Annotated in this window: 104 protein-coding genes, 1 tRNA gene and 1 other RNA gene (2 of these 106 only partly in view); 35 read left to right on the forward strand and 71 right to left on the reverse strand. The window is 48.2% G+C overall.

Annotated elements, in window-relative coordinates:
- On the forward strand, window positions 1-154 hold the 3' end of the coding sequence (locus O9X78_RS04165) for a 3-deoxy-7-phosphoheptulonate synthase (RefSeq protein ID WP_269618353.1). The gene continues 968 nt to the left of window position 1, outside the view; only the last 154 of its 1122 coding nucleotides appear in the window; the start codon falls outside the window, past its left edge; it ends in the stop codon at window positions 152-154.
- Window positions 155-217: 63 nt separating this feature from the next.
- Here the strand turns inward: O9X78_RS04165 and nqrM are convergent, their stop codons facing one another.
- From nqrM to O9X78_RS04210, 9 genes are all read right to left on the reverse strand, one after another.
- Window positions 218-451: a (Na+)-NQR maturation NqrM gene (gene nqrM / locus O9X78_RS04170; RefSeq protein ID WP_269618354.1), complete on the reverse strand. Its 234-nt coding sequence runs from the start codon at window positions 449-451 to the stop codon at window positions 218-220.
- A gap of 1 nt (window position 452) precedes the next feature.
- Window positions 453-1514: an FAD:protein FMN transferase gene (locus O9X78_RS04175; RefSeq protein WP_269618355.1), complete on the reverse strand. Its 1062-nt coding sequence runs from the start codon at window positions 1512-1514 to the stop codon at window positions 453-455.
- Window positions 1474-2697: an NADH:ubiquinone reductase (Na(+)-transporting) subunit F gene (nqrF, locus tag O9X78_RS04180; protein WP_269618356.1), complete on the reverse strand. Its 1224-nt coding sequence runs from the start codon at window positions 2695-2697 to the stop codon at window positions 1474-1476. Before nqrF ends, O9X78_RS04175 begins: the two co-directional genes overlap by 41 nt.
- 24 nt (window positions 2698-2721) lie before the next feature.
- Window positions 2722-3330, reverse strand: a complete 609-nt coding sequence (gene nqrE, locus O9X78_RS04185; protein WP_269618357.1) for an NADH:ubiquinone reductase (Na(+)-transporting) subunit E — start codon at window positions 3328-3330, stop codon at window positions 2722-2724.
- Window positions 3330-3995, reverse strand: coding sequence for an NADH:ubiquinone reductase (Na(+)-transporting) subunit D (locus O9X78_RS04190; protein WP_269618358.1), 666 nt, complete (start codon window positions 3993-3995; stop codon window positions 3330-3332). The genes nqrE and O9X78_RS04190 overlap by 1 nt, the downstream gene beginning before the upstream one ends.
- A 3-nt stretch (window positions 3996-3998) precedes the next feature.
- The gene (locus O9X78_RS04195; protein ID WP_269618359.1) at window positions 3999-4766 is read right to left on the reverse strand and encodes a Na(+)-translocating NADH-quinone reductase subunit C; all 768 of its coding nucleotides are present in this window, start codon (window positions 4764-4766) and stop codon (window positions 3999-4001) included.
- Window positions 4759-5958, reverse strand: coding sequence for an NADH:ubiquinone reductase (Na(+)-transporting) subunit B (locus O9X78_RS04200; protein ID WP_269618360.1), 1200 nt, complete (start codon window positions 5956-5958; stop codon window positions 4759-4761). The genes O9X78_RS04195 and O9X78_RS04200 overlap by 8 nt, the downstream gene beginning before the upstream one ends.
- Before the next feature lie 3 nt (window positions 5959-5961).
- Complete coding sequence (locus tag O9X78_RS04205) at window positions 5962-7302, reverse strand: Na(+)-translocating NADH-quinone reductase subunit A (RefSeq protein ID WP_269618361.1); 1341 nt, start codon at window positions 7300-7302, stop codon at window positions 5962-5964.
- Window positions 7303-7533: 231 nt separating this feature from the next.
- Window positions 7534-8925, reverse strand: a complete 1392-nt coding sequence (locus tag O9X78_RS04210; protein WP_435056044.1) for a glyceraldehyde-3-phosphate dehydrogenase — start codon at window positions 8923-8925, stop codon at window positions 7534-7536.
- Between the two features lie 233 nt (window positions 8926-9158).
- On the opposite strand from O9X78_RS04210, the gene mfd reads away from it, so the two are divergent.
- Complete coding sequence (gene mfd / locus O9X78_RS04215; RefSeq protein WP_269618363.1) at window positions 9159-12605, forward strand: transcription-repair coupling factor; 3447 nt, start codon at window positions 9159-9161, stop codon at window positions 12603-12605.
- A 59-nt stretch (window positions 12606-12664) separates the two neighbouring features.
- A complete protein-coding gene (locus tag O9X78_RS04220; RefSeq protein ID WP_269618364.1) occupies window positions 12665-13489 on the forward strand; it encodes a CsiV family protein in 825 nt (274 codons plus the stop codon).
- Here O9X78_RS04220 and O9X78_RS04225 read toward each other — a convergent pair.
- Both O9X78_RS04225 and O9X78_RS04230 read right to left on the reverse strand, forming a co-directional pair.
- Entirely contained in the window at window positions 13483-14226 is a 744-nt protein-coding gene (locus tag O9X78_RS04225) for an S-methyl-5'-thioinosine phosphorylase (RefSeq protein ID WP_269618365.1), read from the reverse strand. The genes O9X78_RS04220 and O9X78_RS04225 overlap by 7 nt on opposite strands.
- Window positions 14227-14230: 4 nt before the next feature.
- Window positions 14231-15340 carry a mechanosensitive ion channel family protein gene (locus O9X78_RS04230; RefSeq protein ID WP_269618366.1) on the reverse strand — a complete coding sequence of 370 codons (1110 nt, stop codon included), beginning with the start codon at window positions 15338-15340 and terminating at the stop codon, window positions 14231-14233.
- A 256-nt stretch (window positions 15341-15596) separates the two neighbouring features.
- Between O9X78_RS04230 and O9X78_RS04235 the strand changes: the two genes are divergently transcribed.
- From O9X78_RS04235 to O9X78_RS04245, 3 genes are all read left to right on the forward strand, one after another.
- Window positions 15597-15914: a DUF6763 family protein gene (locus O9X78_RS04235; protein ID WP_269618367.1), complete on the forward strand. Its 318-nt coding sequence runs from the start codon at window positions 15597-15599 to the stop codon at window positions 15912-15914.
- A 158-nt stretch (window positions 15915-16072) separates the two neighbouring features.
- The gene (gene lexA / locus O9X78_RS04240; RefSeq protein WP_269618368.1) at window positions 16073-16675 is read left to right on the forward strand and encodes a transcriptional repressor LexA; all 603 of its coding nucleotides are present in this window, start codon (window positions 16073-16075) and stop codon (window positions 16673-16675) included.
- A gap of 5 nt (window positions 16676-16680) precedes the next feature.
- Window positions 16681-17097 carry a SulA-like leucine-rich domain-containing protein gene (locus O9X78_RS04245; protein WP_269618369.1) on the forward strand — a complete coding sequence of 139 codons (417 nt, stop codon included), beginning with the start codon at window positions 16681-16683 and terminating at the stop codon, window positions 17095-17097.
- Window positions 17098-17102: 5 nt separating this feature from the next.
- Here the strand turns inward: O9X78_RS04245 and O9X78_RS04250 are convergent, their stop codons facing one another.
- From O9X78_RS04250 to O9X78_RS04270, 5 genes are all read right to left on the reverse strand, one after another.
- Window positions 17103-17360, reverse strand: a complete 258-nt coding sequence (locus O9X78_RS04250) for a hypothetical protein (RefSeq protein WP_269618370.1) — start codon at window positions 17358-17360, stop codon at window positions 17103-17105.
- A gap of 84 nt (window positions 17361-17444) precedes the next feature.
- Window positions 17445-17915, reverse strand: a complete 471-nt coding sequence (locus O9X78_RS04255) for a hypothetical protein (RefSeq protein ID WP_269618371.1) — start codon at window positions 17913-17915, stop codon at window positions 17445-17447.
- A 35-nt stretch (window positions 17916-17950) separates the two neighbouring features.
- Window positions 17951-20611: a type I DNA topoisomerase gene (gene topA / locus O9X78_RS04260; RefSeq protein WP_269618372.1), complete on the reverse strand. Its 2661-nt coding sequence runs from the start codon at window positions 20609-20611 to the stop codon at window positions 17951-17953.
- Between the two features lie 117 nt (window positions 20612-20728).
- Window positions 20729-20983 carry a DUF1653 domain-containing protein gene (locus O9X78_RS04265; RefSeq protein WP_269618373.1) on the reverse strand — a complete coding sequence of 85 codons (255 nt, stop codon included), beginning with the start codon at window positions 20981-20983 and terminating at the stop codon, window positions 20729-20731.
- Window positions 20970-21467 carry a hypothetical protein gene (locus O9X78_RS04270; RefSeq protein WP_269618374.1) on the reverse strand — a complete coding sequence of 166 codons (498 nt, stop codon included), beginning with the start codon at window positions 21465-21467 and terminating at the stop codon, window positions 20970-20972. The genes O9X78_RS04265 and O9X78_RS04270 overlap by 14 nt, the downstream gene beginning before the upstream one ends.
- Window positions 21468-21553: 86 nt before the next feature.
- Between O9X78_RS04270 and O9X78_RS04275 the strand changes: the two genes are divergently transcribed.
- The gene (locus tag O9X78_RS04275; RefSeq protein ID WP_269618375.1) at window positions 21554-21994 is read left to right on the forward strand and encodes a universal stress protein; all 441 of its coding nucleotides are present in this window, start codon (window positions 21554-21556) and stop codon (window positions 21992-21994) included.
- A 7-nt stretch (window positions 21995-22001) separates the two neighbouring features.
- Here the strand turns inward: O9X78_RS04275 and O9X78_RS04280 are convergent, their stop codons facing one another.
- Entirely contained in the window at window positions 22002-23900 is a 1899-nt protein-coding gene (locus O9X78_RS04280) for an ATP-binding cassette domain-containing protein (RefSeq protein ID WP_269618376.1), read from the reverse strand.
- Between the two features lie 101 nt (window positions 23901-24001).
- On the opposite strand from O9X78_RS04280, the gene O9X78_RS04285 reads away from it, so the two are divergent.
- Window positions 24002-25939: a transglycosylase SLT domain-containing protein gene (locus O9X78_RS04285; RefSeq protein ID WP_269618377.1), complete on the forward strand. Its 1938-nt coding sequence runs from the start codon at window positions 24002-24004 to the stop codon at window positions 25937-25939.
- 46 nt (window positions 25940-25985) lie between these two features.
- On the opposite strand, the gene O9X78_RS04290 is transcribed toward O9X78_RS04285, so the two are convergent.
- The 3 genes from O9X78_RS04290 to O9X78_RS04300 all read right to left on the reverse strand — a co-directional run bounded on the left by O9X78_RS04290 (window position 25986) and on the right by O9X78_RS04300 (window position 28645).
- Complete coding sequence (locus O9X78_RS04290; RefSeq protein ID WP_269618378.1) at window positions 25986-26786, reverse strand: MOSC domain-containing protein; 801 nt, start codon at window positions 26784-26786, stop codon at window positions 25986-25988.
- Window position 26787: 1 nt separating this feature from the next.
- Window positions 26788-27036, reverse strand: coding sequence for a glutaredoxin family protein (locus tag O9X78_RS04295; protein ID WP_269618379.1), 249 nt, complete (start codon window positions 27034-27036; stop codon window positions 26788-26790).
- Window positions 27037-27340: 304 nt separating this feature from the next.
- Window positions 27341-28645, reverse strand: coding sequence for an ammonium transporter (locus tag O9X78_RS04300; protein WP_269618380.1), 1305 nt, complete (start codon window positions 28643-28645; stop codon window positions 27341-27343).
- A gap of 415 nt (window positions 28646-29060) precedes the next feature.
- Here O9X78_RS04300 and O9X78_RS04305 point away from each other — a divergent pair, with 415 nt between their 5' ends.
- Window positions 29061-29990, forward strand: coding sequence for an IclR family transcriptional regulator (locus O9X78_RS04305; protein WP_269618381.1), 930 nt, complete (start codon window positions 29061-29063; stop codon window positions 29988-29990).
- A complete protein-coding gene (locus O9X78_RS04310; protein ID WP_435056043.1) occupies window positions 29990-30757 on the forward strand; it encodes a TrmH family RNA methyltransferase in 768 nt (255 codons plus the stop codon). Before O9X78_RS04305 ends, O9X78_RS04310 begins: the two co-directional genes overlap by 1 nt.
- Window positions 30758-30804: 47 nt before the next feature.
- On the opposite strand, the gene O9X78_RS04315 is transcribed toward O9X78_RS04310, so the two are convergent.
- Both O9X78_RS04315 and O9X78_RS04320 read right to left on the reverse strand, forming a co-directional pair.
- On the reverse strand, window positions 30805-31980 hold the full coding sequence (locus O9X78_RS04315; protein ID WP_269618382.1) for a vWA domain-containing protein: 1176 nt from the start codon (window positions 31978-31980) through the stop codon (window positions 30805-30807).
- Between the two features lies 1 nt (window position 31981).
- Complete coding sequence (locus O9X78_RS04320; RefSeq protein WP_269618383.1) at window positions 31982-32830, reverse strand: AAA family ATPase; 849 nt, start codon at window positions 32828-32830, stop codon at window positions 31982-31984.
- A gap of 220 nt (window positions 32831-33050) precedes the next feature.
- On the opposite strand from O9X78_RS04320, the gene cysK reads away from it, so the two are divergent.
- Window positions 33051-34013 (forward strand): cysteine synthase A, encoded by a 963-nt coding sequence (cysK, locus tag O9X78_RS04325; RefSeq protein WP_269618384.1) that lies wholly within the window; start codon window positions 33051-33053, stop codon window positions 34011-34013.
- A 41-nt stretch (window positions 34014-34054) separates the two neighbouring features.
- Here the strand turns inward: cysK and O9X78_RS04330 are convergent, their stop codons facing one another.
- From O9X78_RS04330 to gltX, 18 genes are all read right to left on the reverse strand, one after another.
- On the reverse strand, window positions 34055-35677 hold the full coding sequence (locus O9X78_RS04330) for a serine/threonine-protein kinase (protein ID WP_269618385.1): 1623 nt from the start codon (window positions 35675-35677) through the stop codon (window positions 34055-34057).
- Window positions 35674-36543 (reverse strand): alpha/beta fold hydrolase, encoded by an 870-nt coding sequence (locus O9X78_RS04335; RefSeq protein WP_269618386.1) that lies wholly within the window; start codon window positions 36541-36543, stop codon window positions 35674-35676. The genes O9X78_RS04330 and O9X78_RS04335 overlap by 4 nt, the downstream gene beginning before the upstream one ends.
- Before the next feature lie 32 nt (window positions 36544-36575).
- On the reverse strand, window positions 36576-37898 hold the full coding sequence (locus tag O9X78_RS04340) for an autotransporter outer membrane beta-barrel domain-containing protein (RefSeq protein ID WP_269618387.1): 1323 nt from the start codon (window positions 37896-37898) through the stop codon (window positions 36576-36578).
- 74 nt (window positions 37899-37972) lie between these two features.
- Window positions 37973-39631, reverse strand: a complete 1659-nt coding sequence (locus O9X78_RS04345) for a caspase family protein (RefSeq protein WP_269618388.1) — start codon at window positions 39629-39631, stop codon at window positions 37973-37975.
- Window positions 39632-39726: 95 nt separating this feature from the next.
- Window positions 39727-40545, reverse strand: coding sequence for an FHA domain-containing protein (locus O9X78_RS04350; protein WP_269618389.1), 819 nt, complete (start codon window positions 40543-40545; stop codon window positions 39727-39729).
- Window positions 40546-40717: 172 nt separating this feature from the next.
- Window positions 40718-41119 (reverse strand): hypothetical protein, encoded by a 402-nt coding sequence (locus tag O9X78_RS04355; RefSeq protein WP_269618390.1) that lies wholly within the window; start codon window positions 41117-41119, stop codon window positions 40718-40720.
- Between the two features lie 8 nt (window positions 41120-41127).
- Window positions 41128-41580, reverse strand: coding sequence for a YcgN family cysteine cluster protein (locus tag O9X78_RS04360; protein ID WP_269618391.1), 453 nt, complete (start codon window positions 41578-41580; stop codon window positions 41128-41130).
- Between the two features lie 8 nt (window positions 41581-41588).
- A complete protein-coding gene (locus tag O9X78_RS04365; RefSeq protein WP_269618392.1) occupies window positions 41589-41867 on the reverse strand; it encodes a YcgL domain-containing protein in 279 nt (92 codons plus the stop codon).
- Window positions 41864-42982 (reverse strand): ribonuclease D, encoded by a 1119-nt coding sequence (rnd, locus tag O9X78_RS04370; RefSeq protein ID WP_269618393.1) that lies wholly within the window; start codon window positions 42980-42982, stop codon window positions 41864-41866. Before rnd ends, O9X78_RS04365 begins: the two co-directional genes overlap by 4 nt.
- Window positions 42975-43574 (reverse strand): recombination mediator RecR, encoded by a 600-nt coding sequence (recR, locus tag O9X78_RS04375; RefSeq protein WP_269618394.1) that lies wholly within the window; start codon window positions 43572-43574, stop codon window positions 42975-42977. The genes rnd and recR overlap by 8 nt, the downstream gene beginning before the upstream one ends.
- 2 nt (window positions 43575-43576) lie before the next feature.
- Window positions 43577-43900: a YbaB/EbfC family nucleoid-associated protein gene (locus O9X78_RS04380; RefSeq protein WP_269618395.1), complete on the reverse strand. Its 324-nt coding sequence runs from the start codon at window positions 43898-43900 to the stop codon at window positions 43577-43579.
- A 12-nt stretch (window positions 43901-43912) separates the two neighbouring features.
- Window positions 43913-45946: a DNA polymerase III subunit gamma/tau gene (gene dnaX, locus O9X78_RS04385; protein WP_269618396.1), complete on the reverse strand. Its 2034-nt coding sequence runs from the start codon at window positions 45944-45946 to the stop codon at window positions 43913-43915.
- A gap of 114 nt (window positions 45947-46060) precedes the next feature.
- Window positions 46061-46157, reverse strand: an RNA gene (ffs, locus tag O9X78_RS04390) — signal recognition particle sRNA small type.
- Window positions 46158-46272: 115 nt separating this feature from the next.
- Entirely contained in the window at window positions 46273-46869 is a 597-nt protein-coding gene (locus tag O9X78_RS04395; protein WP_269618397.1) for a DUF4136 domain-containing protein, read from the reverse strand.
- A 29-nt stretch (window positions 46870-46898) separates the two neighbouring features.
- On the reverse strand, window positions 46899-48305 hold the full coding sequence (locus O9X78_RS04400; RefSeq protein ID WP_269618398.1) for a DegQ family serine endoprotease: 1407 nt from the start codon (window positions 48303-48305) through the stop codon (window positions 46899-46901).
- A 96-nt stretch (window positions 48306-48401) separates the two neighbouring features.
- Window positions 48402-48680 carry a polyhydroxyalkanoic acid system family protein gene (locus tag O9X78_RS04405; protein ID WP_269618399.1) on the reverse strand — a complete coding sequence of 93 codons (279 nt, stop codon included), beginning with the start codon at window positions 48678-48680 and terminating at the stop codon, window positions 48402-48404.
- Between the two features lie 182 nt (window positions 48681-48862).
- A tRNA-Ala gene (locus O9X78_RS04410) sits at window positions 48863-48938 on the reverse strand.
- A 134-nt stretch (window positions 48939-49072) separates the two neighbouring features.
- Complete coding sequence (gltX, locus tag O9X78_RS04415; RefSeq protein WP_269618400.1) at window positions 49073-50557, reverse strand: glutamate--tRNA ligase; 1485 nt, start codon at window positions 50555-50557, stop codon at window positions 49073-49075.
- Window positions 50558-50690: 133 nt separating this feature from the next.
- Between gltX and dusA the strand changes: the two genes are divergently transcribed.
- Genes dusA through O9X78_RS04430 form a run of 3 tightly spaced genes read left to right on the forward strand, consistent with a single transcriptional unit; the run spans window position 50691 to window position 53112 of the window.
- The gene (gene dusA / locus O9X78_RS04420; RefSeq protein WP_269618401.1) at window positions 50691-51713 is read left to right on the forward strand and encodes a tRNA dihydrouridine(20/20a) synthase DusA; all 1023 of its coding nucleotides are present in this window, start codon (window positions 50691-50693) and stop codon (window positions 51711-51713) included.
- Window positions 51703-52653 (forward strand): transaldolase, encoded by a 951-nt coding sequence (tal, locus tag O9X78_RS04425; protein WP_269618402.1) that lies wholly within the window; start codon window positions 51703-51705, stop codon window positions 52651-52653. Before dusA ends, tal begins: the two co-directional genes overlap by 11 nt.
- A gap of 3 nt (window positions 52654-52656) precedes the next feature.
- Window positions 52657-53112 (forward strand): tellurite resistance TerB family protein, encoded by a 456-nt coding sequence (locus O9X78_RS04430; RefSeq protein WP_269618403.1) that lies wholly within the window; start codon window positions 52657-52659, stop codon window positions 53110-53112.
- Between the two features lie 13 nt (window positions 53113-53125).
- Here O9X78_RS04430 and O9X78_RS04435 read toward each other — a convergent pair whose 3' ends face one another.
- The 14 genes from O9X78_RS04435 to O9X78_RS04500 form a co-directional block, all read right to left on the reverse strand.
- Window positions 53126-53614 (reverse strand): STAS domain-containing protein, encoded by a 489-nt coding sequence (locus O9X78_RS04435; protein WP_269618404.1) that lies wholly within the window; start codon window positions 53612-53614, stop codon window positions 53126-53128.
- A 4-nt stretch (window positions 53615-53618) separates the two neighbouring features.
- Window positions 53619-54800, reverse strand: a complete 1182-nt coding sequence (locus tag O9X78_RS04440; RefSeq protein WP_269618405.1) for a PP2C family protein-serine/threonine phosphatase — start codon at window positions 54798-54800, stop codon at window positions 53619-53621.
- Window positions 54801-54881: 81 nt separating this feature from the next.
- Window positions 54882-55607 (reverse strand): MlaA family lipoprotein, encoded by a 726-nt coding sequence (locus O9X78_RS04445; protein ID WP_269618406.1) that lies wholly within the window; start codon window positions 55605-55607, stop codon window positions 54882-54884.
- Between the two features lie 77 nt (window positions 55608-55684).
- A complete protein-coding gene (locus O9X78_RS04450) occupies window positions 55685-56434 on the reverse strand; it encodes an HvfC family RiPP maturation protein (RefSeq protein WP_269618407.1) in 750 nt (249 codons plus the stop codon).
- Window positions 56431-57303, reverse strand: a complete 873-nt coding sequence (locus O9X78_RS04455) for an HvfB family MNIO-type RiPP peptide maturase (protein ID WP_269618408.1) — start codon at window positions 57301-57303, stop codon at window positions 56431-56433. Before O9X78_RS04455 ends, O9X78_RS04450 begins: the two co-directional genes overlap by 4 nt.
- A 50-nt stretch (window positions 57304-57353) precedes the next feature.
- Window positions 57354-57746: an HvfA family oxazolone/thioamide-modified RiPP metallophore gene (locus O9X78_RS04460; protein WP_269618409.1), complete on the reverse strand. Its 393-nt coding sequence runs from the start codon at window positions 57744-57746 to the stop codon at window positions 57354-57356.
- Window positions 57747-57966: 220 nt separating this feature from the next.
- Entirely contained in the window at window positions 57967-61869 is a 3903-nt protein-coding gene (hrpA, locus tag O9X78_RS04465) for an ATP-dependent RNA helicase HrpA (RefSeq protein ID WP_269618410.1), read from the reverse strand.
- A gap of 58 nt (window positions 61870-61927) precedes the next feature.
- Window positions 61928-63634 (reverse strand): AMP-binding protein, encoded by a 1707-nt coding sequence (locus tag O9X78_RS04470; RefSeq protein WP_332108512.1) that lies wholly within the window; start codon window positions 63632-63634, stop codon window positions 61928-61930.
- Window positions 63635-63781: 147 nt separating this feature from the next.
- Complete coding sequence (locus O9X78_RS04475) at window positions 63782-64270, reverse strand: hypothetical protein (protein WP_269618411.1); 489 nt, start codon at window positions 64268-64270, stop codon at window positions 63782-63784.
- A gap of 112 nt (window positions 64271-64382) precedes the next feature.
- On the reverse strand, window positions 64383-65369 hold the full coding sequence (locus O9X78_RS04480; protein ID WP_269618412.1) for an oligopeptide/dipeptide ABC transporter ATP-binding protein: 987 nt from the start codon (window positions 65367-65369) through the stop codon (window positions 64383-64385).
- Window positions 65366-66379 (reverse strand): ABC transporter ATP-binding protein, encoded by a 1014-nt coding sequence (locus O9X78_RS04485; protein WP_269618413.1) that lies wholly within the window; start codon window positions 66377-66379, stop codon window positions 65366-65368. Before O9X78_RS04485 ends, O9X78_RS04480 begins: the two co-directional genes overlap by 4 nt.
- Window positions 66376-67686 carry an ABC transporter permease gene (locus O9X78_RS04490; protein ID WP_269618414.1) on the reverse strand — a complete coding sequence of 437 codons (1311 nt, stop codon included), beginning with the start codon at window positions 67684-67686 and terminating at the stop codon, window positions 66376-66378. Before O9X78_RS04490 ends, O9X78_RS04485 begins: the two co-directional genes overlap by 4 nt.
- A 13-nt stretch (window positions 67687-67699) precedes the next feature.
- Entirely contained in the window at window positions 67700-68644 is a 945-nt protein-coding gene (locus tag O9X78_RS04495) for an ABC transporter permease (RefSeq protein WP_269618415.1), read from the reverse strand.
- Between the two features lie 2 nt (window positions 68645-68646).
- Entirely contained in the window at window positions 68647-70290 is a 1644-nt protein-coding gene (locus O9X78_RS04500) for a peptide ABC transporter substrate-binding protein (protein WP_269618416.1), read from the reverse strand.
- Window positions 70291-70338: 48 nt separating this feature from the next.
- Here O9X78_RS04500 and mnmC point away from each other — a divergent pair, with 48 nt between their 5' ends.
- From mnmC to O9X78_RS04515, 3 genes are all read left to right on the forward strand, one after another.
- Window positions 70339-72411 (forward strand): bifunctional tRNA (5-methylaminomethyl-2-thiouridine)(34)-methyltransferase MnmC2/FAD-dependent 5-carboxymethylaminomethyl-2-thiouridine(34) oxidoreductase MnmC1, encoded by a 2073-nt coding sequence (gene mnmC / locus O9X78_RS04505; RefSeq protein ID WP_269618417.1) that lies wholly within the window; start codon window positions 70339-70341, stop codon window positions 72409-72411.
- Window positions 72412-72508: 97 nt separating this feature from the next.
- Window positions 72509-73360, forward strand: a complete 852-nt coding sequence (locus O9X78_RS04510) for a glutaminyl-peptide cyclotransferase (RefSeq protein ID WP_269618418.1) — start codon at window positions 72509-72511, stop codon at window positions 73358-73360.
- A gap of 107 nt (window positions 73361-73467) precedes the next feature.
- The gene (locus O9X78_RS04515) at window positions 73468-76428 is read left to right on the forward strand and encodes an insulinase family protein (RefSeq protein WP_269618419.1); all 2961 of its coding nucleotides are present in this window, start codon (window positions 73468-73470) and stop codon (window positions 76426-76428) included.
- A gap of 73 nt (window positions 76429-76501) precedes the next feature.
- Here O9X78_RS04515 and O9X78_RS04520 read toward each other — a convergent pair whose 3' ends face one another.
- Together O9X78_RS04520 and O9X78_RS04525 are read right to left on the reverse strand one after the other, a co-directional pair.
- Window positions 76502-76927 (reverse strand): Spy/CpxP family protein refolding chaperone, encoded by a 426-nt coding sequence (locus O9X78_RS04520; protein WP_269618420.1) that lies wholly within the window; start codon window positions 76925-76927, stop codon window positions 76502-76504.
- A gap of 385 nt (window positions 76928-77312) precedes the next feature.
- Window positions 77313-77750, reverse strand: coding sequence for a regulatory protein RecX (locus O9X78_RS04525; RefSeq protein ID WP_269618421.1), 438 nt, complete (start codon window positions 77748-77750; stop codon window positions 77313-77315).
- 178 nt (window positions 77751-77928) lie between these two features.
- On the opposite strand from O9X78_RS04525, the gene O9X78_RS04530 reads away from it, so the two are divergent.
- The 13 genes from O9X78_RS04530 to O9X78_RS04590 all read left to right on the forward strand — a co-directional run bounded on the left by O9X78_RS04530 (window position 77929) and on the right by O9X78_RS04590 (window position 90350).
- Window positions 77929-78123, forward strand: coding sequence for a Flp family type IVb pilin (locus O9X78_RS04530; RefSeq protein WP_269618422.1), 195 nt, complete (start codon window positions 77929-77931; stop codon window positions 78121-78123).
- Window positions 78124-78138: 15 nt separating this feature from the next.
- The gene (locus O9X78_RS04535) at window positions 78139-78609 is read left to right on the forward strand and encodes a prepilin peptidase (RefSeq protein ID WP_269618423.1); all 471 of its coding nucleotides are present in this window, start codon (window positions 78139-78141) and stop codon (window positions 78607-78609) included.
- Window positions 78610-78643: 34 nt separating this feature from the next.
- Entirely contained in the window at window positions 78644-79126 is a 483-nt protein-coding gene (locus O9X78_RS04540) for a TadE/TadG family type IV pilus assembly protein (protein WP_269618424.1), read from the forward strand.
- 207 nt (window positions 79127-79333) lie between these two features.
- The gene (gene cpaB, locus O9X78_RS04545; RefSeq protein ID WP_269618425.1) at window positions 79334-80251 is read left to right on the forward strand and encodes a Flp pilus assembly protein CpaB; all 918 of its coding nucleotides are present in this window, start codon (window positions 79334-79336) and stop codon (window positions 80249-80251) included.
- A gap of 38 nt (window positions 80252-80289) precedes the next feature.
- On the forward strand, window positions 80290-81597 hold the full coding sequence (locus O9X78_RS04550) for a type II and III secretion system protein family protein (RefSeq protein WP_269618426.1): 1308 nt from the start codon (window positions 80290-80292) through the stop codon (window positions 81595-81597).
- Between the two features lie 17 nt (window positions 81598-81614).
- Window positions 81615-82868, forward strand: a complete 1254-nt coding sequence (locus tag O9X78_RS04555) for a TadA family conjugal transfer-associated ATPase (RefSeq protein ID WP_269618427.1) — start codon at window positions 81615-81617, stop codon at window positions 82866-82868.
- Window positions 82869-82885: 17 nt separating this feature from the next.
- Complete coding sequence (locus O9X78_RS04560; protein WP_269618428.1) at window positions 82886-83752, forward strand: type II secretion system F family protein; 867 nt, start codon at window positions 82886-82888, stop codon at window positions 83750-83752.
- A gap of 10 nt (window positions 83753-83762) precedes the next feature.
- Window positions 83763-84632 carry a type II secretion system F family protein gene (locus tag O9X78_RS04565; RefSeq protein ID WP_269618429.1) on the forward strand — a complete coding sequence of 290 codons (870 nt, stop codon included), beginning with the start codon at window positions 83763-83765 and terminating at the stop codon, window positions 84630-84632.
- Window positions 84633-84648: 16 nt separating this feature from the next.
- Window positions 84649-85350: a tetratricopeptide repeat protein gene (locus tag O9X78_RS04570; protein WP_269618430.1), complete on the forward strand. Its 702-nt coding sequence runs from the start codon at window positions 84649-84651 to the stop codon at window positions 85348-85350.
- Window positions 85347-85616, forward strand: a complete 270-nt coding sequence (locus O9X78_RS04575) for a DUF3613 domain-containing protein (protein ID WP_269618431.1) — start codon at window positions 85347-85349, stop codon at window positions 85614-85616. Before O9X78_RS04570 ends, O9X78_RS04575 begins: the two co-directional genes overlap by 4 nt.
- Window positions 85617-85621: 5 nt before the next feature.
- Entirely contained in the window at window positions 85622-87598 is a 1977-nt protein-coding gene (locus tag O9X78_RS04580) for a pilus assembly protein TadG-related protein (RefSeq protein ID WP_269618432.1), read from the forward strand.
- Window positions 87599-88119: 521 nt separating this feature from the next.
- Window positions 88120-88995, forward strand: coding sequence for a phosphatase PAP2 family protein (locus O9X78_RS04585; protein ID WP_269618433.1), 876 nt, complete (start codon window positions 88120-88122; stop codon window positions 88993-88995).
- A gap of 191 nt (window positions 88996-89186) precedes the next feature.
- A complete protein-coding gene (locus O9X78_RS04590; RefSeq protein WP_269618434.1) occupies window positions 89187-90350 on the forward strand; it encodes a PilT/PilU family type 4a pilus ATPase in 1164 nt (387 codons plus the stop codon).
- A 109-nt stretch (window positions 90351-90459) separates the two neighbouring features.
- Here O9X78_RS04590 and recA read toward each other — a convergent pair whose 3' ends face one another.
- A complete protein-coding gene (gene recA, locus O9X78_RS04595) occupies window positions 90460-91488 on the reverse strand; it encodes a recombinase RecA (protein ID WP_269618435.1) in 1029 nt (342 codons plus the stop codon).
- Between the two features lie 270 nt (window positions 91489-91758).
- Between recA and O9X78_RS04600 the strand changes: the two genes are divergently transcribed.
- The 3 genes from O9X78_RS04600 to fdxA all read left to right on the forward strand — a co-directional run bounded on the left by O9X78_RS04600 (window position 91759) and on the right by fdxA (window position 95676).
- Window positions 91759-92457, forward strand: coding sequence for a spermine/spermidine synthase domain-containing protein (locus O9X78_RS04600; RefSeq protein WP_269618436.1), 699 nt, complete (start codon window positions 91759-91761; stop codon window positions 92455-92457).
- A gap of 161 nt (window positions 92458-92618) precedes the next feature.
- Window positions 92619-95201, forward strand: a complete 2583-nt coding sequence (mutS, locus tag O9X78_RS04605; protein ID WP_269618437.1) for a DNA mismatch repair protein MutS — start codon at window positions 92619-92621, stop codon at window positions 95199-95201.
- Between the two features lie 151 nt (window positions 95202-95352).
- Complete coding sequence (fdxA, locus tag O9X78_RS04610; protein ID WP_269618438.1) at window positions 95353-95676, forward strand: ferredoxin FdxA; 324 nt, start codon at window positions 95353-95355, stop codon at window positions 95674-95676.
- Window positions 95677-95766: 90 nt separating this feature from the next.
- Here fdxA and rpoS read toward each other — a convergent pair whose 3' ends face one another.
- The 11 genes from rpoS to pyrG all read right to left on the reverse strand — a co-directional run bounded on the left by rpoS (window position 95767) and on the right by pyrG (window position 105915).
- Window positions 95767-96765: an RNA polymerase sigma factor RpoS gene (gene rpoS / locus O9X78_RS04615; RefSeq protein ID WP_269618439.1), complete on the reverse strand. Its 999-nt coding sequence runs from the start codon at window positions 96763-96765 to the stop codon at window positions 95767-95769.
- A gap of 73 nt (window positions 96766-96838) precedes the next feature.
- The gene (locus O9X78_RS04620; protein WP_269618440.1) at window positions 96839-97642 is read right to left on the reverse strand and encodes a peptidoglycan DD-metalloendopeptidase family protein; all 804 of its coding nucleotides are present in this window, start codon (window positions 97640-97642) and stop codon (window positions 96839-96841) included.
- A gap of 165 nt (window positions 97643-97807) precedes the next feature.
- A complete protein-coding gene (locus O9X78_RS04625) occupies window positions 97808-98713 on the reverse strand; it encodes a DUF368 domain-containing protein (protein WP_269618441.1) in 906 nt (301 codons plus the stop codon).
- Window positions 98714-98750: 37 nt separating this feature from the next.
- Window positions 98751-99392, reverse strand: coding sequence for a protein-L-isoaspartate(D-aspartate) O-methyltransferase (locus O9X78_RS04630; RefSeq protein ID WP_269618442.1), 642 nt, complete (start codon window positions 99390-99392; stop codon window positions 98751-98753).
- 67 nt (window positions 99393-99459) lie between these two features.
- Entirely contained in the window at window positions 99460-100470 is a 1011-nt protein-coding gene (gene truD, locus O9X78_RS04635) for a tRNA pseudouridine(13) synthase TruD (RefSeq protein ID WP_269618443.1), read from the reverse strand.
- On the reverse strand, window positions 100460-100942 hold the full coding sequence (ispF, locus tag O9X78_RS04640; protein ID WP_269618467.1) for a 2-C-methyl-D-erythritol 2,4-cyclodiphosphate synthase: 483 nt from the start codon (window positions 100940-100942) through the stop codon (window positions 100460-100462). The genes truD and ispF overlap by 11 nt, the downstream gene beginning before the upstream one ends.
- 5 nt (window positions 100943-100947) lie before the next feature.
- On the reverse strand, window positions 100948-101649 hold the full coding sequence (ispD, locus tag O9X78_RS04645; protein WP_269618444.1) for a 2-C-methyl-D-erythritol 4-phosphate cytidylyltransferase: 702 nt from the start codon (window positions 101647-101649) through the stop codon (window positions 100948-100950).
- Between the two features lie 50 nt (window positions 101650-101699).
- Window positions 101700-101978: a cell division protein FtsB gene (gene ftsB / locus O9X78_RS04650; RefSeq protein WP_269618445.1), complete on the reverse strand. Its 279-nt coding sequence runs from the start codon at window positions 101976-101978 to the stop codon at window positions 101700-101702.
- Window positions 101979-102088: 110 nt separating this feature from the next.
- Window positions 102089-103372, reverse strand: a complete 1284-nt coding sequence (gene eno / locus O9X78_RS04655; RefSeq protein WP_269618446.1) for a phosphopyruvate hydratase — start codon at window positions 103370-103372, stop codon at window positions 102089-102091.
- A 33-nt stretch (window positions 103373-103405) separates the two neighbouring features.
- A complete protein-coding gene (gene kdsA / locus O9X78_RS04660) occupies window positions 103406-104257 on the reverse strand; it encodes a 3-deoxy-8-phosphooctulonate synthase (protein ID WP_269618447.1) in 852 nt (283 codons plus the stop codon).
- A gap of 35 nt (window positions 104258-104292) precedes the next feature.
- Window positions 104293-105915, reverse strand: coding sequence for a CTP synthase (pyrG, locus tag O9X78_RS04665; protein ID WP_269618448.1), 1623 nt, complete (start codon window positions 105913-105915; stop codon window positions 104293-104295).
- A 187-nt stretch (window positions 105916-106102) separates the two neighbouring features.
- Here pyrG and O9X78_RS04670 point away from each other — a divergent pair, with 187 nt between their 5' ends.
- The gene (locus tag O9X78_RS04670) at window positions 106103-106906 is read left to right on the forward strand and encodes an inositol monophosphatase family protein (protein ID WP_269618449.1); all 804 of its coding nucleotides are present in this window, start codon (window positions 106103-106105) and stop codon (window positions 106904-106906) included.
- A gap of 98 nt (window positions 106907-107004) precedes the next feature.
- Here the strand turns inward: O9X78_RS04670 and secF are convergent, their stop codons facing one another.
- From secF to purL, 3 genes are all read right to left on the reverse strand, one after another.
- Window positions 107005-107928: a protein translocase subunit SecF gene (secF, locus tag O9X78_RS04675; protein ID WP_269618450.1), complete on the reverse strand. Its 924-nt coding sequence runs from the start codon at window positions 107926-107928 to the stop codon at window positions 107005-107007.
- A 9-nt stretch (window positions 107929-107937) separates the two neighbouring features.
- Window positions 107938-109809 (reverse strand): protein translocase subunit SecD, encoded by a 1872-nt coding sequence (gene secD / locus O9X78_RS04680; RefSeq protein ID WP_269618451.1) that lies wholly within the window; start codon window positions 109807-109809, stop codon window positions 107938-107940.
- Window positions 109810-109953: 144 nt separating this feature from the next.
- Complete coding sequence (gene purL, locus O9X78_RS04685) at window positions 109954-113841, reverse strand: phosphoribosylformylglycinamidine synthase (protein ID WP_269618452.1); 3888 nt, start codon at window positions 113839-113841, stop codon at window positions 109954-109956.
- Between the two features lie 141 nt (window positions 113842-113982).
- Here purL and mltF point away from each other — a divergent pair, with 141 nt between their 5' ends.
- On the forward strand, window positions 113983-115343 hold the 5' portion of the coding sequence (mltF, locus tag O9X78_RS04690) for a membrane-bound lytic murein transglycosylase MltF (RefSeq protein ID WP_269618453.1). It continues 100 nt past the right edge of the window; 1361 of the gene's 1461 nt are visible here — the first part of the coding sequence; its start codon is at window positions 113983-113985; its stop codon lies off the right edge, out of view.

Consider the following 115343-nt stretch of genomic DNA (forward strand, 5'->3'; position numbering starts at 1 on the left):
AGACTTCCATCCTGCACCACAAAAAGCACTGGTGGACGGCCCGCAAGCGCTAACCTTAAATGAATTGGATATTTTTCTAAAGGATATGGAGATTGCCAGAACAGCGTATTTGGCGAGGGTAAATGCGTGGAAAAATCACAGCGCTAAGGCGTAGGAGAAAAGACGATAAGAAGTAAAAACAGAAAATCACCGGCGGGCCAAAAGCCCGCCAATTAAATCAACTGGCATCGTAAAACTCAGTTTTTTTGCTCACCTGCCGAGACTTCTCACTTTCTTCGACACACTTGTTGGGGTCATTGCCGCAAAGATCACAAATATAGTCAGGGTCATTCAACGCCGCACCGACACCACCGCATGAACCCGCAATGGGTTTCCGCCCCATCAATACACCGATAGACATCGCGCCAACGATAAGGAGCATGACAATAATTGCTGCAAATATGGTAGCCATACTATTTCTCCGCTTGTTCCAAGTAAGGAGCAAAAGACGAGCTATAGCGACTGCTAAACCCGCTCTCCGTCTTTTCGATTAGGTAAACTGGGATATCTAATTGCTCAGCAAGTTCTATTGTTCTGTCGCCGCCGAGTACTGAAAAGGCCGTTGCCATAGCATCGGCAAATGCGCATGACGGATCAAGTACCGTCACCGACGCAAGATTATGGGTAATCGGTCGACCGGTACGGGGATCAATAGTATGCGAATACCGAACGCCATTTTCCTCAAAGTAATTGCGGTAATCGCCAGAGGTAGCCACACCAATATTGCCGAGTAAAATCGGCGTGGTTTTATCCATTTCTAGATCTGGACTTTCGACACCAATACGCCATTGATCCCCGCGAGGGCTCAGACCGGCAACCCGCATTTCACCGCCGATCTCAACCAAATAATCCGCGCTTCCCAAGGATTCTAACCACAGAGCAACTGCATCAACGCCATACCCTTTTGCCACGGCGGAGAGGTCTATTCGTAATGGCGCGCCCTTTCTCAATCTATGGTCAGTTAAATCAAGCTCGATACGATCAAAACCCACCTCTTCCAAGGCATGTTTAACCGCATTTTCATCGGGTTTACCATCGTGCTTTTCAGGGCCAAAGCCCCATAGATCTACCAGTGGGCCCACGGTGACATCAAAGGCGCCATTACTCAACCAACTCACCTCAACTGACAACACCAATATATCGAATAACATTGGAGTAATCTGACGCCACTCGCCCGCAGGCATCGCATTTAGTCGGCTAAGTTCAGAGTCAGGAATGTAGGTAGACGCAATTTGATTAAACGCCGCAAGACGTTCATCCAAAGCTTCCTTTAAGGCAGGCTCCGTCCAATCACCGGGATTACGCAGGGTGATATGGTAACTGGTACCCATGGTCATGCCACTGATGCGCAGAAACTCCTGCGGCGCAGGAGAACAGGCACTCAAAAGGAACAAAAGCAGCACTAAGGCTGCTTTTATTGGATAGCGAGACAAATTACCCACCGAAATCATCGAGGAGAATATTATCTTGCTCAACACCGAGATCTTCCAGCATTTTGATTACTGCTGAGTTCATCATTGGTGGCCCACACATGTAGAATTCACAGTCCTCAGGCGCATCGTGATCCTTCAGATAGTTTTCATACAAGACCTGATGAATAAAGCCTGTTTTACCTGTCCAATTATCTTCAGGTTGCGGATCTGACAACGCTAAATGCCACTCAAAGTTTTCATTTTCGGCAGCTAGCTTGTCGTACTCTTCAACATAAAAAGCTTCACGCATTGACCGTGCGCCGTACCAAAAGCTAATTTTACGCTTGGAGCTAAGACGCTTAAGCTGATCAAAAATGTGTGAACGCATTGGTGCCATACCGGCGCCACCGCCAACAAACACCATTTCCGCATCGGTTTCTTTGGCAAAAAACTCACCGAAAGGACCATATACTTTAACTTTATCGCCAGGCTTAAGACTGAACACCCAAGATGACATTTGCCCAGCCGGTAGCGACAAATTGTTCGGTGGCGGCGTCGCTGCACGAATATTGAATTTAACAATACCGCGCTCTTCCGGGTAGTTCGCCATAGAATATGCACGAATTACCGTCTCTTCCACTTTTGACTCTACATTCAAGAAGCCGAAACGTTCCCAGTCGCCTTTGTATTCCGCAGGAATATCAAAGTCAGAATATTTTACATGATGTGGCGGGCACTCTAACTGAACATAACCACCAGCGCGGAAATTTACATTTTCGCCTTCGGGTAATTTCAGCGTGAGTTCTTTAATAAATGTCGCAACATTGGGATTAGACTGAACGGTACATTCCCACTGTTTAACGCCGAACACATCTTCTGGCACCTCTATTTTCATGTCCTGCTTAACCGGAGTCTGGCAGGATAAACGCCAACCTTCGCGGGCCTCACGGGGGCTGAAATGCGCCTCCTCTGTGGCCAGCATAGACCCGCCGCCATCGCTAACGATACATTTACACTGTGCGCAGCTACCGCCACCACCACAGGCAGAGGCTAAAAATATGCCCTGCCCTGACAAGGTGCTAAGCAACTTGTCGCCAGCAGCAACGGTAATCGTTTTTTCGCCATTGATCTCAATAGTGACATTGCCGCTGCTTACCAGCCGCGAGCGTGCAAACAAAATTATGCACACCAGCGATAATACAATCGCGGTGAACATCGCCACACCGAGAATAACTACTGTATTCATTACAAGTTCTCCAGTTCGTCTCGGTTATAGATCAATGCCGCCGAAGGACATAAAGCCTAAGGACATTAATCCCACAGTAATAAATGTAATGCCCAAGCCGCGTAAGCCTTCTGGCACATCACTGTACTTCAACTTTTCGCGAATACCTGCCAAAGCAACGATTGCTAACGCCCAGCCAGTACCCGCACCGGCGCCATATACCACCGACTCCGAGAAATTGTAATCGCGCTCAACCATGAACAGCGAGCCACCCATAATTGCGCAGTTAACGGTTATCAGGGGTAGAAAAACGCCAAGCGCGTTATAGAGCGCAGGAACGTACTTATCTAGTACCATTTCCATGATTTGAACAATAGCGGCGATAACACCGATGTAGCTCAGTAAGCCAAGGAAACTTAAATCGACGTCAGGATAACCGGCCCACGCCAATGCGCCTTCGCGCAACAAGTGGTTATAAATAAGACTGTTTACCGGTACGGTCAGCGCCATAACTACAATCACCGCAATACCCAAGCCTATCGCAGCTTGAATCTTTTTAGAGATCGCCATAAAGGTACACATACCGAGGAAAAAGCTCAGCGCCATATTTTCCAGAAATACCGAGCGCACGAACAGGCTAATATAATGTTCCATTAAAAGGCCTCCTTAACACTGCGGCTATTCTTGGTGATCTTAAATTCAGCTTTTTCAACTTGCTCTTTTTTCACTGAGCGTAGTACCCAGATAAAAACACCAATCAAGAAGAAGGCACTTGGCGGTAGTAGCAACAAGCCGTTTGGTACGTACCAACCACCGTCGGTGACGACAGGCAGAATCTCATAGCCGAATAATTTACCTGAGCCAAATAATTCACGAACTACTGCAATACTAAACAGTACAACGCTGTAGCCAAGGCCGTTACCAATACCATCGACAAAACTCGCCACTGGCGGGTTCTTCATGGCAAAGCCTTCAGCTCGCCCCATAACGATACAGTTAGTAATAATCAAACCGACAAACACCGACAACTGCTTGCTGATGGCAAAGGCGTACGCCTTAAGCAACTGGTCAACCACAATAACCAGTGACGCAATAATGACCATCTGCACGATGATACGTATGCTGCCAGGAATCTGATTTCGAATCAGCGATACGCAGAAACTTGAACAGGCGGTAACCAAGGTCACCGAGATACACATTACTAGCGTAACTTTGAGGCTTGATGTGACCGCCAATGCAGAGCAAATACCCAGTATCTGCAGTGCAATGGGGTTATTTTGAAGAATCGGCTTAGTTAAGGCTTCTCTCATCATCGACATGGCTTATGCCTCCCCTGAGCGCAAATTGCTTAAGAATTTTTCGTAACCCAGCTCGCCCATCCAAAACCGCAATAGGTTGCTGACACCACGACTGGTTAAGGTTGCACCGGACAACGCATCTACTTTGTTAACGGCACCAGGCGTAGAGGCATCAACATTGCCTTTAACCAATTGAATAGCAACTTCACCATCGTCGTAAATTTCTTTACCCGGCCACAATGCCTTCCATTTTGGGTTATCGACTTCACCACCCAAACCGGGCGTTTCACCGTGTTCGTAAAACCCTAAACCGGCAACGGTATTAAAGTCGTTTTCCAGCGCTAAGAAACCGTACAAGGTCGACCATAGGCCATAACCGCGAACTGGCAGGATAACTTTATCGAAGTGACCTTCTTTGCCAATAAGATACACCATCGCGTAATCTTCACGACGTTTAATCTTAGCCAAGTCATCATCGCCCAAGGCAATCGACGTATCCGTGTCTTTCGCAACTTTAGATTGCTCGAAACCTTTCACAGGGATGTCATCGGTGAACTTGCCTGTGCGTAAATCAACGATTTTTGTCGTTACCTGTTCAAACTGCGTTTCAATGCTTTCGCCTGGAACCAAAAGGCCTGCTGCAGCCAAAATATTCGCTTTACGATCTAGCGCCTTATTAGCGACCTGCGCTGGTTTAAGCATTACTGCGGCACTGGCGACAACCAGCGCGCACACGATACAGAGTACTACGGCAACCAGCAGCGTTCTCTGTGTACTGTCGTTATTAGCCACGTGCCAACCTCCGCTTAATATTCGCTTGCACTACAAAATGATCTATCAACGGCGCGAACAGATTGGCGAACAGAATTGCCAACATCATGCCTTCTGGGAAAGCTGGATTCACGACACGAATCAACACCACCATGGCACCTATTAGCGCGCCATATACCCATTTGCCGGTATTGGTCATCGAGGCTGAAACAGGATCAGTCGCCATAAACATCATGCCGAAAGCGAAGCCACCCAACACCAAATGCCAATGCCAAGGCATTGCCATCATAAGATTGCTACCGCTAGCCACAGAATTAAACAGTGTAGACAGCGCGAACATACCGATCAGTACACCCGCAACAATGCGCCAAGACGCAATACCCGTCCACAGCAATACCGCGCCGCCGATAAAGATCGCCAATGTGGAAACTTCGCCCATAGAGCCGTGCATATTGCCAACAAAGGCATCCATCCACGTCATTTTCTGTTGCAGTACGGCCATACCGTCGCTCGCCACAACTGATAAAGGCGTTGCACCGGTGTAGCCATCAACCGCAGTCCAAACTGCGTCGCCAGACAATTGCGCCGGGTAGGCAAAGAATAAGAAAGCACGCCCCGCCAAGGCTGGGTTAAGGAAGTTTTTGCCCGTTCCGCCAAATACTTCTTTACCAATAACAACACCGAAACTAATACCAAGCGCAACTTGCCACAAAGGAATACTAGGTGGGCAAATCAGCGCGAATAAAATAGAAGTAACAAAGAAACCTTCGTTAACTTCATGTCCGCGCTTCATCGCGAATAAGACTTCCCAGAAACCGCCGACGACGAACGTCACCGCGTATACCGGAATGAAATACCAGAAACCGTGCCAAAAATTATCCCAAAGGCTGGTCGGATCGTAACCCGCCATCATGGAAATCATCACGTGACGCCAGCCGTCACCCGCTGCCAAACCAGTATCAAGCATGATCTGATTGGCCTGAAAACCAATATTCCACATTCCGTAGAACATTGCCGGGAAAGCACAGAACCAGACGGTGATCATGATTCGTTTAAGGTCAACACCATCACGAACGTGGGCGTTTGCCTTTGTTACCGACGACGGCGAATAAAAAATAGTGTCTGCCGCTTCATAGAGCGCATACCATTTTTCAAAGCGACCACCTTTTTCAAAATTCGGCTCGATATCATCGAGAAATTTTCTCAGGCCCATGATTTAACCCTCTTTCTCTATGCGGCTTAAATTGTCGCGGAGGATCGGCCCGAACTCATATTTGCCGGGGCAAACATAGGTACACAGCGCGAGGTCTTCCTCATCCAACTCTAAACAACCCAGTGTTTGAGCAACTTGGGTATCACCTACAATTAACGAGCGTAGTAATTGCGTTGGTAAAATATCCAACGGCATCACTTTTTCGTAAGCCCCTACCGGCACCATAGCCCGCTCGCTGCCGTTGGTATTGGTGGTATAGGGAATACGTTTCTTAAAAAACTGCGACAAATAAATACGTAGCGAAGAGTGCTTATTCGCGCCGGGCGATAACCAGCCCATAAACTCGCGATGATTACCCTCTTCTAGCACGGTAACCTGATTATGGTAACGGCCTAGAAACGCACCCGCGCCTCTTGCTGTTCTACCACCGAGCACCGAGCCTGAAATAACGCGATTATTTCCCGGTTTAATTTGTCCGGCACAAAGCTCTTCAAGGCTGACGCCAAGACGAGTTTCAATCAAACGTGGCCTCTCAACCTGCGGACCAGCCAGCGCCACAACGCGCTCAGTGCTCAGTTTGCCAGTGGTGAATAATTTACCGAAGGCAATGACGTCTTGATAGCCGATAGACCAAACGATCTTCGTCGCGCTTGCACCTTCCAAGAAATGGATATGCGTGCCAGCCAAACCCGCCGGATGAACTCCGCCAAACTCGGTTACGTGAAGTTGATCGTTATCTAAACTCGGAATATTGCTATTAGCAGCAACACACAGATGGACTTTACCGCTGGTTAAACGACACAGCAGTTCAAGGCCATTGGTAAAGTCAGCTTCTGAACGCGCAATAATAAGCGCAGGGTCAGCCGCCAATGGATGGGTATCAATAGCCGTGACAAAAATTGCAGCGGGGCTAGAACCGATTGTAGGAACTCGGCTAAAGGGGCGAGCACGCAAGGCCGTCCACAAACCAGACGCGACAAGATTTTCAGCAACCTGCTCAGACGTGAGCGTAGAGAGAGCCGACGCATCATACTTTGCAAAGGTTTCGTACTCATCTTCTTCAACATCGATGACCACTGACTGTAAAACGCGCTTCTCACCGCGATTAATCGCAGAAACAAGCCCCGTCGCAGGCGAGGTATACCGCACACCTTCGTTTTTCTTGTCAGTAAACAATACTTGACCGGTTTTAACCCGATCACCTGTTTTGACAGCCATGGTCGGCTTCATACCGTTGTAATCGAAACCAACCACCGCGACCGAACGAACTTTTGAGCCTGACTCGATACGCTGATCGGGTAAACCCGATATGGGCAAATCGAGACCCTTGGTAATTTTGATCATAAGGTTGCCTAACACTCTTATGGTTAAACGCGAAATTGCAAATCTGCGTAAATGGGGCGCGAAAGCACTCCGGAAATTCGTGGCAACTGAAACTGCAGCTGCACACTAAAAAACTGCGGCAAGTATAAAGACTCACCGAACTGCTTGCTACAGCAAGACCTACGATTAAGGCCAACTTAGCAAACAATTACGGTCAGGTCAGCTTGAGCTGCCCCAAACTGACCTAACAACTTACTCCTGAGGGTAAACCGCGTAATCGACGCCGGCCATCTGCTCTAGAATTCGGTGTACCTGACAGCTGTACCCAAACTCATTGTCATACCAGCAGTACAACACCGCACTTTTGCCGTTAACGATAGTCGCTTCGCTGTCGAATACACAGGCGTGACGTGAACCAACAAAATCACTGGACACAACTTCCGGAGAGTTAGAGTAATCGATTTGCTTACGCAGCGGCGAATGCAATGCCACGCGGCGCATAAACTCATTCAACTCTTCTACTGTCGTTTCAGTTTTTAAGTTCAGTTTCAAAATCGCCAATGACACATTCGGTGTAGGCACTCGAATTGCGTTGCCGCTTAACTTGCCCAGCAATTGAGGAAGTACTTTGCCAACCGCCTTCGCCGCACCAGTTTCAGAAATAACCATGTTCAATGGCGCACTGCGGCCGCGACGATCGCCTTTATGGTAATTGTCGATCAAGTTTTGGTCGTTGGTGTAAGAGTGGACGGTTTCTACATGGCCGCCCTCAACACCAAACTTATCGTCCAACACCTTCAGGGGTGGTGCGATTGCGTTGGTTGTGCAACTAGCTGCCGAGATGATTGTATCTGTCGGCAGAATTTCGTGGCTATTTACGCCGTGAACGATATTTTTCATATCGCCCTTGCCCGGTGCAGTCAAAATGACTTTAGAAATGCCGGGGCAGGCCAAATGTACCGACAAACCCTCTGAGTCACGCCACTTGCCCGTGTTATCAACGAGGATAGCATCGTTGATCCCGTACGCAGTGTAATCAACTTCGGATGGCGAATTAGAGTAAATCACCTTAACTTCAACACCGTTGGCCACAAAGGACTGACGATCTTCGTCTACACGGATCGTGCCGTTGAAGGGACCATGTACCGAGTCGCGGCGCAGCAGACTTACCCGTTTCACTAGGTCGTTCTCAGCACCACCGTGACGAACAACAACCGCTTTAAGGCGTAAATTTTCGCCGCCGCCCGCCTTTTCAATCAATAAGCGAGCAACCAAACGACCAATACGACCGAAACCGTACAGTACTACGTCACGCGGTGGACGAACCGGCTCCTTCGAGACGCCAATCAAGCCGCCTACTTGGCTGCGCACAAACTCTTCTACTGACTTGCCTTCCGCCTTGCCGGTTTCTTCATAGGCAACAGCAATACGACCCGCATCAATGTGCGCGGTACCGAGGTCTAACGTAGCTAATGCTTGAATAACGGGGAAGGTTTCGAACTCAGACAGTTCGTTTTGCTCTACCTGACGGACAAAGCGGTGGGCTTGCATAATGTCCAGAACCGAAAGATTTACCAGATTCTTTCCATAGATATAGGTTTTAACGTTGTTGCTGCGGTACAACTTACCAATTAGGGGAATCATCCCCTCTGCTAATGCTTCACGTTCTTTCCAGTCTGCGAAGTAATCATCAGGACGCTCACGTCTTCTTTCAGTCACGGTAGGATACCCTTTGCTTACGGGGAGAAAATTAGAGCGCGTATTATCTTTATTACTGCCTCTGAGTTCAACTGCTCAAGTCATTTCTAGCAATGTAATAACTACCACTTGCAGGTTACAATGCCCCGTTAACCTCTTAAAGAAGCTGAATCTCGACTGTGATTGAATTACCCGTCATCGTAAAACCACCTAAGGGCGGAACCCTTCATTGGGGTAAAGCGCCGGCCGCCAGCCACAGCTTAATTGCCGCAGAGTTAGCCAGAGCGTTAAATACGCCTGTTTTGCTATTGACGGTAGATACTGCCTCCGCCTACCAGCTTGAGCAAAACATACGCTTCTTTGCAGGGGATCTACCGGTAAAGTTATTGCCCGACTGGGAAACACTGCCCTACGATAATTTTTCTCCCCACGAAGACATTGTTTCTGAACGACTGCGCACCTTAAGTGAGCTTACCACTATGCGCAGGGGTATATTGGTCGCGCCGATCAGTACCTTAATGCAACGAATTGCACCGCCGGACTATGTCAGCAAGCACAGTTTACTGCTCGACGTTGGCCAAACCCTCGATATAGATCTATTTCGCCAACAATTGGAAAAAAGCGGTTATCGACACGTCGATACCGTTTATCAGCATGGCGAATACGCCAGCCGCGGCGCCATTATCGACGTGTTCCCCATGGGCAGCGAACTCCCCTACCGCATCGATTTACTCGATGAAGAAATCGACAGTTTGCGAAGTTTTGATCCAGAAACCCAACGCGGGATAGATTCGGTTAAACAAATCCGACTGCTACCAGGCAAAGAATTACCACTTGATGAAGATGGGATCGCCCTTTTCAGGCGTCATTGGCATGAACGTTTCAACGTTGATCATCGCAAATGCCCCATTTATCAAGATGTCAGCGATGGTATTGCACCCGCGGGAATAGAATACTACTTACCGCTATTTTTCGAACAAACCGGCACCCTATTCGACTACCTGCCAAGCAATAGCTGGCTGCTAAGTAATGCGGGCATCGAATCTGCCGCTGAACATTATTGGCAAGACATCCAACAACGTTATGAACAGCGCATTGGCGACATCCGTCGCCCTGTGCTTAGTCCATCTACGGTATTCCAAACCGTACCAGAGATATTTTCGCGCCTTAAGGACTATCCGCGAGTCACCATTAGTGAGGCGTCGCTACCCGAGTCTGCAGGCACGTTTAACTTCGGCGTTGCCACTGGGCCAGCGTTGACGATCGATAGCAAACAATCCGACCCTATTGCAGCACTTCGTGACTACTGCGCCGATCGCCGAGTATTGTTTTGCGCCGAATCTGCTGGCCGCCGCGAAGCACTCATTGAGCTTCTAAACCGCCACAAATTAAAAGCTAAATCCGTGGACGGATGGCGAGAATTTAGCAAAAGCAGAGACAGCATTAACATCACTGTTGCGCCGCTCGATGAAGGGATTTCAGTAACGCTGCCAACACCCTTCGCCCTGATCGCAGAGTCGCAGTTATTCGGGAAACGGGTATCCCAAAGTCGGCGGCGCAAAAAAGCCACCAATACCGCAGAAAATGTGGTTAAAAACCTGGCCGAATTGCGCATTGGCGCGCCCGTAGTACACGCCGACCACGGCGTTGGCCGATATTTGGGATTGCAAACGCTAAATATCGACAATCAGGCCAATGAATTCCTCAGTCTCGAATACGCAGACGGGGCAAAATTATACGTGCCGGTCACGTCCTTGCAGCTCATAAGTCGCTACAGCGGCGCCGATGACGAACTTGCCCCACTTCACCGGCTTGGTACCGAGCAGTGGAGTAAAGCGAAGCGTAAGGCCGCTGAAAAAATCCGCGATGTAGCCGCTGAGTTACTTGATATTTACGCACGCCGCGAAGCACGTCAGGGTCGATCCTTCGAGCTTAGTGATGAAGATTATTATGAGTTCGCCAATGCCTTTCCCTTCGAGGAAACACCGGATCAACAAACCGCGATTGAAGCGGTTATCGCAGATTTAAAGTCCATCAAGCCGATGGACAGACTAGTCTGCGGTGACGTTGGCTTTGGCAAAACAGAAGTCGCTGTGCGCGCGGCATTTGTGGCCGTACAAAATAATACCCAAGTCGCCATTTTGGTACCGACCACTCTACTCGCCCAACAACATTTTGAATCTTTCCGCGATCGCTTTGCTGAGTTACCGGTAAACATAGAGGTGTTATCGCGTTTTCGCGGCGCTGCGGAACAAAAAAGCGTTATCGCAGACCTCGCCGTAGGCAAAGTCGATATCTTAATTGGCACACACAAACTGCTTAGCAACGACATCGTCTATAAGAATCTTGGCTTGGTTATTATTGATGAGGAGCATCGCTTCGGCGTCCGCCAAAAAGAAGCCCTAAAAAACATCCGCGCCGAGGTTGACGTACTAACACTGACTGCGACGCCAATACCGCGAACGTTAAATATGTCGATGGCCGGCATCCGCGATCTTTCCATTATCGCCACACCGCCAGCCCGACGACTTTCTGTTAAAACCTTTGTTCGCGAATCCGACCCGGCCTTAATTAAAGAATCCATACTCAGAGAAATTCTGCGCGGCGGTCAGGTTTACTATCTTCATAACGAAGTAAAAACGATTGAGAAAACCGCACGGGATTTGCAAGACATGATTCCCGAGCTGCGAATTGGCGTCGGCCACGGCCAAATGCGCGAGCGCGAACTCGAACAAGTTATGAGCGATTTTTATCATAAACGTCACAATGTTTTGGTGTGCTCAACCATTATTGAAACAGGTATTGACGTTCCCAACGCGAATACTATTATTATCGACCGCGCTGACAAATTTGGTCTCGCCCAACTACACCAGTTGCGTGGCCGCGTTGGTCGCTCTCACCACCAAGCTTACGCCTATTTATTAACTCCGCCGGCCAAGCAATTAACCGGTGACGCAGAAAAACGCTTAACCGCTATCAGCGAGGCAGATGACCTTGGCGCAGGCTTTACTCTTGCCACCCAAGACATGGAAATTCGTGGCGCTGGTGAACTGCTCGGCGAAGGCCAAAGCGGTCAAATACACACCATCGGCTTCACGCTGTATATGGATATGCTAGACCGCGCCGTGCAGGCGATAAAAGCGGGTAAGAAAATTGATTTAGAACGCAGTGATGCCGACCACATTGAAGTAAACTTACGCTTACCCGCACTCATACCAGACGATTATCTGCCTGACGTGCAAAGCCGTCTCATGCTCTACAAACGTATTGCCGGAGCAAACAGCGAGAATGCGTTGCGTGAGCTACAAGTAGAAATGATTGATAGGTTTGGTTTGCTGCCTAATCAAGTGAAAAACCTGTTTCGCTGCGCCGATCTTCGTTTGCAGGCGGTAGAACTCGGACTAAGTAAAATTGAAGCATCGTCGATATCCGGCCGTATCGAATTCGCCGAAGACACCAAAGTGGAACCCTTAAGCTTGGTCAAGATGGTACAGTCTGCCCCCGCGACCTACCAACTCGACGGCGCAACGGCACTGAAATTTAAACAGCCGATGGAAGACCCGATAGCGAGATTTGAATTTATCGAATCACTGCTAGTGAAACTAGCGCCAACTCGAAAGAATTGAGATAGTCTGCCGTTACAATTACATAGCAACGCAGCGACAAAAAGATTAGAGATATAAATATGAACACACTGCATCGCCGACGCCGTCGTTACCACACAGTTGCCAGCTTGCTAGCAGTATTACTGCTCAGCTTCAGTGGTGTCGCCTTAAGTCAAAACGATAACCGCTTTCATATAGACCTAGTTGTATTTGCAAATAACGATCAAGCCAGTCGCTACGAAGAAGACTGGCCTGACAATCTGCATCTGCGCTACCCCCGCAACTGGGTACGTATCAACAATGGCGGCAGCACTTTACAAAAAGTTGACTACATGGACCCCGAGTTTGAGAAAACACTGAACTCTCTGAAACTGTCTTCACGCTACAAGCCCTTGTTGAAAGCAAGCTGGCAGCAAGATTTAAGTTCACGAAAAAAGGCGCCCGCCATACTCGTACAAGGGGGCAAACAATACGGCAACCACTACGAGCTAGAGGGATATATTCGCGTTGCCGTTGAGCGCTACCTACACGTAGACACCAATTTATGGCTGAGTACTTTTGGTGATCGCGGCGGCAATTTCTATCTTCCGAAGCAGCCATTGAGCTTTAATGAGCCAGAAGAAGAGGAAACTTCTTTTGTCGACGAAGAATTTGAATCCAGCCCAGAATACGCAGAATTCTTAAGGCAAAACCCTGGATACTCGCCACAAACAAACCAAGCTCAAACGCAATCCAACGATTACCCTATTGATCAAATCGTAGTGATGAAACAGCAAAGACGGATGCGCAGCGATGAGCTACATTTTATCGATCACCCGCGTTTTGGCGTCATTATTAAAATCACTAAAATAAAAGAAATACCCGCCAGTTCTATTGAGCCGACAGCAGAAAACGCGGCTCAATAAGCCGCGATGCAATGCGCTAAAATGGACTTCACCTGCAACATGCCGGTATCAATGACGGTCTGAATATCTTCCATTGTAATAATGGTGTCCGTCAGACCAGCACCGGGATTAACTACCAAGGCAATAGACGCGTACTCAATACCAGCTTCGCGAGCCAAACTCGCCTCAGGCATCGCCGTCATACCGACAATATCATTACCATCACGCCCTAAACGGCGAATTTCCGCTGCCGTCTCCAAGCGCGGCCCCTGTGTTACTGCGTATACGCCGTAGTCCTCAAAGGCAATATCGGCATCTACTGCAGCATTAGCAAGTCTAGAACGAAGATCCTGACTATAGGGATAGCTAAAATCCACATGCTCCACCTTGCCATTGCTGCCATCAAAAAACGTGTGTTCTCGGCCCCAAGTGTAATCGTTGATTTGATCAGGTATTGCTATGACACCCGCTACAAACCGCTCACTAATGCCGCCAACCGCGTTAACTGAAACCAAGGCATCTACACCAACCTGCTTTAGCGCGGCAATATTCGCACGATAGTTAATTGAATGGGGTGGAATTTGGTGGCCCTTCCCGTGCCTTGCTAGGAACAAAAACTCCGCGCCCTCATAGCGAATCCGCTGCAACATTGCACTGGGTTCGCCATAAGTTGTTTGCACTGCCTTTTCGTCGAGGACTTCGGCTCCCGGCCAATCGCACAATCCCGTGCCGCCAATGACCGCAATAGTTTTACTCATGTAATTACTGCTCCGTTTCACGCGTTTGCGCATGCTGAATAGAAATAGGATCTAGCTTTACTGTCGTCGTTGGGAAGGCAACATCTGCACCCAAACCATGAATAATATCGAGAATTTTCAGTAGTACATCTTGTTTGATACCGTGGTATTCAACCCAGTTTGTGGTTTTGGTAAAGGTGTATACGAAGAAGTCTAAGGACGAGGCATTATACTGATTAAAATTGACGATCAAGGTCTTACCTAAATCGATATCCGCGTGATCTTCCAGCATTGCCTTAACTTGGATAATGATTTCTGGCACCACCGCAGCGTCTTGGTAGCGCACACCGATAGTTTCGTATATTCGGCGATTTGACATCCGCGATGGGTTTTCTACTGAAATTTGAGAAAACGTAGCGTTCGGTACGTAGAGCGGACGCTGATCAAAGGTGCGAATACGCGTTTGGCGCCAGCCAATATTTTCGACCGTGCCCTCAATATTTTTATCTGGAGAACGAATCCAATCGCCTACGGAAAATGGCCGATCTAGGTATACCATCAAGCCACCGAAAAAGTTCGCCAGCAAATCCTTGGCCGCAAACCCCACCGCAATACCGCCGATACCGCCGAAAGCCAAGACGCCTGAAATACTGTAGCCCAAGTTCTGCAATACCATTAGCGCTGACACAATTATGATCGCCGAGCGTACCAACTTACCCAACGCCATGACCGTCGTTTGATCAATTGGCTCATCTTTAGCGGTGTAGTCGTCAGATAACAAACGCAACTCTATCTGCCGAACCAAACTCACTAAGAACCAAGCAATTATTAATACAACGCCAACTGCTCTGAGTGAATCCAGTGCTGAAAATACTTCAGCATCTGACGACTCACCAATGATCTGTAATATATGACTTCCACCCACAGCCCAAATCATTAAAAGAGCCGGACGCTTTGCTGCCTCCAACAGAGCGTCATCCCAAAGATTACGGGTGCTCGCAAACTTCTTCGTAAGATGTATCGTCAATCTAGTGAGCACTAGGTTTAGTGTTAACAAAACAAGTACGAGTAAAAACACATCACCTAACCAAGGATATTCCTCAGGCTGAAAATTAGCCCACCACTGCGCTAGCATTCCTGCATCCTCAATGTTCCTCTATACAATTTCATTTCTAAACACACCGCTCTTAGATAAATGCACCATAAAAACCCATGTTGTAAATTACAAAATAAGGTCAAAAAAATCGCCTATGCAGCTGAATACACAGCTAATTGTATAAAAGCACTAAGCAAAACCCCAGCACAGTACAGCAGATGTCGTGAAAAATACTTACTGGACAGCAATTTCTTAAGTGTTAGTTTGGGATCGTAGATTAACGGAGGCGAATATCATGGCCGCAATAAGACCACAAATCGGGTATTGGTACAAAGACTTGGAATCTAGTCAATTATTTGAAGTCGTTGCAATAGATTACGACAGCGACTCTATAGAGGCACAGCTGATTGACGGCGAGCTATGCCAATATGATCTAGACAGCTGGCGACTGCTTAACTTAGAAAGCATTGAAGAACCGGAAGATTGGCGAAACGCCTTTGAATTATGCGATGACGACTATCGTTTTTTAGATGACACCATGGTACCAGAAAGCTGGAATCCACTGTCTGAGATTGAATCGGATATCATAAACGGCATTACCGACGAATATTAGTTTTCCGTTTTAACATTCACCATAACGCCTCCCTTAACTCGAACCTGCTCACGCAGGTTTTTTTATTCCCTATTTCTTTAGTTTTAAAATTACTGTTGCCATCCGCAATCTACTGTATATAATAACAGTTACTGTATAAGTAACCAGATGCGCACATTATGGAAAAGCTGACCGCAAGACAAAGTGAAGTTCTACAGCTGATCAAAGATCATATCGGCGAGACCGGCTACCCACCTACTCGGGCAGACATTGCCAGGCAGCTTGGTTTTAAATCCCCTAATGCAGCTGAAGAACACCTCAAGGCCTTAGCACGTAAAGGCGCTATTGAAATTATTGCCGGCGCGTCTCGGGGGATTCGACTTCCTGAATACCTTGGCTTACCCATTATCGGCCGAGTTGCCGCAGGTAATCCGATCCTTGCCGAAGCGAATATAGAAGATTACTGCGACATGCCGGGTTCAATCTTTTCGCCAAGTGCAGATTATTTTCTCCGTGTAAAAGGCGACAGCATGATAAATGCGGGTATTTTCGATGACGACCTCCTCGCAGTCCATCGCACTACAGAGGTTCGCAACGGACAAATCGTGGTTGCACGCATCGATAATGAAGTCACGGTCAAACGTTTCCAGCAACAAAAAAGCAAATTCCATATTTCTCTCATTGCAGAAAATCCAGATTACGCCCCAATTGAGGTGGATTTAAGAGAGCAGGAATTTGCCATCGAAGGTTTAAGTGTTGGTGTTTTAAGGCGCGGGAGTTAAAAATTATGACTTGTCTAGAGCAAATGCCCCTACATTACACCGCGGTCCCAGATACGGGCAACGGCTTAGTAACCGAAATAAGCATGCGTAGTGACGCTCATTTATCGCGACCCATGCTCGCAGCAATGATGGTGGAGCTAAGCGGCAACGATGATCAACGCTGGCTCTGCTGGGTTGCTGATCGGCCTTTAAAGCCCTTGCTAAACTCGGGGACTAGTCAAAATGGCCAAAAGATTTTACAAGTGGTATCTAATAGCACACGTGACCTTAGCGAGATAGCGATAAGAGCATTAGAACGCGGTAAAAGTCATACTGTTGCGATTCTGCTGGAGAGACCACTGAGAGAGGATGAGCGTATCGCGCTAGAGAACGCAGCACTCGCTGGCAACGCTGAGTGCCTTGTCATTTTTATGCAGTCTTAAGCTACTCAATGGACGATTTTTGATTCTAACTCTTGGTCGTCCTCATCATCGTCCTCATCAAATCCTTCACTGCCCGCTGACATAGCAGCCGCTTCAATACCCGCTTGAACCATGGCGCGGGCAACATCTAGCGCAGAGCCAACAATGTGATCGCGGGTTTCCTTTGAGAATTTTATCGTCACCAGAGGGTTCTCATCACCTTCTGAACGCTGTAAAACGATATCACCGTTATCAAGCTCGACGAGTTCTAAATATGACAACACAAAAATTTCCTTGAAGTTACTAACGCCAACACGGCGTGTCGCGACCTTATTGTAGCAAACCCGTCCAGCCCTAGGCCAACTCCATCAATATTCCATTAAGGTCGCACGATGACGAGCAATTAGTGACTTCAGCTCAGCGAGACATTCCTCTAAATCCAAATCAACCCGACCAACACTAGCCGCATCACTAGCAATAAGGCCTGCTGACGAGGCAACTGCGGTCTGTAAAAAGGGATAATTAACCAAAGAATTTAGCCAGCCAGGCTGTGCTTCGCGATCAGCCAACTCATCAATTTCCGGAGGTAACTCTAACGCCGCAAATGATTGGGCGTAAAACACCCCCTGAGGGATAGGCAAGCCAAATTTGGGCTGCTGATCCACTAGGTCTGCCAAATGACTCTGATACGCCAACATAAGCTGCCAAATCATTGATTCGGTAGTAGCTCGTTTGAAGTGCCCGCCCCACTGATCGGCGTCCATATCGTTAATTTGCGCAAAGTACTGTTCAGCAAAATACACGTGCAAATTACATTGCCCACGAAAACTTTCTTTCATACACGCTCCAGCGCTCTTGGGCTAAATAGTTGTAGCTACTTTGCTGCCTTGGCTTTTTTCGCCGCTTTTTCACGAACCAGCCACTTACCATTTTCATAAAATGCAGCCCAGCCCGATGGCTTACCATCAACCTCGGTTTGCACATATTGTTCTTTGGTTTTTCTGCTGTAACGAATAACGGTATCTCGGCCCTCTTTGTCCTTTACTGGCGCATCGAAGAGGAAGGCATATTTATCATCTATCTGACTACGGAATGGCAATATTTCTTTCACCAACGGCGCACGGGTCTCACGATTTCGTGGGAAGCCACTGGCAGCCAGAAACAAACCAGACGCCCCATCACGTAAGATATAGTGGTCGTCCACCTTCTCACATTTCAAATCCGGCATTGGTACCGGATCCATTTTCGGCGGCGCTGCTTCACCACTGCGGAGCAATTTACGGGTGTTTTTACAGTCATCACTGGTGCAGCCGAAGTACTTACCAAAACGGCCTGTTTTTAACTGCATATCAGAGCCACATTTATCGCACTCGATAAGCGGCCCCTCGTAACCTTTGACTTTAAAACTACCCTCTTCTATCTCATACCCTGCGCAGTCGGGGTTATTACCACAAATATGGAGTTTCCGAGACGCATCAATGACATAGCTATCCATCGCGGTATTACATAATTTACAGCGTTTTTTGCTACGTAATAACTTAGATTCGGCTTCGTCATCATCGCTATCGACGCTGACAAAATCATCGCCTGAAACCAAATTAATTGTCTGTTTACAACGCTCTTTTGGCGGCAATGCATAGCCAGAGCAGCCGAGAAAAACGCCAGTGCTCGCCGTTCGAATCTGCATTGGACGACCACAGTTAGGACAGGGAATGTCCGTTCCTGTAGGCGCATTAAGCCGCATACCCGCGTCAACGGCTTCAGCGGCGTCAAGGGTTTTACGGAAATCACCGTAAAACTCATTTAATAGCTGCTTCCAATTTTTATCGCCTGCTGCGACGGCATCTAATAACTCTTCCATCCGCGCGGTAAAACTATAATCAAGCAAATTACTAAAGCTTTCGACTAAACGATCAGTAACAATATCGCCCATTTTTTCTGCGTAAAACCGGCGATTCTCTACCTTAACGTAGCCACGGTCCTGGATCGTTGAGATGATAGACGCATAGGTGGACGGACGACCAATACCGCGCTTTTCTAACTCTTTTACCAACGCCGCTTCTGAATAACGCGGCGACGGTTTAGTGAAATGCTGAGTCGGATCTACTTTTACCAGTTTAAGTGCCTCACCGACTTTTACATCAGGCAACTCTTGATCGTCTTCTTTTTTAGCAACACCCGGCGGCTGAACTTTCATATAGCCGTCAAATCGCACAACCCGACCACGGGTACGAAGCTCGAAATCGCCAGCAGTGACAGTAATAGACGTGCTGGTAAAATCTGCAGAGGCCATTTGACAGGCTACAAACTGACGCCAGATTAAAGTGTACAAACGCTCAGCATCACGCTCCATACCGGCCAATTGCGTCGGTTCAACGGTAACGTCTGAAGGTCTAATCGCCTCATGCGCTTCCTGTGCACCTTCTTTGCTGGAATACGAGCGCGGTGACTCTGGCAGATAGGATTTAGCAAAATTAGACGAAATATAATCTCGACAAGCTGCAACCGCATCCACGCTCAGATTTGTCGAATCAGTACGCATATAGGTGATGTAACCCGCTTCATACAGTCGCTGGGCCATCATCATGGTCTTTTTAACGCCAAAGCCGAGACGTGTGCTCGCCGCTTGCTGAAGCGTAGAGGTTATATACGGCGCGCCAGGGTGACTCTTAGTCGGCTTATCTTCCCTCGCGCTGACCTTGTATGCAGCTTGTTTTAAGGTGGCAGTCGCGGCCATTGCGGCGGCTTCGTTATCTGGGCGGAAATTTTCCCCAGCCTGCTTTTTCACCTCAAGACGTAAGTTGCCCGACGACGCCGAATTATCGGTATGGATCTGCCAGTACTCTTCCGGAATAAAGGCACGTATCTCTTTTTCGCGATCAACAATTAAGCGCACTGCCACTGATTGCACACGCCCAGCCGATAGGCCTCTGGCGATTTTTGCCCACAGCAAAGGCGACACCATATAGCCAACGACACGATCAAGAAAACGTCGCGCCTGCTGAGCATTAACACGGTCGATATCAAGTTCAGTCGGCTTTTCAAACGCCGCTTTAATCGCCTTTTTGGTTATTTCATTGAACACTACTCGCTTATAACGGCTGTCATCACCACCGATGGACTCGCGCAAATGCCATGCAATGGCCTCTCCCTCGCGGTCCAAATCCGTCGCGAGATAGATGGTGTCTGCGTTCTCTGCGAGTTTTTTAAGCTCCGCAACCACCTTTTCCTTGCCCGGCAGTATTTCGTAGCGCGCTTTCCAATCGTTTTCAGGATCAATACCCATACGACCGACCAATTGTTCACGAGCCTTGGTCTTTTTGTGAATTTCCTTTTCATCCGGTGACATCTTACGAGTCAAGGCGGCCGCCTTTGCCCGCTGTTTAGCGTCAACTGGTGTTGATTTGCTACTACCACTTGTCGGTAAATCGCGAATATGGCCAATACTGGACTTAACGATGTAATCGTTTCCCAGATACTTGTTAATGGTCTTCGCCTTTGCCGGCGACTCCACAATAACTAAAGATTTGCCCATATTATCCTTCTAAAAAGTACGTAAACGTGTGACGCCTTAACGGCGAGAGGCGACATATATAAGTGTTCAATTCGCTAGGGTCAAGAGTGGAGTGTCATTACTTCACTTGCCGCACAGCTACAAAGTTGATCCATCAGCGGGACTAATAAACTCAAATCTTGCTTTGGGTTTCCCTTCAAATTCAATTACTTCTGTAAACATATCAAGGGGTCTAACCCAAAGCGCGGCCTCACCATAAAGCGGCCGATAAACAACAACTAATTCTTCAGTCTCGCTGTGGGTTGCCACCTCGTAGACATAATATTCACCGCCCTTGTAATGACGATAACGTCCGGGCAACAACTTTTCGTCGCCAACTCTATTGCTCGACATGTGCCACTCCCGCTTCCAGACCGCCCTCTGCAATAATCCCGTTGAGACATTCCGCAATATTAGTCACAACATCACTATCTGCGTGATTCTCTCGCCAATAGATATTGAGACCCAATGGGGTTAATTCAAGCATGCTAGCGTCTCGCGGCAGTAAATGCCGATGCTTCTCGATGAGTTCAACCGTTGCAGAATCCACCGACGTGGAGTCGTCATCGCCCTCTGGCACGGCGACCAACCAATATTTCCAAGCCGATTGGGCCTTTTTAGTGTGGATCAATCGGGTGTAGCACACGCCGAATAGGTCATCTTCACGACGGACTTTGGCTCGTCGTGTTTTAGGCATGGCAACCACTTTCACCGACAGGCCCAATTTACGAGCAAGCGCCCGTATTTCAGCCTGCTGTGACTGCCGTCGAGAAGGCAATATCCACAAAACCGGTGCCAGCATAAACCCGATAACAACAATGGCAATTAACCAACCCATAAGGGCGCTCCGTTGAGTTCACTGGACAGATGGCAGGCTTTATACCTTAATAGCGAGGTAAATTGCGAACACAAAAGGAGAAAGATATGCCAAATTATCGATGCATCCTCGCTGCATTGGACCTATCAGAAGAAGCCGATGCGGTATTAGAGCGAGCCACGGCAATGGCATCCGCAGAGAACGCCGCGCTGCATCTAGTCCATGTAGTAGAACCATTGAACCTAGCCTATGGCGGCGACATTCCTATGGATTTTTCTAGCGTACAGGAACAATTGCAAACCCAAGCCGAAGAATCGCTACACCAACACGCCAAACGGGCGAATGTCGACTTGGCCAACTGCCACCTACTTAGTGGACGACCCGACGCTCAGGTTCACGAGCTCTGCCAAACTCTTAAGGCGGATCTAATCATTGTTGGTAGCCATGGCCGCAAAGGACTCGCACTACTTCTTGGTTCAACGGCGAATGGTGTCCTACACGGCGCGACATGTGATGTGCTCGCCGTCCGTGTTGGACAAAATAAATAGACCAAACTCAATCGGCGAGCTCAATCCAGCGCTCCATGCATGCGTCTAGCTCGAGCTGGACGCTACTGAGCTGATCGAGGGTTTGACTTACTTTTTCGCCATCCTGCTGATAAAACGCAGGATCACCTGTAGTTTCACCCAATTTAGCTATTTTAGCTTCGAGAGCTTCTATTTTTGCGGGCAAACTATCTAACTCACGCTGATCTTTATAACTTAGCTTGCGAGTCTTTGCGGCAGGTGATGCTGTAACTGCAGGAGCAATCGCCGCAGACGGAGTTTCTTTAGTGTTGACTACAGCTTTTTGCTGCGCAGCTGCACGTGCCTTGTAGTTAGACACCTCCGTATAACCACCAACATGCTCGCTAATCTGGCCATTGCCTTCAAACAATAGGCAGCTGCTCGCGACACTGTCGACAAATGACCGGTCATGACTCACCAATAATACCGTGCCTGAAAAATCGACTAACAAACTCTCTAGTAATTCGAGGGTTTCCATGTCCAAGTCATTCGTTGGCTCATCCATCACTAGAACATTGGCTGGTTGACTGAACAAGCAAGCCAATTGAACACGCGCGCGCTCCCCACCGGATAAAACACCAAAATGACTACGCGCACGCTCCGGGGTAAATAAGAAGTCGCCGAGATAACTCATAATATGGCGGTCTTTACCATTTATAGTGACGGCATCACGACCTTGGCCGACGATATCTACGACGCGTTTATTTTCGTCTAAACGATCGCGTAGCTGATCAAAGTACGCGACTTGAAGTTTCGTTCCCGCCTTCACGGTGCCCGACTGTGGACTTAGCTCGCCAAGAATTAATCGCAACAAGGTTGTTTTGCCAGCGCCATTGGGGCCAATCAACGCCAATTTATCGCCACGACAAACTAACAAAGACAGCTTGTCGACCAGCAATTTACCCGGCACCTCAAAAGTAACATCGGTAAGTTCCGCAACCACTTTGCCGGTTTTGTCGCCCAGATTTACACTCAGACTCGCCGAACCCGTGACGTTGCGCCTTTCGGAACGCTCGTTACGCATTTTTTCTAAGGCGCGAACACGACCTTCGTTACGAGTACGACGCGCCTTAATTCCCTGACGTATCCACACCTCTTCCTGGGCTAGACGCTTATCAAACAACGCATTCTGCTCCGCCTCTACTTCGAGCGCGTGCTCTCGCAATTCAAGATAACGACTGTAATTGGTGTCGTAATTAGTGAGGATACCACGATCCAATTCGACGATACGGGTCGCCAATTTTTCTATGAGGGCCCGGTCATGGGTTACGAACAACACGCAACCCTGAAAGGACATAACACATTGCTCTAACCACAATATACCGTCCAAATCCAAATGGTTGGTGGGTTCGTCCAGCAATAAAATATCCGGTTCGCACACCAAGGCGCGGGCAAGTGCAACGCGGCGACGCCAGCCACCGGACAGGCTGCATACTGTTGCCTCCGCATCCAACTCTAAACGCGACAGAATATTTTCAATTCGTTGCTGGAATAGCCAACCGTCATTAACTTCTATTTCTCTTTGCAGCTTTTCCAGTTCGTTTAGCTCTTTATCCCCCATCTCCCCGTGGATAAGCTCGTGATAGCGACGCAAGATTTTGCCTAAACCGGCCAAACCGTCAGCAACAACGTCGTAAATCGTTTCCTCCGGGGAAGCGAAATCCAACGTCTGCTCCATACGCGCTATTTTCACGCCCGGTTGACGCCAGATATCGCCGGAATCGACAACTGTATTGCCATCTACAATGCGCAGTAATGTAGACTTACCGCAGCCATTGCGACCCAATAAGCAAACACGATCGCCCGCTTCTAATTGTAATTCTGCGTTATCCAACACAATCTGCTGTCCAATACTGTGATGTAATTGTGTGGCACGTAACAAAGGCATATATTTGATCCAATGTGTAAGCAGCGATAAGCTGCTTAATATCAACGGTGATAAGTAGGCTACTTAAGGAAATTCATGATGTTCTATAAGGCTGCAGGGAAATGAAACGCCTCTCTCTACTTTTTTTCATCCTAACAACGCCGATTATTCAGGCGTTTGCCGACCCTAGCCTCGACGAAAGCCGGCGATTATACCGCGAAGCCATCGATGAAATCAGCCGCGGCCGCCTTATCAATGCCGAAAAGCTCGTTCCGAAGCTGAATAACTACGCCCTAATGCCATATTTAGAGCTTGAGTTAGTCAAAGCGCAAATCAATAACATCTCTCCACAGACCATTGATGTCTACCTACAACAATACGGTGACACCATTGTCGGCCAACGTATTCGGATTTCTTGGCTCAACAAGCTTCTGCGCAGCCGAGATTGGCCGCAGTTTGTTCGTTACTACCAAAAGAACTCATCTACGGCGACCAGTTGCTATTACGCCTATGCTCTGCGTCAAATCGGCGACCATAAGAAAGCCGATACCGCCATTGCAGACCTATGGCAAACCCCCTATTCACTCCCCAAAGAATGCGATATTCCTATCAATCAGTGGCTGGCTCGATTAAACACAACTGAGGTAGAGAATCAATACTGGTTACGCGCAGAACTCGCTTTAGATAAGGGCCAGAATGATATGGCTCGCTACTTAATAGGTAAAACAAGCGGTTCAGATAAGTACGTCAGTTTATTACAAAATCCTGACCGACTTGCTTCTGTCGGTATGAACTTGCCCGCCAACGCGCGCAGCCGAGCGGTTGCTGTTCACGCCCTGAAAAGACTAGCCAAGGGAGACTTTGAAAAAACCAATATACTCTGGCACCAGTTAGATCGTCAGCTCAAATTCACGCCGGCGCAAAATTACGCACTGCGAGATAGCTTAGCGAGACAGATTATCGCCAGTGACGCGGATTATACCCGCGACTGGGTTATGGCTAACGATCCAAATTACGAAGACCCTTACCTAACAGAATGGCGAATCCGCCTTGCTTTAAAAGACGGCGATTGGGAAGCCGTACAGCGAACAGTACAGTTCTTGCCCGCTGGCAAACGCGAAAAAGCCGACTGGCGCTACTGGTGGGCGCGAGCAGACATAGAGTTAAAAGGCGAATTGAGCGTTAGCACCCAGCTAATTCTGCAGCAAATAGCCGCAGAACGAGGCTATTACAGCTTTATGGCCGCCGACATCCTTAATGAGGACTATCAACTAGAAGCGGTTCGCACCCTAGACCCAGCGTTGATAAGCGAAATTGAGCAGCACGACGCGATTAACCGCGCCCGCGAACTGTATCTATTGGGTGAAAACTTCACTGCGGCGCTAGAGTGGAATTACGGTATGCGCAGCTTAAACAAAGCTGAGCAAGTTGCCGCCGCGCAACTAGCGCTTAACTGGGGCTGGTCTCACCAGTCAATCATGACCGCCATTCGCGCAGGAGAATGGGATGACCTTATCCTCCGCTTCCCCACACCTTATAAAGACACCTTTAAGAGCATCGCGAAGAAGGAAAACATAGATCTAAAGTGGATTTATGCGATTGCGAGACAAGAAAGCGCCTTCTCGCCGAGCGCAAATTCGCCAGTTGGTGCTCGTGGCATTATGCAACTGATGCCAGGTACTGCGAGAACGGTTGCTCGACAAATGGGTATACCGAAACCACGGACCGAAGATTTAGTAACGCCTGAATCAAATATCGCTATGGGCGGCTTTTATCTGGGCCAACTGTTAGAGCAATTTGGTGGCAATCGTATTTTAGCAACCGCCGCCTATAATGCAGGCCCGTCTCGGGTGGAACGGGTACTTCTTCGCCAAGCAGAAGAACTTCCCGCAGATATTTGGATCGAGAATCTACCCTATGGTGAAACGCGCGAATACATAAAAAATGTACTGGCGTTCAGTGTGATTTATGCCAATAAATTAAAGCTGGATAAACCCATACTCGCAAGCCACGAACGCAATATAGGCCCAGCAAATACGGTAACCGCCCAGAAAAACTGATACTTATCACAGGGGCACGCACGCGCCCCTGTGACTTTTGCTCACCCTAAGCAATGATTTCGACGCGCTGCCCAACAGCGATATCGCCCTCACCGCATTGAATAAGATTCTGCCCAAAAAACACGTCGCCATCGCGTTGCCGCTCAGTGCGCAGAAGTTTAAATACATCTGGCTCACGAATACCGCTATCCAAATTAATCGTTGGAATGGCGCACCGCGCGCAGGGTTTTACTAATTCAAAGTCAACATCAGCAATACGAATTCGCCGCCAAGAGTCCTCTGCAAATGCTTCCGCACCCGACACCACAATATTCGGTCTAAATCGTCGTATATCCAAGTCGCGCCCTAGAGCCTTACTTAATGCGGCCACGGAATCATCGCTGCAGAGTAAAAACGGGAAACCGTCTGCAAAACTCACCCGAACTCCTGCTGCAGCATATTGGGTATCAACTTGACGAAAGGTGTTTTCTTGCATAAAACACAAACGCAAGTCTTTTCCAAGTTGACGCCTCAGCCACTCTGCAACCTCGTCGCCCGCGTCCGAAGCGACGCAATCGTCAGACCAAACGGACACCAGCGAATCTGAATCATCAGATGGTTGGCGGACCTCAATAAATTGTGAGCTATCATCTAAAGATTGAATGCGAACGCCCCTTTCGGTCTGCGAGGCCGCCAACCTACTCATCGCTGGCAATTGGCGCTGAGTAGCAAAACGACCTTGATCATCAACCACCATCCAGCGGCGATCTAAATGTGGGCCCCAGCTAGTTATCTGCATCCGCTTTAAAGGCACACCAGCCAGAGACTTAACAGGGTATTGCCATAGTGAAGAAACCGTTAACGGCATCTTAGCGTCCCTGTACGACAAAATTTTTGACACTGTGCACATCAAATGGCCAAGTCAATTCTCGTCCATCAACTGCGTCTTTTAATATTGGAATTTTCACTGCATAGCGCTCCAGCATGTCGTCGTCATCAGCAATATCAATTAACTCAATTCGCCACGTAAGCTCGGTGACCAACAGTTCCGCCAGCAAGGCCTCTGCCTGTTCGCAAAGATGACAGGCTGACGTCCCATACAATTCCAGCTCCTGCATACTCACTCCTGCATAACGTTACTTAAATCTAAAAATCTCTCGCGCAAACTATTATTGCAATAATAGTTTAAGACGAATACCTGTCCACCAAAGATACCAAAACGGAAGAGCACGACAAAATCCAAAAATTTACAAAATATAGGATCAACAAAGAGGTGGCTGAAAATTTATTGCTAAGAAAATAGCAGATATTAAATAGATGAGGGGCTGCCCTGCTTCGCGAAAACAGGGCCTCTATAGGAACTCGTATCCATGTAGATAAACAAAGGTGCCGCAAAGCAAGTACAGCACCTTTGTTAGCTGATTATAGATCGTAGCCAACTTCGTTATGGCAAGTAATATCCAAACCTTGTGCCTCTTCGTCTGGGCTTACACGCAGACCAATTAGTTTGTCGATCACAAAAAATATAATCAAGCTGACCACCGCGGTATACGCAAAGGTAGCACCAATACCGATGAGCTGTACTTTAAGCTGAGCCAGAATCGTAACGCCCTCAGCCAGACCTTGGCCACTGAACACACCTAGCTCGCTACTCGCGAAAATACCCGCTAAGAAGGTACCTAATATGCCGCCTACTCCGTGAACAGGAAACACATCTAGAGAGTCATCAATTTTAATAACCTGCTTTAGCCACAGCGTGCAATAAAAACACACGATGCCGGCACTCAAACCAATGACCATTGCACCCGCTGGCCCGACATAACCAGAAGCTGGAGTAATGGTACCCAAGCCAGCAACCATGCCGGTTACTGCGCCTAGAGCACTTGGCTTACCGTAACGAATCCACTCTATAAATGACCAAGTGAGACAGCCAGCCGCAGCAGACAAATGGGTCACCAGCATCGCCATGCCCGCATTGCCATCAGCAGCAAGCGCGCTGCCTGCATTGAAACCAAACCATCCGACCCACAACATACCCGCGCCGATAAACGTCATGGTCAAATTGTGTGGTGGCAAGGCCATTTGTCCAAAACCTTGTCTTTTACCCAAGACAATCGCGGCAACCAGTGCGGCTACACCTGCGGTAATATGCACAACAGTACCGCCTGCAAAATCAAGCAATCCCATTTGCGCTAGCCAGCCGCCACCCCAAACCCAATGGGTGACGGGCGCATACACTGCCAACAACCAAAGCGCGGCAAAGGCCATAACGGCAGAGAAACGTATCCGCTCAGCAAAACCGCCCACTACCAGTGCTGGGGTTATAATTGCAAAGGTCATTTGAAACATAATGAATACCGTCTCAGGGATATCACCACTGACGCTGGATTCCTGAACACCGGCTAAAAACGCCTTGCTGAGACCACCAACAAACGCCGACCCCTCAGAGAAGGCCATGGTATAACCAACAGCAACCCACAGCAGTGAGGCAAGGCAGGTTATGCTAAAGCACTGCATCAATACGCTGAGAACATTCTTACTACGAACCAATCCACCATAGAAAAGAGCAAGACCCGGCAAGGTCATGAACAGCACTAGCGCTGTGGAGGTTAATATCCATGCTGTATTGGCACCGTTGATCTCGTCAGAGAATCCCCATTGCGGGGCAACAAGTAGTGCAAACACCCCAGCGCTACGCAGAAGCTGCTTTGTTATCGTGGTATTCATCAAAAACTGTCTCCCAATAAACCTTTATACGCACCATACGCGAGCACAAAACAAAATTTGTGCGCCATATAAATGCAAAAAATGAGCTCGCATTCGAGCACCCAATAGATAAGTTGATCAAAAACTAGGCTTTAACTTACTGTTTTTGATAATTTTAATAAGCTAAAGCCGCAGCCCATAAGCGCAAAAGAAAAACTTAGGATACCAATAGAGGCAACTAGCTCAAAAAATTGCACAACATTAAAGCAATTATCATGCCCAAATACAGTGCCCTCGCACCAAACAATTGCATTCACTATAGATCAATACCTAGAAATGAAATTAAATAGTCAAACAAAAGAATCCAAACGCGTTTTCGATTAATATGCCTTGGGCTTCAGTTTGCCAATTTCCTTATGTTTCGTCGGAGCTGCATTTGTTTTCAAAACCCACCGCAAGGGCACTCTCAATTCTTGACCTATTAATGGCACATCCGCAAAAGTCATTTGGTCTCACTGAATTAACAAGAACCCTGAATCTCAATAAAGCGACCTGCCACGCCATTTTAAGCACCATGATTACCTATGGCTTTTTAGTTCAGGATGAGAAGAACAAACAATATCGGCTTGGCCCCTCCATCGTAGCTGCCGGCAATGCAGCTTTTGCGCAATTTCCAGTACTTGAATACGCAAGACCAGAGCTAGAAAAGCTCACCAAAGAATTAAATATCGGCTGCGGCGTAATTGGGCGCAGTGCAAAGCATCTTGTGTTATTGGCAAATTACGGCATCACGAATCCCCTAGACTTCCCTTTTCAACTAGGCCTTCGTCTGCCAAATGCAGGCCCGCTTGGAGCGGCGTTTATCGCGTGGTCACCAGCCAAAAATCTTGAAGCATGGTTACAAAGCGCGCAATTGACCGACGAGTTTGATGAAAAGCTTGATCAGCGTCTTCGCATTGCCGTCATTGGTATTCGCGCTCGCGGTTTTGAGGTGACATTAAAAACGCGCGCAGAGGAAGCCTTAGAACTCGCCTTAAGCGAGGGCCGCCAGAATTGGAGCTTAGAGCAGCAGGCTCAATCCACAGAACATTATCGTGAAGCTTTATGCCACGAGGATTACCATCTAAATCGAATTGAGCCAGAACATCGTTATGCCGTGTGCAATATTGCTGTACCGGTGTTTGGCAAAGGCAGCGAACCAGAATTAATATTCTCGACCGGCAGTATCAGGGACACCCTGAGCGGTCGACAAATTAATGAGATAGCGGCGCGGCTGGAAACGGCTGCGCAAAACGTCACTCTCGCCGCGCATTCAGCAATGGGCGTAGACGACATCCCTACATTTTCGCAGGGCAAAACAAGATAATGAGCAATCCAAACTACCTGCAGAAAAAAGCGTTCTTCGACCAACTGTTGACGATATACGGTCGCAAGCCGGTATTAGAAGCGCTACAAGACACCACAATGCAAATATATAAATTGCATTTGGCAGACAGCAATAAAGAAGACGGCATCATTCGAGAGATCAAGAAAATTGCCGAAAAACGCAAAATCGAAATTGAATTTCACGACCGAAAAGCACTGTCACGCATATCTAAAAACGGCAAACAGGATCAAGGCGTGGCAGCGGATTTACAACTGCTAGCTTACCAACCGAGCAGCGCAATTAATAAAGACATACTATGCAGCGCTAATCGCCGCTACATCGCCTTAGACCGGGTCACCAACCCCCAAAACATGGGTATGATCATCCGATCGGTTGCTGCCAGCGGCATAGATGGGCTTATTTTACCCCGTCGCGGCGGCGCCCCATTGACAGCAATGGTGATCAAAGCGAGTGCCGGGACGCTGTTTAGAGCACCTTTGTTTTACTGCGATGACCTAGCGAAAGAGCTCGCGCGGATGAAAGCAGACGGCGCGCAACTCTGCGGCCTCTCTTCACACGCAAAAACCTCGGTCTTTGATGAACAAAATCGCGGTAGCCGAATATATGTTTTAGGTAATGAAACTGACGGCGTCTGCAAAGAGATCGAAAACCATTGCGACCTTATGCTTAAAATACCCATGCACAACGGAGTGGAATCATTGAACGTTGCGGTTACTGCGGCACTGATTGCGTTTCTTGGCGAATAAATAACGAGGAAATGCGTCGCATAGCTAGGCTAGACGACGCACTAAAGCTACTTGGCTAAATACGCCATTGCCTGCTCTAGCCCGCCTAAGGTCATAGGGTACATATGCCCCTCCATTTGCTGCTCAACCAGCTTTATAGATTGGGTCCAGTTCCAGTCTTGCGGCGGTACGGGATTCAACCAGGCGACTTTCTCATAAGTCTCACGTAATCGACGCATCCACAATTCACCGGATTCCTCATTCCAGTGTTCAACGCTACCGCCTGGCTGAACAATCTCATAGGGCGACATAGACGCATCACCCACAAAGATGACCTTATAGTCAGAACTGTATTTATGCAGAATATCCAGCAACTGAATGCGTTCGGAGTGACGGCGAATATTGTTGTCCCATACCGATTCATAGATATAGTTGTGGAAGTAATAGTATTCCATGTGTTTGAACTCGGTTCGCGCAGCGGAAAACAACTCCTCACAGACCCGAATATGGGGATCCATTGACCCACCCACATCGAAAAATAACAACACCTTTACCGCGTTATGGCGCTCTGGCACCATTTTTAAATCTAACATACCGCCGTTTTTTGCAGTCGAAGAAATTGTATCGTTAATATCTAACTCATCAGCCGCACCAGTACGGGCAAACTTACGTAAACGACGTAGCGCAACCTTGATATTCCGGGTACCCAGCTCGACGTTATCGTCTAGGTTTTTAAAATCACGACGCTCCCATACTTTTATGGCCTTCTTATTGGTACTTTCTCCGCCAATTCGAATACCTTCTGGGTTATAACCGCTGTGACCGTAGGGAGACGTTCCGCCAGTACCAATCCATTTGTTACCACCAGCATGCCGCCCTTTTTGCTCCTCAAGACGTTTTTTAAACTCTTCAATGAGTTTATCTAGCCCGCCGAGGGATTCAATTTTCGCCTTTTCCTCGTCGCTAAGCTGCTTTAGAAACTCCTTGCGCAACCAATCGTCAGGAATCATGGCTTCGATAATATCGTCTAGCGAACTCAAATCAGAAAAATAACTACCGAAAGCTTTATCAAAGCGATCATAGTACTTTTCATCCTTAATCATGCAAACACGGGCTAGCTGATAAAACTCATCAACGTCAATAAAGGCCAGGCGCGCTTCAAGACCAGCAATTAAATCCAGCAGCTCGCGAATGGTGACCGGTATACCGGCGTTTCTTAGTCCAAGGAAAAATTGTACTAACATATTAGCCGCGGCTCTCTCGGCGATGCATAAATGCCAAGCGCTCAAGCAGGTGCACATCTTGCTCATTTTTAAGCAGGGCGCCGTAAAGTGGCGGGATGGCCTTGCTAGCGTCGCGGTTTTTCAAAATTTCATCTGGAATTTCATCGGCCATCAACAATTTCAACCAATCAATCAACTCAGACGTCGATGGTTTTTTCTTTAAACCCGGAATTTGACGGATTTCGAAGAACACTTCCATGGCCTCAGCTACCAACTGCTTTGATACATCGGGGTAGTGAACCGCGATGATTTTCTGCATGGTATCGCGATCTGGAAAGGTGATGAAATGGAAAAAGCAGCGGCGCAAAAACGCGTCTGGCAATTCTTTTTCATTATTGCTGGTAATGATAATAATCGGACGCTTTAGCGCTTTTACAGTTTCGCCGGTCTCATAGACAAAGAACTCCATGCGATCAAGCTCCACCAATAAATCATTGGGAAATTCGATATCCGCCTTGTCGATCTCATCGATAAGTAACACGACTTGCTCTTCTGCTGCAAATGCCTCCCAGAGCTTACCGCGCTTGATATAGTTGCTAATATCATTCACTTTTTCATTGCCGAGCTGCGAATCGCGAAGCCGTGAAACCGCATCGTATTCGTAAAGGCCCTGCTGCGCTTTTGTCGTTGATTTGATATGCCACTGAATAAGCGGTTTACCCAAGGATGCCGCGACCTGCTCAGCCAACAGTGTTTTACCCGTGCCCGGCTCACCTTTAATCAGCAACGGACGTTGCAAGGCGACAGCAGCATTGACTGCCATGCTCAGATCATCAGTGGAAACGTAAGAATCAGTACCGGTAAATTTCATGTGTTTTTCCTAGCAAGAATATCGCACTGTTTACAAAAACTAAGCGAAAATTAAAAAGATTGCGCAGCAGACTACCCAAGCTGACATTATAAGGCAATTACAAATAAGGCCAGCTATAGTAGACCTAGATAGAAAAATCCGGTGAATTTAGGCCCCAATTTCAACAAAAATTGGTCAAAGCACCCTGATTTTAACACTACAACCTCGAATGGAGACCGCCATGCCCGCCCCCTACGACGACCTCAGCCTAAGCATCGGCAATACGCCGTTGGTTAAACTAAGCCGTATCAGCAAGCACAATATTTTAGTGAAAATGGAAAGTCGGAACCCCGCCAATAGCGTCAAATGTCGCATTGGCGCCAATATGATTTGGCAGGCAGAACAAGACGGTAAATTAAAACCAGGAATGGCTATCGTGGAACCTACTAGCGGTAACACAGGTATCGCACTAGCATTTGTCGCTGCAGCACGCGGCTATCCGATAACGCTAACGATGCCAAACACCATGAGCATTGAGCGCCGTAAAGTATTGTTAGCGCTGGGCGCGAAACTTATTCTTAGTGAAGGCAGCAAAGGCATGAAAGGCGCTATTGCCGCGGCTGAAGCAGTGGTTGCGAGTGACCCAAACCTTTATTTTATGCCACAACAATTTAGCAATCCCGCAAACCCGGCCATTCATGAGCGCACAACTGGCCCAGAAATTTGGCGTGACACCGAAGGCAAGATCGACATTCTGGTCAGCGGCGTCGGTACCGGCGGAACGATTTCCGGTATCTCCCGATATATTAAGAACACCTGCGGCAAAGCTATTACCTCTGTCGCAGTAGAGCCTAGCTCATCAACACTCATTCGCAGCGCCTTAAACGGCGAAGAAGCGAGTCACGCACCGCATAAAATCCAAGGTATTGGTGCCGGCTTTTTACCGGACAATCTCGATTTGAATATGGTTGACATTGCAGAAGCGGCTACTGATGACGAAGCCATGCAATGGGCACATAGACTGATGAAAGAAGAAGGAATTCTTGCTGGAATTTCTAGCGGCGCAGCAATGGCAGTAGCGGAACGCATTGCGTCGAGAGCAGAGAATGCGGGCAAAACCACTGTTGTCATTTTACCCGATTCTGCGGAGCGGTATTTAAGTTCCGCACTGTTTGAAGGCGCATTTACCGAAATAGAAGAATAATCCTGACGAAGGATAGGCCAACGTCGGCCTATCCTTTCTCCCTACTCCCCCCCTGCTTCTAGCTTTTTCTTTAGCGCCAACAGCGTCGGATTTTGCGCCAAGGAATCGTACTTCATAATTTCTGACAATTGCTGCAAGCCTAATTCTCGACCGTTCTCGGTATCAGCTACGGCCAGCGCATCGACAATTTTATCGACGACCACATTGAGTTTCTCCATCACATCTGGATTTCGCGGATGCAAGTCATAAGCACGGTCTAGATAAAAAAGAGCGCCATTAAAATCAGAGAACTTCATCGCTTGATCAGCCTCTCCCAAATTATCTAACACTTTCTGCTGCACAACAGGTGATAGTTCTTCAAAGGGAATATCTGGTCCTGACTCCGGAGTGTAAAAACTCAAGTATCCACCAAACGCTAGGGCCATAGTGAGCAAGGCAATACTTAGGTGCCGAGCCATTCTGCCAGCGCCGCTGAACTGGCGATAAAATTGATCCGCATTTTGCCAGCGTTCAGTGCGCTCAAAACGAAGGGCTTTCGCAATCGCCTTCCACTGGTAATACGGAATGCCCTTGATACGTTTGGGTTGCATTCCAGCATCGCGAGCGACGGTAGCCTTTTTACGATCAAAGGGATGTTTCCCCGTAAATAGCTGGTAAGCAATAATGCCGATCGCATAAACATCATCGGCCGGATCAGGATCTGCACCCTCAAACATATCGCAGCTTGCATACGCTGGCGTTAAGCCAACGACTTCATCGATCTCGTCTGGCACCGCGCCTTCAACAGAGGCCAAGGCTCTTGCAATACCGAAGTCGAGAACTTTCAAAACGCCCGCTTCGGTCACAAAAATATTTTGAGGTTTTACATCGGAATGCACAATATTGCGATGGTGAGCGTAGGCGAGCCCCTGGCTCATTGCGTTGATAAGTTCAACATTCTGCGCAGGTGTAAGCGTTTGACTTTTAATCAGTTCATCGAGCGTCTGCCCCTTCAATGCCTCCATCGTCATGAAGAAAACATCGCCATCACGATCAAAATCGTACACTGTGATGACATTGGGATGGGCGAGCTTTTGGGATTTATCCGTTTCCCGTTGCAAAGAGATATAGGCGAGCGGATCTTGCGAAAAATCCCCGCTAATCAATTTAATAGCAACGTAGGGATCATGGTGGCGGGCCTCTATTTTTCGCTGATCAACCGCCAGAAATACCGCGCCCATACCGCCTTCGCCGAGCATTTTTTCTAATCTGAAGCGATCTTTTAAAAGGTCTCCAACCTGAAAACCAGTGCCACCTCCTGCGCCTGCAGAAGACAAAGTATCCTTTGGATTATAAAGTGTCGTTGCGTCGTTATTGCTAGCAACGGTAACGACGGTAGCATCCTCTGCGCCGAAGCTCGTATCGCCTAGCTTGCTCGCATAAACGCTAACTTCGGTGGCGTCGTCATCTACTAAATCAATGTCTGCTTCTGGCTGATCAAACGACACGTCTATGAGCTGCTCATCCGTCGATTCCGGTAACTCTGTAATATTATCTACAATCAACGAGCTATCACCACAAGCTAGACTATCATCTAGATCAAATAGAGACTCATCCAGCTCGGTATTCTCCTTAGGCGATGACCCGTCACCGTCGAGGACGCGTGTTTTGTCGTTGTCTGTCATTCCACTTTACTCCCCATGGGATTCACATCCCTCATTAACAACTCAGGCCAGTGTTGTAACCAACAACAACTATGATCTACAGCTTCCAATATTTTATAACGACCACCGTGCTTGGCAACAAAGTTAAGCGTCTGCTCAGCAGAGACATTCCCGTCGTCTGCGCCGATATAATGCATGAAATTGATGGATTCAGGATAATGTGCAAGCAGCGGATCTAGGGACTCTGTTAACGGCAAATAATTATGTTGCCGTATCCAAGCCGCAACGTCGAGATTAGCCGCCACTGTGACTACAGAGTCTAAATACGACGACAACTTAAAGGTTGAGTCTGAAGACATTAACATTGCTAAGGTACCTCCCCCGCTATAACCAATCAACGTGACCTTATTAAACTTAAGCTCTTCGGCTATCCGCGACACCACTGCGGACATACTCTCAACCACTTCAGCGGAGTAGCGAGCGGAGGTCCAGTATTTATCTTCGCACACGTCGTCGTCAAACAAGCCCATATAACAGGGGCGGCCCAAGTAGAGCACATTTTCATTATCAAGCTTGGCAAGCTCCAGCGCTAAAGGCCGCTGCGTTGTGGGATCCTGTGCAATATAGCGGCCATGAAGCCAAGGCTTACCGTCACCTTCAATGTAGACATGTAGTCGCGGGTTACTCGACCGTGTAATTTTTAAATACACAATATGACGAAAACCATCACCTGAAACGACACGTCGTTCAAAGTTATTCTCTGCGGCTATATCATCTATGCGCTGCGCAGGACTAACACAGGATGCAATAAAAAAAACGGTAAGGAAAAGTAAAAAGCCCGAACACAAGTCACGCACGCTTATGTGTTCAGGCCACCGTTTATGCATTAGCAAAGCAAGCTTTTTAAGAAGCTAAATACTTATGGAAGTTCGTAACGCACTCCAACTGTTGCTGTGTATTTATTCAAATAATCATGGTAAAACAAGCGCTCATACACAATATACGCGGCAAGCCCCTGACTAAATTGTGCCGACGCTCCCCACGATACCGCTACAGTACTAGAATCCGGATCATCCGCCTGGTCTGCAAAGGTGTTAACGACAGTTTTATCTACATCATTCAAATTTTGACCATTAGACTTATAACCATCGCCACCATCTGCGATTAATTCGACTCTCATCGACGGCAGTAGTACACCCCAGTCCAGTAATAAGGGGTAATCTGCCTGAACCGACAAGGTCAATATCGCCGAATCAATATCTTGGCTTTGGATACTGCGAATAACACCAGTTCCGGTGGCAGATTTCTCGCGATAGGCGTCAATATCGCCGCTAACAAGTAATGCGCGCGCCTGTGGAGTTATCCGCCAACCACCATAATTTTCTTCAAAACCAATTGATATATCGCCGTACCAATAGCTACCGTCTGTGGAAGCACTAAAACTATCACCGGCAGCGGTGCGATCAATATCAATATCTAAAGCGCCGTATGCTATTAAGCCAGCAACGAAACTATTACCCCAATACTTAGCTCCGTGGACGCCAATAGTCGTCGACGAAGTGTCGCTGCCGCCCGTGCGTGTATCTAATTTACTTTCGCCATCAGCCCCACTGACAGTCATACCGAAAAACATGCTGTCATCAATACGATAGTCAAAACCAAGTGTGAAAGAATTAACTTCTTGTTCAAAACCACCGCTGCGGGACGTTGCGTGGCGATCGCGATTTGTATAATCGGTGAAGCTAAATAAAGAGAAGCGACCGCCGTTTAAGAGCGCGTTGTCGGCATCATCTGCACCAGCCGCACCGCCTAGATCACGGAAATCAAACGCCGTTACCCTTTTCTTCCCTTTCTTCGCGCTGCTTCCACCAGAGGTATTCTGACTTAGAATTCTGGGAAGAAGCGACATAGCCACTTCTTGCGCCTGGGTACCAGTTGACTCACTAACCGTTGCACCACAGGTATCAGGGTCTTGGCTGGTCTCATAGTAAGGCGTCTCCACTGGAACTGCCGTTTCAGTGACTCTCGGCATACCCTGATAGGCCGCAGCCGTATTCAAACCGCTTCCACCGGTAGCGCCAGTGGGGGGGTTATATTCCCCTCCGCCTTGATCCGTAGACCCGCCTGGCTGAACTTTACTATTACACTCCGGAACCGCCAGCGCGGTCTGCGGGAGCAGGATTAACCCGCAGCTAATAGATAGCGCTGTCTTAATTGCTGTATTTAATAAGTATTTTTTCACGACGCAAGCTCTCTCTCTCGATATTAAAAAAGGTCCTGGTAGCTCGCTAAGAGCGCCAAGACTCAGTTAATGATTTAATTTACTTTAGTGGTAGGCACAAAGAAAAAGTCGCCAACTTCATGTCCAGCACCTTTAATAATCTTATATACCGGCTCCTGAACGAAATTATTCAATTCCGCTTGGTGCTTAACTGGCTCACGAATTTGTGCGTATAAATCAGGTGCTGACAACAACCCCTTATTCGATTTTAAGGCATTAATAAGCTCCCTCGCGAAAACTGAGTGGCCATCACCGCCCTCATCAATCACCGGCTTATCACCACCAGATGACATAAGCAGACGGGATTTCCGCGGTAACTTGTACTTCACATACTCAGGGTTATCAGACTCACGCCCCTTACCTAAGAACAGTTGACCGGGCGCAGAAGACAGCAACCCACCGTAACAGGAATCCGCTATCACTAAGACGCGCTTCGCTTGCAGCCGCCCCAGATGATTGCTCACAAATTCATTGGATACCCAAAAAGCATCGTTCGGTGGCGCATCCGCGTTAACCGGCAGCCAATATCCCGTATCACGATCACCCACATTTACCATGCTGCCGTGACCAGCATAATAGATAAGCAAATTATCGTTTTCAGTCAACACGCTATGGAGTTCGTTAATGGCTTGCATCACCGTAAGGCGGTCTGAATTCAGTAATAGCTGAACTTGGAAGCCATATTGTTTTTCTAGGATTTCACCAATCTCTTTGGCGTCATTCAACGGTGTAGCCAGATCATCTAGCATTGAGTAATCGCGATTACCGATAACCAACGCATAGTAGCGACCAAAATCCATACCATCTAATTTTATTCCATCACCACCCGCTGCAGGGGCTGCGGCCGGCATACTCAGTGCGGGGGTACGTAACTTTGGAATTGTGGAAAGTTTACGTTCAACACTGGCGCGATCATTTTGAACCGACGCCAACAGTTGCTGCAAGGTAGCAAGTTCATCGCTTGGACTAATATCCGTGACTGCAACTTTACCAGCATTGCTACTTACTTTCTTTTTAAGCGAGGCCACTTGCTTGTCTAACAGCGCCATTTGCTGATCTTTGGACTTAAGTTGCGCAGCCAATTCGGCTCGTAAACCGTCCTGTTCGCGTTGGGCTGTTTCCTGATAAATCAGACTGTCCTCAGGCATACCCCAGGCTTGACGATAATAATTTATTGCTTGGAGTCGGTCTTGCTCAACACCTAGGCCCTGCTCATATAGGGTACCCAAATTGAACAAGGCACTTTTATTGCCTTGATCAGCAGCTTTTTTGTACCAGAAAACGGCGACTTCGTAATTCGGCTCGGTTCCGAGCCCCTTTTCAAAAATTTCGCCCACCGAAAGCTGTGCTTCAGCATCACCGTCTTCTGCAGAGGGCAACCATACTTTCAATGCAGTTTTATAATCGGCACGGTCGTAGGCAACATATTCACCGCCACGAATCCGACAGTCAGCTGCGGTTGTTTTAATGGGTCTGCGAGGCGACATATACGCCATGTTGCCAAGCTTTCGCAACTGACCTGGCAACAAGCAGTCCACTATTTGTAAACCAGCAATCACGTCTTCTGAATTGGCTGGGGTTCCACTCACCTCACTCTCAGGCGTATTAGAACACGCCGATAGCACGAGGAAAGCTAATACGGTCGAATAACTCAACCACCTATTGTGGTGAATACCCTTGTTACTACCTGCCATGATTGCCTCCGTTGCTTACTCTAATTGTCGATGTAAATCCGTCTTTTACTAATCTAAGCTCTCATAGCCCTTGGCTAATCTGTACACATTAATTGTTATTTTTGCGCGAAAGTACGAAACACCATGTCCACTCGGCCCAGGCTGACGACACATTGATCATGTAAAACAACTTTCGAGCAGGCTTCTTCGTCAACACGCAATCCGTTGGTAGATCCAACATCCTCCAAGCTCCATTCGCCCGATTTATAAACAAGCCGGGCATGCTGGGTTGAAATACTGGGGTCATCAACACGAACCTTGACGTCTTGCCCTCGACCGATAGTCCAAAACGCATCATTCTTCTTCGCTGAGATCCCGTACACCAGTGGACGTGTTTCATTAACATAAAACACGAGCACGACATCAGGGGTAAGTTGTTTCGATATGATTGTGCGGTTAATAACCTGATCTACCGCTTCTTTTGTGTAGGCTGAATTTGGTCTAGCAACATTGGTCCACCCGGAAGGGAGCTGGTAGGACTGCTGAAAAGATGTTTGATCGCCTTCAGGCTCATCATCAATGACTACTGAACCACCCGCCGATGTGTCTTTCTGCGGCAGACGCGAAGCGACTATAGTGCGTCCATCTTCAGCGGTATTTTTTAAGTAATATGCCGTTTCACCAAATTTGATGACGTCTCCGGCCTTTACCTTAGTTGGTCTATTGATTTGTCGATTATTAACGGAAGTGCCATTGGTAGAGTTTAAATCTTCAATCAGCCACTCATTGTCTACGAAACTTAGTTTTGCGTGGCGACGAGATAAAAGATCTTTTTGAATAGCAATATCATTGCTGGCATCTCGGCCAATATTAACCGACGCCGCCGTGATCACGTGGGAATCACCACCATCTACGCTTACTAGTTCAAGATCCATCGACATCCCTACAAACGCTTTTCAAACGCACCACTTCAAAGCCACAAACGGCATTAAGACAGGGTTTATCCATAATTTGGCAATCTTGTTGCCATTAGCTGTGGAAGTATAGCTAATCCACGATGATTTAAAAGCAATCGGCGGTAAACAAGTAAAGACATCACATCGAAACTTAATCTAAGCCTATTTCCGGCTCCGCCCGCGCCCTATCAGCAGGCGGCTTGGCGGCAGACACTTTTTTCTTACTATCGCCAGACAAAACATACGCAAGAAGGATGCCCACCAACAGAGCCAATATTTGCGCTGCACCAATCGTGACTAACATCGGCACGGCGCTCTCCAAACCTTCCGTTAAAATAGAAAGTACAGCGGCTCCTGCTGACGGCACCCACAAATCTGGCACATCAGGGTGACGAGCGGGCAAGAATAAAAAAACGACACCCGCCGTCATTAGCCAATATCTCAATACCGGTACAGGTAAACGGCGCAATAACATACACCAAATCACACTGGCGAGAAGACCAACCCCGAGATACACCTGCCATGCCAACCGATAGTCACTGATATCAACCATGTTTATTCCTACTCAATCCAATGAATAATGCGATCTTCATAATCAATACCCTGTACATCATTTTCGCTGATACAGCGACCTCTAACCGACATCCCGGCGTCGTGGATACTGTTCACATCACCTGAAATTAAATGGTGCCAATCTTCCAACTCTCGCCCCTCTGCCAGCACACGGTATGCGCAGGTATACGGCAACCAATACAGATCATTGGGATCACTTTGTCTCAGCGACATGCAATCCGGCACCAATTTATGACGCGCGGTATAATCTCCGCAGCGACACGCAGATGTATCCAGCAGGCGACAGGCAACATCGGTGTAATACACCTCTCCACTATCATGTTCTTCTAGTTTATGAAGGCAGCATTTACCACAGCCATCACACACCGACTCCCACTCTGAAGCTGACATTTCCGCCAAGGTCTTTTTTTCCCAAAACGGTCGCCTAACTAAATCGGCCATACTAATTATCAATCATCGATTTCAGGAACAACACGCGGATTCAAACGTTCGGCCTGCGGTGGCAATTGAAGATAAAATCCCTTATCTACAATCTCATCCATAACCTTTTGTACGTCGGCCCGCGCCAATTTACGCTCTTTCGTCAGCACCAATGTCATCGCCCGTTCGAGCTTGCCAAACCGGGCCAGTAAATCCTCAGGAACGCGACTTACATCCTCTTGATGATCCACATATAGGTACATGCCTTCTGTACGCGTACTTCGGTATACCGCGCAGATACGCTTCATTTTCGATTCTCTAAAATCGCCAGCAACTTTTTCTCTATCAATGATTTACGCCACATAGTTAATGTATCAGGAAATGTTCCGGTACGAATTAGTTCTTCTAAATCACGCTTTTTCGCGAGGATCTCTGGCGCAACACCAAGCTCATCTGCGATATCCTCGGCCACCGCTTTCATCTGTTTATAAAGCTGGGTTTGACCCGGCGTTAAGGGCTTTACTGCTGGGGGTGGAAATACACTATCATCGGCAGCACGAGCATCAGCAACAAGCGCCAAAATCAACTCACCATAGCGCCGAATTGTGCCCGGAGACACTTCTTTAATTCGGCCTAACTGGCTACTTTCTATGGGTGCCAGACGTGCAATTTCAAAACACGCGGCGTCTTTCAAAACTCGACCTCTGGGAATATTACGCGCGCGTGCTTCGGTTTCTCGCCACGCACAAAGCATTTGCAAGGCATATTGCTGTCGAGAACTTAGCTTCCAGAGCGACTTTATTCGCAAATAATATTCATCTGGGTTGAATGGTTTTTCGGCCTGCGCGGTAACAAGGTCGCAATCTTCCCGCCACCAACTTAGCGCACCCTTTTCTTCTAGGCGCTGACACAAAATAGGATAAATTCGCTGCAAGTAAAGAACATCAAGCGCAGCATAAACGCACTGACTCTCACTTAGCGGTCTTCTCAACCAATCAGATCTGGTTTCGCCCTTTTCGACATGTATGCCCAGACACTCCATTACAAGACGCTGGTAACTTAAACCGGCTCCCATTCCTGCCAACCCAGCCCCTATCTGGGTATCTAGCAAAGGCTGCGGTATACATTGAAATAAGACTTGGAAAACTTCTAAGTCCTCACTGCAAGAGTGAATGACTTTTGGCAGATCGCGGCGGCGCAGCAACGCGGTAAATGCCGACCAATCAGTGATCGACAAAGGATCAATTAAATAGAGTTCACCGCCTGCCCCCACCTGAAGCAGCCCGGCAATAGGGTAAAAGGTATCAGTGCGAATAAACTCGGTATCAATAGCAAGAAATTGAGCGGAAGCCCATGTATCACAAGCGGCAACTAATGCCGCGACAGTATCTATGTAGCGACGAGATTCTACTGGATCAGTCAATGGGACGGCGTCCTTTTAATGCATGTGCCAGCGTACCGCTATCCACGTATTCCAATTCACCACCCAATGGCACGCCATGGGCAATTCGGCTAACAGCAATGCCGCGACTGCGCATCTGCTCGGTAATATAATATGCCGTCGCCTCTCCTTCGACCGTTGGGTTGGTCGCCAGAATAACTTCACTGACTGACAATTCCGACGCCCGCTGAACCAACTTATCTATTCCAATTTCCGCAGGACCAATGCCATCTATGGGCGATAAATGCCCCATAAGAACAAAATATAAACCCTTATAATCGCCACTGTGTTCAAAGGCTATAACATCGGCGGGCGACTCCACCACACAGATGGTTTGCTGATCACGACGCAGATCTGCACAAATAAAGCACTGCTCATTTTCCGTTAAGGTACGGCAACTATTGCAGTGTCCAACATGTTCAACGGCCTTGTTCAGGGCCGCGGCGAGACGAGCAGCGCCAGGCCGATTTCGCTCTAGTAATTGAAAGCTCATACGCTGCGCCGACTTTGCGCCCACGCCAGGTAGGCAGCGCAGCGCATCAATCAATTCATCTATTAGTGGACTATAACTCATCGTTAGAATGGCATCTTAAAGCCCGAAGGCATGCCGAGACCAGACATCATTCCACCCATCTTATCTTGATTATTCTTTTCCACCTTGCGCACAGCATCATTTACCGCCGCGGCTAATAAGTCTTCTAACATTTCTTTGTCTTCAGACATTAAGCTAGGATCAATTGCCACTCTGCGGACATCGTAACGTCCCGTCATTGTGACCTTTACCAACCCTGCGCCAGACTCGCCCTGCACCTCCACATTCGCGAGTTCGTCTTGGGCTTTCTGCATTTTTTCCTGCATCTCAGCCGCTTTTTTCATCAATTCATTTAAATCAGGTTTCATATCTTTACCTCACTAATCAACAAGGTGAACAGATTCTTCGTCTAATACACCATCAAATTCTTCAATTAACCGGTTCACATACGAATCCGAGCGCAATGCTTGTTTAGCAATTACCAAACGCTCGTCTAAACAACGTTGCTTATAGGCCGCAGGCGTTTCAAAGGCAGCCTCAGCAATATTGACGCTTACATTGAGAGGCATTTGAAAATACTCACTCAATAATTCACCCAAGCGCTCAATATGACGATCATTGAGCAAGGCTGCATTTGCGGCATCAATATTAAACGCCACACTTCCTTCTGTTAGCGCGCTAATTTGACAATGACTTGCAACGCTACCCAACATACCCGGCAAAGAGAATGCATCAAATTGTTCTCGCCAAACAACTTCATTTAAGGCTTCAAAAGGGATTTTTTCGCGATTCGCTACGGGGGGTAAAACAGCAGCTAGCTCTAGTGGCGCCCTATCCACTGAGGGATTTACTCGCGCCCGTTCAACAGCGTTTGTGTCTATATTCTCGACTAAGCTTGGATCATTAACAGAAACGCCATTATCTGTGTTTTCTATAATAGGATCAGCTGTGTTTAGCGTATTCAGCGCTGCCTCAATAGGATCAGCGTTTTTAGAATCAACCGAATCCGACGCCGATGTCGCCGGCGTAACCAATTCTAAGGATTCAGGCTCTGACGAAACAGGTGATTCAGTTGATACTTTCGACGGCGTGCTTACTTCGTCTTGGCGCACAGCAAAACCGTCCAGGGAGGCGGTTGGCGCAACATCGACTGAGTTCTCTACTGGTTCTGAGGTATTTGCATTTGAAGCAAGACCGACTTCTTCACCCGCGATTTCCAGCGCACCGTCCGCCGACTCAGGCGTCTGCGGCTTTTTTACTGGAGCAGCGGCCTCCCCAGCCACTGCCGTTACTGGCTTAGGTAAATTTCTGCGCGGTGCATCAATAATCCCTTGGGGTTTAAACGCGAGCATTCTTAGCAGCAGCATCTCTAGACCCGCACGTGGATCTGGTGCGAAGCCCATATCACGACGCCCTGCGAGTGCAATTTGATAATAAAATTGCACATCTTCCGCTGTAATTGTAGCGGCCAAGTCAATGAGCTTAGCGCGATCACCCAAGTTGTTATCTAAACCATCAGGGACGGTCTGCGCTACCGCTAGGCGATGCATTACGACTAATAACTCACTAATCACACCGGCAAAATCTGCGCCCATTTCAGCGAGATCCGCGACCACCGCCAACAGGGCCGCACCATCACTTTGCCCCAAGGCTTCAATAAGGCGATAAACCGAATTATGGTCAATGGTGCCCAACATCTGGCGAACATCTGCCTCACCAAGCTTGCCGGAACCAAAGGCGATAGCTTGATCTGTTAGACTCAGCGCATCGCGCATACTGCCGTCTGCGGCTCGCCCCAAAAGCCATAAAGACGATTCGTCATACTGCACCATTTCATGCTCAAGCACTGTTTTTAAGTACTCAACGATGCGCTCTGGCGTTAAATTCTTTAAATTAAACTGCAAACAGCGGGACAGAATTGTCGCAGGTAATTTTTGTGGATCGGTGGTTGCCAATAAAAACTTTACGTGTGCGGGCGGTTCTTCGAGGGTTTTCAGTAGCGCATTAAAACTACTACTGCTGAGCATGTGTACCTCATCGATGAGATACACCTTATAACGCCCCTGCGTAGGGGTATATTGGACGTTATCTAGAATCTCGCGAGTGTCCTCAACCTTGGTACGCGACGCCGCATCGACCTCTAACAAATCAACAAAACGACCCTCGTTGATTGCCACACAGGCATTACATTGACCGCAAGGCTCCGAGCTCACCCCCGCTTCACAGTTAAGGCACTTAGCCAAAATACGCGCAATGGTGGTTTTCCCCACACCGCGTGTACCGGTAAATAAGTAGGCATGATGAAGACGGTCATGATCAAGGGCATTCACTAACGCCTTTAGAACATGATTTTGACCAGCCATTTCCCGGAAGGTTTTTGGGCGCCATTTCCGCGCCAACACCTGATAGCTCATTGAACAATTCCTAACATGCAGGCGGCAAGGATACACCAGCCCAGCAAGGACATAAACCAATGATACGAGAGAGAAATAAACAAAGAGGAGAGACCATTCAAGACCTGGTGGCGGCCCAACCAGCCACACCCCGGCACACGAGTTGATAACTACCGTTGCTCCCTTCCGGGCCTGGCGGGGTTTGCTATCTATCGTTGCGAGGGGACCGGAAGGACCACCGCAGAAAACGCGTTACGGCACTGCCTCAACGCGGGCGCTATTGTCGGTGAAAGCCTCAGCACATGCAAGCAGCCTACCGCCAAAATCACAGAAAATGTCGAATAATATCAACGAGCAACCGCGGAACCGGGCGGGAACTCAGCCAGAATAGCGGATACGGTTTCCAGGACATATAGACGGCGTTCTTCCGGCGTATTCAGTGTCGGTATAACTCGTTTTGTCATCCCCCGCCAAAGTAATTTTTTGCTAGCAGGGTCAATAACATCAATCATTAGGGTGCTCTGTTTATAATTGCGCACCCAAATGTCGTCATCATAAAAATGGCTGCGACCGAAATAGCCATAGCCGGGACGGTAGCCGCAGTTGTAACAGGGATAATAGCCAAAATGGGTATACCACGACCCAAAGTTATCGATGGCAATTTTATCTTCCTGCCCCAGCTGATAACTCACTAAAACCGACGCTTTGCTGATGTCAGCCGATTTTACCAAGCCTCTTGCGGTGAACTGCGCGTCAACTGCATCGACTACGCGCTGGCGTACCAAATCATTATCCACCTCGGGATCACTCGCTTTCGCGGGCAATAACCACGCATAGCTAGATACATTACTAAAATCGAACTCCTGAGAGTAGTCGGTAGATACTGGCACACCTGCACACGCCGCGAGCATGCTCACTACAACAGCTACTATTAACTTTTTCATTACCGACTACTCCTAAAACACTTTGCTTACTATGGCTGTAACACAACCCATAGCGCCATTTGACCACGCAGGACTCTCAGTAACAAACGCCCCTTGCTGGAAGACATTATCTCGCTAAACTGCTTTACATCGCCGACACGGCGCTGGTTAACAGACACAATTAAATCGCCTTGCACTAATTTACCAGAGGCTTCTGCTGTATTGGCGACCGCTGTCACTAATACACCCTGCCCGTTTTCGGCATCTCGCAGAGTCACGCCCTGCAGCAGATCACTGCTCGAATCACCGCTAGCAACTACCGCTGCCCCAGCAGAAACAGCCGCAAGTTCAGCGCGGTACTCTTTACGCTTACCTTCACGCAATACCGTAACTAGAATACGGTCCCCAACACGTTTTAGACCAACTGCATTGCGTAGCTGCGCGGAGCTACGGATCTCTTTACCGTCAACCTCTACAACGACGTCACCCACCTGCAAACCCGCTTTGTCTGCCGCAGAACCACTCTGCACCTCTGCGATCACCGCGCCGCGCTGATGTTTACCGACCTTAAACGCATCCGCCAACTCAGAAGTTAAGTCTTGGATAACAACACCCAGCTGACCCCGCCGCACTTCTCCATGCTCTAGAATTTGATCAATACTCACTTTGGCCATATTGATGGGAATGGCAAAGCCAATCCCAACATTTCCGCCAGAGGGCGCCAAAATTGCCGTATTCACGCCAACCAACTCGCCTCGCAAATTGACCAGCGCGCCGCCAGAATTACCCGGATTAATCGACGCATCGGTTTGTATGAAATTTTCATAACCTTCTATACCAAGACCCGTTCGGCCAAGTGCGCTAACTATACCCGTTGTAACCGTTTGCCCAAGACCAAAGGGATTACCTATAGCCACAACGTAATCACCTACCTCTAATTTCTCAGAATCAGCTAGTTTTACGCTGTGTAGGTTCTTCGCATCAATTTTCAGTACTGCAATATCCACATCCGGATCGGTTCCAACGAGGGTAGCAGTGTAATTACGGCCGTCTTCCATACTGACCGTAATCTCATCAGCGCCATTCACTACGTGGTGATTAGTCAGAACGATGCCCTTCTCAGCATCGATTATGACACCAGAGCCCGCACTTTGCGTGCGACGCTGTGGTTGCAGCTGCTGCATTTGCTGATCTGGCACATTGAAAAATCGGCGAAAAAACGGATCATTAAGCAAGGGGTTTTGGCGAACGGTTTGCGTGGTATACGTTGAAATATTAACGACCGCAGGATTAACCGTTTTTAACATCGGCGCCAAACTGGGAAGCGCGCGCCCCTCACCATCCTCCTGCGGGAAAAATGCCAGACTGCCCTGCGCTAGAGTAGCCAAAAAACAAAAAACCAAGGCCTTAACTAACAAGTACTGTGATGTACGAAAAGTCTGAAACTGATTAGTCATAACGTATTTCGGCTCCCAATAGTCAATAACACTGACCGTTAGAGCCCAGCTCAACACAAAAAATTCCGCAAATTAACTATTTGTTTGGCATTTTCATCAAACAAGTTTTTCTGCCATTGAGCGAGAGATTTCGCTCTGAATTTTTGACTTAAACGCGCCCATCATTAAGCCCAATTTAATATCGACTTTAACCTCTTGCTCTCCCAGGGTGATTAAGCCTTTAATTCCCGAACGCACAACTTCGACTTCATCGTTACTTAACCAACGCGAACTGATTTGATACCGCTCTTCCAACTTTGTCGCCATCTGCTTAATTAAGTCACGGAGTTCGTCTGGATTTTTATTATGGCGTTGGCGAAGTGAAATATTCGACACTGATTCAATACTCCATAAAGTAATAATACGAAACAATCCGCCTGTATTATGGCAGCTCATCACAAAGTTGCCCAACTATTGTGTTCAAACGGACATCGAGACCAACGCCAATATCCAGCGTTGAGCGAAAGTACAAATGTGCAGGCAAAAAAAAACCGCAATTAAGCGGTTTTTCAAAACTTTGGTGGAGCTAGGCGGGATCGAACCGCCGACCTCTTGCATGCCATGCAAGCGCTCTCCCAGCTGAGCTATAGCCCCAAAGTGGAGGCTGCGCATATTACGATCAGCCCCCAAGCTTGTCAACACACGGATTTGAAATCACCGCATTTTTCTAACACTATCAAGCCCATGCAACTCTCACGGGACTAACCGGTACTGAAAGAAGCTATCAATTACGCAAGATCTTGATATTGCTTTTCAAGCTTTTTCAAACGTTTTTTGCCCACACCACCCAATACTTCGATGGCGTGCCGCAAACGAGCGCGACTCATATCTGGGCCCAACACTTCCATCGAGTCAACGACGGAAATCGACGACGTTGTGCCCGCTATGGCAATAAATAAAGGTGGCATAAAATCCTTAAGCTTTATACCGAGACCGTCAGCAAGAGACTTTACTTCGGCAAAAATTCGGTCGCGCTGCCAATCGCTCAACGCCTCCAAACGCCACGCAGCGCACTGAAGCAACGTAACAAGCTCCTCCTCACTCAAGTTCGATCCAGCGAAACTAGCCGGTGTGAGTGGCAGCATTCCCGACAAAAAGAAGCCAGCAAGAGGCGCCATATCGCTGAACACTTCAATGCGCGACTGCAGGTGTGGCAGCATTTTCATTAGCGTTTCGCGATTTAAAGCCCAATCCTGCATGCGATCAGCAAGCTGTTCGAGACTGCAGTCCTCTCGCAGCCACAAGCCGTTCAACCAGCGCAGCTTTTCTACATCGAATATCGGGCCGCCTAAGCTAACGCGGGTAATATCGAAATTATCTATCATTGTTTGCAGGCTGAATTTTTCGCTCTCGTCTGGCATTGACCAGCCCATGCGACCAAGGTAATTCAACAATGCCTCAGGCAAAAAGCCCATGCGCTGGTAGTACCATATACTCGTCGGATTTTTGCGTTTACTGAGCTTACTTTTGTCTGGATTGCGCAGCAGTGGCAAATGACAAAGTACCGGCATATCCCAGCCAAAATACTGATAAAGTAACTTATGCTTTGGCGCAGAGTTAATCCACTCCTCACCCCGCAGAACATGGGTTATCTCCATTAAATGATCATCAACCACATTAGCCAAATGATAGGTCGGCAAACCATCTGACTTAAGTAGTATTTGGGCGTCTACCTGCCCCCACTCCAGCTCAATTTTACCCCGCAACATATCGTCAATTTCGCAGCGACCATCATCTTCGGGCACATGCATTCGAATTACATAGGCATCCCCTGCTCTCTCGCGGCGAGTATGTTCAGCATCATCAAGTTTAAGATCTGAATATTTTAACGCGGTATGTCCACCCGCTTCGCGGCGAGCCTCACGTAATATATCTAGCTCCTCAGCCGTTCGATAGCATCGAAATGCGTGGCCTGCGGCAATTAACTGCTCACAGTGTTCTTTATATATTTCGCTGCGTTCGCTTTGGCGATAAGGCCCGTGAGGGCCGCCAACATCTGGCCCTTCTGCCCACGCCAAACCCAACCAACGCAATGAATCCAGAATCGCCTGCTCTGATGCCGGCGTAGAGCGCTGCTGATCGGTATCTTCAATACGAAGTATAAATTCACCACCCTGGCTTTTCGCAAAACAGTAATTGAACAGCGCGATATACGCTGTGCCAACATGTGGGTCGCCGGTAGGCGAAGGAGCAATACGAGTACGAACAGTCATGGAGTGTTTATTACCATTTGAATACAATAGACATTTAGGCTCGCCGCCAAGTGCACGAGCAGGCCATTTAGCCCGCTATTATACGTGCCAGACACGGCAAGATTCACCCACCCGCAGAGGTATTTCGCGGCAGATGTATAAAAAATCACTCAATCGCCGCTTTTGCGTTGCGCCGATGCTCGACTGGTCAGACCGACAATGTAGGGTTTTTTGGCGCCAGCTGACCACCGAAGCAGTGCTTTACACCGAAATGATCACTACCGGTGCACTGATACATGGCGACGCGGAACGCCATCTTAATTTTAGTGACATTGAGCATCCTCTGGCCCTACAACTCGGCGGCAGTGACCCAGATGCCTTGGTGCACTCTGTTCGCTTAGCAGAAAAGTGGGGCTACGACGAAGTTAATTTAAACTGCGGCTGCCCGTCTGACCGGGTTCAAAATGGCTTTTTCGGCGCTTGCTTAATGTCGCGCCCAACCCTCGTCGCCGACTGTGTCAAAGCCATGAAAGATGCAAGCAGTCTTCCTATCACTGTCAAACATCGCATCGGTATTGATGAGCAAGAGGGATACGGCCCATTGCAGGAATTCGTCGCGGCCATCGCCGATGCAGGCACTGACGCCATTATCGTTCATGCCCGCAAAGCTTGGTTGCAAGGCCTCAGTCCAAAGGAAAATCGTGAAATACCGCCCTTGAATTACAACTTGGTATATCAACTAAAACAGGATTTCCCCGACCTTGAAATCATCATCAATGGCGGCATACAGAACATGCCGGATGCCGCCTCGCAATTGTCACATGTGGATGGCATTATGATGGGCCGCAGTGCCTATCAAACACCGTTTCTTCTTGCCGAAGTAGATTCACAGTTTTATGGTAGAGATCAGAAGATCTGTACGCGAAGCGATATTATTCGCGGATTATTCCCCTATATTGAAGCGGAACTTGCCAGCGGTACCCGACTCAATCATATAAGTAGGCATATGCTGGGATTATTTAATGGCGAACCTGGTGGTCGTTTATTTAGACGCTATATCAGCGAACACGCGCACAAACCCACCGCTGGCATTGAGGTTTTAGAACAGGCCTTAAATCTTACGGAACACGCTCTGCAGACCATGCAGGGAAAAAGGACAGCGATTAATGAGCAGTAAATTAGACCAACTAAAACAAGTTACCGATGTTGTTGCCGACACGGGTGACATAGACGCAATCCGCAACTTCTCGCCCCAAGATGCCACCACAAACCCGTCTCTTATTCTAAAAGCGGCTCAATTGCCGCAGTACCGCCCCCTAATCCAGCGCGTCATTCAGGCACAAAGTGATGGCGCAAGAGACGCGCAATGGCTTCAAAAAACAGCAACGCAACTGGCGGTTGAGATCGGCAGCGAAATTTGCAAATTAGTCCCCGGAAAAGTGTCTACAGAAGTCGACGCACGGCTATCATTTAATACCGATGCCATGATTGCCCAAGGCCGCTATATTGCCGATCTTTACCAAAACAAAGGTATAGGCAAAGAGCGTTTGCTAATCAAAATTGCGTCGACATGGGAAGGTATTCAAGCCGCAAAGGTGCTAGAGAAAGAAGGCATAGAATGTAACCTCACTTTGTTGTTTAGCCTCATTCAGGCTGCCGCCTGCGCTGAGGCTGGCGCAACATTGATTTCACCATTTGTGGGGCGAATATTAGATTGGCATGTCGCGCGGGGTGTTAAACCAGACACCGCCAATGATGACCCAGGCGTGCAATCAGTAATCGCCATTTACAGTTATTACAAGCAGCATGACTATAAAACAGTAGTGATGGGCGCGAGCTTCCGCAATATGGCAGAAATCGAGGCCTTGGCCGGCTGCGACCGCCTAACGATTAGCCCTGCACTTCTTAAAGAACTGAGCGAAGACAGCCAAGTCCTCCCCCGGAAACTATCGCCATCTATGACCTTTGAACCCATTAGCAAACTCGATATTACTGAATCTGGATTCCGTTGGGCGTTGAATGAAGACGCAATGGCGACAGAAAAACTCGCTGAGGGTATTAGAGCTTTTGCTGCTGACCAAATTAAACTTGAAATCCTGCTTAGCGAGTGGACCTAAGGCATGTTTGAAAAACTGAAACAACTTTTCTCTGTAGAAGAAAACACCGAAAAGAATATTATGTCGCTTGAATTAGCGGCAGCGGCCCTGCTGATAGAAGTCAGTAAATCGGACTTTCAACAAGATCCCGGCGAAATCGACAAGATTCGTGAATTATTGGTGCGGTGTTTTTCAGTGTCGCTAGCCGATATTGAGGACTTTATGGCAACGGCCTCGGCAATCAACAAAGATAGCACGTCGCTTTACCCATTTACCCGTTACATCAACGACAACTGCAATAACATTGAAAAATACGAATTGATTGCAGCCCTTTGGGAGGTCGCCATTGAGGACGGTCGCATAGATAAATACGAAGATCATCTGATCAGAAAAATCTCAAATCTAATTTATCTACCACACACAGAGTTTATAAGAGCCAAACTGACTACAACGGGGAAAACAGAGTCAAACAACAGCTAAGTTAGCCTAAAACTTAAAAGCACTGCCCTTCAAGCAGCGACACTAACTCACGGAACTTAGCGTGGTTACTGTCGCTAAGCCCCATCAGTGTACGATGTGCTTCAAGCACGCGCGCTTTAACTGCATCCTCACTGCATGGCAAGGCAGGCAATTCGCCAAGGTCCTCATCGTTCAAAAGAGGTTCTTCACGAATTCGGAAAACCCGATCAAAGCCCATACTTTCAAGAACACGGGTAATATCGGGGTTGGTTGACAAAATAAGGGGAACAAACTGAAAGCGTGCTTTGGCTTTAATTGCCAATTTTGCGAGCAAACCTAAGGTCGTACTATCAACATTAGACGCATCCGACAGATCGACAACAACACTGGCAAAATCGTCCACCGAGAGCATTTCATCAAAAAACTCATCTAAGGTGGTACAAAGTGTTAAACGCACGTCACCAACTAATTTGATAACAAACGCCCCGTCTTGTCCCGCTACCAATATCCTACCAGGCTGCATTTGCCTATAACCTGCACACGACTAAAATTGCGATATCATCTGGCGCCTCGTCTATTTTTAATAGCCCGAATATTTCCGCCAGGCCTGTAGACGAACTCTCTCCGTCTTTGAGAATGTCGAGCAACTTCCGCTCTTTATCCTCAAGGGTTTCACAGTCTATCACCTCTAATATACCATCCGAGAATAGCGTCAACACCGCCCCTGGTGGAAAGGTGATCATGTGGTCACTGTACTCGGCATCGGCGAACAAGCCAACCGGCATATCGTGTTCTGGCAGAAATTCTGAATGACCATCTACCGCCATCGCCGGGGCAGGAAGATGACCAGCAACCGAATAACACAATTGGTGACACTTTAAATCGAAGGCACCAACGCACATGGTGACATGCTTGCCGATGCCCATCTCCAGCAGTTCGCGGTTTGCAATGGCAAGCATTTTAGCGGGAGACAGAATGGCAGTTGAACCGCGGTGCAAAAAATCACTCCGCTTACGGGCAAACAGATTCTTAAGAAAAACGGTCACAAACGCCGAACTAGCGCCGTGACCTGAAACATCAGCGACAAAGAAAACCGCATGATCTTCGCCGACGAGAAAATAATCGACAAAATCGCCACTCAAATACAATGACGGCAGGATAAAATGACAAAAGCGATAATCGCTTATTTGCTTTGGGGTATCGGGCAGCAGGAGCTGTTGGACGTGCTTACCAGCCTGCTGGTCTTGCTGCAATAGAGTTAGGCTTTCGAGTAAATCCCTATTCGCGTTCTCTAACTTAGTTCGATAGGCGAGGTTTTCGCGTTTTAATGTCCCCCGCTCCACCGCCCTATCAATAACATGGCGAATGACGTCTAAATTTTCCGGCGGCAACATTAAGTAATCGGTTGCACCGTGACGGACCGCCTCTACAACATCGGCAAGACTTTTACGCCTAGACACACCGATAAGAGGCAATTCCCGAGGATCCGCGGCCATTTGACCCAATAAGTCGATACCGCGATCATCAGGAAAATCGATATCAACCATTACGATATCAATGTCCTCTTCCCTAAAACTTAGCATCGCACTCGCGCAGTCAGTAATGGCGAGTACCGACATGCCCAGCTTTTCCAAGGAGGAAACTAGCTCAGCATGCACAGCGTCTGCCTGCTGTACCAATAGGATGCTCTGGGGAAAGGTAGCGTTCATGCGGCCTTTTTACTCGCATCAGTCACGACAAACAAGCCGTATTTATGCGGAGAATTTACGCTCTGATTGAATCTAGCCAATTCAGAAATCAAATGATTCGAAATCTTCATCGCCAAAATCGTCTTTAAGCTTGCCGTCATTGATAAGAAATTCCCGACGCTGCAAATAGACATCCTTTATAAATGTGTATTTATCACCAGACACCAATTCCTCGGTACCCAGCAGCGACGCTCGGGTCTGCAATAAATCTAATAGCATCATGCCGTACTGGGCACGCTCTGGATCGATACCTTGCGTCACCGAGGTGTAGGAGTCCACCACACGACCTGTGCCGTCCCGAAGTGTGCTTGGACCAAGAAACGGCAGCATTAAATACGGGCCATTGCCAATGCCCCAAACCGCCATAGTCTGACCAAAATCCTCAGAGTCGCGCTCTAAGCCAATTTGGCCCGCAACATCAAACATCCCTAGAACACCAACAGTGGTATTAATCACAAAGCGACCGGTGCTGATGAGAACATCGCCGCCATTGCCTTGAAGTGCATCGTTCCCAATATTTTTAATTTCACCAATGTTGTTAAAAAAATTGGCGATACTTTGATCAACAAAGCTCGGAGTGACTTTACGATAACCGCGCGCGACAGGCTGCAGCACATACTGATCAGCAATGTCATTAAAGGCAAAAACAGCACGATTCATCCCCTCAAAGGGGTCCCTAGGGTCGGCATGACTGTCGTTCGCAAACGCAGTGACACTATGCAATACAAACAATATTGTCAGCGCCAAGGCACAAACTATTCGTTCCATTGAAATTACTACTCATCAAACCTAAAAATCATTCGTTACTATACGCAATGCGGGAATGCTTGGCACTACTTGGATAGTTACGGCCTTGCAATGATCAGAATATCAAGATTGAATAACTGCGCTAATATTTTCTGACCAAAGTCCAATATCGAGTCCGGGCTAAGCCCTAGCTCGTCCGCGATACGTTGCAACACCGTTTCGCCGGACTGGGGTGTATCGCCCCCTATTAAATCCAATAGGCGTGCGGTAACGGCGTTGATCTCTAAAAATTGAACGCTATCGTGACGATTCCGATACACCACGATATAGGTTGGCATGTCTCCTGGCTCTAGCGGACGATTATCACGACTGATTAAATGGACAGGAAATCGGTACGCTAAGGACCATGCGAGTGGCGAAATTCCCAAGTACGCAGCCAATAAATCTGCAGGAAGCGTTTCCTCGGGAGGTAAATCTTCGTTAGCAACATCCAGCGCCAACTCAACCCATTCGTAATGCGCCAGCTCCAATAAAAACGGCGGATCAATTTCACAGGCACCTCGCTGCGATGACAAATACGCTAAGAACTCTTCGGCAATTTTCAAAAAATAGGGGCTTACGCATTGATGCTTTATCATAAAATCGCGTACTAATGCGTCCCAGTCGTCATCGCTAAACAAGCTGCGACACACTGGAAAGCCATTACTCAAAAAGCTATTGATGTTGTTAAAAAATAAGCCTTTATAAATATCGAGTCGACGAGATTCCAAACCTTTTGGTCCCGCGCAATGCTCCGGATCCCGAATAAACTCTGTCAATTCTCGCTGAATGGCCTGTAACTCACTCATTGTTTGGCCACACTAGGTGTCGAGTTCATACGTCCCGATTGGCTGGCATGCTGAGCTTGCTTGATGCGCTCCACCTCAAGTAGCAGCTCATTCATTGGCGGGAAATTAAAATCTCGCTCCAACAGTGTCGGCAGTGGCCCACAGCGCTCATAAGCCGCGTCGAGCAAGGCCCAAACTGGGTCAATAACATCGGCACCATGAGTATCAACCCGCAAATCCTCAGCCTCATCATAATGACCGGCTATATGTATATATCTCGCTCGTTCTAAAGGCAAAGCATGGAGAAATTCGAGGGGATCGTAGCGATGATTAATGCTGTTCACGTAAATATTGTTTACATCAAGCAGCAGGTCACAGTCAGCCTCGGCCAATACCGCATTGATAAACTCGCTCTCGCTCATTTGTTGCGCGGGTGCGGCGTAGTAGGACGCGTTTTCTAATAAAATCCTTTGGCCTAACAGATCCTGAACCTGCTTCACTCGGCCTGCAACGTGATGAACAGCCTCCTCCGTAAACGGAATAGGTAGCAAATCATATAATTGTCCCTCATCACCGCAGTACGTTAAGTGCTCTGAATACAAGGGGCAGTTAAACGTGTCCATAAACTGCCTTATGTCATTTAATAAATTTGAATCTAGCGGCGAAAACCCGCCAATATTCAGCGATAAGCCATGTAAATAAACAGGATGACGCTCAGCTACCTCTCTGAACGAGCGGCCGTAACGACCGCCAATTCCGATCCAGTTCTCCGGCGCGACTTCAATAAAATCAATATCATTCGATGTAAGCTGCTTAAACGCGGTCATTAGACCGCGCCGCAAACCTAGCCCTGCTAGTGCTGAACCTTGATCTACCGTACTGTTAGCCATCGATATTGTCATTGCCGCCCAGAGATCTGATTGCGTGATAGATTAAGCGCTTATTTAGCAGCACCACAGGACGCTTCTTTTGCCGCTTTGTCGCCACCGCACTGCCCTTCTTTAGCGGCCTTCTCGGCACCACACTTGGCTTCGCCACATTTACCTTCGTGATCCGCCTTCATTTTTTCTGCACCGCATTTAGCTTCGCCACACTTACCTTCGTGATCGGCTTTCATTTTTTCTGCACCGCAGCTCGCTTCACCCGCCTTTTCAGCACCGCACTTTGCTTCGGATTTAGCAGCTTTGTCTGAACTGCCCATTGCCAGTTCATAACCAGAACTCATTTGCTTCGCCGCAAACGGGTTGCTATCAGCCATGGCTGGACTGACCGCGCCAACTAACATTGCTGCACTAAATGCCGCTGCCAAAGGATTTTTTGTGAATGACGCCATTATTTATTCTCCGTATCGACTTGTGCCGAATTAGTAACTTAAAATTTGAATTATCATTTAGCCGGTAACGTATCTAAGGACGCGTAAAACCACCTTTATCGCCACGACCCCATTTAGGATAGCGGCCTTGGCGAGTTTAACAAGATACGCGATGTCTACGAACCTGACTGACATTTCGATCTCCGCGACAGAATCTGTCGTCGTTACGCGATAGACGAGACTATGTGCGGAATGTTACATCTTGCACAACACTTTTCCAGAGTTGCTTTAATCGCTTTTCAGAAACAGGACTTCGCGTGCCGATATTTTGTGCAAATAAAGAAATACGAAGCTCCTCAAGCTGCCAACGATATTCACGAATACTGTCATGAGATCTAAGCGCTTCCGGCGCCTTCGCTAGAAAATCCGTCAACTGTTGTTGCAATGGTTGCAAAACCAAGGTGCACTGCCTGTCACGTTGATAATGGCCATCTAATTTACTAAGACGTTGAGATATTGCCCGTAAATAGCGTGGGTACTGTCTCAGCTCTTCCCTATTCAACTCGGTGATAAAGCCCTCGAAAAACAAGCCTTCTAACTGCTGATTAACATCGTTAACACTGTGGATCCAGCTTAAGGAATTGAGCTTTTTTAGCGCTCGGCGAATATCCGAGTAATATCCCAAAATCTCAACAAGTAATGCGGCGCACGACTCAGCATCCGCCGTAAAGCCAGCTCGACCTGACTGCCACAGGGACTCAAAATCACCTTCATTGACGGGTAAATTATTTGCGGAAATCACAAAGCTCTCCCTCGTTGCTGCCAGGAGACAATCTTCAATCCAACGTTTTTTTTGCTCACCAACAGCGGCGAACTGAAGCTGAACAGCGTTGCTGCGAAACAAATTAGCCCTAAGCAACTTTGTTTGCTGCGTCATTCGTAGCAGTAACAAACGCAGCACACCGTACAGACTCTTCTGCTGTGCATCCTGCTCTGACTCTGCCAGCTCTAAGACGACGCGTTCGCCATCATCCCGAAGACAGGGGTAAGCCGTTAAAGTGGCACCGCCACGTTTAAATTCATGCCGTTTTTCTAAATTACCGAAGTTCCAATCTTGAAGCACTTTGCTGGTAAAGCCACCGCTGCTTTCTTCGGCAATACCCTGCTGCACTTGGTCGGCGAGCTGCGCTTTCAGCGCATACAAATCACGCCCTTGAGTGAGCAACTTACCGGCATTATCTAATACCCGAATATTCATTAGGTAATAGTCGTCGAGACGGTTGGAGGCCCATTCGTTAAGATCAATCTGCAAGCCACTTAGCTTTAGCAAGGCCTGCGCAAGTTGCGGGAGCAGCGCATCATCACCGGCTTTTATCATCGGCAAAGCGCGATCGACATAATCCGGCACAGGCACCAATTGTTTACGCTGAGCCTTAGGTAAGGTTTTTACCAATGCAATGCACTTTTCTCGCAGCAAGCCGGGCACCAACCACTCTAAACGTCCTTCTGGTAAATGGGCCAGATTAGCAACTGGAATAGCAACACTTACACCGTCAGCGGGGTGGCCAGGTTCGAAGTGGTAGCTCAATGCCAAACTCATTCCCGCACATTGTAGGGTGTCGGGAAACTGCTGTTCGGTAACATCACCGCCGCTGTGACGCATCAGTTCACCGCGACTCAAAAACAAGGTTTTTGGTGGCGCTTTCGCCTTCAACCAATGTTCTAGGTGTTTCGCAGTAACAATACCCGCCGGAATGCGCTCATCATAAAAACGAAATAGCTCCTCGTCAGAAACCAAAATATCCCGGCGTCGAGCCTTGTCTTCTAACTCTCCAATTTCCGCTATCAATTTCTTATTATGCAGATAAAACTCCGCTCGCCCTTGGTATCGTCCCTCCACTAGTGCTTGACGAATAAGTATTTCGCGACTTTCTTCCGGGGCGATTGGACCGTAATGAACGCGCTTTTTGTCACGTATGATCAAGCCATACAATGCAGTTTGTTCATAGGCCATTACGCGACCACTGCGGGCCTGCCAGTGCGGTTCATAGTAACTGCGCTTGAGCAGACTGTCGTTAATACCAAACACCCATTCGGGGTCTATTTTGGCAACGCAACGAGCGTAGAGCTGACTGGTTTCCGCTAGCTCTGCCGCCACAATCCATTTTGGTGATTTTTTAAATAACGCTGAGCCGGGAAAAATATGCAGTTTGCGATTTCGCGCACCCAGGTATTCCCGATTGTCATCTTTGGTCGCAATTTGACCGAGAAAACCCGGCAACAGGGCCTTATGAATACTATCAAAATCTGCCGGTTCTTTATTTTGCTTTAAATCTAACTGACGACACATTAGCGTAAGTTGATGATGTACTTCACGCCACTCCCGCATGCGCGTCCAAGACAGGAATTCCCGCTGGCATAGCTTTCGCCACTGACTTGCAGATAGTGCCTGACGCTGTTCTTCTGCGTAATCCCAGAGCGTAACAAAGGCAGCGAAATCCGAATCTTCTTGCCAAAAACGCCGGTGTTTTTCGTCAGATGCCTGCTGCTTATCTGCAGGCCGCTCCCGTGGATCTTGAATACTCAAGGCGCTCGCAATAATCAGCATCTCGCGTAAACAGGATGATTCTGCTGCTGCCAGTAGCAAGCGACCAATTCGCGGGTCAACGGGGAATCGTCCGAGCTGAATGCCAAGCTTTGTTAATCGGCCATCACTCACGGCCCCTAATTCAGACAACAGTGCGAAACCGTCGTTAACGAATTTTTTATCTGGCGCATCAACAAAAGGAAACTCAGAAATATCACCTAGCTTTAGTTGCAGCATTTGTAAAATGACCGCAGCTAAATTGGTTCGCTGTATTTCGGGTTCGGTATATTCAGGCCGCTTTAAATAGTCTGCTTCGCTATAAAGTCGATAGGCAATACCGGGGGCGACACGACCACAGCGTCCCGCTCGTTGATTGGCGCTCGCTTGTGAGATCGCTTCGATTGGCAGACGCTGCACTTTACTGCGCACGCTGTAGCGACTCACCCGCGCGGTACCCGCATCAATCACATAGCGAATACCGGGTACCGTCAATGAGGTTTCGGCAACATTAGTTGCCAGCACAACCCGCCACCCTCGTCGTCCGCGTAAATCAAAAATGCGCTGCTGCTCGGCACCGCTGAGACGGGAATACAAGGGAAGTACCTCAGCGCCAGGCAATTCGGCGCGTTTAAGATGACGCGTTAATTCGCGAATGTCCCGTTCACCGCTTAAGAATACCAAGGTGTCACCATGGCGGTGGGCGCTCTCGGCCATTAACTCCCGCAATACGGCCTCTACCGCTTCGCTCAAATCATTGTCGGCGCTCAATTCTTCTTGAGGACGGTATCGATACTCAACAGGAAAACTACGGCCAGATACTTCAATCACCGGAGCATTATTGAAATGCGCTGAAAACCGCTCAACATCAATGGTTGCTGACGTAATAATCAACTTTAGGTCGGGGCGTTTTGGTAGAAGCGTTTTTAAATATCCGAGTAAAAAATCGATATTTAAACTGCGCTCATGGGCCTCATCAATAATGATGGTGTCGTACTGGCTTAAGAAGCGATCTCGCTGTATCGCTGCAAGCAAAATCCCGTCGGTCATTAATTTGATATAACTATTCGGCGACGAAACCTCTTGAAAGCGTATTTGATACGCAACGCCCTCACCTAGCGGTGTATTCAACTCCTCCGCTAGCCGCTGAGCCACTGCTCTAGCCGCCAAGCGGCGAGGCTGGGTATGGGCAATTAAACCAGTAATACCACGCCCCATTTCCAAACAAATTTTGGGAATTTGTGTCGTTTTACCTGAACCGGTTTCCCCCGCCAGCACCACCACTTGATGAGAGCCAATCGCCTCACGAATATCATCTAGGCGCTGAGCAACAGGCAAGTCTTCTGGATAGAGAATTTTAGGGACGTTTTCGCGACGCTCACGTACTCGTAGAGCAGACGCATTAATGCGCTTAGCCAAGCCAAGAAGTTTGTCCGCAACATCAACGTTTGCCGCCTCTTGCTTTTGCAACTGTCGACATTGCCGAGTGAATACAAAGCGATCACCCAACAGACATTCGTCAATACTGGCCAGCAAAGCGGCCGCGGTTATCTCAGACATAAACACCGTATAAATAAAAAAGGCGCCTTAAGGCGCCTTTTTGCTATGTGCTGATGATTTACTCAGCTTTGGCGAGCTTGGCAAGCTCCTCGTCTCGAAGTGAACGACGCAATACTTTACCCACATTGGTTTTAGGTAATTCATCACGCACTTCTATATAACGCGGCATTTTATAGCCGGTTAAGCGTTCACGCAAAAATGCTTTCAGCTCATCCTTGTCGATATCGCCTTTTTTAGCGGCAACAAAGATTTTTACTGCTTCCCCCGACTTCTCATCGGGTACACCAATCGCCGCACATTCCGCAATATTCGGGTGCTCGCTCAGTACATCTTCAATCTCATTAGGGTACACATTAAAACCGGAAACGATGATCATATCTTTCATGCGATCAACAATCCGCATATAACCATCTTCTTGAACAACCGCTACGTCGCCGGTATGTAACCAACCATTCTTAATCGTCTTTTCAGTCTCGTCGGGACGTTGCCAATATCCCATCATCACCTGCGGCCCACGTACACATAATTCGCCTCGCTCGCCGATACCCACGTCTTCGCCTGCTTCGGTAACAATTCGAATTTCAGTACCGGGCAAGGCAATCCCTATGGTACCAATCTGGTTTGATCCGCCTGGATTAATAGACACCACTGGAGAGGTTTCAGTTAAACCGTAGCCTTCATATACTTGGGCGCCGGTCATCGCCATCCACTCTTTTGCAGCACCCGCCGTTAATGCCATACCACCCGATAAAGTCGCTTTTACAGACGAGAAATCCAACTCTTTGAATTCAGGGTGATTACAGAGTTGGACGAACAAAGTATTAATCCCACTCATGCCACTCCAAGGCCAGCGACGCATTTCTTTGATCACGCTATTCAAATCCCGTGGATTTGGAATAAGTACTGCGTGGTTACCCTGCATCATGACGCAGAAAGACAGCATAAAGGAATAAATATGGTAAAGCGGCAATGGCGACAAGAAGGTCTCGGCGCCTTCTTTCAAACCATAGCTTTCGAACAATTGCTTACTTTGCAGCACGTTCGCCATTAGGTTGCTGTGGCTTATCATTGCGCCCTTGGAGACACCCGTAGTACCGCCGGTATACTGCAGCAGCGCTACTTCTTCAGCCTTGGGAGTCGCCTGAGTGTGCTGGCGTTTTCTACCTAAGGTTAATGCCTTGCGGAAGGCCACCGAATTTTTAAAGCTAACATCTGGCACCATTTTCTTAACGTGCTTAACGACGTTATTAATCAATGGCCGTTTAATACCCGTATGCAAATCTCCGATTTCAGTAACGATTACCTGCTCGATAGCGGTATCTGCTACCACAGCCGCTGCCGCTTCGGCGACATTCGCCAAAACCACTAAAACCTTGGCACCGGAATCATTTAATTGGTGCTTAAGTTCTCGCTCGCTGTACAGAGGATTCGTGTTAACCACAATCATACCGGCACGGATTGCGCCGAATAAAGCAACCGGATATTGAAGAATATTCGGCATCTGCAGCGCGATACGATCGCCCGCTTTCAAATTTGTATGGTTTTGCAAATAACTCGCAAACTGCGCAGAAAAAGCATCTAACTCTCTATAGGTAAGTGTCTTACCCATACAAGACAGGGCTGGCTGATCGGAGAACGTCGTTGCGCAGTAGGCAAACATATCCACCAAATTGGCATATTGACTAAGGTCAACAGTGCTCGACACATTCGCCTTTTCCCGTGCAGCGCTAATTGCTGCTGCGATCTCTTCCATTGCTGCTGACAAAGTCGTCCCCTCGTAATGCTTTGTTGTTATCAACACGGCGACCAAGCGACAGACAGTCTGGCCACGTCTACTTAAAGGCGCAAGCTATCGACATTTGTACTCACTGTCAACACTAAGTGCCGATGAGGGTATTTGTGTTACACAGTCTTAGACAGACGAGAGCTCAGCGGAGGCATCCTCTGGAGCGCGATACTGATCAGGATCGATAAACATTAGCTGTAAAACCAGCTCTCCTTTACGTCGTAAGTCTGCTCCTAATAAAAAGGCGTTGAGATTGCCATCTATATGACTGAGCGCGGGAATATTAAACATTAGCTGACCGCCAGTGTCGTCGGACATCACAATCGGTTCAGATTTAGCCGTCACGACCTTAGCGAGCTCCGCGCACAGCATCTGCAGCTGCAATTTGAACGCGCTGAAATTAAGGTGACCCCGAAACTCTTGAGGCATCAACTGAAGACGGACCCGCAACTTAGACTTATCCGACAAAGATAGCTCGCTTAAATACAGTTCGCGCCCAGCCTCTAATTCTTTGAAATAACGCTTCGCCTCAGTGCGCCCCGCATCTAATAGACAGGTTTTGAATAGGTTAACGGCAATAGCAAGTACGCTTGGGGTATCAATATTTACATTCATTATTGTTCTACCTAATATTTAGTTCTGTGATGGCCCGAATGATTAGAGCCTCATTTTGATGGTGTGAATTTTAACCGGCCCGAACGCTCTATCGATAGCGCTAAATCCCTTTTTAGCTTCCTCTCGCCTTCAGAATCTCAATATAGACTATACGATGGCAAGCCGCCTCAGTATCAACACGGCTTGGTTGCAGCCACGGCGGCGTATTAAAACACGCAGGCTCTGCTATGTGGCAACGTGGCGCAAACCGACACCCACTGTCTGTTGCCAATGGCGCCCGATTGACAGCGGTCTTTGTCGGCGCAGCTACGCGCAACACACGGTCGCGTGGATTACCGTCTAAATGAGCCGCTAGCAGACGCGCAGTATATGGGTGCCTGGGCGACTCAAACACCCTATCTGTTGGTCCTATTTCAACAATTTCGCCAAGATACATCACTGCAGTTCGTGTCGCTAAAAACCTTACAACAGCAAGATCATGGGCGATAAACAGCATCGCAGTATTGTGTTCGCGTTGCAGTTCTTGCAGCAAATTAATAATCTGCGCCTGCACCGATACATCCAAGGCCGAAACTGGCTCATCACAAATCACCAGTTTTGGTTCGGCGATAAATGCTCTAGCAATACCAATTCGCTGACGCTGGCCTCCCGATAATTCGTGGGGGTAACGTTCTCCCGCCGATGGCGGCAAACCAACGCGATCCAACCAATAGGCAGCCTTATCCTTGGCTGCTTGCCCGGCTATTCCCAAGCTCCACAAGGGTTCCTGAAGGCTCGCCAGAATGGTCATACGCGGATTGAGACTCGCATAACTATCCTGAAACACCATTTGCACATTGGTCGCCATCGTACGAAATTGACGACGACTATACTGATTGGGCATCTCCTCGCCATCAATAAGTAGCTGGCCTGCACTTCGCGGTTGTAAACCGGCAATAATTCGTCCGAGCGTAGATTTACCCGACCCGCTTTCCCCTACCAACCCCAAGACTTCACCGGGTGCAATACTCAGATTAATACCGTCCACGGCTGACAATAAGTTATTGCCGTTTTTAAAATGACAGCGCAGTTGCCGTACTTCAACAAACGCATCTGTCATTCCTTATTCCTCCACACCGGAGTTCCACTTATCAGCGCATCGGCCTGGCGCCAACGCAAGGGATGATCCTTATGCCATAACCAACATCGCGCTAAGTGATTATCGCCACACGCCATTTGCGGCGGCTGCTCTTCGCATATCGCCATGCGCTGTGAGCAGCGAGCGGCAAATCCGCAACCCGCAGGCGGTCTGCGTAAATCTGGGGGTGAACCCTTTATCGCTTCTAATTGGCGAGGATTTTCTAAGCTCGGTACCGCGCGTTTCAAGGCTTGGGTATAGGGATGTGCCTCTGTTTTAAAAACACCATGCAAACTCCCTGATTCGACGGTTTGTCCGGCGTACATTACTGACACCGAATCAGCAATCTCAGCAACCACACCAAGGTCGTGGGTAATAAACAGCATTGCTGTACCGCTGGATTCCCGCATTTCTTGCAATAGACATAAGACTTCGGCCTGCACGGTCACATCCAATGCGGTGGTTGGCTCATCGGCAATAAGTAGCTGTGGTTCGCACACCACCGCCATCGCGATCATCGCGCGCTGCAGCATGCCGCCAGAAAACTCAAAGGGATATTGCTCGGCTCGCTGCGCGGGGTTGGCAATTGCCAGCCGTTCCAGTAAAGCAATCGCACGCATTTTTGCATCACGACGGGACAATCCTTTATGAATTCGCAGTGGTTCCGCGATTTGCGCACCAATCGTCTGGGTGGGGTCTAAAGCTGTCATCGGGTTCTGAAAAATCATGGCAATCTGGTTGCCGCGCACCTGACGCCAATCACGCTCATTTAACTGACTCATATCCCGGCCAGCAAACAGCCAATGTTCAGCGCTAATTTTTGCATTCGACGGCATCAGACCTAATAAGCTCATTGCCGTGACGGACTTGCCGCAGCCGGACTCCCCCACCAAAGCTCGGCATTCACCGGGCTCCAAAGTGAGCGACACATCTCTTACCGCCTGCACCGGACCAATACTGACCGTTAACGCGTTTACGTCTAAAAGACTCATGCTCGCACCACCCCCGAACGTCGATCTGTGGCGTCACGCAGTGCATCCCCAAGTATATTAAATGCGAGTACCGATAGACTTATAAATAATGCTGGAAGCAGCAGTTGCCTCGGATGTGACAACAGTGTCTTTATGCCGTCATTGCATAATGCGCCCCATGACGTTGTCGGCGGCGATACCCCCATACCGATAAACGATAGGAATGCCTCGGTAAAAATGGCTTGGGGAATCGCAAAGCTAAAGGCCACTAATATCATCGGCAGCACGTTCGGCAACATATGACGGAGAATCATTCGAGACGTACCAACCCCCGCAATACGAGAGGCCTCAACAAAGGGCTGACTGCGTAGGGCCAAAACTTGGCCGCGAATAAGCCGCGCGCTGCCGGGCCAACTCAGCATCAACATGGCCAAAATCAGCGGCATAATGCCGTTTTCTCCGGGACCGATACCAAAGGCCACGCGAAATAAAATCATAAACAGCAAAAACGGCAAAGCGACGACAAAATCGACAAAGCGCATAGCGAGTTGATCAACCCAACCGCCCATCAGCCCTGCTATTGCACCAAAAATGCAACCAAAACTGATATAGAGCAATGGGGCAACAACACCCACAAACAAGGAGGTACGCCCACCCGCCATTAGACGCGCGAGCATATCGCGACCCAAGGCGTCGGTACCCAATGGATGGGCCGGCAACTCAACCCATTGGCTTGTGTTATTGGTAACGGGGATCAGTCCTTGTAGCTGGGCTTCAAACGCAGAAATAGCAGCCTCTGGCCGAATCTCTCTAGCCAATAACAGCAGCCCTGTATCCGCATCGGCAATGGTGTAGCGATATAACTCTCTACTGAGTTGCAGGCGATCTTGAAAGTAGTTGTCTGAGGTATCGGCAATGGCCAAACCCAAACCTGGTTTATGGGCGTCACCACGATATATTCGATACCGTGTTACGCCTTCCAACACAGGCCAGTGTAATCGTACATATTCTGTGTTCGCCGCGTGCACTTTCAAACCCGCAGGCATATCACTTAGTGCCGAAGGGCGCCAGGCACCATTGTCTGATATAACCCGAACAGAATAGGCTGGACTTGGGCCGTCAGAGATTTGAGACAACCATTGTTGCGAGGGGCTCTGCTGCCAAAGTAGCGGGCCAACACTCACAAACAACAACAAAAATACCACCACAGTAGCGGACAAAATAACGGTCGGGCTTGCCATGCTGGGCAGTGCAATGGGAGCGACCATTTCGAGATCGTCGGCACTGCCCCATGTTTTCGGGGCAAAGCGAAATACAGATATCGTCATTTAGCTGCGCCTCTCATGACCGACCTCGGTGTAAACGAATTCGCGGATCAATCAAGCCGTAACTTATATCTACTAAAACAACCACTAAAACTAAGAATGCACCATAAAAAACCGTAGTTCCCATAATGACCGTGTAGTCGAGTTGCTGCACAGCCTGCACAAAGTAGCGTCCCAAACCGGGAATGGCGAAGATTAACTCAACGACAAAGCCGCCCGTGGTAATCGCCGCAATCGTTGGGCCTAGCTCGGTGACAACCGGTAAAACCGCATTGCGTAACTGGTGATGGAAAAATAATCGCCAGCCATTTACTCCTTTTGCTTTGGCGGCAATATTGAAGTCTGCACTTAGCACTTCTAACATAGAGGCGCGCATGATTCGACTTAGATACGCCATCGTGCCCAGACCTAAAACCAATGCGGGCACCCAGATTTGACTCACACTTCCCCAACCCGCCACCGGTAATAACGTTGTTTCTGCCGCGTTATTCAACGCAACAATAACTAGCTGAGCAAGGCCGGCAATCACAAAACCGGGCACTGAAATTGCCGCGATCACGGCAATCATCACTACGCGATCTGGCCAGCGATTTTTACAATATGCTGCCGCTGAACCCGCAGAAATACCGCCCACCAATGCAATTAAAACTGCGGCGATACCAAGCGTTGCCGAAATGGGAAAGTGCTCTCGAATGATGTCATTTACACTACGGTTTTCCTGCGTAAAAGAGATGCCGAAATCACCTCGAAGCATATTGCTCATAAACAATTGGTACTGCTCTATTAGTGGTTTGTCCAAACCATAGCGGGCTTCTAGCTGCGCTCGCACGGCAGGCGACATCGCTTTTTCCTGGGTTAGCGGATCGCCGGGCACCGCATGCATCGCAAAAAACGTGGCCGTGGCAATAAACCAAATAGTGATTAAACCCGACAGCAGCCTTCTGGCAATGAAATTCACCATAATTACTGTTCGATCCACGCATAACGGAAGAAAGGATCACCACCAAAAATTGAGCGTCTTACACCTTTTAAGCGCGGGTTCTGTACATATAAAGAACCATTTTCATAGGTTGGCAGTATAGGAACGTCTTCCACCACAATGCGCTGAATCTGGGCCATCGCATTAAACCGGGTGCGGGTATCTGAGCTGTGCTGAGCTAAGCGAATCCAGCGATCATAAAGAGGGTTGCTATAACGCCCACGATTATTTTCGTTCCATGAAGCAAACAAGTCAGCAAAGGTCATAATATCGTCGTAGTCCGGCCCCCAGGCGGCCGCGACTATATCAAAATCGCCGCGACGCATTTTTTCAATCCGCTGCTTAAATACCTGCTGATCAATACGCAGCTCAATACCCAAGCCTTTTTTAAACAAATACTGATAATACTCCGCCTCTTGTAATGCCCTAGGACTGTCCCCTGCCAATAACACCAAGGGCGGAAATTTGTCTAAGCCTAATTCTTCCTTAGCCTGCGCAAGATATTCCCGCGCCGCGGCAATATCAGGATCTACCCTCATTACGGGGTACTCCTCTCTAAATGGGTCTTTCATTCCTTTTACCGTAACCGGAAAAAGAGAATACGCAGGCTTTATACCGGGTAAACCTATAATCTTGTTAACCAATAAATCAGGATCTATAAGTCGCTGCACCGCTTTTCTGAAGGATCTATTCGCGGTAATTCGACCCTCGCGAAAATTAAACTCAAGAAAGAATAAAGAACCGGTGTGAAAATACTCAATGTCGAAACCGCGCTCAACTGCCTCGTTCAGCAAACCGGTATCTAAAGGTGCAATCGCGATTTGCCCATCGCGGAATAAATTAAATTGTGCGCTCGGATCGGCAGTAATATAGGGCATATCGATTTCATTAATTTTTACCGAATCTGCTTGCCAATATTGGCTGTTTTTACGTAATCGCAGATGCGCGCCATGAATCCATTTTTCCAATACAAACGCGCCATTAAAAACCAACTTGTCGCTGTCTGCTGCGTAGCGACTACCCCAATGGTCAAGCACATCCTCTCGCATTGGCAAAAACGTCATAAATGCCGCTAGACTAAGAAAATAAGGACAGGGTTGGCCAAACTCTACTCGCAATTCGTAATCGGAAACTGCCCTTACACCTAACTCAGATTCCGGCAGCTTGCCATTATTCACAGCCTCTGCATTTTTTACCGGATAAAAAATAAACGCATACTGTGACGCCGTAGTTGGCTTTAGCGCATGGCGCCAAGCAAACACAAAATCATGGGCCGTAACGGGTTTACCATCGCTCCAACGGGCAGACTCTCGCAACCAAAAACTGGCTCCGTCAGCATCAAGCTGCCAACGCTCAGCAACCCCCGCCGCTAACTGACCATTAGCATCGTATACCAGCAAGCCTTCCATTAAATGGGACAATATAAATCCGGCAATGGTGTCAGTCGCAACCGCACTATTTAAGGTTGGCGGTTCAGTCGCTAAGGCCAGAGTCACTTTAGCTTGGGCGGCATCAACCGCCTGCGCATTTGCAGGAGCGCTGATAACAAGGATAAACAAACAACTAGCAATTAGCTGCGTAGACAATGAACGCAGGACTATAAACCGGCTAAGCAAGGTTTTCGCCATTTTCACTGCTACAATACGCCCCCCGGCAAGACTGAACTTAACTTTATAATGGCTAAAAGCTCGCACCCAAATCCCTACTTTCTTGAAGCTGCCAATATCGACTGGGGCACAGACGGTGTCCCCAGAGATGGCATTTACGGCGACATTTATTTCAGCCAGGAAAGCGGCATCGAAGAAAGTCGCCATGTTTTTTTATCTCACAACAAACTGTCCGAACGATGGCACGCTCTAGACGCAGAAAAAAGTGGAAGGTTCACCATCATCGAAACCGGTTTTGGCACCGGACTAAATTTTTTGCTCGCCTGGCAACTTTGGCAATCAATCGCGCCTTCCAACTGGCAGCTCCATTACATTTCTGTCGAAAAACATCCGCTAAATTTACAAGATCTGAAAAAAGCGCATGCCACATGGCCAGAACTGGAATCTTTCGCCTCTATACTACAGCACAACTATCCGCCGCGCGTACCCGGACAGCACCGCAGAATGTTGAATAGTGCACAAGTTTGCTTAGATTTACTGTTTGGCGATGCACTTGAGTGCTTACCGGCACTGTTAGACTCGCCAACAGCGCTAGATTCGTCCGACTCAAACACCTCGCTAGACCAAAGTCCGCGCGCCGACGCGTGGTTTCTAGACGGCTTTTCTCCCGCCAGCAATCCAGATATGTGGCACGACACGCTATTTAGCTGCATGGGCGCGCTAAGTAAAATAGGCAGCACTTTTGCCACCTTCACATCGGCGGGATTTGTAAAACGGGGCCTGCGTGCGCAGGGCTTTAAAATAGAAAAAGTCGCTGGCTACGGTCGCAAACGGGAAATGTTGAGAGGTGAGCTTACCGCGGCGGCGGACACAAATGCACCGAGGCCAGAGTCAGTCGCCGTGCCTTGGCATCGGCCATCGGCGCATACAAAGGCCGAAAACGTTATTGTCATTGGCGCAGGGCTCGCGGGCTGCAGTACTGCATTGGCACTCGCCAATCGAGGTTTAAACGTCAGCGTTATCGAACGTGGCACACCGGCTAGCGGTGCGTCGGGCAACCCACAGGGCATTCTCTACACCAAGCTATCACCTGCTCCCGGCGATTTGAATCAATTCACCCTGAATAGCTTTTTGTTTGCCTTACCTTATTATCGTGAGCAATTAGCCCGTGGCGACATTGAAGGCGAATTATGCGGCGTGCTACAACTTGCAAATTCCGAGAAAGATACCGTTCAGTTCGATCAATTAAGGTCATTATTAAGTGAACAAGACTGGCTGCAATTTGTTAGCGGCGGAGAACTTGCCGAAAAGAGTGGTCTAGCGCTAACCGGCAAAGCCTACTTTTATCCCGGCGCTGGCTGGCTGTCACCACCCAGTGTATGCAATGCGGGATTAAATCATCCAAACATTCACGTTATCAGCCACTGCGAGGCGATATCGCTAGAATATGAATCCGAACAAAGCCCTCAATGGCGAGTAAATGATATAGAGGGAAAAACTATCGCTAATGGCGATACCGTCGTTGTCGCAAACAGCAACGACGCCAAACAATTCCTTCAAACCCAACATCTGCCGCTAAAACCGATCCGCGGTCAACTTAGCTATATAGAAGACTCCGCATTAACAGCAACTCCGCGCTGCGTCGTATGCCATGAGGGGTATTTGGCACCTGCCATAGGAGGTTCGCTATGCTTAGGTGCGAGTTTTAATTTGCGCAATACCGGTACCGCGCTTGAAGAAAGTGATCACGACTGGAACCTTAGTCAACTCGACGCGCTCTCCCCCAATCTACTAAAACGCCCCGTCACACCAACGGGCGGGAGGGCCTCATTGCGGTGTACCAGTCCAGATTACCTTCCTATTGTGGGCGCCGCTCCGATCGTCGCAGATTTCGCACAGAACTACGTAAAACTGGGCAAAGACGCCCGACGAGCCATCAACAAATCCGCCAGCAACTACCCAAACTTATACGTTAATGTGGCTCATGGCTCCCGTGGATTAACATCTACCCCTCTATGCGCAGAACTGATCGCCAGCTATATTTGTGGAGAGGTTCGCCCCCTTCCCCGCAATTTGTGTGAGAGCCTGTCACCCGCGCGCTTTATCATTCGCAACATAATCCGCAATCACGCTGTTGAATAAGGTAAATCACATGGTGTATTCGGGAGGATTTGTGGCAGACTCGATCAAGAGAATACAGTCAAAAACCGAAATACCGTTTATTGGTAAATAATTGAAGATGTTCGCCCCATTCCGACTTAGCGTTGTTACACCTATATTGCAGCTGGCGCGACGCGTTGCAGCTGCATGCAGCCTAATGGTATTGGCGTCTGCCTCCAGCTTAGCCGAACTGCCTTACGAGTTGATTAGCAGCTACCCTCACCAACCTGCCCTATTCACCCAAGGTCTTGAACTCTACCAAGGCAAGCTCTACGAAAGCAGTGGATTATATGGCTACTCTAAAATTGTCAGCCGACGTTTTCCGCCCGAGCCCACTGACAGCATTACGGGCACCGCGTTGCCTCCCAACATCTTCGCAGAGGGCATAAGCCAATACCGGGGCAAATTATATATGCTCACGTGGAAAGCCGAACGCGGACTCATCATCGATCCACAGCATTTTAAATTGCTAGGAACCTTTGCCTACCAAGGTGAAGGCTGGGGACTGTGTGCAAGTGTTGTTAAGGGACGGAAGGATCATTTTGTCATGAGCAATGGTAGCAACGAATTGCAATGGCTGGCCGCAGACAGCATGAAACTTATCAATACTCTTCCGGTTACTGACAACGGTAAAGCGGTGGATCAGCTAAACGAGCTGGAATGCCTAGATGATTACGTGATCGCCAATCGGTGGCACACAAACGAGCTGCTTATTATCGACGGACGGACCGGCAAGGTAGTCGGCAAGCTTGACCTCAGCGATCTAGTAGAAGCAGCGAATAAAACCAGCCCACTCGCCACAGAGGCAGTGCTAAATGGTATTGCCTATGATGCTAGTGACAATAGCTGGCTGGTCACAGGCAAATTATGGCCGACCATATTCCGTATTCGATTTACCTTACCAACGCTGCCTGCGCTCGCAGCTCATTGAATTAGCACTTACGACCTTAAAGCGGGAGCTGTGGCGCTAATGCAATTCCCCGTCACAGGCCCTAGAATAGAAACCGATGTTAATTTCGCCAAATATATGGATTACGCATGACTCAAGTCGACACTGCTGTACGAACACCTATAAATCCCACTGCTTTTCCCAGCTTTGAATTACTTAGCAACGAAGATGTGCCCGCACTGGGGGTGAGCATTGCGGAGTATCGCCACAATAAAACCGGCGCCAGCCACTACCATATAGCCAGCGACAATCCTGAAAATGTATTTTTAGTGGCACTGCGCACCGTACCTAAAGATTCCACCGGCGTAGCACATATTCTTGAACACACCGCCCTGTGCGGCAGCGAGAAATATCCTGTGCGCGACCCGTTTTTCATGATGATTCGGCGCTCCTTAAATAGCTTTATGAACGCGTTCACCAGCTCAGACTGGACCGCCTACCCCTTCGCCAGTAGCAATCGCAAAGATTTTGAAAATCTACTGCAAGTGTATTTAGACGCGGTATTTTTCTCACGCCTTCACCCTCTCGACTTTGCCCAAGAGGGACATCGCCTAGAGTTTAAAGACCCCAAAGACCCGAACTCAGAGCTAGAATTTAAAGGCGTCGTATTCAACGAAATGAAAGGCGCTATGAGTTCGGTATCTAGCCAACTTTGGCATACCCTGTGTAAGTATTTATTCCCCAGCACTACCTATCACTACAATAGTGGTGGCGAGCCAGAAGACATACCTGACCTTAGCTATGAACAGCTGAAATCCTTTTATAAAAGTCATTATCATCCTAGCAACGCGATTTTCATGACCTTTGGTGATATACCTGCGGCAGAACATCAAGCGCGATTTGAAGAATTAGCCTTAACCCGCTTCGACGCGCTGAATACCCATATCGCGGTCGGCGACGAAAAGCGCTACCACGCCCCAATTCGCGTACAAGAAAGTTACCCACTGCCGGCATCAGAGGACACCACCGACAAAACCCATGTGGTGGTCGCTTGGTTGATGGGTAAAAGCACCAAACTCGAAACCCAATTAGAGGCCCAATTACTCGCCGGTGTCTTGCTTGATAATAGCGCCAGTCCGCTAATGCATGCCCTAGAAACGACATCACTAGGTAAGTCTCCCTCTCCCCTTTGTGGGCTTGAAGACTCCATGCGGGAAATGGTATTCGCCTGTGGTGTGGAAGGAAGCAATACCAACAGCATTGATGAAGTAGAAGCTCTCGTCCTCGACACGTTAAAAGCGGTCGCCGAGAACGGAATTCCAAAAGAAGATGTTGATGCTGTATTACATCAACTTGAATTGCGTCAGCGTGAAATCGGCGGCGATGGCTACCCTTATGGATTGCAATTAATTCTTACCGCACTGGGCAGTGCGACACATCGTGGCAAGCCCATCGAGTTACTGAACCTCGACCCTGCCCTGCAGGCGATCAGACTTAAAACAGAAAGCCCTAGCTACATTAAACAACTCGCGCAAAACCTACTTGACAACCCGCACCGGGTTACTCTGGTTATGAGCCCAGATCAGCAAATCCAAACACGCATCGAGCAAGCCGAAAAACAACGACTCAGCCGTATTAAAGATGCGCTCAGCGAAGAAGAGAAGCAAGACATAATCGACCAAGCAGCGGCCTTAGCTGAACGTCAATCTATGAAAGAAGATGAATCCATACTTCCTAAAGTTACTTTAGAAGACGTACCGCTAGACACGCCTGCCCTGCATTGTGACATGTTGCAGTTCGGCAACCTCCCGTACACACGATATGGTCGCGGCACAAACGGTTTGGTCTACCAACAACTGTTAGTGACCTTGCCCGAGCTGAGCGATCGTGAGATTTCGCTGCTGTCCATTTATACATTGGTTACCACTGAGCTGGGATTAGGTGAACAAACTTACTTGCAAGTGCAAGCGCGACAGTCCCAGGTCTGCGGCGGCATTAGCGCCTATACCACCATGCGCGGCGGCATAGACGACGAGCAAACAACTCAAGCCTTCCTTGTATTGTCATCAAAAGCCCTACTGCGCAACGCAAAGGCGCAGGCTTCGCTTATGCGGGAAACCTTTGAGAAACTGCGATTTGATGAACTGGACCGCCTAAAAGAACTTATCGCACAACTCAAAGGACGCAGAGAATCTGGTATCACCGGTAACGGACATGGTTTAGCGATGAGCGCTGCCAGCGCAGGCATGAGTCCCACCGCCAAGATCAATGAGGAACTTGGTGGTTTGAGCGGAATTAGGCTTTTAAAGCAATTAGCGCTTCGTATCGATGATAAAGCCGAACTCGCTGAGCTCGCCGAAGAATTAGCGACAATACACAGTAAAATGCAGGCGAGTGCGAAACAGCTGCTTATCATCGCCGAAGACCATGAGTTGATGAATCTGTGTACTGACATTTCACCAATCTGGCGCGACTTCAACGTGAGTGACCCATCAACGTTTGTTTTGCCAGCACTGCGAACGGTAAACAAAGAATTCTGGGTTGCTAATTCCCAGGTTAATTTCTGCGCTAAGGCCTACCCCACTGTACCATCTGGTCACCCCGACGCTGCGGTACTGACGGTATTTGCAGTCTATTTGCGCAACGGGTATTTGCACCGAGCAATCCGCGAACAAGGCGGCGCCTACGGCGGTGGCGCATCCCAAGATTCCAATATTGCGGCATTCCGCTTTTACTCATACCGCGACCCGCGTTTAGAAGAAACATTAAACGACTTCGACAAATCCATAACGTGGATGCTAAGTACGGCGGTATCTGCTCAGGGCTTGGAAGAAGCGATTTTAGGCGTGGTCAGCAGTATCGATAAGCCAGGTTCACCCGCAGGCGAAGCGAAACAGGACTATCACAGTAATATTTTTGGCCGTACCATCGCCGAGCGTCGGCAATTTCGGCAGCGGGTTCTAGCTGTGACGGAAGCCGATTTACTGCGAGTTTGCGAAACGTATTTTACAAATACCGAAGCAAGTGTGGCGGTAGTGAGCAATGACAGCAAGGCCGAAGCTTTAGCCGAGTGGATCGCGCAGGAAGGGATGACTATTCAACGATTATAAATTGACCTGCTCATGAACATTGCGGCGGCTAAATAAAAATAGCTGCCGCAATGTCAGTTTATTGCCGAATACCCTATTTAGCTGCCGTTGCAGCCTGTAATGCATCAGAGCGCATTTTGTTATATTCGCGTTTTTGCTGCTTATTCAGTAAGCCATAAAAACCGCGCTGGGTATTTAGCAAGGCCTTAGTATGCGCGGTAGAAAGACGCCCCGCTTCCCGGCTCAAGCGAGTCACATCTGAATCACTCAACCTTTCCAAATTAACGCGACGTATACTCTCCTGCGCTGCAACAAGCCCATCACGGATTGTGACTGCCTCTTTCGCATAATTTTCAAGCAAGGTTTTAATCTGCCCTTGCTGAGTCGTTGTTAACTTCAATTTTTCAGTCAACACGTCTAGGCGCGTGCCTCCAAAGGCAGCCTCATCAGCAAACACGGGTGACATAGAAAAACCGCCCAACATAAGGCTCAACAACATTACAAAACTAAGTTTCTTCATTATTTCCCCACAAATATTATGGCATAAACATTATTGAGACATAGTAAACGGAAAAAGTGCCCCGTGCACAGCACAGAAAGTACGTATTAATCGGCAAACGCCTGTGACCATAAGCCGACATTGAATTAAAAATAAATCAGCGCGGCAATTAAAAGCCAGAAAAACCTTGCTTACGCGCAAATGTAAGTAACCTCCGAGCGCAAAGGCAATACAACCGGCGCTTTCCTTAACTTGATCCGGTAATCGATTATCTCAGGGATCAGAAAACGTCCGCACTCAAGCCATCCTTAGCGCTTCGCCCTGGCTCACGTGGCGCGTCACTTGACTCAGAGAAAACAGCCATGGAAATTAGTACCGATCGAGCGAGATGATTTTGAGGGCAAATTTAAAATAGTTCGCGAATATGATCAAACCCAAACCCCTTATACTGCATATAGCGCGTACATTTAGCACGCAACTTAGTATCCGACATATCTTCATTACCGTATTTTTTCTCAAAAAGCGCTCTCGCCACAGCCGACCAATCTACATTTTGCTCGGTAAAAACGTCATCAATTAAGGAATCAGAGATACCACGCTGACGCAATTCAGCTTGAATATACTTCGGCCCATATCCTGAATTCACGCGCAAACGGAAAAATGAATCTGCAAATCGGCTATCTGCTTGTAAGCCCTCTATACTAAGTTGCTCTAGCACTTGGTCAATTTCTGAACACTCAGGGAATTTATGCGACAATTTTTGATGTAATTCCCAACGTGAATACTCCCGCCTAGCGAGAAAATCCATTGCCTTCAGCCTAATATTTTTTTTTATAAAAGCCAAAAAACGTGCTCCAGGTCACAAAAAAGCAGCAATTACGCGTAAAACCTACTATTTCCCTTAACGCAGCTTCGGCAACTACTTATTTCATTAAATCTGTGTAAAGACCAAAGTAAGCACCAAGGCCGAGAGGGAAAACCTGCGCTGTTCGGTCCACTACTTTAATCACGGAGAATGAATCATGTTAAACAAAATTATGAGCAAACTAAACACTTTCAAAAAAGACGAGAGCGGCGCCAGTGCGATTGAGTACGCTGTAATGGCTGCATTGCTTGTTGTTATCATTGTCTTCGGCGTCAGCCTGCTGGGTAGCGGCTCTAGCACCACTGCTGGTATCGGCAAGGCGTTCACAGACATTGCTACCCAACTAGAGTAGTTGTGAGAGTACTCGGTGTTATTACCAGCACTAATTATCATCGTAGTTATAGCGTTTATCGACTGGAAGTATAGACGGATACCAAATAGCTGGCTGGTGATACTCTTGGGATGGGCGGCAAGTTATGCCGCCTTCTCCCCAGAAATTAGCTTCAAAATTATTGCCATGAATGTCGTTATTGGATTGACGCTGACCTTACCCGGGTACATAAAAGGGATTGTAGGTGGCGGTGATGTGAAACTGATGCTGGCAATATCTCCTTTATGGCCACCGATGCAATTACTTAGTATTTTCTCGGCCGGTATTCTTAGTTTGCTGTTGTTAATGGCGATTGCGCATTTTTTCTCTGCGATATCATTAACAAAAGCGCACTACCCAAGCCAATGTAAAAGCACCACTACCGCACCGTTTAAACGAGGCCTCCCACTGGGAAGCGCGATTGCGCTTGGTGCAATAGTTGTCACACTTTTCCGTTTAATAACGTAAACTCAAACTAGCAAGTTATGCAGGGAGCACTGCAATGGTAAACCACAACTTTTATCGCTCAATTAAGCAGCGGCAAAAAGGTGCCGTTGCCATTGAATTTGTGTTCATCTTTCCAGTTTTCTTTCTAATTTGTTACGCCATCATTGTCTATGGCCTAGCGTTCTTACTTGTTCAAAACTTCACGTACTCAAGCGAAGAAGTGCTGCGCGCTGCACTTGTGTGTGAAGATTGCGAGACAGCTGAAGATTGGGAAGCCGAAATTACCGCTATAGCAACTGTGCGTCTTACAAAAGACAATGCTGACGGCCTACTAGTTTACTCTCCTGACTCACTGACTTGGGCTCGGGATTGCAGAGATGCATCTGCGCCAACCGATGGGTCTCCAGCGTTGGATGGTATATTGTGCGAGGTGTCTGTTTCAGCAGCACCTTTGCTAGATGGAATTACCATGCCAGGTTTTGGAAAGTTACCCACGCTACCCAACCTCTTAACTGGTAAAGCCAGCCTTCTTTTTTAATGTTGCATTACGTTTGAGATCGCAGGGACGCTGAATATCCGCACAACAATTGTGGAGATTCTACCCAAAGTGATATAGAAAGGGACAAGTCACAGTGCATATACGTAGCACCCACAATAGAATCACTATGACACAATCAATAATATCCGTTTAAAGACAGTGGTAATAAATAGCACATCAATTTATTGACCTTTTAGGGACACGATTATGCAAGCAAGGACTTTAAAAATTATCGCAGCACTGCTAATTGTTAGCGCAGTGTTTATGGGGATAATAGGATATAAAATTAGCCAGGAAGACTCGTCCAAAAGCCGCTCAGCTCAACAAGCTCAAGCGTCAAACACCACAGATCAAACTGATTTTGCCTATGCGCAAAAACTACTCATAGTAAACCGCGGCATGAACAAAGGTGACATTGTTACCGCAGAAGATGTGCAGCTAATTCCCTACCCATTACTTGTGGAAGGTAGCTTTACCAAAGTTGCAGACATCGTGAACAAAAAGCTCGAATCTAAAGTAGCGGTGGGCGCCATCATTCGCGAGAGCGATTTTGAAAAACAAAGCACACTAGCACCGCATATCAGCCAAGGGTATCGCGCGCTGGCCATCAAAGTTAATGAAGCATCCGGTGCCGGTGGGTTTTTGCAACCTGGTGATCGTGTTGACGTTATCTTTACCACCAAGGCTAGCAAGGAAACGTATAACAAAAGCATGTCTCGCCGGTTGCTAAAAAATGTACGCTTACTCGCTTTCGGAACCGATGTTGAGCGCGACGATAAGGCCATTGTGGTCACCGATAGTAAGAAGAAGTCCAAAGACGAAAAAGAATCCGGCAAAAGTAGCCGTTCAGCAGTCCTAGAAATTGCCTTAGATGACATAGGCGTGCTGACTCTTGCGGAAGAAAGTGGTGACCTAAGGTTGGTAGCGCTAGGCGAAGCCGATATGGACTTAGAAAGTACGGTAACTGACGAAAGCGATGCAGACTTAAATGCAGTGAATCATATTAGTGACGCCGACAAAACTGCCTTTATCCGCGACGTTACCGGCCTCTCCCCGCCACCACGACCTAAATCAATTTATGTTTACAGCGGTGACTCAGTAGAAACAATTTCGGTGCGCAACTAATGAATGCGAGACAAACCATAGGCAAAGGAGTATCCAAAATGAAAAAAGGATTTATATTCGGTTTGCTTCTCGCACTGGTTAGCACCGTGCAAGCAAGCCCGTACAAAACCCTGCGAATGACCATTGGCGAACAGCAAGCACTAAGTACGCAGTACAGTGTAAAACGCAGTGCCATTGGAAATCCCGCAATTGCCTCACTTAAGGTCTTAAACTCAACACAGTTTTTGATTACGGCAAAACAAATTGGCTCAACGCAACTGCTATTATGGCAAGGCGGCGCCGAGCCCACTACGTTTAAGATTGACGTCGTACCCGATATCGCCGGCTCTAGCACAAATGGTGTTGCGATTGACGCGGTGGGAAACAGAATTGTCCTGCAGGGTAAAACCGAATCATTAAGTCAACACGATCAGTTACTGAGCTCAGCTGGCGACGGTGCGATCGACAACACTGTTCAGCAAGGCGCTATTCAAGTACAAACCGACATTCGTATAATTGAATACAGTCGCTCACAACTGAAGCAGATTGGTACCGCGCTCGCCTATACTGGTGGCGATACGTCGATCGCGACAGGCGCGGCAAGCTTACTTCCTATTCTAAGCGGTAATCCTGTCGGTCAACTATTAGGAGGTATCGCAACAGGAACGGATACCTCGTCAATACTTGTCGGCCACGCGACAGGGAACTTTAAAGCTGCCATAAATGCGTTACAACAAAATGGCTACGCCTACACATTGGCAGAACCTTCTTTAGTAAGCCTCTCTGGACAAACAGCGAGTTTCTTGGCGGGTGGCGAGTTTCCCTACCCAGTATCAAGTCGCGAAGGTCAGGTACAAATAGAATTCAAAGAATTCGGCGTACGCCTACGTCTTACACCAACAGTGCTAAGCGAAAACAGCATTATGTTGAAAGTAGCGCCTGAAGTGAGTGATTTAGACTTCAATAGCGGTGTACAGGCCAGTGGTGTTTCGGTCCCCGCTCTTCGAGTACGTCGCACCGACACCGCCATTCAGCTAGCACCGGGTGAGAGTTTCATCATTAGCGGCTTAGTCACTCGAAACACTTTTAACAATGCCAATCGTGTACCTGGCCTTGGCGACATTCCAATTCTCGGATCGCTGTTCCGCTCTACTCGCTTTGAACAAGATGACAAAGAACTGGTAATGATCGTCACTCCACACCTTGTAAAACCGATGGCAGCAAATACCGTTCTACGCGAACTACCTGGTGAAATTTATCAGGACTACACACCATCATTTACAACTATGTTGTTTGGCGACTCGCAAAAAGGTAATAAACCGAAAAATTCAAAATCATCGTCAGCCGGCGTCGGCTTTTCTAACTAAATTGTAGGTATTCCGCCATGAGACTTATCGAACGCAGAACACCGACCAAACCGGCAGCACCAACTGATGATTATGAAAAACTAAAGTCAGATATGCATAAGTTTGTTATCGACCGTATTGAAGATGACAAAATCATATATGACGACAATCAAAAGAAACTGGAAGAGGCGATTTCCGCCTATATTCGTCAGTACTGCCGCATTTATGAAGCCACGATTGATCGCGAAACCTTCAATTCATTAGAGAAACATCTACTGAATGAAATCGTCGGTTTTGGTCCTCTACAGAGCTTACTAGATGACCCGACCATCAACGACATCTTGATTAACGGGCCACGCAATATCTATATAGAACGTGCCGGTGTACTAGAAAAGGCAGATATGCGCTTTTTAGATAATCGCCACGTGCTGCGAGTCATTCGCCGCATGATATCGCCGCTTGGGCGCCGCATTGACGAATCCAGTCCCATCGTCGATGGCCGCCTAGAAGACGGTAGCCGTATCAATGCGATTGTGCCTCCGCTCGCACTAGATGGCCCCTGTCTATCTATTCGTAAATTTCGCAAGGACCCACTAACCGCACAAGAATTATTGGCGACAGGATCAATTAGCGAAGACGTACTTGAGTATTTAACAAACGCTGTTGTCAATCGAACCAACATCCTCATCAGCGGCGCGACGGGTTCTGGTAAAACCACTTTACTAAATATACTCAGCCAATTTATACCACCTACAGAACGTATCGTAACCATAGAAGACGCGGCCGAGCTGCAACTCCGCAATGGCCACGTCGTTCGCTTAGAAACACGCCCAGAGAACAACGAAGGGGTCGGTGAAGTCACGGCTCGAGAACTGGTAAAAAACGCCCTGCGGATGAGACCAGACCGCATTATTGTTGGTGAAAGCCGCGGTGGAGAAATCCTCGACGTACTTCAAGCCATGAACACCGGCCATAACGGCTCAATGAGTACCGTCCATGCTAACTCAGCACGGGACGCCATTACCCGCTTGGAAATGATGGTTGGAATATCCGGCTTCAAGGGCACCGGCGAACTCATTCTCAAAATGATCGGCAGCGCACTAGACCTAATTGTACACATAGGTCGAAAGTCCGACGGCCGCCGCTGCGTACTTCAGATATCTGAACTGCATGTCGTCAATAACGAACTGACGCTAAAAGATATATTTGTGTACGACGATACCAGTAGAAAGGTATTGCGTGTTGACGGCGCTAGAAGTACTGCTCGCGCTACAGAAAACACGCACGCCTGAGAATTAGGGAGCTCATTATGTTATGGATTGCACTCGCTTTACTCCTGGTTGGTCTGGCCTTTGTTGTGCTAATGATCATCAGCGGGGAATCTGACACACCTGCGCCGGAAGATGAGTTAGTCCCGAACTCAGCTGGGCCCAAGCTTCCTGCGGCACTGGAAAACTACCTAGGCAGTAATGGCGTTGAATTACCACCTGCTATTGTTTACGCAGGTATAGCCATTACCGTTACCGGCGTCGCCCTAAGCATAATCGCGCTCCCGCTAAAGGTTGGTGTTCTAGCTGCTGTCGGTGTTCTATTTGTCGCCTTCTCGATGGTGAAGATTATCGGTGCGCAACGACGCGCTAAAATGCTGAGCCAACTCCCCTCTTTTATTAACCAAGTAACCCGCCGTCTATCTGCGGGTATTTCTGTAGAAAATGCCTTTGCGGACTCCGTAGAAACACTAGAGCGCCCCCTTGGCACGGTAATGAGGCGAGTTGTTCGCAGAGTCCACTACGGTTACGACCTGCACCAAGCCTTCGAGCGTGAAGCGCGTGTCAATCAACTTGATGAATTCGATGTGCTTGCGACTGCATTGCGAATCAACGAGCAGTACGGTGGCAGCATCCGCTCCATTCTTGACGATATTGTCGACATCCTACGTATGCAGGACTCCGGTAAGCGTGAACTCAGTGCCATGACTGGCGAAACACGAGTGACTGCAGCTATTTTGGCCGCGCTTCCACCAGGAATTGCAGCATTCACTTTTTACAGTAACCCGAAGTTTCTAACCGATATGTGGAATAGCGCCGGGGGACAGCAGACACTTATGGTTGCCGTTACCATGCAAGTGCTCGGTGTTATCGTCTTATGGCGCATGATCAAATCAATCGGGGCCTAAGGAGAAGAACATGGAAGCACATCACCTTTACTACATTATCGGCGCAGTGATTCTTTGCACCGCGCCCGTACTCCTCTTGGCCATAGCGCATGTTGAAACCGCTTCTTCTGGGAAGTCTGAGGAGTTTGAATTTAGCTCAAAGGATATTTGGCGGCAATTAAGAGAGGAAAACACCCATATCGCATCTTTGTCGCAACTTTTAAGACGCGCCGGATTGCTGAATACTGAACAGCAGGTAAATACCATCTCGATAACGCTGGTCGCCATTATCACCATTGCTTTATGCCTCGGTATATATACATATTTCAATGGAACCCCCCCAACCACCATACTATTTATCATTACTATCGGCTTTGTGCTGTTGGCCTATCTGTCTTATTTCTTCTTGAAGAAAATAGCTGAAAGTCGGCAGGAAAAATTAAATCAGGAGACACTGATACTGGTACAAACTACAAGGATGCTATGGCGCGTGGGATTATCACTACCTAAAACTTTGGCGATTATTTGCGATCAATTGCGCAACCTAGCACCAACCTGCTCACAAGAGCTGCAGTTGGCGGTGAACAAGATCGAATCAGGCCAGAGCCAAGAAGAAGCATTGTACGAATTAATCGGTTGCACCAATGCAGAAGGCTTCAAAGAGTATTTAATTGTAGTTCGTCAGCAGGCCATAACCGGCGGCAGTATTGATAAGGCATTGGATGAACTTTATAAACTATTACAAAACAGACGGAAATTAGACTTGCAGGAACAGGTTAATAAGATGTCAGGAAAGATGTCGTTAGTGATGATGGTATTCTTATTCCCCGCCCTTCTTATTGTTGTTGCCGGCCCCGCTTTAGTATCAATTTCTACCGCATTAGGAAATTTAGGAAATTAGCGCAGGAGCGTATTGCATGATCAAAGATAAGCTTTCAATTTGCAGTTTAACGCTCGTTTTATTAAGCGGTTGTGCGAGCATGCCTTCGTCACAACAAGCATCGGTAGGCAACTGTGATATTCCTGTCAGCAAAAAAGAAAGTGTCACGCTCGATCTCATCGAGCAGCAAGTTGCCGAAAAACAATATTACTCAGCGCTCGCTTACCTCGAGAAAGCCCCTGACAGCTCTCCCCGCGTGCTTCGACTGCGCGCGGAAGCACAGCGTAATACTGGTATGCTCAACGAAGCCTATGAAAGCTATCGAAACCTCAGCCTAACGTGTATGGCAGCCTATGGACATGCGGGCATGGCCAAAATACTCGCCGTTAGGGGAGATATACCCCAGGCTCATCAGCAGATGCTAAAAGCCCGCCGGTTGGCGCCAAGCAATGCGGATATACGCAATGACTACGGTTTCATCCTACTTGCACACAAAGACTTCAAAGGTGCGCAGCGTGAATTCATGACGGCACTCCAATTACAGCCAGGACATCCTGTGGCCATAAGAAATATGGTAATGAGCCTGATTTTAGGAGGCGATAGCAGAACCGCATTACGTATGGCAAAAAACAACGGCATCCCTTCAGAAGAATTCAGACAATTACTCAGTCAAGCCAATGCCTTTAAAGAACCGGCCATCGCCGGCAGCAACAACCGTAAGCAAGGAGCACCACTATGAAAAAACTAACTACGGCCTGTTTTTTTATCGCGTCAATGACATCAGCTACTGTGTTCGCAGAGCCAGAGGTTATTTATACCGAAAATCCAGCACCGCAAACCGCAACTCACCGCCTTCTTGAGATGCAGCGTTCGGGGCAAAATGCCAGTACAGAAGAACAACACCTAAGCGGCAAGGTAAGTACCGAAGTGTATAACCGCTACGTGAGAAGCTTCTCGCAATCTATTCCAGATAGTTTTATCGAAGATACCTTCACCGAAGAGTAGTCAACATGCAAATGCAGCGACCACAATTGAATCGTTCACCGCAAAGACAACGAGGCGTTACTACCATCCTTGCCGTCTTAATGATGCTGAGTCTATTTACTTTTCTCGCAGTGGTTACTGATACTGGTCGACTCTATCTTGCAAAAAGATCGCTGCAAAAAGATGCTGATCTAGCCGCAATGGAAACTGCGCTGCGCTATTGCCGAGATCAAAGTCTAGATGTTGAAGCAATGACCTTGGCCGATTTAGATGTACTCTCACCTGCGAGAAATAACTTCAAAGGAAACAATACAAACAGTACAGTTACCATGACGAGAGTGGACAATGCCGTGACGGCATCCATATCATACCGTGTTCCAGCCTCGCTATTCGAACAACTACTTCCTAGCGATGACAATGAAATCAATCTTACCGCAAGTGCTACCGCAAAAGCCTGTGAGCCCTCTGCGAAACTAGGCATAAGTACGAACTTACTAGAAGTCAATTTACTAAATGGCGTACTTGGCGAGCTCCTTGGTACAAATATCGCCCTTACCCTCGCAAGCTGGCAAGGACTAGCAGATGTTGATATTAACTTACTAGACTTTACCAATGCGTTAGCGAGTGTCGGTATTTCAGTTGCTCAAGATGGACTTATCACCGGAACAGCCAGTGTCGCAGATATCTTAGATGTAGCAGCAACCGTACTAAGTAACGCGGGCGGAGACAGTGCTGTCGCCGCATCAATTTTAGAAAACGAAATAGTCGACCAAGTTATCGCATCTCCAAATATTGCGCTTGGGTCAATACTATCTGTAGCAAGTACCGACCCAGACTCTGCACTTGATGTTGGTCTAAACGTCTTAGATTTAGTCAAGGGAGTCATTTACTTAGGTGGAAAAGACAATGAAACCGTTGTCGACGTACCTATAGCCCTCCTCGGACTTGCCGACGTCGTCGTTAAATTACAGATAACAGAAGCACCACAGTTCGCGATAGGCAATCCAGAGCTGGCGAAAGCAGACCCTTACGGTAACAATGCCATCTATGTACAGACTGCGCAAATCAAAACATTTATTTCTTTGGAGTTACCCATTCTAGGCACCTTAGACAGCGTGCTTACTAACCCCTTAATTTCGGACATCACTGATACGGCCAACAGCTTGCTATCGCTAAATCTTATCGACGTTTTAGGAGATATCCTATGCCTCGTAGGTTGTGTGCAAGAGAAAGATAAAGTCGATATCGACTTTCTTTCGACACCGCGAGTAGATATTGCTGTCTATGGTGGCAGAGGAGAAGCCAGAGTCACAGATTATAAGTGTGATGGTGGAAAATCACTTGATGTTGATACAACGACATCCACTCTTAGTGTAGTTTTGGGGCAGTTTGGTGACAACGTAGCAGAAGCTGAAAGTAATGTATTTTCGACAAGCCCACTTGTTCCCGAGCCATTACCTATATTAGATATCGGCAGCGTGCATGTTAAGAAAACCTGTGTTTTGGCTATTTGTAGCTATCAATACAAAAAAGGATCTGGCTGGACTTCCGATATAAATCAAGCTGACAGACAAGCGTATACTGGTGGCGGTATAGGGCTAGCACTTGACACAGAAGTTGTTGGTGACGGGCCAACGGGTCAAACTATATCTGACAATCCTGACGCTACTTGCCTTCCTGGCGTAAAAGATGAACTTAATTTCAACTGTGCAGATTTTGAAGCTACAGACCCGCTCTCAAGTTTAGTAACTACCCTATCCGGTGTGCAACCAGAGTTTTATACGCCATCAAACGGTAATGTGCTAGGCACCGTAACGAGTTTAGTTGGCGCAACAGCGAACACATTAATCTCGACCATAAGCTCATTAATAAGCTCCACCTTGTCGCCAATTCTTGACCCCGTGTTAAATTCTTTACTGAAAACACTGGGTGTATCACTGGCAAATGCAGAAGTCGGCGCCGCACTCACCTGTGAAAATGACAAAGTCAGATTAACAAATTAAGAGCCCCCTCCAACTCCTTTATCTGCAAAAACGGACGCGTCCCTCAACCGGAAGCGTCCCAGCTTGAATAGGATGTCGTCAAACACATAAGCTATAGTCTCGCCATCGTTGCAGGGTAGACGCCCCGAAGACGGAATAGCGAACTGCCCGTTTGTGCATTTTTTGCCGCCCCACCCGCTTTGCCGTCCGTATTTATAACGATTATTATTCTATTTCCTGCATGTTCAAATACACGTATTGTTAACATCAAATTAATGTATCAAACATAATACTCAAGCCAGACTAAATCCCAGAGTACATTTCAAATTGTAATGAGTAGTATCAGGATCAATATTAAAAAAGCCGTGAACTCTGACAGAGTTTTTTTGCTGTGCGTTTCAGTTTACGTCCTAGGTACATATTGCTTTGCGAGTTACCACGGTCTACATGACCGATTTTCTGCCGTAATGTATGTCATTCCTGCCGTACTACAGTTCTTTACAATAGGAATGCTTTTTTACGCATTTTATATTCTGTACGTGATGATAAAAATTCGGCCTCAAAAGCTATTCGCTTATCTTCGGCTAGAATTAAAAAAGTGGTTACTAAACTATCAGTTTGTTCGCGGCAGTGTTAACTATGTGGCGATATGTATCTTTCTATCTGCAATGACATCGTTTAAATCACTTATTCCTGATATAAATTCATTTAGCTGGGATCCCGCACTCGCTAATTTTGATCGTCAATTACACGGTGGTCTCGCGCCTTGGGAAATCATTCAGCCTCTAGTTGGCATGCCGGTCATTAGCCATTTTATCGATATCATTTACGGCGCGTGGTTTGTCGTTATGCTGACTGCCGTTTTTTGGTTTATTTTTATCTCTAAAAATGAACAACTAAGAAGGCAGTTCCTGCTCACCTATATATTATCTTGGGCAATTAATGGAACAGTTCTCGCTGTGTTTTTTTCATCGGTCGGCCCAGCATTTTTCGCTAACGTTTATCCCGAGACCATAAACCCATACCAAGGCTTAATGGCCTACCTAAACAATGCTGATGCGAGCTATCCTTTGGTCGCCCTAGAGGCCCAAAAGATGCTATGGGAATTCTATCAAAGCTCCGCACTGGGAACCGCCGGAGGAATTTCATCAATGCCAAGTATGCATGTATCCATTGCATTCTTGATACTTTTGGCATGCTGGCGCGCACACTATTTTGCGCCAAAGGTATTTGGGAGTATTTTTCTCGCATTAATACTCATTGGCTCAGTTCACCTAGGTTGGCACTATGCTATTGATGGGTACTTATCTATTGTCACAACCCTAATGATTTGGAAGTTAAGTGCATACCTAGTCTCCAATGAAATCACCAAACCAGTGACTTGCGAAGTAATTGAGAGGAAAACAGACCCTGCTTAAAATAAGCATTCGGATTTGGCAAATTGATAAACAATATACTTCATCAAAAAATTGCCATGTGCTAAGTTCATATCATTCCAAGCTGCCTAAATCCGCGGCTAAGCATATGAAAAATTATAATACTCCTAATGGAATTGGACTTAATTTCATACCGACTCATTCTCTTTTCCGTCAAAGGGCTACCAAATAACATGACATTCGATGACTTTCTAACAATCCTCGCTAAGAACGACGGCTCAGACCTATTTTTGAGTACCGGTGCTCCGGCTTGCGCGAAATTTCATGGCAAGTTGAAACCTCTTCAAAAAGAACCTTTTTTGCCTGGCGACATAAAAGCTATTGCCTATTCAATCATGGATAGTGAGCAAGTCATCGAGTTTGAGCAGGAATTAGAAATGAACCTGGCTTACCACATACCGGGTATCGGTCGCTTTCGAGTAAATATATTTAAACAGCGAAACGAAATTTCGATTGTCGCGCGAAACATCGTAACCGAGATTCCGAACGTTGATGCATTGGGTCTCCCCCCAATTCTTAAAGATGTGGTGATGACGAAACGTGGACTGGTGTTATTCGTAGGTGCAACAGGTTCTGGTAAATCAACGTCTCTAGCCGCCTTAATAGATCACCGCAACACCAATAGCAGCGGTCATATTATTACCATTGAAGACCCTATTGAATTCCTCCATCGCCATAAGCGCAGCATCATCAATCAGCGTGAAATTGGGATGGACACCAGAAGCTTTCACCAAGCGCTAAAGAACACATTAAGACAGGCACCAGATGTTATTTTGATCGGTGAGATTCGCGACAGAGAAACCATGGAACACGCCCTTGCCTTTGCTGAAACCGGGCATCTCTGTATATCTACCTTACATGCTAACAACGCAAACCAAGCCCTAGATCGCATCATTAACTTTTTCCCAGAAGAACGTCGCAATCAACTATTACTCGACTTATCACTAAATTTAAAGTGCTTTGTATCCCAGCGTTTGGTACCTACTATGGACGGAAAACGCGCCGCGGCGATCGAGATTTTATTGGGCACACCAACGGTTGCCCAAGCGATACATAAAGGCGAAATCGAAATCATTAAAGAGATCATGGCTAAGTCTGAAAATGTGGGAATGCAGACCTTTGACGCCGCACTGTTCAAACTTTATGAAGAAGGAAAAATCTCGTTTGAGGAGGCGCTCAAAAATGCCGATTCAGCGAACAATCTACGACTGAGAATTAAACTGTATAGCAGTCGTGGCCTGCCTGCAGGTGAAACTGCTGAGGTAGAAAAAGAAGAAAAGACCAGCTCCTTCTCGCTCAGCATTGAATCTGATGACGACGTGGATATGGAGCAATAGTGAATTACCCCGGTGGCTGAACATGCCGCCTTAACATCGCAAATATAAAAAAGGCTGACGGCAAAAATGCACGTCAGCCTTTAATAAAAACCACCCTGAACTAAAACGACTACTCAGCGACTGTCTCTTCAGCAACTTTCTTTGCCGTAGGTTTCGGCAGCAACTGCTCGCGGATGTTACCTTCAATCTCAGCGGCTATTTCAGGATTTTCACCAAGATACTTCGCTGCGTTGGCTTTACCCTGACCGATCTTATCACCCTTGTAGGCGTACCAAGCACCTGACTTATCGACCAAGCCCAATTTAACACCCAGATCGATAACTTCGCCCAAACGATAAATACCGCGGCCATAAAGAATTTGAAACTCAGCTTGTTTGAACGGTGGCGATACTTTGTTTTTCACCACTTTGACGCGTGTTTCATTACCCGTCACCTCTTCACCCTCTTTCACCGCACCAATGCGGCGAATATCTAAGCGAACAGAGGCGTAAAACTTAAGCGCATTACCACCTGAGGTTGTTTCTGGGTTACCAAACATGACACCGATTTTCATACGAATCTGGTTGATGAAGATAACCAAAGTATTGGTTTGTTTAATGCTACCGGTCAGTTTACGGAGGGCTTGTGACATCAAGCGCGCCTGCAAACCAACGTGCGAGTCGCCCATATCGCCTTCAATTTCAGCCTTCGGCACCAGGGCGGCAACTGAGTCAATAACGATGACATCAACTGAGCCAGACCGCACCAGCATGTCAGTAATTTCTAAGGCTTGTTCACCAGTATCAGGCTGAGATACCAGCAAATCATCCAAATTAACCCCAAGCTTCTCTGCATACTGAGGATCAAGTGCGTGTTCCGCATCTACAATCGCTACTGTTTTGCCGGCTTTTTGCGCTTCGGCCATAACTTGTAAACATAGTGTCGTTTTACCTGAGGACTCAGGCCCGAAGATTTCCACAACACGCCCATAGGGCAAGCCACCTATTCCAAGGGCGATATCAAGGCCTAGTGACCCGGTTGACACCGAGGGCATCACTTCACGTGAGCTATCGCCCATTTTCATGATTGAACCCTTACCGAATTGACGCTCAATCTGACCTAGCGCTGATTCCAGTGCCTTCTGTTTGTTAGGATCCATGTGCTCTCTACCCTTTGTGGAATTTGATATTTAACAGTGACGGCGACGGTTATCCCTCAGCCACACAACTGTATATATAATCAGTATTATGAGTGCGCTTGTCAATGCCCGCTTAGGATTTCTTTATAAACCATCAAAGACTGTTAAAACAATATGCAAAATTAGGCCTTTAATGGCTGATAGTAACACTTTGTTTCGTAGCGCAAATGGGAATTGTGCTAGAGTTCGCCACTTAATTTTAATGCTCCAATGTTACAGATCAGGCCCTTTATGATTCCTTGGAAAAAGCTCGGTATCGCGAAAATACCCAATGATGGCGGCGAACTGCAGTTGTCGCAACGCGGTGAGGAGTTTTCGATTCGCCTATCGGGCGTGCGTGGTGAGCTAATGAACAGCCGCGTTTTTAACTCTGAACAAGTATTGGCAGAGTTAGGCTGCGCTACTATTAAAAACAAGCCCGACGCCCATGTATTGGTTGGCGGACTCGGAATGGGTTACACCCTAGCGGCCGCATTGCGATCAGTCACTTCAACGTCGAGGGTTACTGTCGCCGAACTCATCCCTGAAGTGGTCGAGTGGAATAAAGGCCCCTTAGGCCAGTGCGCAGAAAATCCCTTAAGCGATCCACGATCAATCGTCCACATTGGCGACGTGGCCAAGCTGTTTGAAAATAAGCCCAATAGTTACGATGCCATTTTGCTCGATGTCGATAATGGCCCAGAAGGCTTAACCCAAGCCGACAATAACTGGCTATATTCACAACAAGGTTTAGAAGCCATCTCAAACACGCTACGCCCCGAAGGTATGCTGGCAATTTGGTCAGCAGGCGGAGACAGCATGTTCGCGATCCGCCTTAAAAAAGCGCGCTTTAAAGTAGATATAAAGACTGTGCGAGCACGGCCCGGCAAAGGTAGCCACCACACTATTTTCTTAGCACAGAAGCCGTGGCAATCATCGGATATCCGCTAAACCAGACGGGTCTGACGCTGGTATCGCAATAGTGGTTTTTAATGTGATTTGTTATTCTTTTCGATCTTTCTCAGTGCAACGATGAATAGATTCCTGCAAAACACACACAACAACGATCACAGCAAATTTAAGCGAACAAACAATAGGCATATCGCAGCACTATGACCAATGACGTGAACACCAATAGCTCAGCGGAAGTGAGCCACACTCCGATGATGCAACAGTATTTAAAGATTAAGGCTGAACACCCCAACGAAATCGTCTTTTATCGTATGGGTGATTTCTATGAGTTGTTCTTCGATGACGCCAAGCGCGCCTCCGAATTGCTCGATATTACCTTAACAGCACGGGGAAAATCTGGCGGCAACCCTATTCCAATGTGTGGCGTCCCCTACCACGCCGTCGAAGGGTATCTTGCCAAGCTAGTAAAAGGTGGCTGGTCCGTAGCGATCTGCGAACAAATTGGCGACCCGGCGACCAGCAAAGGCCCCGTTGAGCGCGCCGTTGCACGCATTGTCACCCCGGGAACCATCAGCGACGAAGCGCTGCTAGACGAGCGCAAAGACGCTCTACTACTTGCCGCATGCGGCCAAGGACAAAACTTTGGTATCGCCGTATTAGATATGAGTAGCGGTCGATTTCATGTCTTAGAGGTCCTTGGACAAGCCGCATTCGTAGGAGAATTGCAACGACTGCGCCCCGCTGAATTATTAATATCTGAAGATCTGGCAATCGATGAAATGCCCAAAATGCCCGGCCTGCGGCGCTTACCACCGTGGGAGTTCGATTTCGACGCCGCAAACCGCGCTCTTTGCCAACACTTCGGCGTGCAAGACCTCGCGGGGTTTGGTTGCGAAACATTAAGCCTAGGCATCGGTGCAGCGGGCTGTCTGCTGCAATATGTGAAAGATACCCAACGCACTGCACTGCCCCATATTCGTCAACTTAAACATGAATCACGCGATGATGCCGTCGCTATGGATGCGGCCACACGTCGAAACTTAGAACTCGACCTAAACTTGGGAGGCGGCGCAGAAAACACCCTAGCATCGGTATTTGATCGCTGCCAAACCGCCATGGGAAGCCGTCTACTGCGTCGCTGGTTACACCGCCCACTGCGCAACCAAACTGTTCTCAACGCCCGCCAAAGCGGGGTTGTCGGTCTGATAGAAAACTATCAATTTGAATCTGTACGAGACACCCTAAAACAAATTGGTGACTTAGAACGGATTCTCTCTCGGGTAGCCCTGCGCTCGGCTCGCCCCCGCGATCTGTCGCGCTTACAGCGCGCACTAGCGACATTGCCACTGCTACAAAGCCAGCTAAAGCCGTTAGACATTCCCTATTTACTTAGTCTTAGTCACGAAATCAGTGAGTTCCCCTCGCTCGATGATTTACTTGCCCGTGCTGTCGCAGAAAATCCACCGATGGTAATCAGAGACGGCGGCGTGATTGCCGAGGGCTACGACAGCGAACTAGACGAACTGCGCAGTCTCAGTAGCGACGCCGGTGAATTTTTATTGGCCATGGAACGTCGTGAAAAGGAAAAAACCGGACTCAGCACACTAAAAGTCGGCTATAACCGCGTGCATGGCTATTATATTGAGATAAGTAAACTGCAGGCAGCACAGGCGCCAGTTGAATATATTCGCAGGCAAACCCTTAAAAATGCCGAGCGCTTTATCACCCCTGAGTTAAAAACCTTTGAAGACAAAGCGCTCAGCAGTAAAAGTCGCGCCTTGGCGAGGGAGAAATACCTGTATGAAATGCTACTCGACGCCCTTAATGAGGAACTCAGTGCATTACAAATCTCTGCCCAAGCCCTTTGCGAATTAGATGTTGTTGCCAACTTAGCCGAGCGCGCAATTCAATTAGACCTTTGCCAGCCCGAGTTTTGTGATCAGCCCTCACTTGATATCGAGCAAGGCCGACATCCGGTAGTCGAAAGTGTGCTGGATGAGCCCTTTATTGCCAACGATCTGACACTGGGTGAAAACCGTCGCACACTGATAATTACCGGCCCCAATATGGGTGGTAAATCGACCTATATGAGACAAACAGCACTTATCGTGCTGTTGGCACACATCGGAAGTTTTGTACCCGCAAAATCAGTAAAACTCAGCTTGGTTGACCAAATTTTCACCCGTATCGGCTCATCAGATGATCTTGCTGGCGGCCGCTCTACCTTCATGGTGGAAATGACCGAAACAGCCAATATTTTGCATAACGCCACCAGTAAAAGCCTGATTCTTATGGACGAGATCGGACGAGGCACCAGCACCTTTGATGGCTTGTCATTAGCTTGGGCCTGCGCCATAGATCTCGCAGACCGTGTGCAGGGCTTTACACTGTTTGCTACACACTATTTTGAACTGACCGTACTGCCAGAAAGCTACCCAAAAGCAGCCAATGTTCACCTCGGTGTTACCGAACATAACGACCATATTGTCTTTCTTCATAGAGTGGAAGAAGGACCTGCTAACCGGAGCTATGGTTTGCAGGTGGCAAAACTTGCGGGAATTCCGCCAAAAGTGGTTAGCGCCGCCAAAATAAAATTACAGCAATTAGAAAACCAAGCGATCGGCCACGGCCAGCTAAATACCGCCGGACCACAGACTGATCTGTTTGCGCTTCCCGCTGAGGAACACCCCGTCGTAGAAGCGCTAGAGGCTATCGACCCGGACAATCTTAGTCCTCGGCAGGCACACGAATTACTGTATGCCTTAAAGGCTAAACTGAGATAGATCGACAATAAACACCTCTAACGAGTAAAAACGATTAGGCACAGCTAAATTATTGTTAAGACTAAGGCTATACCGATTTTTTTCACTGGTGTTACAATACGCCGCTCTAAGAAATACCACCCAAGTCAGGATAAAAAGGGGCTGACCAGAAATGACTTTTGTTGTAGGCGAAGATTGCATCAAGTGCAAACACACAGATTGTGTCGAGGTTTGTCCGGTAGACTGTTTTTACGAGGGTCCAAACTTCCTCGTTATCCATCCCGACGAGTGCATTGATTGCGCATTATGTGAGCCAGAATGTCCGGTAAACGCGATCTTCTCGGAAGACGAGCTGCCAGATGACCAGCAAGTATTCCTTGAGTTGAATGCGGAGCTCGCTGAAGTTTGGCCAAACATCACAGAAATGAAAGAAGGCCCTGCTGATGCCGAAGAATGGGCAGGCAAGCCTAACAAACTGCAGTATCTGGAGCGTTAATACGCTATGTAGCGTATTCCATAAGGTACAGATCTAAAAAAGCCCGCAGATGCGGGCTTTTTTAGATCTGTACATCAACGACGTCCGTCGTTAATTGAAGTCCTCCGCAAAAAGGGACGCGGCATTCAAGCCATTGGCCTCAAATAACACACGCATACTTTTTAAAGCTTCAACCTGGATTTGACGCACACGCTCGCGGGTTAAACCAATTTCTCGGCCAACCTCCTCCAAGGTGGATGACTCATGACCGCGCAAACCAAATCGCCGAACGACGACCTCACGCTGCTTCACGCTGAGTTCGTCTAACCATACATCAATACTGCTTGTTAAATCCTGACCCTGAAGAATATCGCTAGGGTTGATAGATTGAGTGTCAGCGATCGTATCCAGTAAGACCTGATCAGAATCATGGGTCAAAGGCACATCAACGGAACCTACCCGATCCTTAAGACCGCACAGGCGTTTCGCCTCAGATACCGGACGATCAAGCGCCTCAGCCATCTCTTCCGGCGAGGGCATATGATCTAACTTTTGAGTTAGCTCCCGTTCCGCACGTAAATAACTATTTAGCTCTTTTACCACGTGAATGGGTAAACGGATGGTGCGGGTCTGATTCATTATCGCCCGTTCTATGGTTTGTCTAATCCACCACGTTGCATAGGTTGAAAAACGAAACCCGCGCTCAGGATCAAATTTTTCTACCGCACGAATTAAGCCGAGATTACCCTCTTCGACTAAATCTAATAGGCTTAATCCTCGGTTTAAATAACGTCGTGAAATTTTTACAACTAAGCGCAGATTACTTTCAATCATGCGTTTTCGACCGGCCTCATCACCTTTTCTGGCGAGACGTGCAAAGTGCACCTCTTCTTCGGCGGTTAACAGGGGAGAAAATCCAATTTCGCTAAGATACATCTGAGTCGCGTCAAGGTCCGTGCTCTGCCGGTGAGATCGCGTTTTACTCGGTTTAGGTGCTGATTTTTGCTTGGCTTCCGCGTTGAATGAATCGTTTTCTTGGTCGTCATCACTATCATTTAAAATTTCAATTAAACCAGAACGATAGTTGTTACTTTCTTCAAATACCCGCATCGTCGAATCCTTATTTTGATATTATTGCTCGACTTGGGTGAAACTTAAAACAGTTTCCTTATCAAAACGGCGTTCAGCGCCTAGGAAGCAGCTTTAAAGGATCAACCGGTTTTCCGTCTACACGAACTTCAAAATGTACCTTTGGCGAATCTGTTCCGCTGTCGCCTAACTCTGCGATAACGGCACCCGCCTTCACACTATCTCCTTCTTTGACTAACAAACGTCGATTATGCCCGTAGGCACTTAAATAGCGTTCAGAGTGTTTAAGAATAAGTAGATTGCCATAACCCACTAAACCGCTTCCTGAATACACTACCACGCCAGCCCTTGATGCCCTTACAGGCTCGCCCATTTTACCTTTAATATCAATACCTTTATGCGCTTGCCCTGTCGCAACAAACGAACGAACCAAAGGGCCTTTTACCGGCCAAATCCATCCCGCCCCTGAATCTAATACTAGCGAAGACGATTTTATGGGCGATTTCGTTACCGGCGCCTGTACTGCTACGGCAGGCTTATTCGATGCCCTATTGGGCATACTCGAAGTAGACTTAGAAGGCGTTTTTTTAGATTTTGTTGCAGGTTTAGCTCCGGAAACGATAGCACGCGTACTTTCTTGCAACATCAGTGCTTGGCCAGGGTATATGGTATAGGGCGCAGCCAAATTGTTAGCAGTCGCTAACCCTTTAACATTGAAGCCATAACGCCATGCAATAGAAAATAACGTATCGCCAGCACTGACAACGTAATAAGGGGGGGGACGTTCAGAAGGATTATAACGATCAGAAACAGGCGCATAACTGCCATTGGAAGTACAGGCCGCAAGGCTCAAAACAAAAACTAATATGCTGAAAAACATCTTCAGCACCGTCATCATGTCAGCGTCCCAATAAGCACAAAAATAAACCTTTTTTGCTAAAGAAGTAACACTCTACCCAATTCCGTTGGCTTCATACTACGCTAATAATCTGAAGTCTCTCGCTATTCTGATTACTATATGAACTTTCAGTGCCGCATATTAGAAAAAAATATTCTTAAAAACTCAGTTGGTTTTTGCTAATCGCTCTATTAACAGCACTAAAAACACGCCCGCAATAGCAATCATTAGCGACACCATGAGCTGCGGATCAGCTAAATTCGCATAATCCCATGGCATTACATTTTGCCAACCCGGCGCTAAAGACTCAGCTAACAATTGCCCGTCGGCGCCCAACTTCCAAGGCCAAATAATCGTCAAAGACCCGATTAAAATACCTGTTAAGGTCGCCAATAATTGCGGCCTATGATGATGCATCAACCAAGAAAGTAAACGCACAAACAACATTAATCCCACGGCGCAACCAGCTACAAAACTCAGTAAGGAAATTAGCTCAAGCTGTTTCACCGCATTAATCACAGGCTCGTACATGCCGAGTAACAGCAGAATAAAACTACCGGATATACCCGGCAAAATCATGGCGCATATTGCTAATGCTCCAGATAAAAATAGTGTTAACGGCGTAGCGGTAATCTCGGCGGGACGCAACTCGCCAATCAATACTGCAAAACCAAGACCCAATATAAGCCAGCCGACGTGTTTGATGCCCTGAGGAATTTGTTGATAAACGATAATAGCAGACGCCAATATCAAACCAAAAAACAAGGCTGCCAAGGGCAACGGGTGTTCGTGCAAGCCATAAGAAATTAAACGCGCCAATGACACGACGCTAACAACGATTCCCAGCATTAAACTTAACAGGAAATAGCCATTAATCAGCTGCAAAAAAGCCATTGGGCCAGACTTAAACAGTACTTGAAGCGCCTGCAAGTTACAGGACTTAAGACTTTCGATGAGTTCGTCGTATATGCCGGTAATAAATGCCACCGTGCCACCGGAGACACCAGGAACAACATCTGCCGCGCCCATAGCCATCCCGCGAACAAACACCCCTAGCGAAAATCCTTTCATCAATATTCCTTAACACCCGACGGGGTTTTAAAATTGTTTATGCAACTACAACGCCGGCGACCATGGGCACAAATAACACCGGCTCGATCAGCTGTTCTTCAATGCCTTCTTCGGTCTTATCAAAAACATACAAAGACTGTTGCTTACCCACCGGACCAACGGGAATCACAAGACGTCCGCCAACCGCGAGTTGTTCTAACAATTCTGGGGGCACCACCTCCGGTGCGGCGGCAGAGAGAATAGCATCAAAAGGGCCGCGATCTTTCCAGCCCATGCCACCATCTGCATGGCGCAAATGCACATTATGTAGACCCAGTTGACGAAGCCGTTGGCGTGCTTTTTCTTGCAACGGGCGAATGCGTTCAACACTGAACACACGCTCAACCATCTGAGCTAGAATCGCCGTTTGATAACCAGACCCGGTTCCCACTTCTAGCACGCGACTTCGCGGACCATTGGCTAATAACAACTCGGTCATACGAGCAACAATATAAGGCTGCGACAGAGTTTGCTGGAAGCCAATTGGCAGCGAGCTATCTTCGTACGCACGGTGTGACAAAGCTTCGTCGAGGAAAATATGACGAGGCGTTCCCCTGATCACATTAAGCACGGCTTTGTCGGTGATGCCCTGTTCCGTCAAACGCTCGATCAATCGATCTCTGGTTCGCTGGGATGTCATCCCAATACCTTGCAAATTTAAAATTGTCACCGTGTCTTCTCAGTAAACATCGGGGCCAAGAAAGCCCCTAGTAGTTGATCAATTCTCGCACAAGCGCGGTAGCGAAACAGCCCCTAGGCAAGGAAAATGCCAGAGATAAGGCCCCATCATCGGCAAATTGCCACTTTACATCCTGTGGAATAACACGGAGTGCGCGTCGCTCCATAGCCAAATTGTTCTTCATTAATCCTGTGCACATATCAGAAAAGTCAGAATATACCCGCTCTTCTAACAACGCCGTATCACCAGCGGCGGCCAGCTTGCCAACCTTTCCAAATAGTGGACCACTGGGGTGAATATCACCATCACGCAAACGGGCGGTAATCTCAGTGTCGATATCCGCCAAAAACACACTGCCACTATCACGTAGCGAAAACACATCGCCCACCAAACCGCTAGCCCAAGTGCCTGCAGTGACACGTTCAGCCAAAACAGTATTAAAAATAAGCGAACGGGCCGCCGACAAATACATGCTTCGCTCAAAGCGAGCGGGATTTATTTCGCCCGCAAACCATTGGCGACACGCATCTATATTACCGCCATCATGGCCGAAGCGTTGTTCTCCAAAATAATTGGGAATGCCCGTGGCAATGATTGGCAGGCGAGTTTCCACGTCCGCGACATCTCCCTTTAAATCAGACAATCGCAGAATAAAGCGATTATAGCGATGGCTTCCCAAACGCAGCTTCTGACGGTGCCGCCCCTGACGCAGGATCCGCCAAGTTTCATTTTCTGGCACACGCCATTCAGGCTTATTTTTACCGGGAAGATGCACACAAAACCATTGCCGCGTGACCGCATGTCGGTCTTTCTGCCCCGAGTAGGTCACCGCTCGGGGTTGAACACCAGCGATGCGTGCTAATTTTCGCGCTAGATATTCAGTGTTGTCACCGATCTTTTCGATCCACAACCAATCAAATTCACCATCGTCGCTAAATTCGACATCAAAAACTTCTTCAACAACAAAATCCTCTGGCTGCGCTTTTAATACACCGGATGCCAACGGTGCGCCTTGTGCCCTTGGCCAATCAGTTAACATCGGCTCGCTCCAATAGTACAACAGCGTCGACCGCTATTCCCTCACTGCGCCCTACAAAACCCAGCTTTTCTGTCGTGGTGGCCTTCACGCTTATTTGCGATTCAGAAACACCAATGGCGTTGGCTATGGATTCACGCATCGCAAGAATAAACGGCGCCAATTTGGGTTGCTGCGCAGCAATGGTTAAATCTGCATTACCTAAACGAAAACCCTGAGCCAGTATTAACTTATAACAATGTTGTAAAAGTATTTTGCTATCTGCCCCTGCATACTGCGGATCAGTGTCTGGGAAATGTTTGCCGATGTCGCCCAATGCCAAAGCGCCAAGCATGGCATCGCAAAGCGCATGTAGCGCAACGTCGCCATCTGAGTGCGCAATCAAACGCCACTGACAAGGAATACGTACACCACACAACGTAATACCCTCGCCCTTATCAAGGCGATGTACGTCGTAACCATGGCCGATACGGATCGCACTCACTGTTGATCTCCACTAAGAAACACCGCTGCAATCGCAAGATCATCTGGGTAGGTTATTTTGATATTGCGATGACTGCCTTCGACAAGTAAGGGACGATGGCCACAATGCTCCATCGCAGAGGCTTCGTCAGTCACCGCTAATTGACGCTCGCGGCAGTGCATAAGCGCATCGCGCAACTCTCCAAAACGAAACAACTGCGGCGTAAATGCTCGCCACAACGTATTGCGATCTACAGTTGCGGAAATTTCGCCCACTTCATTGCCACGCTTAACCGTATCAACCATCGGCGCGGCTAGAATTGCCCCCGTCGTATGTGCACAACCCAGCGTTATCAGACGTTGAATATCGTTCGTAGAAACGCAGGGACGCGCGGCATCGTGAACTAAGACCCAATCCGATTCAGCAGCGTCACTCAAAGCCGCAAGCGCGCGCTCAACCGAGTCAGAGCGCTCACGCCCGCCCAATACAGCTAAAACACGGGGATCACTTGCACAGGCTAAAGTAGAAAAAATCTTGTCATCTTCATGCAGGGCAACGGCAATTGCCTTAATATCAGTGCAGGCCAACAAGGCCAGTACACTATGCTCAATTACCGATTTATCTAGGAGAGTAAGGTACTGCTTTGCTAAGCGTCCACCGAAACGCGAGCCGGTTCCTGCCGCAGGCATGACCGCCCATATGCGTGGATTATCTGCCACGTTGATTCTGCCTGTTATGATTCAAGCTATTATTCTGCTTCCCAATATTTCTATTCATCGACGATAAGATAAAAAGTCTCACCGGATTTTATTAGCCCCATATCATTTCGGGCGCGCTCTTCGATACTGTCTAAATCATGTTTTAAACTGCGAACCTCACCATATAAACGTTCATTGCGCAGCTGCAAATCATTGTTGTGATCTTTCTGAACGGCAATATCACGACGCAGGCTGGCAATCTGTTCCCAGCTTCCGGTTCCAGTCCACAGCCGTAATTGCAACATGCCCAAAATAACAAGCAATATTAGAAGCAGGCGCCGACGGGTCATTGCACACCCAGTGTGGTGATATTGTTGTTCATACTAATTCCAGAACTAAATCCTAGAAACCATTTAAAAACACCTAAAACAAAGAAGGCGGCCGCAGCCGCCCTTTTATATTACGCTCGGAATTCATCCCGACCGCGATAGGCTGCCCCAAGCTCTGCTTCAATACGCAGCAGACGGTTATACTTAGCAACGCGATCAGAGCGGCACAAAGATCCAGTTTTAATCTGACCGGCGGATGTTGCCACGGCTAAATCTGCAATTGTAGTATCTTCAGTTTCACCGGAACGATGTGAAATAACTGCTGTATAGCCGGCATCCTTCGCCATTTTAATCGCGTCCAATGTTTCTGTCAGCGAACCAATCTGATTGAATTTAATCAGGATTGAGTTGGCAATATTGTTATCGATACCACGTTTAAGAATTTTTGTGTTGGTAACAAACAAATCGTCGCCAACCAATTGCACCCGGTCGCCTATACGACGGGTCAAGGTTGCCCAGCCGTCCCAATCGCTTTCGTCCATGCCATCTTCGATAGAGATTATGGGGTACTTCTGGCTCAGCTCATCCAAGTATGCGGCGAATCCTTCAGCATCAAATACTTTGCCTTCGCCACTCAAATTGTATTTTCCATCTTTATAAAACTCAGATGACGCGCAATCTAATGCCAAGGTAATATCTTTACCAAGTTCATATCCGGCATTAGCAACGGCTTCGGCTATGGCTTCGAGCGCCGCTTCATTCGACGGTAAGTTGGGTGCAAAACCGCCTTCATCACCAACTGCAGTATTCAAACCACGAGCAACTAATACTTTTTTCAACGAGTGAAAAATTTCAGCGCCTTGACGAAGCGCTTCTGCGAAAGTCTCCGCGCCAACAGGCTGAATCATGAATTCTTGGATATCGACATTGTTGTCAGCGTGCTCACCACCATTAATGATGTTCATCATCGGGACCGGCATGGTGTACTGACCTTCAGTACCATTAATTTGTGCAATACGCTGATAAAGAGGAATACCCTTCTCAATCGCAACTGCTTTAGCGGCTGCAAGCGATACCGCCAAAATAGCATTAGCACCAAGCACCGATTTGCTCTCAGTGCCGTCAGCTTCGATCATCGCATTGTCAATGGCACGCTGATCTTCAGCATCCATTCCCATCAACAAATCACGGATAGTCGTATTTATATTGGCAACCGCTTTCAACACGCCTTTACCCAAATAACGCGACTTATCACCGTCACGTAATTCTAAGGCTTCACGCGAACCTGTCGATGCGCCGGACGGAGCGCAGGCACTGCCGATTGCACCAGATGCCAACACCACATCCGCCTCAACCGTGGGGTTTCCCCGCGAATCCAATACCTCGAACGCCTTAATATCGACAATCTCTGCCATGCTCACTTTCTCCGTTTTAAGTCAAAAAATAATTTATTTAATATCTAACACCGGCAGAGACTTCACTGTCTCATCCACGGCTTTCATATGTTCTAAAAATGGCGCTAATGCCGACAAGGGCAATGCGCTGGGTCCGTCGCATTTAGCGCGATCCGGATCGGGATGCGCTTCAAGGAAAAGTCCCGCAATACCAAGCGCCACACCTGCACGACCCAACTCAACCACCTGATTGCGACGACCACCAGAAGCGGCGCCCATGGGATCTCTACACTGCAGGGCGTGGGTAACATCAAATATAATTGGCGCGCCGCCACTGGCTTCGCGCATCACCCGAAAGCCCAGCATATCGACGACTAAATTATCGTAACCAAAATTACTACCGCGTTCGCACAGCATGATTTTTTCATTGCCACACTCAGCAAATTTCTCAACGATGTTTTTCATCTGACCGGGGCTGAGAAACTGCGGTTTTTTAATATTAATAACCGCGTCTGTCGCCGCCATAGCGGCCACTAAATCGGTTTGACGCGCCAAAAAAGCGGGCAGCTGAATGACATCGCAGACTTCAGATACAGGGCCAGCTTGATGAACTTCGTGAACGTCAGTAATAACTGGTACGTTGAAGGTTTGTTTAATTTCCTGAAAAATTTTCAGCCCTTCTTCCATACCCGGACCGCGATACGAATGCACTGATGAACGGTTAGCTTTGTCGAAGGATGCTTTAAAAACATAGGGGATGCCCATCTTTGCACACACTTCGACATAGTGCTCCGCAACCTGCATAGCAAGATCGCGGGATTCAAGCACATTCATGCCGCCAAACAATACAAAGGGCTTGTCGTTTGCCACATCGATACCGGCAACATTGACCACTTTATCTTTCATTGACCTACTCCTTTCACTCGCTTGCTAAGCAAGGTTTACTCGCTATGCGCGATAGCCGCGTTAACAAACCCAGTAAACAAAGGATGTCCGTCTCGGGGCGTCGAGGTAAATTCCGGATGGAACTGACAGGCGATAAACCACGGATGATCTTCAATCTCGACCACTTCAACTAGACTCTTATCTGCAGACCAACCGCCGACTTTTAAACCAGCCGCTTGTAAACGTTCGACATAGGTATTATTCACTTCGTAACGATGGCGATGGCGCTCGGTAATCGTCTCACTGCCATACACGCCAGCAACCGCAGAACCCTCGACCAAGTGACAAAGCTGAGCACCTAAACGCATGGTGCCACCTAAATCATCGTCGTGGGCACGTTGTTCAACGTCACCGTCCGGTGTTACCCATTCAGTAATCAAACCCACTACCGGATTTTTACCATTGTCATTAAATTCGCTGCTGTTAGCGTCGCCCAAACCTAATACATTGCGGGCGAATTCGATAACGGCAACCTGCATGCCCAAACAAATTCCTAAATAGGGAATTTTATTCTCGCGAGCAAATTGAACGGTGCGAATTTTCCCTTCCACGCCACGACTACCAAAGCCACCGGGAACGAGAATACCGTCAACGCCGTTTAAAATATCAACGCCGTCTTTTTCAATTACTTCAGAATCAATATAGCGAACTTGCACCTTGGTGCGACTGTGAATACCGGCATGCTTTAAGGCTTCATTTAAAGACTTATAAGCGTCCAGTAATTCCATATATTTACCAACCATAGCGATAGTTACGGTTTGATCTTGATGAAGATCGCCCTCGATAACCCTATCCCACTCGGTCAGGTCCGCTGGCGGGCAATCAAGTCCAAAGCGCTCTACAACCAACTCATCCAATCCTTCCGCTGCGAGCAGCGACGGAATGCGATAAATCGAATCTACATCACGCAATGGAATAACGGCGCGGGATTCCACGTTGGTGAACAACGCAATTTTGTGACGGCTACTTTGATCAATTTCGTGATCTGAGCGGCACAGTAAAATATCAGGTTGCAAGCCAATAGAACGAAGCTCTTTAACGGAATGCTGGGTTGGCTTGGTTTTGGTTTCGCCAGCAGTCGCAATATAAGGCACCAAAGTAAGGTGCATTAACATTGCACGCTTAGCGCCTAACTCAACCTTAAGCTGACGGGCCGCCTCAAAGAATGGCAGACCTTCAATGTCACCCACCGTACCGCCGATTTCAACAATGGCGATGTCCGCATCACCAGCACCCGCCAACACGCGGCGTTTAATTTCATCGGTAATATGTGGAATAACTTGGACTGTGCCACCGAGATAATCGCCGCGACGCTCTTTACGCAGCACGGTTTCATACACACGACCCGCGGTAAAATTATTGCCTTTGGCCATTTTGGCACGGACAAAACGCTCGTAATGTCCCAAATCTAGGTCAGTTTCTGCACCGTCTTCGGTAACAAACACCTCACCGTGCTGAAATGGGCTCATAGTGCCGGGATCCACATTTATATAGGGATCCAGCTTGAGCATCGTAACTTTGAGACCACGCGCCTCAAGAATGGCCCCTAAAGATGCTGACGCAATGCCCTTACCCAAGGACGAAACAACACCGCCGGTGACGAATATAAAACGCGCCATGTAATGCCTTTTTAGATAGTACGAAGAGATATAAGGGCCAGAAAAAGCATAGCTTATTCGCCCCCACGAGATGGGACGTCAGTCTAACAGGAAGGCCATAACGAAACAATGAAATTAGGCCTCTGTAGGCCGCCAAGTCTCTGATATAATGCGCGTCCAATTGCTTGCACATCAAGGCCTTAGTACTATGCAACCCATGCTGAATATCGCATTGCGCGCCGCCCGTAAAGCCGGTGACCTTATCGCGCGCGCCTCTGAACAAATCGACCGAGTTCAAATTGAAACCAAGGGCGAAAACGATTTCGTCACTGAAATTGATCGTAAGGCCGAACAGGAGATTATCTATCATCTGAAAAAAGCCTACCCAGATCATGGCTTTTTAGGTGAAGAATCAGGCCAAACAGGCAATGCTGACAGCCCCTATCAGTGGGTAATTGACCCCATTGACGGCACCACCAATTTTGTACGTGGCATTCCACATTTCGCAATTTCTATCGCCTGTTTACATCAGGGACAAATTGAGCACGCAGTGATTCTGGACCCCATTCGCCGCGAAGAATTTACCGCAAGCCGTGGTCGCGGTGCACAGGTGAATGGTCGACGGGTGCGTGTCACCATGAATGGCAGCTTGGAAGGCGCGTTGATTGGTACGGGTATCCCGTTTAAAGCGCGTAGCGAAGAGCACATCCCAGCATATATGCGCAGCTTAGAAGCCGTTGCCGGAGAGACTGCCGGTATTCGCCGCGCTGGCGCGGCCTCGTTGGATCTAGCCTACGTTGCAGCCGGACGCCTTGACGGCTTTTGGGAGATTGGCCTAAACAAATGGGACATTGCGGCAGGTATATTGCTTGTTCGTGAAGCGGGCGGCTTAGTCAGTGACTTCAATGGTGGCGGCACTTACTACGAAACCGGCAATATTGTGGCAGCAAACCCCAAGTGCCTAAAAGGCATTTTGCAAGCAATTCGTCCGCATCTAGAAAATATCCGCTAGACCGCAGTTGCCGACATAAGTCTCGGGCACAAAGTTCAGACATAAAAAAAACCGCGGCCTGCCGCGGTTTTTTTATGTCTACACAAATTGCCCAAATATCAGGGCAAATCGTCTATTTGTGCGCCCTCTTTCTCTACCACTATCAGATCATCCTGGCTAATATTCATTGTCATCAGCAAGCTGGCAACAATATAGATCGATGAGTAGGTACCCACGCCAATACCAATGAGCAAGGCCAAGGCAAAGCTGTGAATCATTTCGCCGCCGACAAAGGCCAAGGCCAACAATACCAGCAAGGTCGTTCCAGAGGTTACCAAGGTACGATCTAGAGTTTCAGTCAGCGAAATATTAATAATCTCACCAGCGTCGTGCTTACGTAGTTTGCGAAGATTCTCACGAATCCGGTCAGCGACGACGATTGAGTCATTCAATGAATAACCAATAACCGCAAGGATCGCCGCTAGCACGGTCAAATCGAAGTCCCAGCCCACCAAAGCAAAAACACCCAGTGTAATGAGAACATCATGCCCCAACGCCGCCACCGCGCCGATAGAGAATTTGACCTGAAAACGCATTGCAACGTAAATCAGCACCACGACTAACGCCAATAAAACCGCTAGTCCGCCCTGCTCACGCAGCTCTTCCCCAACCTGAGGGCCAACGAACTCAATACGACGTAGCTCAATATCGCCGTCAGTCCCCGATTGTAGAACCGAAAGCACCTCATCACCTAAGGTCGGGCTCATACTCTGGGGAATTCTTACCAGTACATCGGTATCCGAACCAAAGTTAACCACGATGGCACTCTCAAAACCGGATGCACTGAGTTCATCACGCACTTGCTGAAGCGGCACAGACTCTTCGTAAATTACTTCAATTAATGTACCACCGGTGAAGTCGAGACCAAAGTTCAACCCTTTCACCGCCAAAACACCAACCGATGCAATCATCACCATGATCGAGATCGCCATCGCAATGCGACGGCCACCCATAAAATTAATCACTTTTTTTGTATCAGACATACGTTTCTCCTAGATCGCCAGCTTAGTGATACGACGACCGCCGTAAACGAAATTAACAATAGCGCGGGTGCCCATAATTGCAGTGAACATCGACGTTAAAATACCTAGCGACAAAGTAACCGCGAAGCCACGAACCGGTCCGGTACCCACCGCATACAAAATCACCGCAACCAGTAGCGTAGTAATGTTCGAATCCATGATGGTGACAAAGGCTCGCCCATACCCCGCCTCGATGGCGTGCTGCACAGATAAGCCGTTGCGTAATTCCTCCCGTATTCGCGAGAAAATAAGTACGTTGGCATCCACCGCCATGCCCACGGTAAGAACGATACCCGCAATACCTGGAAGCGTTAGCGTGGCGCCCAATAACGACATACATGCCGTCAGCAATACCACGTTGGCACCAAGAGCAATCACCGCGATGACACCAAATACGCGGTAGTAAATAATCATAAACAGGGCGACAAGCCCCAAACCGATTTTGACGGCGTTTAGACCTTTACTGATATTTTCGGCGCCAAGCGATGGCCCGACGGTGCGCTCTTCGACAAAGTCGATGGGTGCCGCCAGCGCACCGGCCCGCAGGAGTAGCGATAATTCAGCAGCTTCACCCGGTGCATCCAAGCCCGTAATACGGAACTGCACACCGAGAGCGTCCTTAATTGTCGCTAAGCTAATAATTTTCTTCTCGTCGTAAGGTACTTTTATGGCGTGCTCAACACCATTGGCATCGCGCTCATAGTGGGTACGACTCTTACGCTCGATAAACAGCACACCAAGACGACGGTTGATATTGTGCCGTGTCATGCGGTGCATCAATGTGCCGCCCTGACTGTCCAACGTAATATTTACCTGCGGCATACCGTTCTGATCAAAGCTCGCCTGCGCGTTGGCGACTCGCTCACCGGTAATAACCACATCGCGCTCTAACCAAGCACTGGGTTCGCCACGACCTGGGTTGCGAAATTCGAATTGCTCACGGTCGTTAATCGGAGCGTCGTACTTAGCTTCTAAACGAAAATCCAAATTCGCGGTTTTACCCAAAATCCGCTTCGCTTCGGCGGTGTCTTGAATACCCGGCAACTCAACCACAATACGGTTGCGGCCCTGACGCTGCACTAGTGGCTCAGACACACCCAACTCATTAACCCGATTACGCAAGGTAGTCAGGTTTTGGCTCACCGCGTAATCTTCGATTTCTTTACGCTTAGCTTCGCCGATAACTGCTCGCAAATAGAATGAGTTATCACCCGCTGGCGATTCAACCTTCTCACCGGTCAACTCAGTAAATTCTTTACGAATTAAACCCAAGGCAGTATCACGCAGCTCTGCTGAGGAAAATTTCCCAGAAATGATACTGTTGTCTAGCGTCACAAAACCGCGGATACGCTCTTCGCGAAGCTTCTTTTTAATACCCGAATTGTAATGTTCAAGACGTGTTGCAATCGCCGAGTCAGTATCAACCTCCAGCAAGAAATGCACACCGCCGCTTAAATCTAAACCCAGTTTCATTGCCTGAGCACCTAAATTACTCAGCCATTCAGGAGTATTAGACGCCAAATTTAAGGCGACGATATAACCATCACCTAAAGTACGCTGCACTATGCGCTGCGCGCGAAGTTGCACATCGGTTTCGTATAAGCGAATTAATCCGGACTTACCGGTCTCATTAGCTTTTTCACCAAAGTGTTCAACACCACCGGCATCGAGAGCGGCAGACAAGCGGGTCATAATCGCCTGATCAATAATTACACCGCTACTTTCCCCTGAAATCTGCAAAGCAGGATCAGGCCGATAAAGGTTAGGTACTGCATACAGAAAACCAATCCCCAGTACTGCTATGATCAGCAGGTTTTTCCAGAGCGGATATTTATTTAGCATTGTATTTCCACCAAAACCGCCTGTCACGACGGTGTCTATTTAAAAACGGACGCCAATAAAAAGCGCTAATAGCAAGCGGAGCACCCCTGACCCGCTCTTGTAAAAGCGCCGGCAAACGCCGGCGCTCATATACTTCACCTTCTTTTAAGCCACCCAAACCCGAGCATTACGGAATAAGCGCATCCAACCGCTGTCTTCGACGGAGTTATCCGCTATCCAGGAATTCTGCACCGTGCGGAAGACCCGCTCAGGGTGGGGCATCATAATCGTAACCCGCCCATCTGCACTACTTGCTCCTGCAATACCACATGGCGACCCGTTGGGGTTAGCAGGATACCGCTCGGTGACGTCAAGCTGGCTATCAATAAACTGCAGCGCGACCTTTCCACTCTGCTGCAAACTCTGCAACTGCGACACATCGGCGAATTCAGCGCGACCTTCGCCATGTGCAACCGCAACCGGCAAATGCGAACCTGTCATACCCGCTAGTAATATGGAGGGTGATTCTGGAATTTCAACCAAAGAAAAGCGAGCTTCGAACTGTTCTGAGCGGTTACGCACAAAACGAGGCCAATGTTCAGCGCCAGGAATCAAAGAATGCAGATTAGACATCATCTGACAGCCGTTACACACACCAAGCGAAAACGTGTCGCTGCGCTGAAAGAAACCCGCAAACTCATCGCGAGCACGGCCATTGAAGAGAATGGTTTTTGCCCACCCTTCACCGGCACCCAACACATCGCCGTAAGAGAAACCACCGCAGGCGGCCAGACCTCTAAAATCTTGCAAGCTGACACGGCCGCTCAAAATATCGCTCATATGCACGTCTACCGCAGTAAACCCAGCGCGATCAAACGCCGCCGCCATCTCTAGCTGCCCGTTAACGCCCTGCTCTCGCAATATGGCCATTCTTGGCCGGACACCTGAATTAATATAGGGCGCAGCAATATTTTCCTGCGCATCAAAACTCAGCGACTGACTCAAGCCGGGGTCGGCTTCTGTGATCAACTCAAATTCCTGTCGCGCACATTCAGGATTATCGCGCAGAGACTGCATCTGATAACTCAACTGCTGCCACTTGCGCTGCAGAGCCAATCTATCGTGCCGCAGCACCTGAACGCCACCGTAACTGATGTTGATATTGCTACCAGCTACCGCTCGGCCTATTTCATGAACGCAAGCAGCTAAGCCATTTGCAGCGAAGACTTCGAGCACCGACTCGACATCACTACAGCGAACCTGCAATACCGCACCCGCTTCTTCTGCAAACAAGGCACCGTGAACCTTGCCAGCTGCGCTTAACTCGACATCTAGCCCGCAATGTCCTGCAAAGGCCATTTCGACTAATGTAATTGCCAAGCCACCATCCGAGCGGTCGTGATAAGCAATAATCTTACTGTCTTCAAGGAGCTGCTGAACGCTAGCAAAGAAACCAGCCAACAAAGACGGGCTATCAATATCTGGTGCAGTATTACCGACCTGCTGATAAACCTGCGCCAAGCACGAACCGCCCAAGCGCTGTTTTCCTGCGCCGAGATCCACTAACAACAGCGCATTATCGTCGAGGTCAGTACGAAGCTGCGGCGTTACGGTTTTACGAACATCCGTAACGGGGCTGAATGCCGTAATAATAAGTGACATCGGCGCAGTGATGGCTTTGCTATCGTCGCCATCCTGCCAAGTCGTGCGCATCGACATTGAGTCTTTACCAACCGGAATGGTAATGCCCAACGCTGGACAAAACTCCATACCAACGGCTTTTACAGTGTCGAACAGTTTTTCGTCTTCACCGGCATAACCCGCAGCGCACATCCAGTTAGCTGACAACTTAATATCAGATATTTTTTCGATACGTGTGGCGGCAATATTCGTTAACGCTTCTGCGACAGCCATACGACCAGAAGCAGGCCCGTCAATAAGCGCTAGCGGCGTGCGCTCACCCATTGCCATCGCCTCACCTGCATAAGAATCGTAACTCACTGTAGTAACTGCACAGTCAGCCACCGGAATTTGCCAGGGGCCGACCATCTGATCACGATGCACTTGGCCAGTAATCGAACGGTCACCAATAGTAATTAGGAAATTCTTCGCCGCAATAGTTGGCAATGCCAATAGACGATCCAGCGCCTCATCAATATTGATTGACGAAGGGTCAAACTCGGGAAGCTGAGGATACTGACGCGTAATTTCCCGGTGCATTTTTGGCGGTTTGCCAAACAACACCGACATCGGTAGATCAACTGGATTATTGTCGAAATGAGTGTCGCCAACACGTAGACGCTTGTCCGCAACCGACTCACCAACCACCGCGTAGGGCGCTCGCTCGCGGCCACAAATCGCTTCGAAAACCGCAAGATTCTCAGGCGCAATCGCAATAACATAGCGCTCTTGGGATTCATTACACCAAATTTCTAAGGGCGACATGCCCGGCTCGTCATTCGGCACCTTGCGTAAATCAAAATCACCGCCACAACCGCCGTCTTTAACCAACTCTGGGAAGGCGTTCGACAAACCGCCAGCGCCGACGTCGTGGATAAAAGCGATGGGGTTTTGATCAGCCATTGCCCAACAGCGATCGATCACCTCTTGGCATCGGCGCTCAATTTCTGGGTTTTGACGCTGCACAGAGGCAAAATCTAAATCTTCAGTAGACGCGCCGCTGCTCATTGATGACGCCGCACCGCCACCCAAACCGATCAACATCGCCGGTCCGCCCAAAGCGACCAATTTATGACCGGCGGGAAATTCAGTCTTAATAACGTGTTCTTCTTTTATATTACCGTAACCGCCGGCGATCATAATGGGCTTGTGATAACCGCGGCGCTCTTCCCCCGCCGCGCCCATGGCGTTTTCTTCAAAGCTGCGAAAATAACCACATAAATTGGGACGACCAAATTCATTATTAAAGGCGGCGCCACCAATGGGGCCGTCCAACATAATATCTAGGGCAGACACAATACGGCCGGGCTTGCCATAATCGGCCTCCCAAGGCTGTTCAAATCCGGGAACCCGTAAATTCGATACACTAAAACCACTTAGGCCGACCTTGGGTTTAGAGCCACGACCTACCGCACCTTCATCACGAATTTCACCTCCAGAACCAGTACCGGCGCCAGAAAACGGTGAAATAGCGGTGGGATGGTTGTGGGTTTCAACCTTCATTAATAGATGAATATCTTCTTGATGGTACTGGTACTCAGCGGTGCCCGGCTCTGGGTAAAAGCGCCCAGCGCGATGCCCCTTTACTACCGCCGCGTTATCGGAATATGCACTCAACACATCTTCGCCACCCAGTTCGTGGGTGTTTTTAATCATGCCGAATAGCGAATGAGATTGCGCTTCGCCGTCGATAGTCCAACTGGCGTTAAAAATCTTATGGCGGCAATGTTCCGAGTTCGCCTGTGCGAACATCATCAATTCGACATCACTAGGATTACGGGCTAACTGAATAAAACTTTCCAGAAGGTAATCAATCTCGTCGTCGGCCAAGGCCAAGCCGAGTTCGCTGTTTGCATTGACCAAAGCTTGGCGACCACCGCCTAGCACATCGACAGCTTGCATTGGCTTCGGCGACTGGCGGCTGAACAGCACTTCAGCCTCGCTGGGAGCACTCAATACCGACTCGACCATCCTGTCGTGTATCGCCGCCAACAGCGTCTTCTGCTGCTCATCAGCCAGTTCGCCGTCAATATCAAAGCAATACTGCACGCCGCGCTCGATACGCGAAATCATATCTAAACCGCAGTTGTGCGCAATATCGCTGGCTTTACTAGACCAGGGTGAGATCGTTCCCGGCCGAGGGACAACAAAAAAACTGACGCCCTCACTGGCAACAAACTCGGCGCGAGGGCCGTATTGCAATAATTGGCCCAATACGTCACTGCGCTCTGTATCTAGGCCAGCAGCGGTATCGACCAAGTGAATATATTGCGCACTCACCCCGCGAAGAGCCGGAATTGCGGCAGATAACGCCGCCTTTAGTTTTTCTAAACGGAAATCTGAAAGCGCCGGAGCACCAGGAATAATTAGCATTCGGGGCGACAACCTCGATCGAATGGATTGAAGCCGGCCATTGTAAAGGATTTACGCGGGAATTTTTATCCAAAATAGTCTTTATGGTGTGATCAGCTTCATACCGATACAATTGAGCTCTTATTTATTGGAGTTTCACCATTGCCCGCGAGCCTTAAAACCAGACGATACCCAGCAATTTGGCTTTGTGCGACCTTGCTATTGCTGATCGCTGGCGTATTAAGCGGCTGCGATGACAATAGCGACAAGCTCCAAGAAATACGCGATACCGGTGTTTTACGGGTTCTAACCCGCAATGGCGCAACAACATATTATGAAACTCAAGGCGCGCCGGCTGGTTTTGAATACCAACTCGCCCTCGCCTTCGCGAATCACCTGAACGTTAAATTGGAAATGATTCCAGTCGTCGGCCTCGACGAAGTGTTCACCGGTTTAGCTGAAGATCGTGCAGATATCGCTGCGGCTGGATTGAGTATCACCCCTAGCCGCCAAGAAACCCTATTGTTTGGTCCCAGCTATCTCAGCGTGAAACAATTTTTCATCTACAACCGTGACGTGAATGCACCGATGAGCTCAGTTGAGGATTTAATCGGCAAACAAATTCGCATAATCGGCAACACGGCTCACGCCGAACAGCTTAAAGCAATGCAAGAAGATCGGCCCGACCTCCACTGGGCCGAGAGTCGGGACCTGGAAACTATCGATTTACTTGAGCAACTTGCCGAGGGTGAGATCGATGTCACTATGGTTAACTCCACCGAGTACTACGCCAATCGCGCATTCTATCCCAGCTTCCGCATCGCCTTTAGCGCAGGCAAACCGCGCAAGCTCGCTTGGGCTATGTCAGCAACACCAGCGAATGCCAGCCTGATAAAAGAAATGACAGCCTTTTTTAAAGTGATAAACGACAACGGAAAATTAGCGCGCCTAGTTGAACGTAATTTCACGTTTAATGAGCGCCAAACCTTTATTAGCACACACACTTTTCTACAAATGAAAGAAGATCGTCTGCCCGAGGTTAAGGGCATCATTGAGCAGGTCGCTATTGAATACGATATAGACTGGCGCCTGCTGGCAGCGATTAGCTATCAGGAGTCACATTGGGACGCCACAGCGCGCTCGCCCACCGGCGTGCGAGGAATGATGATGCTGACTCGTTCTACCGCATCAGAGCTTAAAGTAAGCGACAGACTCGACCCGCTCGAAAGCCTGCGTGGCGGCGTTCGCTATTATAAAAAACTCTATGGCAGACTCCCTTCGGGAATAGAAGCCCCCGACCGGAGTTGGTTCGCCCTAGCCGCATACAATATCGGCCTTGGCCACTTAGAAGATGCCCGCGTCATTACACAACAGCGTGGTGGCAACCCGAACTTGTGGAATGATGTCAGAGAGAGCCTGCCCCTGCTAAGACAACAAAAGTGGTACAAACCGTCCAAATATGGCTACGCGCGAGGCGACGAAGCCGCCCTCTATGTGCGCAATATTCGAGATTATTATTCACT

This window comes from Zhongshania aquatica, assembly GCF_027257955.1.
Taxonomy (GTDB): Bacteria; Pseudomonadota; Gammaproteobacteria; order Pseudomonadales; family Spongiibacteraceae; genus Spongiibacter; species Spongiibacter aquatica.

Coding starts and splice junctions, on each gene's coding strand:
- O9X78_RS04625 (WP_269618441.1), bottom strand. CDS start 98,713: ATGAAAGGATTTTCGCTAGGGGTGTTTGTTCGCGGGATGGCTATGGGC.
- kdsA (WP_269618447.1), bottom strand. CDS start 104,257: ATGAAAGATAAAGTGGTCAATGTTGCCGGTATCGATGTGGCAAACGAC.
- recA (WP_269618435.1), bottom strand. CDS start 91,488: ATGGATCCTAACAAACAGAAGGCACTGGAATCAGCGCTAGGTCAGATT.
- O9X78_RS04350 (WP_269618389.1), bottom strand. CDS start 40,545: ATGGATCTTGAACTAGTAAGCGTAGATGGTGGTGATTCCCACGTGATC.
- mnmC (WP_269618417.1), top strand. CDS start 70,339: ATGGCTAAAAGCTCGCACCCAAATCCCTACTTTCTTGAAGCTGCCAAT.
- O9X78_RS04520 (WP_269618420.1), bottom strand. CDS start 76,927: ATGAAGAAACTTAGTTTTGTAATGTTGTTGAGCCTTATGTTGGGCGGT.
- purL (WP_269618452.1), bottom strand. CDS start 113,841: ATGCTAATTATTCCTGGTGCTCCGGCGCTTTCAGATTTCCGTTTAGAA.
- O9X78_RS04600 (WP_269618436.1), top strand. CDS start 91,759: ATGATTCCTTGGAAAAAGCTCGGTATCGCGAAAATACCCAATGATGGC.
- eno (WP_269618446.1), bottom strand. CDS start 103,372: ATGGCAGAGATTGTCGATATTAAGGCGTTCGAGGTATTGGATTCGCGG.
- O9X78_RS04365 (WP_269618392.1), bottom strand. CDS start 41,867: ATGAAGCGTATCTGCGCGGTATACCGAAGTACGCGTACAGAAGGCATG.
- O9X78_RS04275 (WP_269618375.1), top strand. CDS start 21,554: ATGCCAAATTATCGATGCATCCTCGCTGCATTGGACCTATCAGAAGAA.
- O9X78_RS04565 (WP_269618429.1), top strand. CDS start 83,763: ATGGAAGCACATCACCTTTACTACATTATCGGCGCAGTGATTCTTTGC.
- O9X78_RS04220 (WP_269618364.1), top strand. CDS start 12,665: ATGAACACACTGCATCGCCGACGCCGTCGTTACCACACAGTTGCCAGC.
- O9X78_RS04455 (WP_269618408.1), bottom strand. CDS start 57,303: ATGGCTAACAGTACGGTAGATCAAGGTTCAGCACTAGCAGGGCTAGGT.
- O9X78_RS04345 (WP_269618388.1), bottom strand. CDS start 39,631: ATGGCAGGTAGTAACAAGGGTATTCACCACAATAGGTGGTTGAGTTAT.
- O9X78_RS04485 (WP_269618413.1), bottom strand. CDS start 66,379: ATGAGTCTTTTAGACGTAAACGCGTTAACGGTCAGTATTGGTCCGGTG.
- O9X78_RS04285 (WP_269618377.1), top strand. CDS start 24,002: ATGAAACGCCTCTCTCTACTTTTTTTCATCCTAACAACGCCGATTATT.
- O9X78_RS04280 (WP_269618376.1), bottom strand. CDS start 23,900: ATGCCTTTGTTACGTGCCACACAATTACATCACAGTATTGGACAGCAG.
- O9X78_RS04270 (WP_269618374.1), bottom strand. CDS start 21,467: ATGGGTTGGTTAATTGCCATTGTTGTTATCGGGTTTATGCTGGCACCG.
- truD (WP_269618443.1), bottom strand. CDS start 100,470: ATGTTAACTGATTGGCCAAGGGCACAAGGCGCACCGTTGGCATCCGGT.
- O9X78_RS04190 (WP_269618358.1), bottom strand. CDS start 3,995: ATGTCGATGATGAGAGAAGCCTTAACTAAGCCGATTCTTCAAAATAAC.
- O9X78_RS04540 (WP_269618424.1), top strand. CDS start 78,644: ATGGTAAACCACAACTTTTATCGCTCAATTAAGCAGCGGCAAAAAGGT.
- O9X78_RS04445 (WP_269618406.1), bottom strand. CDS start 55,607: ATGGAACGAATAGTTTGTGCCTTGGCGCTGACAATATTGTTTGTATTG.
- tal (WP_269618402.1), top strand. CDS start 51,703: ATGAGCAGTAAATTAGACCAACTAAAACAAGTTACCGATGTTGTTGCC.
- O9X78_RS04290 (WP_269618378.1), bottom strand. CDS start 26,786: ATGCCGTTAACGGTTTCTTCACTATGGCAATACCCTGTTAAGTCTCTG.
- O9X78_RS04335 (WP_269618386.1), bottom strand. CDS start 36,543: ATGCATAAACGGTGGCCTGAACACATAAGCGTGCGTGACTTGTGTTCG.
- O9X78_RS04265 (WP_269618373.1), bottom strand. CDS start 20,983: ATGTCGAGCAATAGAGTTGGCGACGAAAAGTTGTTGCCCGGACGTTAT.
- lexA (WP_269618368.1), top strand. CDS start 16,073: ATGGAAAAGCTGACCGCAAGACAAAGTGAAGTTCTACAGCTGATCAAA.
- O9X78_RS04495 (WP_269618415.1), bottom strand. CDS start 68,644: ATGGTGAATTTCATTGCCAGAAGGCTGCTGTCGGGTTTAATCACTATT.
- nqrE (WP_269618357.1), bottom strand. CDS start 3,330: ATGGAACATTATATTAGCCTGTTCGTGCGCTCGGTATTTCTGGAAAAT.
- secF (WP_269618450.1), bottom strand. CDS start 107,928: ATGTCTGATACAAAAAAAGTGATTAATTTTATGGGTGGCCGTCGCATT.
- gltX (WP_269618400.1), bottom strand. CDS start 50,557: ATGACTGTTCGTACTCGTATTGCTCCTTCGCCTACCGGCGACCCACAT.
- nqrM (WP_269618354.1), bottom strand. CDS start 451: ATGGCTACCATATTTGCAGCAATTATTGTCATGCTCCTTATCGTTGGC.
- O9X78_RS04530 (WP_269618422.1), top strand. CDS start 77,929: ATGTTAAACAAAATTATGAGCAAACTAAACACTTTCAAAAAAGACGAG.
- O9X78_RS04360 (WP_269618391.1), bottom strand. CDS start 41,580: ATGGCCGATTTAGTTAGGCGACCGTTTTGGGAAAAAAAGACCTTGGCG.
- O9X78_RS04620 (WP_269618440.1), bottom strand. CDS start 97,642: ATGATGACGGTGCTGAAGATGTTTTTCAGCATATTAGTTTTTGTTTTG.
- fdxA (WP_269618438.1), top strand. CDS start 95,353: ATGACTTTTGTTGTAGGCGAAGATTGCATCAAGTGCAAACACACAGAT.
- recR (WP_269618394.1), bottom strand. CDS start 43,574: ATGAGTTATAGTCCACTAATAGATGAATTGATTGATGCGCTGCGCTGC.
- O9X78_RS04585 (WP_269618433.1), top strand. CDS start 88,120: ATGATAAAAATTCGGCCTCAAAAGCTATTCGCTTATCTTCGGCTAGAA.
- cysK (WP_269618384.1), top strand. CDS start 33,051: ATGCCCGCCCCCTACGACGACCTCAGCCTAAGCATCGGCAATACGCCG.
- O9X78_RS04490 (WP_269618414.1), bottom strand. CDS start 67,686: ATGACGATATCTGTATTTCGCTTTGCCCCGAAAACATGGGGCAGTGCC.
- O9X78_RS04380 (WP_269618395.1), bottom strand. CDS start 43,900: ATGAAACCTGATTTAAATGAATTGATGAAAAAAGCGGCTGAGATGCAG.
- ftsB (WP_269618445.1), bottom strand. CDS start 101,978: ATGACCCGTCGGCGCCTGCTTCTAATATTGCTTGTTATTTTGGGCATG.
- rpoS (WP_269618439.1), bottom strand. CDS start 96,765: ATGCGGGTATTTGAAGAAAGTAACAACTATCGTTCTGGTTTAATTGAA.
- O9X78_RS04255 (WP_269618371.1), bottom strand. CDS start 17,915: ATGAAAGAAAGTTTTCGTGGGCAATGTAATTTGCACGTGTATTTTGCT.
- O9X78_RS04230 (WP_269618366.1), bottom strand. CDS start 15,340: ATGCTAGCGCAGTGGTGGGCTAATTTTCAGCCTGAGGAATATCCTTGG.
- O9X78_RS04355 (WP_269618390.1), bottom strand. CDS start 41,119: ATGGTTGATATCAGTGACTATCGGTTGGCATGGCAGGTGTATCTCGGG.
- O9X78_RS04210 (WP_435056044.1), bottom strand. CDS start 8,925: ATGATTCCCCTAATTGGTAAGTTGTACCGCAGCAACAACGTTAAAACC.
- O9X78_RS04510 (WP_269618418.1), top strand. CDS start 72,509: ATGTTCGCCCCATTCCGACTTAGCGTTGTTACACCTATATTGCAGCTG.
- O9X78_RS04200 (WP_269618360.1), bottom strand. CDS start 5,958: ATGGGCCTGAGAAAATTTCTCGATGATATCGAGCCGAATTTTGAAAAA.
- O9X78_RS04400 (WP_269618398.1), bottom strand. CDS start 48,305: ATGACTAATCAGTTTCAGACTTTTCGTACATCACAGTACTTGTTAGTT.
- O9X78_RS04570 (WP_269618430.1), top strand. CDS start 84,649: ATGATCAAAGATAAGCTTTCAATTTGCAGTTTAACGCTCGTTTTATTA.
- O9X78_RS04460 (WP_269618409.1), bottom strand. CDS start 57,746: ATGGCGTCATTCACAAAAAATCCTTTGGCAGCGGCATTTAGTGCAGCA.
- O9X78_RS04235 (WP_269618367.1), top strand. CDS start 15,597: ATGGCCGCAATAAGACCACAAATCGGGTATTGGTACAAAGACTTGGAA.
- O9X78_RS04300 (WP_269618380.1), bottom strand. CDS start 28,645: ATGAATACCACGATAACAAAGCAGCTTCTGCGTAGCGCTGGGGTGTTT.
- O9X78_RS04450 (WP_269618407.1), bottom strand. CDS start 56,434: ATGAGTGAGTTACAGGCCATTCAGCGAGAATTGACAGAGTTTATTCGG.
- cpaB (WP_269618425.1), top strand. CDS start 79,334: ATGCAAGCAAGGACTTTAAAAATTATCGCAGCACTGCTAATTGTTAGC.
- O9X78_RS04670 (WP_269618449.1), top strand. CDS start 106,103: ATGCAACCCATGCTGAATATCGCATTGCGCGCCGCCCGTAAAGCCGGT.
- nqrF (WP_269618356.1), bottom strand. CDS start 2,697: ATGAATACAGTAGTTATTCTCGGTGTGGCGATGTTCACCGCGATTGTA.
- O9X78_RS04225 (WP_269618365.1), bottom strand. CDS start 14,226: ATGAGTAAAACTATTGCGGTCATTGGCGGCACGGGATTGTGCGATTGG.
- O9X78_RS04630 (WP_269618442.1), bottom strand. CDS start 99,392: ATGACATCCCAGCGAACCAGAGATCGATTGATCGAGCGTTTGACGGAA.
- O9X78_RS04435 (WP_269618404.1), bottom strand. CDS start 53,614: ATGCAGCCTGGTAGGATATTGGTAGCGGGACAAGACGGGGCGTTTGTT.
- O9X78_RS04580 (WP_269618432.1), top strand. CDS start 85,622: ATGCAAATGCAGCGACCACAATTGAATCGTTCACCGCAAAGACAACGA.
- O9X78_RS04550 (WP_269618426.1), top strand. CDS start 80,290: ATGAAAAAAGGATTTATATTCGGTTTGCTTCTCGCACTGGTTAGCACC.
- dusA (WP_269618401.1), top strand. CDS start 50,691: ATGTATAAAAAATCACTCAATCGCCGCTTTTGCGTTGCGCCGATGCTC.
- O9X78_RS04245 (WP_269618369.1), top strand. CDS start 16,681: ATGACTTGTCTAGAGCAAATGCCCCTACATTACACCGCGGTCCCAGAT.
- dnaX (WP_269618396.1), bottom strand. CDS start 45,946: ATGAGCTATCAGGTGTTGGCGCGGAAATGGCGCCCAAAAACCTTCCGG.
- O9X78_RS04295 (WP_269618379.1), bottom strand. CDS start 27,036: ATGCAGGAGCTGGAATTGTATGGGACGTCAGCCTGTCATCTTTGCGAA.
- O9X78_RS04330 (WP_269618385.1), bottom strand. CDS start 35,677: ATGACAGACAACGACAAAACACGCGTCCTCGACGGTGACGGGTCATCG.
- O9X78_RS04555 (WP_269618427.1), top strand. CDS start 81,615: ATGAGACTTATCGAACGCAGAACACCGACCAAACCGGCAGCACCAACT.
- mutS (WP_269618437.1), top strand. CDS start 92,619: ATGACCAATGACGTGAACACCAATAGCTCAGCGGAAGTGAGCCACACT.
- hrpA (WP_269618410.1), bottom strand. CDS start 61,869: ATGTCTGAGATAACCGCGGCCGCTTTGCTGGCCAGTATTGACGAATGT.
- secD (WP_269618451.1), bottom strand. CDS start 109,809: ATGCTAAATAAATATCCGCTCTGGAAAAACCTGCTGATCATAGCAGTA.
- O9X78_RS04480 (WP_269618412.1), bottom strand. CDS start 65,369: ATGACAGATGCGTTTGTTGAAGTACGGCAACTGCGCTGTCATTTTAAA.
- O9X78_RS04440 (WP_269618405.1), bottom strand. CDS start 54,800: ATGAACGCTACCTTTCCCCAGAGCATCCTATTGGTACAGCAGGCAGAC.
- pyrG (WP_269618448.1), bottom strand. CDS start 105,915: ATGGCGCGTTTTATATTCGTCACCGGCGGTGTTGTTTCGTCCTTGGGT.
- O9X78_RS04315 (WP_269618382.1), bottom strand. CDS start 31,980: ATGTTAGTACAATTTTTCCTTGGACTAAGAAACGCCGGTATACCGGTC.
- O9X78_RS04320 (WP_269618383.1), bottom strand. CDS start 32,830: ATGAAATTTACCGGTACTGATTCTTACGTTTCCACTGATGATCTGAGC.
- O9X78_RS04560 (WP_269618428.1), top strand. CDS start 82,886: ATGTTATGGATTGCACTCGCTTTACTCCTGGTTGGTCTGGCCTTTGTT.
- topA (WP_269618372.1), bottom strand. CDS start 20,611: ATGGGCAAATCTTTAGTTATTGTGGAGTCGCCGGCAAAGGCGAAGACC.
- O9X78_RS04575 (WP_269618431.1), top strand. CDS start 85,347: ATGAAAAAACTAACTACGGCCTGTTTTTTTATCGCGTCAATGACATCA.
- O9X78_RS04310 (WP_435056043.1), top strand. CDS start 29,990: ATGAGCAATCCAAACTACCTGCAGAAAAAAGCGTTCTTCGACCAACTG.
- O9X78_RS04205 (WP_269618361.1), bottom strand. CDS start 7,302: ATGATCAAAATTACCAAGGGTCTCGATTTGCCCATATCGGGTTTACCC.
- O9X78_RS04500 (WP_269618416.1), bottom strand. CDS start 70,290: ATGGCGAAAACCTTGCTTAGCCGGTTTATAGTCCTGCGTTCATTGTCT.
- O9X78_RS04515 (WP_269618419.1), top strand. CDS start 73,468: ATGACTCAAGTCGACACTGCTGTACGAACACCTATAAATCCCACTGCT.
- O9X78_RS04475 (WP_269618411.1), bottom strand. CDS start 64,270: ATGAATGTAAATATTGATACCCCAAGCGTACTTGCTATTGCCGTTAAC.
- O9X78_RS04430 (WP_269618403.1), top strand. CDS start 52,657: ATGTTTGAAAAACTGAAACAACTTTTCTCTGTAGAAGAAAACACCGAA.
- O9X78_RS04590 (WP_269618434.1), top strand. CDS start 89,187: ATGACATTCGATGACTTTCTAACAATCCTCGCTAAGAACGACGGCTCA.
- O9X78_RS04395 (WP_269618397.1), bottom strand. CDS start 46,869: ATGAAAAAGTTAATAGTAGCTGTTGTAGTGAGCATGCTCGCGGCGTGT.